Source organism: Blautia sp. OF03-15BH, from assembly GCF_003463065.1.
In the GTDB taxonomy this organism is placed as follows: Bacteria; Bacillota; Clostridia; order Lachnospirales; family Lachnospiraceae; genus Limivivens.
Genome location: NZ_QSCM01000004.1, coordinates 1 through 115,343, shown reverse-complemented (window position 1 = coordinate 115,343; position 115,343 = coordinate 1). Strand labels below are relative to the sequence as shown.

The 115,343-nt window shown below is 46.5% G+C and carries 106 protein-coding genes, 1 tRNA gene, 2 pseudogenes and 2 riboswitches (1 of these 111 running past the window's edge); of the genes and pseudogenes, 88 read left to right on the top strand and 21 right to left on the bottom strand.

All coding sequences use genetic code 11. The annotated features are described in order from the left end of the window. The 8 genes from DXA57_RS06215 to DXA57_RS06185 form a co-directional block, all read left to right on the top strand. Positions 1–274 carry the 3' portion of an FtsW/RodA/SpoVE family cell cycle protein gene (locus tag DXA57_RS06215; RefSeq protein WP_117765688.1) on the top strand. It extends 1,358 nt beyond the left edge of the window, so the window shows 274 of its 1,632 coding nt (coding positions 1,359–1,632); the start codon falls outside the window, past its left edge; its stop codon occupies positions 272–274. Positions 275–295: 21 nt separating this feature from the next. After that, positions 296–1,855 (top strand): peptidoglycan D,D-transpeptidase FtsI family protein, encoded by a 1,560-nt coding sequence (locus tag DXA57_RS06210; RefSeq protein WP_117765686.1) that lies wholly within the window; start codon positions 296–298, stop codon positions 1,853–1,855. Between the two features lie 91 nt (positions 1,856–1,946). Continuing rightward, positions 1,947–2,399 (top strand): NUDIX hydrolase, encoded by a 453-nt coding sequence (locus DXA57_RS06205; protein WP_117765684.1) that lies wholly within the window; start codon positions 1,947–1,949, stop codon positions 2,397–2,399. A gap of 186 nt (positions 2,400–2,585) precedes the next feature. Continuing rightward, positions 2,586–2,915, top strand: a complete 330-nt coding sequence (locus tag DXA57_RS06200) for a hypothetical protein (protein WP_117765682.1) — start codon at positions 2,586–2,588, stop codon at positions 2,913–2,915. A gap of 1 nt (position 2,916) precedes the next feature. Further along, entirely contained in the window at positions 2,917–3,969 is a 1,053-nt protein-coding gene (locus DXA57_RS06195) for a DUF2953 domain-containing protein (RefSeq protein WP_117765680.1), read from the top strand. A 12-nt stretch (positions 3,970–3,981) separates the two neighbouring features. Next, a complete protein-coding gene (locus tag DXA57_RS06190) occupies positions 3,982–4,365 on the top strand; it encodes a GerW family sporulation protein (protein WP_117765678.1) in 384 nt (127 codons plus the stop codon). Between the two features lie 132 nt (positions 4,366–4,497). Then, complete coding sequence (locus DXA57_RS17295) at positions 4,498–4,635, top strand: hypothetical protein (RefSeq protein WP_199612688.1); 138 nt, start codon at positions 4,498–4,500, stop codon at positions 4,633–4,635. Between the two features lie 14 nt (positions 4,636–4,649). Then, positions 4,650–6,590 (top strand): DUF2207 domain-containing protein, encoded by a 1,941-nt coding sequence (locus DXA57_RS06185; RefSeq protein ID WP_117765676.1) that lies wholly within the window; start codon positions 4,650–4,652, stop codon positions 6,588–6,590. A 123-nt stretch (positions 6,591–6,713) separates the two neighbouring features. On the opposite strand, the gene rpmB is transcribed toward DXA57_RS06185, so the two are convergent. Continuing rightward, positions 6,714–6,902 carry a 50S ribosomal protein L28 gene (gene rpmB / locus DXA57_RS06180; protein WP_117765674.1) on the bottom strand — a complete coding sequence of 63 codons (189 nt, stop codon included), beginning with the start codon at positions 6,900–6,902 and terminating at the stop codon, positions 6,714–6,716. A 209-nt stretch (positions 6,903–7,111) separates the two neighbouring features. Between rpmB and DXA57_RS06175 the strand changes: the two genes are divergently transcribed. The 4 genes from DXA57_RS06175 (at position 7,112) to DXA57_RS06160 (ending at position 11,756) form a co-directional block, all read left to right on the top strand. Further along, positions 7,112–7,468, top strand: a complete 357-nt coding sequence (locus DXA57_RS06175; RefSeq protein WP_117765672.1) for an Asp23/Gls24 family envelope stress response protein — start codon at positions 7,112–7,114, stop codon at positions 7,466–7,468. Between the two features lie 20 nt (positions 7,469–7,488). Then, positions 7,489–9,150 carry a DAK2 domain-containing protein gene (locus tag DXA57_RS06170; RefSeq protein WP_117765670.1) on the top strand — a complete coding sequence of 554 codons (1,662 nt, stop codon included), beginning with the start codon at positions 7,489–7,491 and terminating at the stop codon, positions 9,148–9,150. Positions 9,151–9,162: 12 nt separating this feature from the next. Continuing rightward, positions 9,163–11,217 (top strand): ATP-dependent DNA helicase RecG, encoded by a 2,055-nt coding sequence (recG, locus tag DXA57_RS06165; protein ID WP_117765668.1) that lies wholly within the window; start codon positions 9,163–9,165, stop codon positions 11,215–11,217. 125 nt (positions 11,218–11,342) lie between these two features. After that, on the top strand, positions 11,343–11,756 hold the full coding sequence (locus DXA57_RS06160; protein WP_117765666.1) for a DUF6465 family protein: 414 nt from the start codon (positions 11,343–11,345) through the stop codon (positions 11,754–11,756). Positions 11,757–11,825: 69 nt separating this feature from the next. Here the strand turns inward: DXA57_RS06160 and DXA57_RS06155 are convergent, their stop codons facing one another. Further along, positions 11,826–12,074: an alpha/beta-type small acid-soluble spore protein gene (locus DXA57_RS06155; RefSeq protein WP_117765664.1), complete on the bottom strand. Its 249-nt coding sequence runs from the start codon at positions 12,072–12,074 to the stop codon at positions 11,826–11,828. Between the two features lie 301 nt (positions 12,075–12,375). Between DXA57_RS06155 and DXA57_RS06150 the strand changes: the two genes are divergently transcribed. The 7 genes from DXA57_RS06150 to DXA57_RS06120 all read left to right on the top strand — a co-directional run bounded on the left by DXA57_RS06150 (position 12,376) and on the right by DXA57_RS06120 (position 20,212). Further along, positions 12,376–12,768: a methylglyoxal synthase gene (locus DXA57_RS06150; protein ID WP_117765662.1), complete on the top strand. Its 393-nt coding sequence runs from the start codon at positions 12,376–12,378 to the stop codon at positions 12,766–12,768. Beyond that, the gene (locus DXA57_RS06145) at positions 12,765–14,441 is read left to right on the top strand and encodes a Na/Pi cotransporter family protein (protein ID WP_117765659.1); all 1,677 of its coding nucleotides are present in this window, start codon (positions 12,765–12,767) and stop codon (positions 14,439–14,441) included. Before DXA57_RS06150 ends, DXA57_RS06145 begins: the two co-directional genes overlap by 4 nt. A gap of 312 nt (positions 14,442–14,753) precedes the next feature. Beyond that, complete coding sequence (locus tag DXA57_RS06140; protein ID WP_117765657.1) at positions 14,754–16,538, top strand: ABC transporter ATP-binding protein; 1,785 nt, start codon at positions 14,754–14,756, stop codon at positions 16,536–16,538. Then, the gene (locus tag DXA57_RS06135; protein WP_243005724.1) at positions 16,535–18,358 is read left to right on the top strand and encodes an ABC transporter ATP-binding protein; all 1,824 of its coding nucleotides are present in this window, start codon (positions 16,535–16,537) and stop codon (positions 18,356–18,358) included. Before DXA57_RS06140 ends, DXA57_RS06135 begins: the two co-directional genes overlap by 4 nt. Positions 18,359–18,518: 160 nt before the next feature. Then, positions 18,519–19,088 carry a 16S rRNA (guanine(966)-N(2))-methyltransferase RsmD gene (gene rsmD, locus DXA57_RS06130; protein ID WP_117765655.1) on the top strand — a complete coding sequence of 190 codons (570 nt, stop codon included), beginning with the start codon at positions 18,519–18,521 and terminating at the stop codon, positions 19,086–19,088. Continuing rightward, positions 19,085–19,579 (top strand): pantetheine-phosphate adenylyltransferase, encoded by a 495-nt coding sequence (coaD, locus tag DXA57_RS06125; protein ID WP_117765653.1) that lies wholly within the window; start codon positions 19,085–19,087, stop codon positions 19,577–19,579. Before rsmD ends, coaD begins: the two co-directional genes overlap by 4 nt. A 15-nt stretch (positions 19,580–19,594) precedes the next feature. Further along, entirely contained in the window at positions 19,595–20,212 is a 618-nt protein-coding gene (locus DXA57_RS06120; RefSeq protein WP_117765651.1) for an ATPase, read from the top strand. On the opposite strand, the gene DXA57_RS06115 is transcribed toward DXA57_RS06120, so the two are convergent. Next, the gene (locus DXA57_RS06115; protein WP_117765649.1) at positions 20,209–21,132 is read right to left on the bottom strand and encodes a nucleoside recognition domain-containing protein; all 924 of its coding nucleotides are present in this window, start codon (positions 21,130–21,132) and stop codon (positions 20,209–20,211) included. The two genes, DXA57_RS06120 and DXA57_RS06115, sit on opposite strands and share 4 nt — an antisense overlap. Positions 21,133–21,245: 113 nt before the next feature. On the opposite strand from DXA57_RS06115, the gene DXA57_RS06110 reads away from it, so the two are divergent. From DXA57_RS06110 to DXA57_RS06010, 21 genes are all read left to right on the top strand, one after another. After that, positions 21,246–22,070: a M23 family metallopeptidase gene (locus tag DXA57_RS06110; protein ID WP_243005723.1), complete on the top strand. Its 825-nt coding sequence runs from the start codon at positions 21,246–21,248 to the stop codon at positions 22,068–22,070. 108 nt (positions 22,071–22,178) lie between these two features. Continuing rightward, positions 22,179–22,979, top strand: coding sequence for a GTP pyrophosphokinase (locus DXA57_RS06105; protein WP_117765647.1), 801 nt, complete (start codon positions 22,179–22,181; stop codon positions 22,977–22,979). Between the two features lie 23 nt (positions 22,980–23,002). Then, on the top strand, positions 23,003–24,349 hold the full coding sequence (locus DXA57_RS06100; RefSeq protein ID WP_117765645.1) for an RsmB/NOP family class I SAM-dependent RNA methyltransferase: 1,347 nt from the start codon (positions 23,003–23,005) through the stop codon (positions 24,347–24,349). Next, positions 24,346–25,083: a pseudouridine synthase gene (locus tag DXA57_RS06095; RefSeq protein WP_330423211.1), complete on the top strand. Its 738-nt coding sequence runs from the start codon at positions 24,346–24,348 to the stop codon at positions 25,081–25,083. The genes DXA57_RS06100 and DXA57_RS06095 overlap by 4 nt, the downstream gene beginning before the upstream one ends. A gap of 7 nt (positions 25,084–25,090) precedes the next feature. Continuing rightward, positions 25,091–27,043: a YgiQ family radical SAM protein gene (locus DXA57_RS06090; RefSeq protein WP_117765643.1), complete on the top strand. Its 1,953-nt coding sequence runs from the start codon at positions 25,091–25,093 to the stop codon at positions 27,041–27,043. A gap of 6 nt (positions 27,044–27,049) precedes the next feature. Next, a complete protein-coding gene (locus tag DXA57_RS06085; protein WP_117765641.1) occupies positions 27,050–27,619 on the top strand; it encodes a hypothetical protein in 570 nt (189 codons plus the stop codon). A gap of 16 nt (positions 27,620–27,635) precedes the next feature. Then, on the top strand, positions 27,636–28,676 hold the full coding sequence (locus DXA57_RS06080) for an RluA family pseudouridine synthase (protein WP_117765639.1): 1,041 nt from the start codon (positions 27,636–27,638) through the stop codon (positions 28,674–28,676). After that, positions 28,649–29,191: a Holliday junction resolvase RecU gene (locus tag DXA57_RS06075; protein WP_117765637.1), complete on the top strand. Its 543-nt coding sequence runs from the start codon at positions 28,649–28,651 to the stop codon at positions 29,189–29,191. The genes DXA57_RS06080 and DXA57_RS06075 overlap by 28 nt, the downstream gene beginning before the upstream one ends. Positions 29,192–29,281: 90 nt before the next feature. Further along, complete coding sequence (gene hisZ, locus DXA57_RS06070) at positions 29,282–30,481, top strand: ATP phosphoribosyltransferase regulatory subunit (protein WP_330423210.1); 1,200 nt, start codon at positions 29,282–29,284, stop codon at positions 30,479–30,481. A gap of 15 nt (positions 30,482–30,496) precedes the next feature. Beyond that, positions 30,497–31,132 carry an ATP phosphoribosyltransferase gene (gene hisG / locus DXA57_RS06065; RefSeq protein WP_117765635.1) on the top strand — a complete coding sequence of 212 codons (636 nt, stop codon included), beginning with the start codon at positions 30,497–30,499 and terminating at the stop codon, positions 31,130–31,132. Positions 31,133–31,144: 12 nt separating this feature from the next. Then, a complete protein-coding gene (gene hisD, locus DXA57_RS06060) occupies positions 31,145–32,449 on the top strand; it encodes a histidinol dehydrogenase (protein ID WP_117765633.1) in 1,305 nt (434 codons plus the stop codon). A gap of 9 nt (positions 32,450–32,458) precedes the next feature. Beyond that, positions 32,459–33,046 (top strand): imidazoleglycerol-phosphate dehydratase HisB, encoded by a 588-nt coding sequence (gene hisB, locus DXA57_RS06055; protein ID WP_117765631.1) that lies wholly within the window; start codon positions 32,459–32,461, stop codon positions 33,044–33,046. A gap of 2 nt (positions 33,047–33,048) precedes the next feature. Next, complete coding sequence (hisIE, locus tag DXA57_RS06050; protein WP_117765629.1) at positions 33,049–34,335, top strand: bifunctional phosphoribosyl-AMP cyclohydrolase/phosphoribosyl-ATP diphosphatase HisIE; 1,287 nt, start codon at positions 33,049–33,051, stop codon at positions 34,333–34,335. Positions 34,336–34,445: 110 nt separating this feature from the next. Beyond that, positions 34,446–34,775 (top strand): hypothetical protein, encoded by a 330-nt coding sequence (locus DXA57_RS06045; protein ID WP_117765627.1) that lies wholly within the window; start codon positions 34,446–34,448, stop codon positions 34,773–34,775. 11 nt (positions 34,776–34,786) lie between these two features. Then, positions 34,787–36,172, top strand: coding sequence for a phosphodiester glycosidase family protein (locus tag DXA57_RS06040; RefSeq protein WP_117765625.1), 1,386 nt, complete (start codon positions 34,787–34,789; stop codon positions 36,170–36,172). 94 nt (positions 36,173–36,266) lie between these two features. Continuing rightward, a tRNA-Met gene (locus DXA57_RS06035) sits at positions 36,267–36,340 on the top strand. Between the two features lie 190 nt (positions 36,341–36,530). Then, on the top strand, positions 36,531–37,403 hold the full coding sequence (locus DXA57_RS06030; protein ID WP_199612686.1) for a phosphoribosylaminoimidazolesuccinocarboxamide synthase: 873 nt from the start codon (positions 36,531–36,533) through the stop codon (positions 37,401–37,403). A gap of 171 nt (positions 37,404–37,574) precedes the next feature. Then, entirely contained in the window at positions 37,575–39,827 is a 2,253-nt protein-coding gene (gene pflB / locus DXA57_RS06025) for a formate C-acetyltransferase (RefSeq protein ID WP_117765623.1), read from the top strand. 10 nt (positions 39,828–39,837) lie between these two features. Beyond that, positions 39,838–40,575, top strand: coding sequence for a pyruvate formate-lyase-activating protein (gene pflA, locus DXA57_RS06020; protein WP_117765621.1), 738 nt, complete (start codon positions 39,838–39,840; stop codon positions 40,573–40,575). A gap of 193 nt (positions 40,576–40,768) precedes the next feature. Further along, positions 40,769–40,987, top strand: a complete 219-nt coding sequence (locus tag DXA57_RS06015; RefSeq protein WP_117765618.1) for a cation transporter — start codon at positions 40,769–40,771, stop codon at positions 40,985–40,987. Positions 40,988–41,086: 99 nt separating this feature from the next. Continuing rightward, positions 41,087–42,955, top strand: coding sequence for a heavy metal translocating P-type ATPase (locus DXA57_RS06010; RefSeq protein ID WP_117765616.1), 1,869 nt, complete (start codon positions 41,087–41,089; stop codon positions 42,953–42,955). A 79-nt stretch (positions 42,956–43,034) separates the two neighbouring features. Here the strand turns inward: DXA57_RS06010 and DXA57_RS06005 are convergent, their stop codons facing one another. Continuing rightward, entirely contained in the window at positions 43,035–43,949 is a 915-nt protein-coding gene (locus DXA57_RS06005) for a patatin-like phospholipase family protein (RefSeq protein ID WP_117765614.1), read from the bottom strand. A 358-nt stretch (positions 43,950–44,307) separates the two neighbouring features. Beyond that, positions 44,308–44,407, top strand: a riboswitch (purine riboswitch). 190 nt (positions 44,408–44,597) lie between these two features. On the opposite strand from DXA57_RS06005, the gene DXA57_RS06000 reads away from it, so the two are divergent. From DXA57_RS06000 to DXA57_RS05985, 4 genes are all read left to right on the top strand, one after another. Further along, positions 44,598–45,800, top strand: coding sequence for a BMP family ABC transporter substrate-binding protein (locus tag DXA57_RS06000; protein WP_117765612.1), 1,203 nt, complete (start codon positions 44,598–44,600; stop codon positions 45,798–45,800). 77 nt (positions 45,801–45,877) lie between these two features. Then, positions 45,878–47,416: an ABC transporter ATP-binding protein gene (locus tag DXA57_RS05995; protein WP_117765610.1), complete on the top strand. Its 1,539-nt coding sequence runs from the start codon at positions 45,878–45,880 to the stop codon at positions 47,414–47,416. Then, positions 47,406–48,512, top strand: coding sequence for an ABC transporter permease (locus tag DXA57_RS05990; RefSeq protein ID WP_117765608.1), 1,107 nt, complete (start codon positions 47,406–47,408; stop codon positions 48,510–48,512). Before DXA57_RS05995 ends, DXA57_RS05990 begins: the two co-directional genes overlap by 11 nt. Beyond that, positions 48,512–49,510: an ABC transporter permease gene (locus tag DXA57_RS05985; protein WP_117765606.1), complete on the top strand. Its 999-nt coding sequence runs from the start codon at positions 48,512–48,514 to the stop codon at positions 49,508–49,510. The genes DXA57_RS05990 and DXA57_RS05985 overlap by 1 nt, the downstream gene beginning before the upstream one ends. Before the next feature lie 25 nt (positions 49,511–49,535). Here the strand turns inward: DXA57_RS05985 and trpA are convergent, their stop codons facing one another. From trpA to trpE, 7 genes are all read right to left on the bottom strand, one after another. Further along, positions 49,536–50,309, bottom strand: coding sequence for a tryptophan synthase subunit alpha (trpA, locus tag DXA57_RS05980; RefSeq protein ID WP_199612684.1), 774 nt, complete (start codon positions 50,307–50,309; stop codon positions 49,536–49,538). Further along, entirely contained in the window at positions 50,302–51,486 is a 1,185-nt protein-coding gene (trpB, locus tag DXA57_RS05975) for a tryptophan synthase subunit beta (RefSeq protein ID WP_117765604.1), read from the bottom strand. Before trpB ends, trpA begins: the two co-directional genes overlap by 8 nt. 4 nt (positions 51,487–51,490) lie before the next feature. Continuing rightward, positions 51,491–52,099 (bottom strand): phosphoribosylanthranilate isomerase, encoded by a 609-nt coding sequence (locus DXA57_RS05970; RefSeq protein WP_117765602.1) that lies wholly within the window; start codon positions 52,097–52,099, stop codon positions 51,491–51,493. Further along, a complete protein-coding gene (gene trpC, locus DXA57_RS05965; RefSeq protein ID WP_117765600.1) occupies positions 52,096–52,893 on the bottom strand; it encodes an indole-3-glycerol phosphate synthase TrpC in 798 nt (265 codons plus the stop codon). Before trpC ends, DXA57_RS05970 begins: the two co-directional genes overlap by 4 nt. Beyond that, positions 52,890–53,900, bottom strand: coding sequence for an anthranilate phosphoribosyltransferase (gene trpD, locus DXA57_RS05960; RefSeq protein WP_117765598.1), 1,011 nt, complete (start codon positions 53,898–53,900; stop codon positions 52,890–52,892). The genes trpC and trpD overlap by 4 nt, the downstream gene beginning before the upstream one ends. A gap of 175 nt (positions 53,901–54,075) precedes the next feature. After that, positions 54,076–54,672, bottom strand: a complete 597-nt coding sequence (locus DXA57_RS05955; RefSeq protein ID WP_117765596.1) for an anthranilate synthase component II — start codon at positions 54,670–54,672, stop codon at positions 54,076–54,078. Next, positions 54,669–56,156 (bottom strand): anthranilate synthase component I, encoded by a 1,488-nt coding sequence (gene trpE / locus DXA57_RS05950; protein WP_117765967.1) that lies wholly within the window; start codon positions 56,154–56,156, stop codon positions 54,669–54,671. The genes DXA57_RS05955 and trpE overlap by 4 nt, the downstream gene beginning before the upstream one ends. A gap of 633 nt (positions 56,157–56,789) precedes the next feature. Next, positions 56,790–56,886, top strand: a riboswitch (glycine riboswitch). Positions 56,887–57,008: 122 nt separating this feature from the next. On the opposite strand from trpE, the gene DXA57_RS05945 reads away from it, so the two are divergent. From DXA57_RS05945 to nspC, 7 genes are all read left to right on the top strand, one after another. Then, entirely contained in the window at positions 57,009–58,370 is a 1,362-nt protein-coding gene (locus tag DXA57_RS05945; RefSeq protein WP_117765965.1) for an alanine/glycine:cation symporter family protein, read from the top strand. Positions 58,371–60,411: 2,041 nt separating this feature from the next. Then, complete coding sequence (gene speD, locus DXA57_RS05940; RefSeq protein WP_117765595.1) at positions 60,412–61,170, top strand: adenosylmethionine decarboxylase; 759 nt, start codon at positions 60,412–60,414, stop codon at positions 61,168–61,170. Between the two features lie 11 nt (positions 61,171–61,181). Next, positions 61,182–62,636, top strand: a complete 1,455-nt coding sequence (locus tag DXA57_RS05935; RefSeq protein WP_117765593.1) for an aminotransferase class I/II-fold pyridoxal phosphate-dependent enzyme — start codon at positions 61,182–61,184, stop codon at positions 62,634–62,636. Between the two features lie 2 nt (positions 62,637–62,638). Next, positions 62,639–63,490, top strand: a complete 852-nt coding sequence (gene speE, locus DXA57_RS05930; protein WP_117765591.1) for a polyamine aminopropyltransferase — start codon at positions 62,639–62,641, stop codon at positions 63,488–63,490. Next, the gene (speB, locus tag DXA57_RS05925) at positions 63,480–64,334 is read left to right on the top strand and encodes an agmatinase (protein WP_117765589.1); all 855 of its coding nucleotides are present in this window, start codon (positions 63,480–63,482) and stop codon (positions 64,332–64,334) included. The genes speE and speB overlap by 11 nt, the downstream gene beginning before the upstream one ends. Positions 64,335–64,546: 212 nt before the next feature. After that, complete coding sequence (locus DXA57_RS05920) at positions 64,547–65,749, top strand: saccharopine dehydrogenase family protein (protein WP_117765587.1); 1,203 nt, start codon at positions 64,547–64,549, stop codon at positions 65,747–65,749. Beyond that, positions 65,749–66,861 (top strand): carboxynorspermidine decarboxylase, encoded by a 1,113-nt coding sequence (gene nspC / locus DXA57_RS05915; RefSeq protein ID WP_243005722.1) that lies wholly within the window; start codon positions 65,749–65,751, stop codon positions 66,859–66,861. Before DXA57_RS05920 ends, nspC begins: the two co-directional genes overlap by 1 nt. 169 nt (positions 66,862–67,030) lie before the next feature. On the opposite strand, the gene arfA is transcribed toward nspC, so the two are convergent. Beyond that, positions 67,031–68,536, bottom strand: a complete 1,506-nt coding sequence (gene arfA, locus DXA57_RS05910) for an arabinosylfuranosidase ArfA (protein ID WP_117765583.1) — start codon at positions 68,534–68,536, stop codon at positions 67,031–67,033. A gap of 512 nt (positions 68,537–69,048) precedes the next feature. Here arfA and DXA57_RS05905 point away from each other — a divergent pair. From DXA57_RS05905 to DXA57_RS05875, 7 genes and pseudogenes are all read left to right on the top strand, one after another. Beyond that, positions 69,049–69,831, top strand: a complete 783-nt coding sequence (locus tag DXA57_RS05905; protein WP_117765581.1) for a helix-turn-helix transcriptional regulator — start codon at positions 69,049–69,051, stop codon at positions 69,829–69,831. A gap of 125 nt (positions 69,832–69,956) precedes the next feature. Continuing rightward, on the top strand, positions 69,957–71,354 hold the full coding sequence (locus tag DXA57_RS05900) for an ATP-binding protein (RefSeq protein ID WP_117765579.1): 1,398 nt from the start codon (positions 69,957–69,959) through the stop codon (positions 71,352–71,354). Between the two features lie 164 nt (positions 71,355–71,518). Next, on the top strand, positions 71,519–72,028 hold the full coding sequence (locus DXA57_RS05895) for a helix-turn-helix domain-containing protein (protein ID WP_117765577.1): 510 nt from the start codon (positions 71,519–71,521) through the stop codon (positions 72,026–72,028). A 259-nt stretch (positions 72,029–72,287) separates the two neighbouring features. Next, positions 72,288–72,994: pseudogene (locus DXA57_RS17800) on the top strand (ABC transporter ATP-binding protein). Next, positions 72,991–73,893 (top strand): hypothetical protein, encoded by a 903-nt coding sequence (locus DXA57_RS05885; protein ID WP_147345662.1) that lies wholly within the window; start codon positions 72,991–72,993, stop codon positions 73,891–73,893. Before DXA57_RS17800 ends, DXA57_RS05885 begins: the two are co-directional and overlap by 4 nt. A 119-nt stretch (positions 73,894–74,012) precedes the next feature. Further along, entirely contained in the window at positions 74,013–74,594 is a 582-nt protein-coding gene (locus tag DXA57_RS05880; RefSeq protein ID WP_117765573.1) for a hypothetical protein, read from the top strand. Positions 74,595–74,806: 212 nt separating this feature from the next. Next, on the top strand, positions 74,807–75,313 hold the full coding sequence (locus tag DXA57_RS05875) for an ATP-binding cassette domain-containing protein (protein WP_117765571.1): 507 nt from the start codon (positions 74,807–74,809) through the stop codon (positions 75,311–75,313). A 189-nt stretch (positions 75,314–75,502) separates the two neighbouring features. Here the strand turns inward: DXA57_RS05875 and DXA57_RS05870 are convergent, their stop codons facing one another. The 3 genes from DXA57_RS05870 to DXA57_RS05860 form a co-directional block, all read right to left on the bottom strand. Continuing rightward, a complete protein-coding gene (locus tag DXA57_RS05870; RefSeq protein ID WP_117765569.1) occupies positions 75,503–76,192 on the bottom strand; it encodes an IS630 family transposase in 690 nt (229 codons plus the stop codon). Next, positions 76,189–76,653 carry a helix-turn-helix domain-containing protein gene (locus DXA57_RS05865; protein WP_117765567.1) on the bottom strand — a complete coding sequence of 155 codons (465 nt, stop codon included), beginning with the start codon at positions 76,651–76,653 and terminating at the stop codon, positions 76,189–76,191. The genes DXA57_RS05870 and DXA57_RS05865 overlap by 4 nt, the downstream gene beginning before the upstream one ends. 142 nt (positions 76,654–76,795) lie before the next feature. Next, complete coding sequence (locus tag DXA57_RS05860; RefSeq protein ID WP_117765565.1) at positions 76,796–77,032, bottom strand: helix-turn-helix domain-containing protein; 237 nt, start codon at positions 77,030–77,032, stop codon at positions 76,796–76,798. Positions 77,033–77,150: 118 nt separating this feature from the next. On the opposite strand from DXA57_RS05860, the gene DXA57_RS05855 reads away from it, so the two are divergent. The 6 genes and pseudogenes from DXA57_RS05855 (at position 77,151) to istB (ending at position 83,608) form a co-directional block, all read left to right on the top strand. Then, positions 77,151–77,546 carry a hypothetical protein gene (locus DXA57_RS05855; RefSeq protein ID WP_117765563.1) on the top strand — a complete coding sequence of 132 codons (396 nt, stop codon included), beginning with the start codon at positions 77,151–77,153 and terminating at the stop codon, positions 77,544–77,546. A gap of 97 nt (positions 77,547–77,643) precedes the next feature. Then, on the top strand, positions 77,644–79,029 hold the full coding sequence (locus DXA57_RS05850) for a metallophosphoesterase family protein (RefSeq protein WP_158571241.1): 1,386 nt from the start codon (positions 77,644–77,646) through the stop codon (positions 79,027–79,029). Between the two features lie 14 nt (positions 79,030–79,043). Continuing rightward, on the top strand, positions 79,044–79,292 hold the full coding sequence (locus DXA57_RS05845) for a hypothetical protein (protein ID WP_117765559.1): 249 nt from the start codon (positions 79,044–79,046) through the stop codon (positions 79,290–79,292). A gap of 1 nt (position 79,293) precedes the next feature. Beyond that, positions 79,294–81,036 carry a DUF2326 domain-containing protein gene (locus DXA57_RS05840; RefSeq protein ID WP_117765557.1) on the top strand — a complete coding sequence of 581 codons (1,743 nt, stop codon included), beginning with the start codon at positions 79,294–79,296 and terminating at the stop codon, positions 81,034–81,036. 253 nt (positions 81,037–81,289) lie between these two features. Continuing rightward, positions 81,290–82,835: pseudogene (gene istA / locus DXA57_RS05835) on the top strand (IS21 family transposase). Continuing rightward, a complete protein-coding gene (gene istB / locus DXA57_RS05830; protein WP_117765555.1) occupies positions 82,832–83,608 on the top strand; it encodes an IS21-like element helper ATPase IstB in 777 nt (258 codons plus the stop codon). Before istA (DXA57_RS05835) ends, istB begins: the two are co-directional and overlap by 4 nt. A 292-nt stretch (positions 83,609–83,900) precedes the next feature. On the opposite strand, the gene DXA57_RS05825 is transcribed toward istB, so the two are convergent. Together DXA57_RS05825 and DXA57_RS05820 are read right to left on the bottom strand one after the other, a co-directional pair. Next, positions 83,901–84,098, bottom strand: a complete 198-nt coding sequence (locus tag DXA57_RS05825; protein ID WP_117765553.1) for a mobility-associated LCxxNW protein — start codon at positions 84,096–84,098, stop codon at positions 83,901–83,903. Next, a complete protein-coding gene (locus DXA57_RS05820; protein WP_243005730.1) occupies positions 84,091–84,558 on the bottom strand; it encodes an ATP-binding protein in 468 nt (155 codons plus the stop codon). The genes DXA57_RS05825 and DXA57_RS05820 overlap by 8 nt, the downstream gene beginning before the upstream one ends. Before the next feature lie 190 nt (positions 84,559–84,748). Between DXA57_RS05820 and DXA57_RS05810 the strand changes: the two genes are divergently transcribed. Beyond that, positions 84,749–85,459: a DNA alkylation repair protein gene (locus DXA57_RS05810; RefSeq protein WP_442857670.1), complete on the top strand. Its 711-nt coding sequence runs from the start codon at positions 84,749–84,751 to the stop codon at positions 85,457–85,459. Between the two features lie 127 nt (positions 85,460–85,586). On the opposite strand, the gene DXA57_RS05805 is transcribed toward DXA57_RS05810, so the two are convergent. Beyond that, on the bottom strand, positions 85,587–86,192 hold the full coding sequence (locus DXA57_RS05805) for a hypothetical protein (RefSeq protein WP_117765547.1): 606 nt from the start codon (positions 86,190–86,192) through the stop codon (positions 85,587–85,589). Between the two features lie 8 nt (positions 86,193–86,200). Continuing rightward, on the bottom strand, positions 86,201–86,608 hold the full coding sequence (locus DXA57_RS05800; protein WP_117765545.1) for a hypothetical protein: 408 nt from the start codon (positions 86,606–86,608) through the stop codon (positions 86,201–86,203). A 588-nt stretch (positions 86,609–87,196) separates the two neighbouring features. Between DXA57_RS05800 and DXA57_RS05795 the strand changes: the two genes are divergently transcribed. The 8 genes from DXA57_RS05795 (at position 87,197) to DXA57_RS05760 (ending at position 97,449) form a co-directional block, all read left to right on the top strand. Then, complete coding sequence (locus DXA57_RS05795; protein ID WP_117765543.1) at positions 87,197–88,435, top strand: ATP-binding cassette domain-containing protein; 1,239 nt, start codon at positions 87,197–87,199, stop codon at positions 88,433–88,435. Continuing rightward, positions 88,327–88,812: an ATP-binding cassette domain-containing protein gene (locus DXA57_RS05790; RefSeq protein WP_117765541.1), complete on the top strand. Its 486-nt coding sequence runs from the start codon at positions 88,327–88,329 to the stop codon at positions 88,810–88,812. The genes DXA57_RS05795 and DXA57_RS05790 overlap by 109 nt, the downstream gene beginning before the upstream one ends. 186 nt (positions 88,813–88,998) lie before the next feature. Further along, on the top strand, positions 88,999–90,894 hold the full coding sequence (locus DXA57_RS05785) for a DUF5696 domain-containing protein (protein ID WP_117765539.1): 1,896 nt from the start codon (positions 88,999–89,001) through the stop codon (positions 90,892–90,894). 280 nt (positions 90,895–91,174) lie between these two features. Continuing rightward, positions 91,175–92,341 (top strand): ABC transporter permease, encoded by a 1,167-nt coding sequence (locus DXA57_RS05780; RefSeq protein WP_117765537.1) that lies wholly within the window; start codon positions 91,175–91,177, stop codon positions 92,339–92,341. A 62-nt stretch (positions 92,342–92,403) separates the two neighbouring features. Further along, positions 92,404–93,360 (top strand): carbohydrate ABC transporter permease, encoded by a 957-nt coding sequence (locus DXA57_RS05775; protein ID WP_117765535.1) that lies wholly within the window; start codon positions 92,404–92,406, stop codon positions 93,358–93,360. 69 nt (positions 93,361–93,429) lie between these two features. After that, positions 93,430–94,995, top strand: a complete 1,566-nt coding sequence (locus DXA57_RS05770; protein ID WP_117765533.1) for an extracellular solute-binding protein — start codon at positions 93,430–93,432, stop codon at positions 94,993–94,995. A gap of 136 nt (positions 94,996–95,131) precedes the next feature. Further along, complete coding sequence (locus tag DXA57_RS05765) at positions 95,132–97,063, top strand: DUF5107 domain-containing protein (RefSeq protein ID WP_117765531.1); 1,932 nt, start codon at positions 95,132–95,134, stop codon at positions 97,061–97,063. Between the two features lie 140 nt (positions 97,064–97,203). After that, positions 97,204–97,449, top strand: a complete 246-nt coding sequence (locus tag DXA57_RS05760; protein ID WP_117765529.1) for a hypothetical protein — start codon at positions 97,204–97,206, stop codon at positions 97,447–97,449. A 71-nt stretch (positions 97,450–97,520) separates the two neighbouring features. Here DXA57_RS05760 and DXA57_RS05755 read toward each other — a convergent pair whose 3' ends face one another. Then, entirely contained in the window at positions 97,521–97,799 is a 279-nt protein-coding gene (locus tag DXA57_RS05755; protein WP_117765527.1) for a type II toxin-antitoxin system HicB family antitoxin, read from the bottom strand. 131 nt (positions 97,800–97,930) lie between these two features. After that, positions 97,931–99,058 carry an alpha/beta hydrolase family protein gene (locus tag DXA57_RS05750; RefSeq protein WP_117765525.1) on the bottom strand — a complete coding sequence of 376 codons (1,128 nt, stop codon included), beginning with the start codon at positions 99,056–99,058 and terminating at the stop codon, positions 97,931–97,933. A gap of 317 nt (positions 99,059–99,375) precedes the next feature. On the opposite strand from DXA57_RS05750, the gene DXA57_RS05745 reads away from it, so the two are divergent. The 15 genes from DXA57_RS05745 (at position 99,376) to DXA57_RS05670 (ending at position 114,880) form a co-directional block, all read left to right on the top strand. Further along, complete coding sequence (locus DXA57_RS05745) at positions 99,376–99,930, top strand: DUF3793 family protein (RefSeq protein WP_117765523.1); 555 nt, start codon at positions 99,376–99,378, stop codon at positions 99,928–99,930. Between the two features lie 70 nt (positions 99,931–100,000). Beyond that, a complete protein-coding gene (locus DXA57_RS05740; RefSeq protein WP_117765521.1) occupies positions 100,001–100,423 on the top strand; it encodes a flavodoxin in 423 nt (140 codons plus the stop codon). Between the two features lie 385 nt (positions 100,424–100,808). Beyond that, positions 100,809–101,678, top strand: coding sequence for a DegV family protein (locus DXA57_RS05735; RefSeq protein ID WP_117765519.1), 870 nt, complete (start codon positions 100,809–100,811; stop codon positions 101,676–101,678). 17 nt (positions 101,679–101,695) lie between these two features. Next, the gene (locus DXA57_RS05730; protein ID WP_158571240.1) at positions 101,696–102,241 is read left to right on the top strand and encodes a DUF3877 family protein; all 546 of its coding nucleotides are present in this window, start codon (positions 101,696–101,698) and stop codon (positions 102,239–102,241) included. 82 nt (positions 102,242–102,323) lie between these two features. Beyond that, positions 102,324–103,604: a glycoside hydrolase family 125 protein gene (locus DXA57_RS05725; RefSeq protein WP_117765515.1), complete on the top strand. Its 1,281-nt coding sequence runs from the start codon at positions 102,324–102,326 to the stop codon at positions 103,602–103,604. Between the two features lie 15 nt (positions 103,605–103,619). Further along, positions 103,620–104,102, top strand: coding sequence for a deoxycytidylate deaminase (locus DXA57_RS05720; protein WP_117765513.1), 483 nt, complete (start codon positions 103,620–103,622; stop codon positions 104,100–104,102). 82 nt (positions 104,103–104,184) lie between these two features. Beyond that, entirely contained in the window at positions 104,185–105,357 is a 1,173-nt protein-coding gene (locus DXA57_RS05715) for an NAD(P)-dependent malic enzyme (protein ID WP_117765511.1), read from the top strand. A gap of 109 nt (positions 105,358–105,466) precedes the next feature. Beyond that, on the top strand, positions 105,467–106,258 hold the full coding sequence (udp, locus tag DXA57_RS05710) for a uridine phosphorylase (RefSeq protein WP_117765509.1): 792 nt from the start codon (positions 105,467–105,469) through the stop codon (positions 106,256–106,258). Between the two features lie 4 nt (positions 106,259–106,262). Beyond that, positions 106,263–107,444 carry a phosphopentomutase gene (gene deoB / locus DXA57_RS05705; protein WP_117765507.1) on the top strand — a complete coding sequence of 394 codons (1,182 nt, stop codon included), beginning with the start codon at positions 106,263–106,265 and terminating at the stop codon, positions 107,442–107,444. 20 nt (positions 107,445–107,464) lie between these two features. Continuing rightward, the gene (deoC, locus tag DXA57_RS05700) at positions 107,465–108,133 is read left to right on the top strand and encodes a deoxyribose-phosphate aldolase (RefSeq protein ID WP_117765505.1); all 669 of its coding nucleotides are present in this window, start codon (positions 107,465–107,467) and stop codon (positions 108,131–108,133) included. A 51-nt stretch (positions 108,134–108,184) separates the two neighbouring features. Next, entirely contained in the window at positions 108,185–109,417 is a 1,233-nt protein-coding gene (locus DXA57_RS05695) for an aminopeptidase (RefSeq protein WP_117765503.1), read from the top strand. A gap of 454 nt (positions 109,418–109,871) precedes the next feature. Next, positions 109,872–111,551, top strand: a complete 1,680-nt coding sequence (locus DXA57_RS05685; protein WP_117765499.1) for an AAA family ATPase — start codon at positions 109,872–109,874, stop codon at positions 111,549–111,551. A 792-nt stretch (positions 111,552–112,343) separates the two neighbouring features. Beyond that, the gene (gene istA / locus DXA57_RS05680; RefSeq protein ID WP_243005721.1) at positions 112,344–113,657 is read left to right on the top strand and encodes an IS21 family transposase; all 1,314 of its coding nucleotides are present in this window, start codon (positions 112,344–112,346) and stop codon (positions 113,655–113,657) included. After that, positions 113,650–114,435 (top strand): ATP-binding protein, encoded by a 786-nt coding sequence (locus DXA57_RS05675; RefSeq protein WP_117765495.1) that lies wholly within the window; start codon positions 113,650–113,652, stop codon positions 114,433–114,435. The genes istA (DXA57_RS05680) and DXA57_RS05675 overlap by 8 nt, the downstream gene beginning before the upstream one ends. Before the next feature lie 133 nt (positions 114,436–114,568). Further along, the gene (locus DXA57_RS05670) at positions 114,569–114,880 is read left to right on the top strand and encodes a hypothetical protein (RefSeq protein WP_117765493.1); all 312 of its coding nucleotides are present in this window, start codon (positions 114,569–114,571) and stop codon (positions 114,878–114,880) included. The last annotated feature ends 463 nt before the right edge of the window (positions 114,881–115,343 follow it).

Here is a 115,343-nt window from a genome sequence, read left to right as displayed (position 1 = left end):
GGGGCCGGACGATTACGCTCCGTACGGGTATGATGAGAACGGGTATCCCTATCCTTATCCGGAAGACGGGTATGACAATGGTTACCCTTATGAAGGAAATGGCGGCGGTTATCCGGAAAATGACTATCCTTATGAGGAAGATGGCTATGAGAATGGCTACAGACCTTATCAGCAGGTAGGCTATGACGAGGATTTTCCGGATCCGCAATCGTCCGGCCCGGATCTTTATATGCCCGGGAACAGAACGACGAGAGATGGATATGATGAGAGATAAACGGCAGTGAGGAGGGATCCAATGAAAAAGAAAGACATCGATGCAGTTTATGAAGAAAATCCCGCTGAGGATGCCACTGCGGAGGAGAAAGCCTCCGGGAAAAAGAAAAAAAGCAAAAAGAAGAAAATAAAAACGGAACAGGCTTCCGAATCCAGAAAAGAACAGAATAAGGTCTTTGCGAAAGCCAGCTACTTTTTTGTACTGATGTTTTTAAGTCTCTGCGCCTATCTGGTCTACTTTAATATTGCAGACCGGGAGACGATCAACAGCAGCAGCTATAACACCAAACAGGATAATAAGGATACCATGGTCATCCGGGGAAGCATTTATTCTTCGGACGGAGAACTTCTGGCAGTCACCAATGTGGCGGAAGATGGAAGTGAGAGTCGCTCTTACCCTTATGGCCGGCTGTTTTCCCATGTGGTCGGTTATGCCAGCAACGGACGTTCCGGCACAGAGGCTACTTACAATACGGAGCTTACTTCCTGTCATGCCTCTCTTTTTGAGCAGATCAAAAACGAGGCACAGGATGTGAAGATCCAGGGTGACAGTGTGAATTTAAGTCTTGATACGCTGCTGCAGCGTGCGGCCTATGATGCACTTGGAAATTACAGCGGAGCTGTTGTGGTCCTGGAACCGTCTACCGGCCGGGTTCTGGCTATGGTTTCCAAGCCGGATTTCGATCCTGCTTCTATTTCGGAGGACTGGGAAGCTTTAAATTCCGAAAACTCCGGAAGTCCGCTTCTGAACCGGGCGGTGCAGGGACTCTATCCGCCGGGTTCTACCTTTAAGATCCTGACGACACTGGCTTATATGCGCCAGCACCCGGGAGATTACCAGAATTTTACCTTTAACTGTGAAGGTCTGGTCAGCAAGGATGATGTCAATATCACCTGTTATGCCGGTTCCGTCCATGGACTGGAGGATCTGGAGACCGCCTTCAAGAATTCCTGTAATGGTGCTTTTGCCACCATCGGCATGGAACTGGACAACAGCGAATTCAAAAAGATCTGCGAATCCTTTGGCTTTAACAAGGATCTCTCGATCCATATGGCTTCTGCAGCCAGCCGGTTTACACTGGCAGAGGATGCTTCCTATGGAGAAGAGATGACCACTGCCATCGGACAGGGAGATACGCTGGCGACACCGCTTCAGATGGCTATGGTAGCCGCTGCTGTTGCAAATGGAGGAACACTTATGAAGCCGTATTATGTGGACAGCATTTCCACCTATGACGGGGATGAGGTGAAGACCTTCAAGCCTTCCAGCTACGCTTCCGTCATGTCTGCGGCTGAGGCGGAAACGATCGGAAACTATATGGTCACTACGGTAAAGAGCGGTACGGCCAGTGCTCTTTCCGGTGCCTCCTATACGGCTGCCGGAAAAACCGGTTCGGCCGAATACGATACAGCATCCGGCGAGCGCGGTACCCACAGCTGGTTTGTAGGTTACAGCAATGTGGATCACCCGGATCTTGCCATTGCTGTCATCGCTGAGGACGGCGGTTCCGGAAGCGCAGCGGCGGTTCCGATCGCGAAGTATGTTTTTGATACGTATTATCAGAACAAGTATGGCTATTGACAGACAAAAAAGCCGGGGTTGACTGAATGGACGCAAAGAGTTATACTTAAATCAGTTTTATCATGCACAACGCATAACAGGAGGAATTGCAATGATCGAGGCAACGAGCTGTGGCGGTGTGGTCATATTTCGTGGGAAAATCCTGCTTCTCTACAAGAGTTACAAGAACAAGTACGAGGGCTGGGTTTTACCAAAAGGAACTGTAGAGGCTGGTGAAGAGTATAAGGACACAGCAACAAGGGAGGTGCTGGAGGAGACAGGCGTTCACGCGTCGATCATCAAATATGTCGGCAAAAGCCAGTATACATTTAATGTGCCGGAAAATACGGTATCCAAGGATGTACACTGGTACCTCATGATGTCAGACAGCTATTACAGCAAACCACAACGTGAAGAATATTTTGTGGATTCAGGCTATTATAAGTTTCATGAAGCCTATCACCTGCTGAAATTTTCCAATGAGAAACAGATACTGGAGCGTGCGTATAATGAGTATCTGGACCTGAAAAAAAGGAATCTCTGGGGAAGCAGAAAGTACTTTTAAAGAGCAGAAACTGCTGCATGGGTTTAAAAAGCCGGTGCGGCAGTTTTCTTTTTGAAAAAAGTAGTGAAATAAAATGGAAAATCTGTTAAAATAAAAAGCAGACAGTGATCCGGCTGTATAAAAACGGAAATTATGGAAATGATCCAAAGGAGGAGGCAAAGACCTCAGGGTCTGAAAGAAGATTCTATGAAATGGTACGGAAAGCTTTACGTAGGGCCTGAGGCCGCGAAAAAACAGTCAAAGATCATCTGGAAACTGAAATGCGGTGCCGGGATGCTGAATATTTATCTGGTGACCCTGGCTTCCAACGGAAAGGATCTTTTTGATATTCTGCCTTCCCATCTTCTGAAACAGAAGGCTTTGAGACGAAACCTTCCTCTGATCGTCGGAATCGCCGTAGGCTATGAGGAAGCAGTCGATCTGGTCACCGGTATTGTGGAAGAAACGATCTGCGAGACCGGAGGCACGGATGTAAGACAATATCTGAAAGACAAGCTTAAAAAAGAAGGACAATGACATGCTACATATCATTTTGCTTATACTGAAAGCAGTGGGAATCCTTCTGGCGGCAGTCCTGCTCCTTCTTCTTCTGTGTATTCTGCTCCTGTTGTTTGTGCCTCTGCGTTATGAGATTGCGTTCCGGCACACGGAAACAGAGACGGCAGTACAGGGAAAAGTGAGCTGGCTCCTTCATCTGATAAGAGCAAAACTCTTTTATGAAAAGTCAGAGGGAAAGAGATTGCTGGTGAAAATAGGAAGTTTTCAGCTGATCCCGAAAAAAGAAAAGAAAAAAAAGAAACAAAAGCCGGTGGAAAAAGCAAAGCTGGCCCCAAAACCGGTGGAAAAATCAGTACAGAAGCCGGTACAGCCTGTAGAACAGCCGGAAAAAGCCGTAGAAAAACCGGAAAAAGTGCAAAAACAGGAAGAGCAGGTCAGACGGGAAAGTTTGCAGAAGAAGCCTGTGCAGCCTGTTTTGGAGACAGAAACAAAGGAAAAGCCGCAGGAAGAGAGCATTCCGGAAGTGCAGTCCCACCCGGGACCGGAGCAGATCCCGAAGAAGTCCCGCCTCTCTGCCCTGGCAGAAAAGCTTCGCGGCATTCCGAATTTTTTCAGAAAGCTTTGGGCGGTATTTCTGGCTGTCGGCCAGCAGTTGAAGCGTCAGGCGGAGAAACTTCGGAGACTTTTTCATTCCCTGTCGGAACTGAAAGCGAAGCTTTCTCATTATATTGAGATCTGGCAGGAGGAGGAAACGCAGACCCTGATCCGGTCTTTGAAGGGATATCTGTTTTACCTTCTGCATCATATCCGGCCCAGGCGGGGCAGGGGATATTTGAAATATGGTTTTCCGGATCCGGCGCTTACCGGTCAGCTGACAGGTCTTTTTTATGTCCTGCGGCCTCTGGCATTTTCAGAGCTGGCCCTGGAGCCCGTTTTTGAGACAGATGAGATCCTTCTGGAGGGTGATCTGGTGATCCGCGGTCATATCCGGCTGGTTCATCTGGTACGTGTAGGTTTAAAACTTCTTTTTGATAAAAATTTGAAACATTTCAGACAGAGACTGAAAGAATAGGAGGAGATAGGAATGGCAGACGAAAGCAAAAAGAACAATTTTCAGAATACGGTAGATTCTCTTTTTAAAGGAATGGATGGCTTTATGACCACCAAGACCGTGGTGGGAGATGCGATCACGGTAGGTGATACCATCATCCTTCCTCTGGTGGATGTTTCCTTCGGTGTAGCGGCGACGGCTAAGGCAGAAGGAACGAAAAACGGCGGAGGCGGCGGAATCGGCGGAAAAATGACGCCCAGTGCGGTTCTTGTCATCAAAGACGGAACGACGAAGCTGGTAAATGTCAAGAATCAGGACAGTATGACCAAGATCCTTGATATGGTGCCGGATTTTGTCAACAAATTTACCTCCGGTTCTGATGCAGAGACAGCAGAAAAAGAAGGAACAGAGGAATAAAAAAGCGGGACAGCACCTGAAAATAACAAAAATCAGGGGCTGTTCTTCTTTCTGCGGAAAAGTCACCGGTACGGATGAAAGTTCGGAAAAAGACTGCATATACTGTAGGAAAGAGGGAACTGAGGCGAAAATATGAAACGGCTGACCGGCTATACCATGTTCTGGATCGGAATCGGGATCCTGCTTTCACTTTTTCTGCCGGGGACCTTCTGTGCAGTGCTCCTGACTGCATTTCTGTTGATTGCGGGCTACTGTCTTTTCTGCGGATAGACAAAGGAGAAATTATGAAGATAAGAAGAACTGCAGGTCTTTTTCTGTTTTTGCTCTGCTTTCTGCTGCTGGCGGGAAGTGTGTCAAAGGCGGATGAGGGCGGCTACACCATTACCGATTATGATGTGAAGGCCATTCTCCACCCGGATAATACCATCGATGTGACGGAACGGATCGGGGTGCTTTTTACAGAGGAGCGTCATGGGATCTATCGGAACATCCCTCTGGAAATGACCGTAGTCAGAGACTTTTCCAGAAAACAGGACAAAAGCGAGGAGAAGATCTTCCGTTACGGAAATAAGATCCGTGACATTCAGGTAAAAGGCGATGAATTTACGGCAAGCCGTCAGGGTGAGGAAGAGGTGATCCGGATCGGTTCGGATGAACGGATGGTGAGCGGAGAGAAAACCTATGTCCTTACCTATACATATGTGATGCCGGATGACCGGATTCCTTACAGCGATTTTCTGTATTACTCTCTTCTCGGTTCTGAGACAGACGAACCCATCAACCGGTTTACCTTCCGTCTGATGTTTGAAAAACCACTGACGGATGCGTCTCTGGAGGCTTTCCGGATTTACAGCGGAGATCCAGGAGAGAAGAAAAATACCCTGAAGGTTTCTTATGAGATCAATGAATATGGCGTCAGCGGACAGGCAGAAAACATCGGAGCCAACCAGGTGGTGACAGTTTTTACCAATCTGCCGCGGGGGTATTTTAAAAATGCGTTCCGGCTGTCTGCTGCTTTTCCGGAAACCATGTTTGGGCTGACAACCTTTTTTGCACTTCTTTATCTGGTGTTGTCGCTGATCTTCCGGAACAAAGCCAGATTCCGGAGAGTCGCGTATGAACCGCCGGAGGGGATGGACAGTGCAAAGGCAGGAGCGCTCTACCGCGGATCTGTGCGTTTTACGGATCTGCTTTCTCTGATCCCTTACTGGGCGCAGCAGGGCTATGTGGAAATTCATGGACGGAAAAAGAAGACAAAAACGAAAAAAGAGACGGAGGGAGTCCGGCTGGTGAAAAAGAAAGAGCTTCCGGAAACGGCTCCTGCTTATGAAAAAACCATGTTTGAGGCCCTTTTTCGGGATGGGGCAGAGGAGGTTGACACCGGCAGGCTTCCGGCGGGCTTTGAAAAATATCTCAGGAAAGCACTGAAGGAGCTGGAAGAAGCATTTCCTGATGAAAAAGATCTGGGACTCCGTAAATTTCTGGACTGGACATTTATGCTCCTGGTCTGTACAACATTCGGGCTTTTTATCGGCGGCTCCGGTGCAGTGGCACTGGGAGATCATATGATTTTTGGCGTTTTCGGGGCAGCCGGGCTTTTTATGGCCTGGAGAAACAGGCAGAAAGCAAAGGGAGAAGAAGCTTTCTCCGATGGGGAAGCCGGCGGTTTTCTCCGCTGGGTGATCTTTCTGTTCTGGAGCTTCTGCATTCTGATCGATGTCTGGATCTGCACGGGGGTAGACTGTCTGGTATCAGATCCCTATATGTACGCCGCGTTTTTCTTTGCGTTGGCAGCGGCTCTTTTTGGTGGTTCCCTGTTTCATTTTTCCGCTTACCGGAGCGCTCTCTGGAAAGAACTTTCCGCCTTTCGAAACTTTATCCGTAAAGGGGAGAAGGGGACGCTGGAACGGTTTCTTGGCTTTGATCCGGACTATTATTACCGGATCTTTCCGTACGCGGTCGCTCTTGGGCTGGCTTCCTGCTGGGAGAAGAATTTCCGCTCCATTCGGAACAGGCAGCCGTTCTGGTATCAGGTAGACGAAGATGATCCTTTTTCTGCCCGGTATATGGAACGCTGGATCAGTGAAGACTTTTATTCCCGCTGTCAGATCGATAACAAGAGTGCTGCAGCAGAACGGATCGATTCTCTGATGGGCGGATCTGATGATGGCTCCGGCAGTTCCACGGACAGTGCCGGTGGAGGCGGAGGAGTTGGCAGCTGGTAAACAAAGCTTCGGAATGTGACCTGCCAGAACAGTTTTCACAGACTGTTCTGGCAGGGTTTTTCAGCACAAAAAAACCGCTGTTCCATTACAGAACAGCGGCAATCATCATCCATTCAAAAGCGATTAAGCTCTCTCTACTTTACCGGATTTCAGGCAGGAAGTACAAACGTACATTTTCTGAACCCCACCGTTGGCGGTTTTAACGCGAACAGATTTAATGTTGGATTTCCACATTTTATTGGATCTTCTATGAGAATGACTCACTTTGATTCCGAAATGAGCACCCTTATCACAAACAGCACATCTAGCCATGACTGCACCTCCTTATCAAAATTTCGCCTGCCATCCTGACAGCAGACTTGCAACAATTGGTATTTTAACAGAAGTCTGTCCGTTTTGCAAGCATAAAATGAAAAAATGGATAAAAATTTTAAAAAACAAAAAATATTGTTCCCATTTAAACAAAAACAGGGTATAATAAGAAACAAGTATGTTTAAAAGAAGTAAGAGGAGGTACGGATATGAAGGGACGTATGAATACAGAGCTTGGATCTATCCTGATCGATACAGATGTCATCGCCACCTATGCAGGCAGTGTGGCTGTAGAGTGTTTCGGCATCGTCGGCATGGCAACCGTCAACGTAAAGGACGGCCTGGTAAAACTCTTGAAAAAGGACAGTTTAAAGCATGGCATCAATGTCACGCTGGAAGATAATAAAATTTCACTGGATTTTCATGTGATCGTTGCTTATGGCGTAAGCATCTCTGCCGTGGCAGACAACCTGTTCAGCAATGTGAAATATAAGGTGGAAGAATTCACCGGCATGGAGATCAAGGACATCAACGTTTTCGTTGAAGGCGTAAGGCCGATTGACTGATTGTAAGGAGGAACAAGATTTTGGAGATCAAAACGATAAATGCCGCGCTCTGCGCTAAAATGTTTCTGGGCGGTGCCAAGAACCTGGAGGCCAATAAAGAATGGATCAATGAGCTGAATGTATTCCCGGTCCCGGACGGAGATACCGGTACCAACATGACGCTGACGATCACATCTGCCGCAAAAGAGGTGGCTTCTCTGGAGAACCCGGAAATGGAGCCCCTGTGCAAGGCAATTTCCTCCGGATCCTTAAGAGGCGCCCGCGGAAACTCCGGTGTCATCCTGTCCCAGCTTCTCCGTGGTTTTACCAAGGGGATCAAGAAGTACGATGAAATCGATGCACCGATCCTGGCAGAGGCTTTTGAAAAGGCTGTGGAGACTGCATATAAGGCAGTTATGAAGCCGAAGGAAGGAACGATCCTGACAGTTGCCAGAGGCATGGCAGAGAAAGCATCCGAGCTGGCGCAGGAAGGCGTGGAACTGGAAGAGATGCTCGAAGCCATTGTGGCAGAGGGTGATGCCGTTCTTGCCAGAACACCGGAGATGCTTCCTGTCCTGAAGGAAGCGGGGGTTGTGGATTCCGGCGGACAGGGTCTGATGCAGGTGATCAAAGGTGCTCTGGATGTATTCAAAGGAAAAGAGGTTGAATACACCGTTGAAAAGAAGAGCACAGGAGTTTCCGTATCCCAGGCACAGATCGAAGAAAAAGAGATCAAATTCGGTTATTGTACGGAATTTATCATCCTGCTGGAAAAACCCATGAGTGAAGAGACCGAGCATGATTTTAAAGAATTCCTGATGTCGATCGGAGACTCGATCGTGCTGGTGGCAGATGAGGATATTGTCAAGGTCCATGTACATACAAACGACCCTGGCAAAGCGATCTCCCGTGCGCTGACCTATGGAGCACTCTCACGGATGAAGATCGACAACATGCGTGAAGAGCATCATGAAAAGCTGATCAAGGATGCGGAAAAACTGGCTGCCCAGCAGGCAGAGGAAGAGAAAAAGAAAGAGCCGAAGAAGGAATGCGGTTTTATCTCCGTATCGATCGGAGAAGGCATTGGAGAGATCTTCAAGGGGCTGGGTGTAGACTGCCTGATCGAGGGCGGACAGACCATGAACCCCAGTACAGAGGACATGCTCAGTGCCATCGATAAAGTCAATGCGGATCATGTCTTCATTTTCCCGAATAATAAAAACGTGATTCTCGCAGCCAACCAGGCCAAGGCTCTGACCAAGGATAAAAAGATCTTCGTGATCCCGACCAAGACGGTTCCGCAGGGTATCACAGCTGTGATCAATTACAATCCGGAACGGACGCCGGAAGAGAATGAAGCAGCGATGCTGGAAGAGATCCAGCATGTGAAGACCGGTGAGGTCACCTATGCAGTCCGTGACACCCATATCGATGACAAGGAGATCCATGAAGGGGATTATATGGGAATCGGTGATCACTCGATCCTTTCCGTTGGCAAGAAGCTTTCCGATGTGACCAAGGATATGCTTGCAGCCATGGCAGATGATGATACAGAGCTGATCAGTATTTATTATGGCGCAGACATTGATGAGGAGACTGCCAACAAACTGGGAAATGAGATCATGGAGCTTTACTCCGGCTGTGATGTGGAGATCTATTCCGGCGGTCAGCCTATTTACTATTATGTGATTTCTGTTGAATAAGAGGAAAATGAAATGAATGAAATGTCACCCATCGATTCCCTGAAGGGGATTGGAGAAAAGACAAAAGCGGTCTTTGAGCGGGCGGGCATTTCGGATATAGGAGATCTTCTTCATGATTACCCGAGAGGCTATGAAAGCTATGAGCCCGTTACGCCTCTCGGTGAGATCTATGATAAGAATACAGGCACTTTTTATGGAGAGATCGTTTCTCCCTTAAATCTGCGCAGGGTCCGGCGTCTCACCGTGGTGACAGGAGTCATCCGGGACGCTACCGGAACGATACAGGTGACCTGGTATAATATGCCATACCTGAAATCCAGCCTTGTCTCAGGAAGCCGTTATGTATTCAGAGGAAAGATCATACGAAAAAGACAGCAGATGTTCCTGGAGCAGCCTGCTGTTTTTCGTATGGAAGAGTATGAGAAGCTCCGGGGAAGGCTTCAGCCGGTCTACCCTTTAACCGAAGGCCTTACCACAAAAATGCTGCAGAAAGCCATCCGCCAGGCTCTGGACGGCGCCGAACTGGAGAAGGAATACCTTCCGGAGGAGATCCGTCATAAATACAATCTGGCGGAATATAATTATGCAATAGAAGAAATCCATTTTCCAAAAGATGAACACAGCATGCGTCTGGCAAGACACCGGCTGGTCTTTGATGAATTTCTCCTGTTTATTCTGGCAGTACGGAATCTGAAAGACGGACGGGAAAAGGTCAGACCTTCGTTTCTTCTGGAAAAAAAAGAACGGATCCAGGAGGTCATTGAAAAGCTGCCCTTTACCCTGACCGGTGCCCAGCAGAAGGTCTGGAAGGAGCTGGAGGAAAATCTGACTTCACAGGACGTCACGGCCCGGTTGATCCAGGGAGACGTGGGCTCCGGAAAAACGATCCTGGCAGAGCTGGCTCTTTTTCTGGCTGCAGAAAACGGCTGTCAGGGAGCGATCATGGTTCCGACGGAGGTTCTGGCAAGACAGCATTATGAATCGATCCTTTCTCTGGTGGAGAGGATGCACCTTCCTTACCGTACGGAGCTCTTGACCGGCTCCATGACTGCCAAGCAGAAGCGGCTGGCTTATGAACGGATTGAAAATCAGGAAGCGGACATCATCGTCGGAACACATGCACTGATCCAGGAAAAGGTTCATTACAAAAAATTGGCTGTGGTCATCACGGACGAACAGCACCGTTTTGGGGTGCGTCAGAGAGAGGCATTGAGCCAGAAAGGCGTTATGCCGCATACAGTCGTCATGAGTGCGACACCGATCCCGCGGACGCTGGCGGTGATTCTGTACGGAGATCTGGATATTTCCATTGTCAATGAACTGCCCGCCAATCGTCTGCCGATCAAAAACTGTGTAGTGGATACCAGTTACCGGGAGAAGGCGTACAAGTTTATCAGAAAACAGGTGGAAGAAGGACGTCAGGCCTATGTGATCTGTCCCATGGTGGAAGAGAGCGAAGCGATGGAGGCAGAAAATGTCATCGAGTATGCCGCCCGTCTGAAGGAGCGGCTGCCGGCGTTTATTCAGGTGGAATATCTTCACGGCAAGATGAAACCAAAAGAAAAAAACGAGATCATGGAACGTTTCCTGAAAAACGAGATCCAGGTACTGGTTTCTACTACCGTAGTGGAGGTCGGGGTCAATGTCCCCAATGCTACTGTTATGATGATCGAGAATGCCGAACGTTTTGGACTGGCCCAGCTCCATCAGCTCCGTGGCCGGGTAGGGCGGGGCGGCTTCCAGTCCTATTGTATCCTGATGTATGGAAATGACGGAAAGAAAACGAAAGAACGTCTGGGGATCCTGAACCGCTCCAATGACGGTTTTTATATCGCGGAGGAAGATCTGAAGCTTCGTGGACCCGGTGATCTTTTTGGCATCCGGCAGAGCGGGATCCTGGATTTTAAGCTGGGAGATATTTTCCAGGATGCGGCGATCCTGAAAGAAGCCAGTGACACGGCAGCGCTTATCATGGAAAAAAATGACAAATTTTTGTCAAAAGACAGTCCGCTTTTTAAAAAAATGATGAAAACGACCCACCTTGAGGATGGAATGTTGAATTTATAGTTGCCTTTTTTGGAAAATAGGGGTATCATGAACCATGTCAAATGATGGTTCTGGCCTTACAGACAGATGTACAGGATGGCTGATAGAGAAAAGCCAGGACACAAGGATTTGTGAGGAGGAATATTATGAGAGGCTCAAGAAGTGTAAAGACGGCTGCAAAAGAGACGGTTAAGAAAGCTGCAGCAACTGCAAAGAAAGCAGCAGAACCGGTGGTTGAAGTAAAAGAGGCTGTAAAGCCTGTTGTAGAGGAAACGGTGAAAACTGTAGCTGAAGCTGCAGAAAAAGCAGTATCCAAAGCCGAAGAGGTGAAGAGCGAAGTAAAGAAGACCGCTGAGAAGAGAACCAGAAAGACTGCTGTAAAGGAGTCTGTATATCTTCAGTATCTCGGAAAAGAGTTCAACAGCGCCGATATCGTAGAGGCAGCAAAGAAAGCCAGCGGTGAGAAAAAGATCACTTCCATCACGGTTTATCTGAAGCCGGAAGAGAACAAGGCATACTATGTTGTAAACGGCGATGTGACCGGAAGCGTAGAGCTGTAAGATACAAAAAAGCCAGGAGCGGAGAAAATTTCCCCGCTCCTGTTTTTTTGCCTCTTTTTCCGGCAAGACTTACATCTGGGAGCCGCTCATGCCGCTCTGGCTGCCCATGCTGTTCTGTCCGGACATCTGCCGTTCCTGTGCTTCGATCATCTTTTTGACCATATAGCCGCCGACAGAACCATTCTGACGAGAAGTCAGGTTTCCGTTGTATCCGTCGGTTAAGGGAACACCCAGTTCGCCGGCGACTTCCATTTTAAAACGATCCAGGGCACTTTTTGCTTCCGGGACTGCGGTTGTGTTAGATGAACGATTTGCCATGATAAAACGCCTCCTTGTACTTTTTTATGATTCTTTGGATTGTTCTCGTTACTGCCTGTGCAATGTTCATTGCAGTTTTAGTATATGAAAAACAGACAGACTTAAACTGGAAAAATCATCCGCTGTCAGAATTTCCTGCCGTTTGACATATTTCTACAAAAATCGAGAAAATGATTGTTATTTTCATAATATCTATGTTATAATAAAATCAAATGGCCTGGTAAATACAGAACTTCTGCAAGGCACCTAAGGTTATCAGATCTGTATGAGAACGGGTTAAATTCAGTCTGGAGGGAAAAGAATGAATATTGGGTTGATTGCTCATAATTCAAAGAAAAGTCTGATGGAAGACTTCTGCCTTGCCTACAAGAGAATTTTGGAAAAACATGAACTATATGCGACTGGCACCACGGGCAGACGGATCGAAGAAGTGACAAAGCTTCATGTACACAAGTTTCTGCCGGGGAGCATCGGAGGAGAAAAACAGTTTGTGGAGATGATCGCAAGAAATGAGATGGATATGGTAATCTTTTTTTACAATCCGCTTCTGAACAGCCCCAAGGAACCCAGCATTGACGCTATCTGTCGTGCCTGTGATAATTACAATATCCCCATTGCGACGAATATCGCGACGGCGGAATCCCTGATCCTTGGTCTGGCAAATGGCGATCTGGAATGGAGAGAACAAGTATGACGATCAAAGATCTTGAGAATCTGTTTATGTTTGCCGGCGGTCTCGGTATGTTTCTGTTCGGCGTACACAGCATGTCAGGCGGTGTGCAGAAATGTGCCGGAGAGCAGATGCGAAAGCTGCTGGGGATCCTGACAAACAATCGCTTTGTGGGCGTTCTGGTGGGAGCACTGATCACAGCTGTAATCCAGAGCAGCGGAGCTACCACAGTTATGATCATCGGTTTCATCAATGCCGGCATCATGAATCTGAGCCAGGCAGTCGGTCCCATCATGGGTGCCAACATCGGTACCTGTATCACTGCCTGGATCGTATCGTTAGGCCAGCTGGGTGATACCTTTAAGACTCTGTCCCCGTCCCTGTATGCGCCGCTGATCGTGGCCATCGGTTCCTTCCTTCTTATGTTTTCAAAGAAGGAGAAAAAGCAGACGATCGGTGAGATCTGCATCGGACTTGGCCTTCTGTTTATCGGTCTGGATTTCATGGGTGATTCTGCCAGATCCTATACGGCGCTTCCGGCCTTTAAAGAGCTGTTTGCTATTTTTGGCGCGAATCCGCTCCTGGGTATCGCCCTTGGTTTTGTCGTTACAGTGATCATGCAGAGTTCTTCTGCGGCAGTAGGTATCCTTCAGACACTGGCTGCCTCCAGCGGAGCAGTTGGTATCAGCGCAGCAGTCTTCATCAGCTTCGGATCCGATATCGGTTCCTGTTCCACTGCTCTTCTTTCCAGTATCGGCACCAACCGTACGGCAAAGAGAGCAGCGATGATCCATCTGCTGTTCAACGTGATCGGCGTAACGGTCTTTTCTGTGATCTTTACCATTCTGTTCCGGATGTTTCCGGACGTTGCTTCCCATGGGATCAACAGTGCAGGTATCGCTACCTTCCATACAGGCTTTAAGGTGGTACTGACGATCCTGATGTTCCCCTTTGCCAATTATCTGGTAAAGCTTTCCGGATTTTTCATCAAGGACGAGCCGGAAAGAGAAGAGGAAGAAAAGGACGAGGAGACTGTCACCCTGCAGCATCTGGATTCCCGTATCCTTAAAGAGCCGGCTTTCGCTATTGAGAATGCCATCCATGAGGTTGTTCATATGGGAAAGATCACGCAGGAAAATATGGAGCGGGCTTTTGATGCGGCACTTTCCTATGACAAAGAGAAGATCGATAAGGTCTATGAGGTTGAAAATACCATCAATAACATGGAGAAGCTCATCACCGAGTATCTTGTAAAGCTCAGCAATCTTCCTCTTACCGAGGATCAGCATATGGTAGTCAACGATCTGTTCTATTCGGTCAGTGACATCGAACGGGTAGGCGACCACATTGAAAATGTGGCAGAGCTGGTGGATGTAAAAGAAGGCACACCAAAGATCGAATTTTCCGAGCAGGCATTAAAAGACCTGGAGCAGATCATGGATCTTGTGATGAAATCTTTTGTCTTTGCCATGTCTGCCAGAGAGCATTCGGACATCACGGATGCGACCAAGGTGGTAAAATACGAGGATATGGTTGACAACATGGAAGAAGAGCTTCGTGAACAGCACATTGAGCGTCTGTCCAAACAGCTCTGTAAGCCGACCAACGGTGTGGTTTTCCTGGATATCATCAGCAATCTGGAGCGTATTTCCGACCATGCCTATAACCTGGCAGGTTATGTAATGTCAGAAGAGTGATCGAATCGGAAAAATGTCTTGACAGACAAAGTGCTTACCGATATACTAAGTAACAGAATAAAAAGAAAGGAGGCAGTATCATGAGAAATTATTTTACAGAGATTTACAAAAACAGCATCAAGAGTAGTAACAACTTGAATTCAAGGATTTTCCGACTGCCGCTTTCTTTTTCGGCGTTCGTGTGACGACATTGCGTACAGAATAAGCAGTGCAGAGAGCATCCCTGATCATTCGGGGGTGCTCTTTTTATGTATGCACACGCAAAACGCCGCAGTCGGAAAATCGAAGAAAGAGAAAAGGAGGAAGTGTAATATGAAGACTGGGAAAAAGCCGGGGAAATTTCCGGTGATCTTTCAGTTTTTGAAAGGCAGCATTCATTTGTTTGTGCTGAGCCTGATTTTTTCCATGAGTTTTACGTTCTGTAACGCTATGACCCCACAGATCATCCGTTATGCGGTGGATCATATCCTGACGGGAGAAGGCAATGCAGAGGGGAAACGATGGTTATTCCTGGCAGCAGGAGCGGTCCTTGCAGCGGCAGTGCTTTCAGGGATCTTCAACTATTTCAGCAAGATGACACTGGCAAAAGGGTCTGAAAATTTTATGAAGAGCATCCGGGATGCTTTGTTCCATCATATTGAGAAGCTGCCCTTTGCCTGGCATGTCCGCCATCAGACAGGCGAGATCATCCAGCGGTGTACCTCTGATGTGGAGGTGATCCGGAATTTTGTCTGTAACCAGATGCCGGATGTGTTCCGTATTGTGTTTCTGATGGCTCTGTATCTGGGCATCATGTTTTCCATGAATGTGAAGCTTTCCCTGATGTCGGCGGCTTTCATTCCGATCGTGGTAGGTTATTCCGGCTTCTTTTATGCCAGGATCGGAAACCGGTTTATGAAAGCGGATGAAGCAGAAGGAGTCCTTTCCAGTACTGTTCAGGAAAATCTGACGGGCGTCCGCGTGGTACGGGCGTTTGGAAGGGAGAAATATGAGATCGACCGGTTTGATGAGAGAAACGAGCATTTTGCCGGTCTTTGGATCCGTCTGGGAAAGATCATGAGTGCTTACTGGGCTACCGGTGATTTTATCACGGGTCTCCAGATTCTGACTGTCCTGATTGCCGGAACGGTCCTGACGGTCCATCAGCAGCTGACGCTTGGAGAATTTCTGGCGTTTGTTTCCTATAATTCTACTCTTGCCTGGCCCATCCGAAGTCTGGGAAGAATTCTTTCCGATATGAGTAAAGCCGGAGTTTCGGTAGAACGTGTGGCCTATATCCTGGATGCGGAGGAGGAAAAAGAAGAGGGGAAGGCTCTCCGGCCGCCGCTTTCCGGTGATATCTGTTTTGAACATGTGAATTTTTCCTACGAAGAGGGTCATCCGATCCTGGAGGATATGAATTTTACGATCCCTGCAGGAAGTACGTTTGGTATTCTTGGAAGTACGGGAAGCGGAAAATCCACACTGATGCACTTGCTGAACCGGCTGTATGATCTTCCTCCATCCCAGGGGCGGATCACGATCGGAGGCGTGGATATCCGTGATATGGAAAGAGAATATCTGAGAAGCCATATCGGTATGGTGCTTCAGGAACCCTTTCTGTTTTCGAGAAGCATCGGAGAGAACATTTCCATCACAGAGGAAACGCCTCACAGGGAAAGAATCCGCCATGCAGCAGAGATCGCCTGTGTGGATGAGGCGATCGAACATTTTACAGACGGCTATGATACCATTGTGGGTGAACGGGGCGTGACTCTTTCCGGCGGACAGAAACAGCGTGTGGCCATTGCCCGGACCCTGATGATGAAAGCTCCGATTCTGGTTTTTGATGATTCTCTTTCTGCGGTGGATGCAGAGACGGATGCGAAGATCCGTCATGCTTTGAAAGAAGAGATGGAAAAGGCCACGGTGCTTCTGATCTCTCACAGGATCAATTCTCTGAAACAGGCAGATCTCATTCTGGTCATGGACAAGGGAAGGATCTGTGAGCTTGGAACCCATGAAGAGCTGATCTGTCAGGAAGGCATTTACCGTGATATTTATGAGATCCAGATGAACAGTGACATCCGGATCCTGGAAGGAGGGAAGCAGGCGTGAGGCTGGAAGAAAAAGAATATACAAAATCCTTTGATTATGCGATCTGGAAACGGATCTTTCCATTCTTAAAGCCCTATAAAAAAACAGTGGTTATGATCCTTGTCATGAACTTTTTCTGTTCCCTGATCGACATCATACTTCCGTTGTTTCAGAGATTTGCCATCAATCATTTCATTGAGGGAAATACGCTGTCCGGCATAGGGATTTTTGCAGTGGTCTATATTGCGGCTATTGCACTTCAGGGCGCATCGGTGATCGCCTTCACCAGGGGCAGCATGCGGATCGAGATGAGTCTTGGAAAGGATATGAAGCGTGCTCTGTTCGTACATCTGCAGACACTGTCTTTTTCTTATTACAATGTGACACCCGTGGGCTATATGTTATCCAGAGTCATGAATGATACCGGTAAGATCGCAGGCCTGATTGCCTGGAACTTCGTGGATCTTCTCTGGGCACTCACCTATGTACTGGGCGTTTTTGTGGCCATGTTTTTCCTGAACTGGAAGCTTGCCCTGATCATTATGCTGGTTGTCCCGGCGATCGCTCTTCTGACCTATTATTTCCAGAACCGGATCCTGAAATGGAACCGGCAGGTGCGTAAGATCAATTCCAGGATCACAAGCGCCTACAACGAAGGGATCATGGGAGCCAAGACGGCAAAATCACTGGTGGTGGAAGAGAAAACCTATGGGGAATTTCAGGAGATCACAGGAGAAATGCGGACAGCATCCATCCGGGCGGCCCGTCTCAGCGCGGTTTACCTTCCGCTGGTGCTTTTCTGCGGCTCTCTTGCAACGGCCATTGTCCTGGCCAGGGGTGGTATGCAGGTGTTTGAACATGCCATGCTTATTGGAACGCTGTCCGCATTCACGACCTATGCGGTGGGTATTTTCGAGCCGATCCAGCAGATGGCGAGAAATCTGGCAGAATTTATTTCTGCACAGGCCAATATCGAGCGTGTCACCGGTCTTCTGGATGAGGAACCACAGGTGGTGGATTCTCCGGAGGTGACAGAAAAGTACGGAGACAGCTTTTTTCCAAAGAAAGAAAACTGGGAGCCCATCCGGGGCGATATTGAGTTTCGCGATGTCAGCTTTCACTACCCGGACGGAAAAGAAGAGATCCTGAGCCACTTCAATCTGAAGATCCCGGCAGGGACCAATGTTGCGATCGTCGGGGAAACGGGTGCCGGAAAGAGTACCCTTGTGAATCTGGCCTGCCGGTTTTTTGAACCGACCGGCGGACAGATCCTCATTGACGGAAAGGACTACCGGGAACGGAGCCAGCTCTGGCTGCACAGCAGTCTGGGCTACGTGCTTCAGAATCCGCATCTGTTTTCCGGAAGTGTCATGGAAAACATCCGGTACGGACGGCTGGATGCCACAGATGAAGAAGTGATCGCTGCCGCCAGGGCCGTTCATGCGGATCAGGTGGTGGAAAAAATGGAGCTTGGTTATCAAAGTGATGTGGGAGAAGGCGGAGACCGGCTTTCCACAGGAGAAAAACAGCTGATCTCTTTTGCGAGAGCCGTTCTGGCTGATCCGAGGATCTTTGTGCTGGATGAGGCGACCTCTTCCATTGATACTCAGACGGAGCAGCTGATCCAGCAGGCAACAGATAAGATCCTGAAAGGAAGGACTTCATTTCTGATCGCCCATCGTCTTTCCACGATCCGCAATGCGGACCTGATCCTTGTTGTAAAGGACGGAAAGATCATCGAACAGGGCAGACATCTGGAACTTCTGGAGAAAAAAGGTTACTATTATCAGCTGGTGCGCCGGCAGTTCACCGAAGAGGAATCCCAGAAGCTGCTGGTCTGAAAAAACTTATAACTACATAAGTGTTCTTCGTATCCCCCGCCCGGTGTCCTGTACACCGGAAGCGGGGGAATCTGATTCTGCGTTCAAAAAGCTTGACGGTTGACAGAAAAAACATTATAATAAAGCGAGCGAAAAATTAACAAAGGGGATTATAGAACCTATGAGAGTGATCGCCGGAAAAGCGCGGAGCCTTCGCCTGAAGAGCATTGAAGGCATGGATACCCGCCCGACTACAGACCGGATCAAAGAAACTTTGTTTAACATGATAAATGATGACCTTTACGGTGCTTCCTTTCTGGATCTTTTTTCAGGGAGCGGCGGCATCGGTATTGAGGCGTTGAGCCGCGGGGCCAGGAGAGCCGTTTTTGTGGAGAGCAGCCGGAAGGCAGCTGCCTGTATTCAGGATAATCTGAAGTTTACCAGGCTGGCTCCGGAAGGAGAGGTTCTTGTCATGGATGTTTTCCGGGCACTGGATACCCTGGCTTTCCGGGGAGAGAGTTTTTCGTTGATCTTTATGGATCCGCCTTATGACCGTGGACTGGAAAAGGAAGTCCTTTCCAGATTGAAAGCTTCCCCTCTTGTGACGGAGGAAACCTTGTTGATCGTGGAGGCTTCCCTGGAAACTGATTTCTCTTATCTGGAGGAATTTGGCTACGAGGTAGTAAAAAGAAAAGAATACAAAACAAATGTCCATATGTTTTTGCAAAGGACAAAAGGAGCAGATACATGAGACGAGCAGTTTATCCGGGCAGCTTTGACCCGGTCACGTTCGGACACCTGGATATCATCCGCAGATCCGCCGCTCTGGTGGACGAGCTGGTGGTGGGAGTGTTGAACAACTCCAGCAAAACACCGTTGTTTTCAGTGGAAGAACGTGTTAATATACTATTGGAAGCCACAAAGGACATTCCAAACGTACGGGTCGAGTCTTTTTCCGGCCTGTCTGTGGATTTTGCGAGAGCCTGCGAGGCCCGTTTTATCGTTCGGGGACTTCGGGCGATCACTGATTTTGATTATGAGCTTCAGCTGGCACAGACCAACCGGATCATGAATTCGGATATCGATACCCTGTTTCTGGCTACGAGCCTGGAATATGCTTATCTGAGCTCTTCCACAGTGAAAGAAGTAGCTTCTTACGGCGGAGATGTATCGAAGTTTGTACCGCCTTTTGTTGTCGATAAAATCTATAATAAAATATGGTCGAAGAAGAACCAGAAGTAAGGAGAGAGTACCGCCATGAGCAGCAGAATTGAGCAGATCATTGAAGAAATTGAAGAATACGTGGACAGCTGTAAATTTCAGCCCCTGTCCTCTACCAAGATCGTAGTAAACAAAGAAGAACTGGAAGAGCTTCTCCGTGAGCTTCGCATGAAGACTCCGGATGAGATCAAACGGTATCAGAAGATCATCAGCAATAAGGATGCCATCCTTGCGGATGCCCAGTCCAAAGCAGATGCGATCGTTGCCGAGGCCAGAGAGAAGACACAGAACATGGTGACTGAAAGTGAGATCATGCGTGAGGCTACCGAGCAGGCGAATGACCTTCTGGAGCGTACCAATCAGCAGGCACAGGAGATTCTGGACAATGCCACCAACGATGCAAACAACATCCGTATGGGAGCTCTCCAGTATACCGATGACATGCTGGCAAATCTGGAGAAGATCATGAGCCATACCATTGATGGAGCCGGAGCAAAATACAACAACTTCATCAATGCCATCCAGTCCTGTTATGACATTGTGAGCAAGAACCGCAGCGAGCTTTCTCCTCAGGCAGCCCCCACCAATTATGGGGCTCCGGAGACCATGGAGGAAGATCCGGCAGAGTATGACGAGCAGCCGGAGGAAAACTAATTTCGTAAGAGCAGGCAGCCTGTCAGAAAAGTCAGGAAGGCAATTATGATTTTGGAAATGAAATAGTCTCTCATGGAGAGACCGGAACCTTTGAGAACACTGGAGGTCTGGGCCATAGCGCTCAGGCCTCCGAAGGCTGTCAGGGGGAACAGGATCCGACAGGCGGTTTTTAACGGGAAAAGCGATACGATGCCCGGAATACCGGTGGTGATCTCCAGAAGCCCACCTGCCAGAGCCGCTGTCTGTTCCGGAAGGAACGGCAGAAGTACCAGGATCTCTGCCAGTATGGAGAAAAGAACAAGATATCCCCCCAGTTTCAGGAGCGTATTTACGGCGTCATAAATACAGGCATCCAGAAGTTCAAAACTGATTTGAACAGCGGATGCATTTTTTTTGCCTGAAAAGAATGGTATTTTTGGACGAAAAAGCCCCGGTCTTGTAAGAAAACCGTAAAAAACAGGTATTCCATAGACAAGGAAAAGTGCAAACGGAAGAAGCTCCGGTTTTTTCAGGTTCTCCATCACCAGAAAAGTAATGACGAAAGAAGGGCTTACCTGATTGCAGAAGCCCAGAAGATAGGAAGCTTCCTCAGGAGCTATCCGGCCGTTGCGGGTGAGATCCGCCAGTACTTTTGCTCCCATGGGACAGCCGCAGAGAAAACCGGTGAAACAGGCATAGCTTCCAAGTGGTGAAATCCCGAAAAGCCTTCCGAAGACAGGGGCCAAGAGGGCTGCCGGGATCTGTACCAGACCGGAATGGATGAGAAAGCCGGAGAGGATCAGAAAAGGCAGAAGGGTAGGAACCAGAGTGCCGAACCAGAGATCCAGTCCCCGTCTGGAAGCAAAAAGAGCTGCTTCCGGAAAAAGAAGCAGGAAAACGAGGATTCCGAGGAGAAGAAAAGCAAGAAAACATTTTTTCATAAAGAAAGCCTTTTTTGTTTTTTAAAATTTATGTGAGACCGTCTTTAAAAAGAAGGTTCTTTTTTCAGTCGCTTTTGCATAAACTGGTCTGAGGGCATAGAAAGAGAAAAGCTGTGGGGAAAAACGGTAAAACAGCAGTTCTTCTGCTGGTACTTATGTTTTTTTGCGGAATCTTCCGGACGCAGCTCCTGCGTCATGCCAGGATGAGGAATCTTTCAGAGAACCAGAAGGAAAGCAGCGTGTTCCGGGAGATGGAGCTTTCGGAAGAAGCGCTGATTTCCCTGAATGAACTTTTGGAGGAGGGGTATGAGCCGGGACGGCTTCTTTCGGTACTTCTGCCCTGGGAAAATTTTCGCATTCCGCCGGAGTCTGTCTGGAACCGGGGAGTCTATTTGCAGGCGGCCGGGGAATTTCAGACGTTCCGGTCACTGGAATTAAGCAGATTTCAGAAGGCCATGTCTGCCGTCTGGGATGATCTGGAAGAATTTCCGTTGGACTTTGTACCTGTCTATGAAGATTCCTGGCTTTTTGACAGAAGCTTCGGAGGGGAAAGGCAGCATGAAGGCTGTGACCTGATGCCGCCGGGAAACCAGCGGGATTTTTACCCGGTACGGAGTATGACAGACGGGGTTGTGGAAAGGATCGGCTGGCTGCCACTGGGGGGCTGGCGGATCGGCATCCGCGGAAGCCGTGGCGGTTATTTTTACTATGCCCATCTCTCTTCGTATGGTCGTGCGTTTCAGAAAGGCGACCGGGTTTCTGCCGGAGATCTTCTGGGTTATATGGGAGACAGCGGCTACGGACCGGAAGGAACAACAGGAAGATTTGATGTGCATCTGCACATCGGGATTTACATAGAAGGAGAAAACCGGAAAGAGATCAGCGTGAATCCCTACTGGCCTCTCCGGTATCTGGAAGAAAGCATAGATTTCTCATGAAAAATGTGGTATCATTTGAGTATCAAAGCATCATTATCGTATGATAAAAGTGTTCGGCAGTTATAGAAAAATGCCGTTAGAAAATCTCTCAAACATAAGGAGGCTTATATGGAAATACAATTATGGAGAGAGATCCTGAATCCGTATGATCTGGCAGTGAAGGAACTTACAGTAAAATTTGAACATCTGATTCAGGAACATCGTCAGCAGGGGTTGTATTCCCCCATCGAACAGGTACACGGAAGGGTAAAGACCATTTCCAGTATCCTGGACAAAGCACAGAAAAAGAATATTCCTATTAATGAGATAGAAGACAAACTGGAAGATATCGCCGGGATCCGGATCATCTGCCAGTTTGTGGAAGACATCCAGAAGGTCGTGGAGATCATCCGCTCCCGGACGGATATGAAAGTCATAGAAGAAAAAGATTATGTCAGCAATATGAAAAACAGCGGTTACCGCAGCTATCATATGATTGTCGAATATACCGTGGAGACGATGAATGGTCCGAAGCGTATCCATGCGGAGATCCAGATCCGGACTCTGGCCATGAATTTCTGGGCGACCATCGAACATTCTCTCCAGTATAAATATAAGAAAAACATTCCGGATCATATCCGCGAAAAACTGAGCAGTGCGGCAGATGCCATCATTGTTCTGGATCAGGAAATGTCTCAGGTGCGCAGTGAGATCATGGATGCCCAGAATGCTTTTCAGATCCAGGCAAATCTTGTGGCGGACATTTTGAATACGATCCAGAATCTCTATCAGCTGGCAAACAAACGGGAGATCGCCAAGATCCAGGATGAGTTTTACCGGATCTACAAGGCAGAGGATCTGGAGCAGCTGAGACGGTTTCAGAAACAGCTGGATGTCATCGCGGAAGGCTACCGCGCCCAATCCTGCTGACAAAGACAAAGGAGAATAGATCAGTGAACCTTCCGGAAAACTACATAGAATCCATGCGGCAGCTCCTTGGCGAGGAGGAGCTGCAAAATTATCTGGCCTGCTTTGATGCACCCAGAACCTATGGCCTTCGGGTCAATACGGGAAAAATTTCCGTGGAAGAATTTTTAAAAAGGACCTCTTTTCATCTGACACCGGTTCCCTGGGTGGAAAATGGATTTTATTATGATCCGGAGGAGGCCGTGACGAAACATCCGGATTATTATGCCGGACTGTATTATATCCAGGAACCCAGCGCCATGGTCCCGGCATCCCGTCTTCCTGTTGAAGAGGGAGACCGCGTACTGGATCTCTGTGCGGCTCCCGGTGGAAAATCCACAGAACTGGCAGCAAGACTTCATGGGACCGGGCTGCTGGTATCCAACGACATCAGCCGATCCAGAGCCCAGGGACTTCTGAAAAATCTGGAGCTTTTCGGAGCCGGCAATATTCTGGTGACCAGTGAGACGCCGGAAACGCTTGCCGGCAGCTTTGAGGGTTTTTTTGACAAGATCCTGGTAGATGCACCCTGTTCCGGAGAAGGCATGTTCCGGAAGGACAGGGATATGGTAAAGAGCTGGCTGGAACACGGGCCGGAATACTATGCACCCATCCAGCAGGAGATCCTTCGCCAGGCGGTCCGGATGCTCCGGCCGGGCGGCATGCTCCTTTATTCCACCTGTACCTTTTCTCCGCTGGAAAATGAAGACAATCTGAAACGTCTTCTGGAGGCAGAACCGGAGCTTGAGATCGTTCCTCTTTCCACCGGGGACTGGTTCCGGGAAGGACAGCTGCCCGGAACGATCCGGATCTGGCCTCAGGATGTCCGTGGAGAAGGGCATTTCACAGCTCTTCTCCGGAAAAAAGGAACGGCTTGTGAGGAGAGTGGAAAGGACAGACGCCGGACGGTGGTCCTTCCGGAAGGGCTTTCCGATTTTGCTTCCCTTTTCCGGCGGCCGCTCCTGACAAAGGGCACACTGGATCTGCGGAAGGAAAATGTCTATCTTTTACCGGAAGGCTTTCCGGAGGTCAGAGGTTTACGGTTTTTGCGTACGGGATTATATGTGGGTGAACTGAAAAAGAAGCGTTTTGAACCGTCACAGGCTCTTGCCATGTACTTGAAACAGGGAGATTTCAAACAGGAACTGAATCTTCCGGCCGGTGATGAGAGACTGATCCGCTATCTGAAGGGGGAAACTCTGGAGATCGCTGAGGAAGAAGCCTGTTTTTCCGGCTGGACGCTGGTACTCAATGACGGGTATCCGCTGGGCTTCGGAAAACTGAATAAAGGAACACTAAAAAATAAATACTGTAGCGGATGGAGGCTTTTATGAGCCAGATGAGACTGGATAAATGGCTGGCGGACGCGGGTGCAGGAACCCGGAGCCAGGTAAAAGAATATTTGAAAAAAGGGCGGATCAGAGTCAACGGAGAAACGGTGAAAAAGCCGGAAACCAAAATTTCAGAAGAGACCGATGAGGTGAGCTTTGATGGAAAAATCCTGAGCCGGCCAGGTCTTGCCTGGTATATGTTCCACAAACCGGCAGGCTGTATCACAGCTGCGAGAAACGGCCGGACGGAAACAGTGATGGACTTTTTTGCCGAAGCGCCGGAAAAGGATCTGGCTCCGGTCGGACGGCTGGATAAAGATACGGAAGGCTTTCTTCTCATCACCAATGACGGACCTTTAAACCACTTTCTTCTGGCTCCCGGCCGTCATGTGGAAAAGACTTATTATGTCAGGGCTGCAGGAACGTTGTTTCCGGAGGCGGAGAAACGCTTTCTGGAAGGATTGGATATTGGGGATGAGAAGCCGACCCTTCCGGCAGAATTAAAGATCCTGAAACAGGATGGTACGGACACGGAGCTTCTCCTGACTTTGAAGGAAGGCCGTTTTCATCAGGTGAAACGCATGGTTCAGGCAGCAGGGGCAGAGGTGACGTATCTGAAAAGGATCTCCTTTGGAGGCCTTCCTCTGGATGAAGACCTGGAAAAAGGAGAATACCGGTCTCTGACAGAGGAGGAAGTTAAATTTCTGAAAGCACAGGCAGGCATGAAAGAAGGATAAAGACGATATGAGTGGATTTTTACCGGTTAGCAGAAAAGAAATGAAAGAACGGGGCATGGAACAGCTGGATTTTGTCTATGTCATCGGGGATGCCTACGTGGATCATCCTTCCTTTGGGCACGCAATCATCAGCCGTCTTCTGGAAGCCCATGGCTACACGGTGGGGATCATTTCCCAGCCGGACTGGAAAAACGATGAAAGTATAGCTGTTTTCGGAGAACCGCGTCTGGGCTTTCTGGTATCAGCAGGAAATATGGATTCCATGGTGAATCATTACTCGGTTTCCAAAAAAAGAAGGCAGACCGATGCATACACGCCCGGCGGGGTGATGGGAAAACGGCCGGACCGGGCAGTGACGGTCTACAGCAATCTGATCCGCCGGACGTATAAAAAGACGCCTATTATCATTGGCGGAATTGAGGCCAGTCTTCGAAGGCTGGCACATTATGATTACTGGGACAATTCCCTGAAACGCTCGGTGCTTCTGGACTCCGGAGCAGATATCCTTTCTTATGGAATGGGAGAACGGAGCATTCTTGCCATTGCGGAAGCTTTGGATGCCGGGATCGCGGTTTCCGATATCGGCTTTATTCCGGGAACGGTCTATAAGACGCAGCATCTGGAAAATGTCTATGATTATGAAATGCTCCCCTCCTTCGAAAAACTGAAAGAGGACAAGGCCAATTATGCCAGAAGTTTTTACACGCAGTATTGCAATACGGATTCCATCACAGGAAAGCGCTTGGTGGAACCCTACCCGAATAAAATCTATGTGGTCCAGAATCCCCCGTCTGCTCCTTTGAACCAGGAGGAAATGGATGAGGTCTATGCATATCCTTATATGCGGACATACCATCCTTCCTACGAAAAACTCGGGGGTGTGCCGGCTATTTCCGAGATCAAATTTTCTCTTGTAAGCAACCGTGGCTGTTTCGGAGGCTGCAGCTTCTGTGCATTGACCTTTCATCAGGGACGGATCATCCAGACCAGGAGTCATGAATCCATTGTGGAAGAGGCAAAGCTTCTTACGAAAGAACCGGATTTCAAAGGTTATATCCATGATGTAGGTGGACCGACCGCGGATTTCCGTGTACGGGCCTGCACCAAACAGGAGACCCGGGGGGTCTGTACCGGCAGGCAGTGCCTTTTTCCAAAGCCCTGCAAAAATCTCCGGGCGACCCACAAAGACTATCTGGAACTGCTCCATAAGCTCAGGAAGCTTCCAAAGGTGAAAAAAGTCTTCATCCGTTCCGGCATCCGTTTCGACTATGTGCTGGCAGATCCGGATGATACCTTTTTCCGGGAGCTGGTACAGTATCACATCAGCGGGCAGCTGAAGGTGGCGCCGGAGCACGTCAGTGACCAGGTGCTTCATTATATGGGAAAGCCGGAACATGCAGTATTTATGCAATTTACGGAAAAATACAAAAAACTCAATGAAAAATATGGGATGAACCAGTTTCTGGTGCCTTATCTGATGTCTTCTCATCCGGGCTGTACCATGAGAGAGGCAGTGAAGCTGGCAGAGTATTTGAGAGATCTGGGGTATATGCCGGAGCAAGTGCAGGATTTTTATCCGACGCCGTCCACGATTTCCACCTGCATGTATTATACCGGGCTGGATCCACGGACAATGGAGTCTGTTTATGTGCCGACCAATCCTCATGAAAAAGCAATGCAGAGAGCATTGATCCAGTACCGGAATCCGAAAAATTACGATCTGGTAAAGGAGGCTCTGGTCCGGGCACACAGAACGGATTTGATCGGTTATGACCGCCGTTGTCTGATCCGGCCGGAGAAACCGTCGGAGCATCCGGTGAAAAATAATTCCGGCGGGAAACCGTCCGGAAGAAGGAAGCAGGGTGCTGCTGATCTCAGGGGTGTGAAGGGAAAGAACACTTCCGAAAACAGAAGCCGCCGAAGTCCCATCCGGAACATTCAGAAAAAGAAAGGGAAGTAACAGCAGATGAAGAAAGTACAAAAAGGAGAATACGGTTACATTCATTCTCAGAAGATCCGCCGTTCCGTCATCACGTTTGTTCTGCTTCTGATCCCGGTAGTGATCTTTTTCATCGGTCTCGGGATTTATCATAAGAGAGAGAATATGTTTACCTTTGTGGCGATCATGGGCTGCCTTCCGGGCTGCCGTTGTGCCGTTGGCATGATCATGATGCTTCTTCAGAAGGAGACAGATCCGGAAGTTTATGAAAAGACCAGAAAAGCGGCAGGAGAGCTTCCGGTCCTTTACGACTGTGTGTTTACTGCCTATGAGAAGACCACCTCTGTGAATGCCCTGGTTCTGGGGCAGGGCTGTGTCATCGGTTACTCTTCTGATCCGAAGACCAGTCCGGAGTACATTGAAAAGCATCTGACGGAGATCCTTCAGGGAAACAATGTAAAACGGACGGTGAAGCTTTTCCGGGATTACCGGAAATTTGAAACACGGGTAAAGGAAATGGCAGCTTATGAAGCTGCAGGAGATGAAAAAAGAAAGAATGAAAAGGCTGTGGATGTTTTAAAAGCCATAGCACTGTAAACAGGGAGGAAACAGCATGAAACAGTTTACCGTGACTCAGGCGGAGGCCGGTCAGCGGCTGGACAAATTTCTGGGAAAATACCTGAACAAGGCGCCGAAGAGTTTTCTCTACAAAATGATGCGGAAAAAGAACATTACCCTCAACGGGAAGAAGGCAGCCGGCAGTGAGAAGCTGGTATCAGGAGATGAGATCAGGCTTTTCTTTTCCGATGAGACCATTGAGAAATTTTCAGAGCTTCAGCTTCCTGAGGCGCAGGGAAAGCTTTCTGTGATCTATGAGGACGAACATATCCTTCTGGTGAATAAACCGGAAGGAATCCTCTCCCAGAAAGCGGAACCGGAGGATATCTCCATGGTGGAAGAGGCGCAGGCGTATCTTCTGCATACAGGAGCTGTGACAGAGGAATCGCTGCGGACGTTCCGTCCTTCTGTGGTGAACCGGCTGGACCGGAATACCAGTGGTATTCTGGCAGTGGGAAAAGATCTTGCAGGAGCACAGGAGCTGAGCCGTCTTTTCAAGGAACGTTCTTTACATAAATATTATTACTGTCTGGTCAAAGGCAGAGTGGAAGAGAAAGCCAGGATCAAGGGCTATCTCGTGAAAAATGAAGCCACAAACCGCGTCACCGTGGAAAAAGAGCCCATGGGCAGGGAAGCCCTTCCCATTGAAACGGAATACATTCCGCTGGACAGTGACGGAGAGGTAACACTTTTAAAAGTTCTTCTGGTAACAGGCCGGACGCATCAGATCCGTGCGCATCTGTCTTCTGTTGGTCATCCGATCCTGGGAGATCACAAGTACGGAGATCCCGTTTTGAATGCCAGGGTAAAAGAAGAGTATCATCTGACCCATCAGCTGCTTCATGCGGCGATCCTTACATTTCCAAAGCTGGAGGGAACACTTGCCTATCTTTCCGGCCGGACCTTTCATGCTCCGCTGCCGAAGAAATTTGCACGCATCCTGACACAGCGGAAGCTGAGTGTCGAAGGAAATGCAGAGCACGGAACGGCGGGTAAGGAGGAAACGATATGCCGACATGGAATTCCAGAGGCCTGAGAGGTTCGGTCCTGGAGGACCTGATCAACCGGACAAATGAGCAGTACCGGGAAAAAGGGCTGGCGCTGATCCAGAAAGTCCCGACGCCCATCACCCCCATCAGGATCGACAAGGAACACCGCCATATCACTCTGGCCTATTTTGAACAGAAAAGTACGGTAGATTACATTGGGGCAGTCCAGGGGATCCCGGTCTGCTTTGATGCAAAAGAGTGTGCCTCGGATACGTTTGCCCTTCAGAATATCCATGCCCATCAGGTGGCATTTATGGAAGAGTTCGAGCATCAGGGAGGAATCTCATTCCTCCTGATTTTTTATACCGGAAGGAATGAGATCATCTATCTGCCTTACCGGGAAATGCGCAAATTCTGGGATCGCGGAGCGGCAGGAGGCCGGAAAAGCTTTCGCTTTGACGAGATCCGCGTCTGCTATCCGGTGAAACAGCATGGTGGTTTTCTGGTGCCCTATCTGGATGCCATTCAGCAGGATCTGGATGAGCAGGACACAAGGGATTGACTTTTCCGGTGATCGGTCGTATAATAAGCACTGATTTTAACGTGGTAGCAATTTACCATACGAAAGTAAAACGCAAAAGGAGAGCTTCATATGATAGATCGTTTACTTCATACCCCGGATGGTGTGCGTGACACCCTAAATGATGAATGCCAGAAAAAACAGTCTCTGGAGCGGGAGCTTCATAAAGTGCTGGTTTCCTTCGGCTACCGGGATCTGGAGACACCAACCTTTGAATTTTTTGATGTATTCGGCAGAGAAGTGGGAACCACGCCCACGCAGGAGCTGTACAAATTTTTTGACCGGGAAGGAAATACGCTGGTGCTCCGTCCGGATTTCACCCCGTCCATTGCCAGGGCTGCTTCCAAGTATTTCCGGGAAGAGGACAAAGCCGTCCGTCTCTGTTATCAGGGAAATACCTTTATCAACAGCAGCAACTATCAGGGGCATCTGAAAGAAACCACACAGATGGGCGCAGAGCTTCTGGGAGATGAAAGCCCGGAGGCAGATGCAGAGCTGATCGCCATGAGTGTGGAGCTTTTGAAAAAAGCCGGTCTTCAGGAATTTCAGGTGAGTGTGGGTCATGTGGGCTTTTTCAAAAGCCTGATGAAGGAAGCCGGTTTTTCCGAGGAAGATGAGCAGAAGCTCCGTTCCCTTATCACCATGAAGAATTTTTTCGGTGTGGAAGAATTTCTGGAAAGCTTTTCTTTGAAGGAAGAATTGAAAAAAGCACTCATCACTCTGCCGGAAATGTTCGGCAGCAGTGAAATCCTTGAGCGGGCGGAACAGCTCACAGACAATCAGGAGGCGCTGGAGGCAGTACACCGGCTGAAAGAGATCTATGAGCTTCTGAAGATCTATGGTGTGGAGAAATACATCTCCTTTGATTTTGGTATGCTCAATAAATATCAGTATTATACAGGTGTGATTTTCCGCGGTTATACCTACGGAACCGGAGATGCCGTGGTAAAAGGCGGCCGTTACGACCACCTTCTGGCCCGTTTCGGAAAACCGTCTCCTTCGATCGGTTTTGCCGTGATGGTGGATCAGCTTCTTTCTGCTCTCGGAAGACAGAAGATCAGCGTTCCTGTGGAACAGGGACCAACGCTTCTGCTTTATGAGAAAAAAGACCGTACCTCAGCCATGCTGGAAGCCAATCATCTGCGGCAGCAGGGCTGCAGCGTAGTCCTTATGGAACAGAAGGATACCATGGAAGCCTATGAGGCGTACGGAAAGAGAAACGGCTTTTATGCAGTCAGAAAATTCCATGAGTCTGACAGCCTGGCCATGTGAGGAGGAGCGTAAGTCATGAGATATTTGACCATAGCCCTGACCAAAGGGCGTCTTGCCAGAAAGACACTGGAGCTTCTGGAGAAGACAGGGATCACCTGTGAAGAGATGAAAGATCCCGATTCCAGGAAACTGATCTTTACGGATGAAGAGCACAAGCTGAAGTTTTTCCTGGCCAAAGGACCGGATGTACCCACGTATGTGGAGTACGGAGCAGCAGACATCGGGATCGTAGGAGAAGATACGATCCTGGAGGAGCAGAGGAAGATCTATGAGGTGCTGGACCTGGGCTTTGGCAGATGCAGGATGTGTGTCTGCGGTCCGAAAGAGAACGAAGAGCTTTTGAAGCATCAGGAGTTTATTCGTGTTGCGACCAAGTATCCGAACATTGCCAGAGACTTTTTCTATAACAAGAAACATCAGACAGTAGAGATCATCAAACTGAACGGTTCCATTGAGCTGGCTCCCATTGTGGGACTGACGGAAGTGATCGTGGATATTGTAGAGACCGGCTCCACGTTAAGGGAGAATGGTCTTCAGGTGCTGGAGGAGGTCTGCCCCCTTTCTGCCCGTGTTGTCGTCAATCCTGTGAGCATGCGGATGGAAAATGAACGGATCACTCAGCTGTTAAAAGAGATCAAGGCTGTATTGTAGGAGGAGAAACCGATGCGTACCATAAAGCTTACCGAAGAAACCAGAAAAGATCTTCTGGAAAAATTACTGAAAAGAAGTCCGAACTGCTACGGAGAATACGAAGGTCGGGTGACGGAGATCGTCAACACCGTCCGGGCAGAAGGAGATAAAGCGCTGTTTGCCTATACCGAGCGCTTTGACCGGGCCAAGATCACAGCGGAAAACATCCGTGTGACCGAAGAAGAGATCCAAAAAGCTTATGAGGAGGTGGATCCGGAGCTTTTGTCCGTGATCCGCAAAGCACTGGTCAATATCCGTTCTTATCATGAAAAACAGCTGAAGCAGAGCTGGTTTGAAAGCCAGCCCTCCGGTATCATCCTGGGTCAGAAGGTACAGGCTCTTTCCACAGTCGGCGTTTATGTTCCCGGCGGAAAGGCGGTTTATCCTTCTTCGGTTCTCATGAACATCGTTCCGGCCAAGGTAGCCGGTGTGGAAAAAATCATCATGTGTACGCCCTGTTCTTCCGAGGGAGAGGTCTGTGCGTCCACACTGGTGGCAGCCAGAGAGGCCGGCGTGGATGAGATCTATAAAGCCGGCGGAGCCCAGGCCGTTGCGGCAATGGCATTTGGTACGGAATCCGTTCCGAAGGTGGACAAGATCGTAGGACCCGGAAATATTTATGTGGCTCTGGCCAAAAAAGCGGTGTATGGTTTCGTCAGCATCGATTCCATCGCAGGTCCCAGTGAGATCCTGGTTCTGGCAGATGAAACGGCAAATCCCCGTTTTGTAGCTGCGGATCTTCTGTCGCAGGCAGAGCATGATGAACTGGCTTCTGCAATCCTTATTACGACCAGTGAGGAACTGGCTGCAAAGGTTTCCACGGAAGTGGATGGTTTCTTAAAGGAGCTTTCCAGAAGAGAGATCCTGGAAAAATCACTGGAGAATTACGGACACATCCTCATTGCCGACAATATGGATGATGCGATGGATACGGTCAATGCCATTGCTTCCGAGCATTTGGAGATCGTGACGAAAAATCCCTTTGAGCTTATGACCAAGGTAAAAAATGCCGGGGCCATTTTCCTCGGTGAGTATGCCAGCGAGCCGCTGGGAGATTATTTCGCAGGTCCGAACCATGTACTTCCGACCAATGGGACGGCTCGTTTCTTCTCACCTCTTGGCGTGGATGATTTCATCAAACGTTCCAGCATTGTTTATTATTCCAAAGATGCCCTGGAGGCCGTGCACGAGGACATCATCCGCTTTGCGAAGGCAGAACAGCTGACCGCCCATGCCAATTCCATTGCGGTGCGCTTTGAAAAAAAGGATGAAAAATAAGGAGAGGTCATGGAAAGAAAAGCAGTAGTAAACAGAAAAACCAGAGAGACGGATATTTCTCTGGAACTGGATCTGGACGGAAGCGGACAGTATGACATCGATACGGGCATCGGCTTTTTTGACCATATGCTTTCCGGTTTTGCAAGACATGGCTTTTTTGATCTGAAGCTGAAAGTGACCGGAGATCTGTATGTGGACAGCCACCATACCATAGAAGATACGGGGATCGTGCTGGGAAAAGCCATTGCGCAGGCTCTTGGAGAGAAAACAGGGATCAGACGCTACGGTCATTTTCTGCTTCCTATGGACGAGTGCCTTGTGCTCTCCGCTGTGGATCTCAGCGGCAGGCCTTATCTTTCCTGGGATGCGGAGTTTACCGTTCCCCGGCTCGGTGATATGGATACGGAGATGGCGAAAGAATTTTTCTATGCGGTTTCTTATGCCGCAGCCATGAATCTTCATCTGAAGGTCTTGACACCGGGAAACAATCATCATATGATGGAAGCAATGTTTAAGGCCTTTGGAAAGGCCCTGGATATGGCTGTGAGTCCGGAAAGCCGGACGACAGAAGTTCTTTCCACGAAAGGGAGTTTATGATTATGACACAGAAAAAAATAGCAGCATGCATTTTTTTAAAGAATGGCAGAGCCGTAACAGATTTTACCGGAAAAACCCTTCTTACGGAGACTTCACCGGTGATCCTGGCAGAGGAGTACGATCACGCAGGAGCCGATGAACTGGTGATCTTTGATCTGTCCGAGGGAGATGAGGAGCATGAAAATGCTCTGAATATGATCCGTGCCATTCAGCGGCGGGTGGATATCCCCATCATGGGCTGCGGCAATGTAAACCGGGTAGAGGATGTCAAAAAACTGCTTTATGCCGGATGCCAGAAAGCGGTCCTGAATTTCTCCAAGGAGAGCAATATCGCCCTTACAGAGGAAGTCTCCAAGCGCTTTGGCAAGAATAAGATCGGCATTTCCATTGATAAGCCCGAGGAATATATGCAGAACAATGAACTCATCGCAGAGTATACTTCAGAGCTTCTTCTCCTTCCGGGAGCAGCAGGACTGATGAAATCCCCGCTGTCTTCGGAGGTTGTCCTCTGTGATTTTGACAAAGAGGTGGAAGCCCTTCTTCCGGAGCTTTCTGATATACTGATCGATGGCATTATGGGAAGACCGGAGGCGCAGGCGGCAGAACTTTTCCTGAAAGTAAAGCAGGAAGCCAAGAAAATGGGAATCCTGGTAAATACCTTTGAAAGTCCGCTGAAATGGGAGGATATGAAGCTGAACGAGGACGGTCTTCTTCCGGTAGTCGTTCAGGATCATAAAAATCTGGAGATCCTCATGGTAGGCTATATGAACCAGGAAGCCTTCGAAGAAACACTGGCAACCGGCCGCATGACCTATTACAGCAGAAGCAGGAAGGAACTCTGGATCAAAGGAATGACCTCCGGCCATTTCCAGTATGTGAAAAAGCTCATGATCGACTGTGATAACGACACACTGCTGGCACAGGTCGCACAGATCGGAGCTGCCTGCCATACCGGAAACAGAAGCTGCTTCTACCGGACACTGGTAGAAAAGGAGACTCCCCATGTCAATCCTCTGAAGGTACTGGAAGATGTCTATGCAGTCATCGAAGACCGGAAGCTTCATCCGAAGGAAGGCTCTTACACGAATTATCTTTTTGAAAAGGGCATTGACAAGATCCTGAAAAAAGTGGGAGAAGAGTGTACAGAGATCGTCATTGCAGCGAAAAATCCCAATCCGGAAGAGATCAAATATGAGATCGCGGATTTCCTGTATCACTGCATGGTGCTGATGGCTGAAAAAGGAGTCACCTGGGAGGATATCACCGAGGAACTGGCTCACAGAAGGTAAGAAATACAGGTTCACATGGCAGTCGCCGGGAAACTTCGGCGACTGTTTTGCATAAGAACGATTTCCGCTGCATAAGCATAAGCAAGTCCATCGGGAAAGGTCGGGGTTGCATGCAGGAGGAAAATGATCACAAAACAGATCTGGAGGAAGTTCTTGCATCTCTTCGTGAGACTGCCGGAGAAAACAGAGAAAGTCTGAAGAACCGTTATGAGACAGAGCAGTTAAGCAAAAGAGAAGTGAAAGAAGAAAGGGAAGAACCGGTAATGGCGGGCAATGGAAGCTTTTATCTGCGGACGCTTCTTTGCTTGCTGCTTTTTCTGGGCTTGCTCATTTTAAGAAGAGAAAACCGGTCTGTGCTCGGTCTTTCACCGGAAGAACTGAAAGAAACCATAAGTACAGGGATCCTTCTTCAGGAAACGACGGAAGAAACAGAAAAGTGAGGAAAAAGAGAATGAAAAAACAGCTGATGCTGGCCTGTCTGGCCTTCTGCCTGGCATTCTCCAGCCATTCCATGGCGGCAGAGAAGAACGGCTGGAGAAGTGAGGCCGGGGGAAGTGTTTACTACGTAAAAGGAACCAAGGCAAAAGGGTTGAAAAAAATCGGCTCTTATACCTATTATTTTAAAAAAGAGGATGGGACTCTTCTGAAAAACAGATGGCTCCGCTATAAGGGAAAGTATTATTATTTTCAGAACCGGGGCCGGATGGTGACAAGCCGCTGGGTCGGAAAAAACTATTATGTCGGAAAAGACGGAGCCCGTGTCACCAATCGGTGGGTAGGTAAAAAATTCCTCGGTGAAGACGGCCGCTGGATCAAAGGCTTCAAGGGCGGCTGGCAGAAGATCAAGGGAAAATGGTACTATTACACGTCAAAGGGCAAAAAAAAGACGGGCTGGATCACCTATAAGAACCATCGCTATTATCTGGATCAGAATGGTGTCCGTGTCACACAGTTTACCACGATCAACAAAAAACACTATCAGTTTAATAAAAAGGGGATCCTTCAGAAAAGCACCTGGGTGAAACGGAACGGGCTGTATTATCGTGCCGGCGAGAACGGTGCGGTAGATATGAGAGAGGGTTACAACTCCAAGGATCCTTCCACCGCCACCCGGATCATCTATAAGAGCTCCACGATCTATATTGATCTGAAAAAGAGCTGGGAGTACGGCACCCATTACTGGACGGCTCACATCAAAGTGAAAAATACCGATCAGCTTCGCAGCTCCATGGCTTACGGTACTTATGGAGGAGCACTGGAGACTACTTCCGCGGCACTGGTACGGAATAACGGCATCATCGGGATCAACGGAAGCCGTTATGATGCCAGCGGCCGTCCGGCGTTTAATGCCGTCCTGATCCGGAAAGGCCAGATCTATAACCGTGCGCTTGGAACCAGTTATTCCCTTATGGCCATCAAACGGGACGGCACCATGTATACGCCGAAGCAGGGACTTTCTGCAGAACAGCTGGTGGCAGACGGTGTTTATGATACCTTTGATTTCGGCCCGGCTTTTATCATGAACGGCAGAGATCAGAAGATCATTTCACCTTTTGAACAGTATCAGAACAATCCCTACCCCAGAAGCGCGGTCGGCATGATCCGTCCGGGAGAGTATGTTCTTCTGGTGGCAGATGGAAGCGGCAGAGTTTCCACGGGCTCCAGAGGTCTGGATCATTATCAGATGTGTGAGATCTTCCGGCGCTACGGCTGCACCTATGCGTATCAGATGGATGGCGGCGGTTCTGCCACTCTGGCTTACCGGGGAAGAGTGCTGAACAATCCCTCTGACGGAAGCGAACGGCCGGTAGCAGATTTCCTCTATTTCCGGGAGTAAAAGTGTAGAAAAAATTTGAAAAATTCCAAATAAAAAAATTTTGAAAAAACTTCTTGACAAATTCCGCAGCATCAGATATAATTCTCAGTGTTGAGGCGGAATAGCTCAGTTGGCTAGAGCACACGGTTCATACCCGTGGTGTCGAGAGTTCAAATCTCCCTTCCGCTACTGCATCGAAGACCTGTGAGAGGATCGTTTCTCACAGGTCTTTTTCTTTTCTTTCCTGTATTTTTTGCAGAGACCAAGGAAAGAGATGAGAGAAACTTCTTGACAAGACTACACGGTGGTGGTACGGTAAAGCAGTTGAGAGCAAAAAACTTTTGGATTCAACATATCATAACAGATGAGGTGTAAAAGCATGCAGGAAATGAAACCGATCAAAGAAGGTAAGGTACGTGAGATTTATGACAATGGAGACAGCCTGATCATGGTTGCTACCGACCGTATCAGCTGCTTCGATGTGATTCTGAACAATGTGGTGACCAAGAAGGGAACCGTGCTTACTCAGATGTCAAAATTCTGGTTCAATATGACCGAAGACATTCTTCCGAACCATATGATTTCCACAGATGTCAAGGACATGCCGGAATTCTTCCAGCAGGAGAAATTTGATGGCAACAGCATGATGTGCCGGAAACTGGAAATGCTTCCTCTGGAATGTATCGTTCGCGGCTACATTACAGGAAGCGGCTGGGCCAGCTACAAGGAGAACGGAACCGTCTGCGGGATCCGTCTGCCGGAAGGTCTGAAAGAATCCGACAAACTGCCGGAGCCGATCTACACCCCCTCCACGAAAGCGGAGATCGGAGATCACGATGAGAACATTTCCTATGAGCAGAGCATTGATCATCTGGAAAAGTACTATCCGGGCAAAGGAAAAGAGTATGCTGAGAAGCTGAAGGATTATACCATTGCTCTTTATAAAAAATGCGCCGAGTACGCACTGAGCAAAGGTATCATCATTGCCGATACCAAATTTGAGTTTGGTCTGGATGAGAATGGAAATATCACCATCGGTGATGAAATGCTGACTCCGGACAGCTCCCGCTTCTGGCCGGCAGACGGTTATGAGCCGGGTCACGGTCAGCCTTCCTTTGACAAGCAGTTTGCCCGCGACTGGCTGAAAGCCAATCCGGACAACAACTGGACACTGCCCCAGGAGATCGTGGACAAGACCATTGAGAAATATCTTCAGGGCTATGAGATGCTTACCGGAGAGAAGCTCGCATAAAAAGAACGGATGAGAACCCCGCTGCATTCTGAAAAATCAGGTGCAGTGGGGTTTTTTCATTCTTTTCTGAATCTTATGTTCTTTTTTTAATAATTTGTTGCAGAAAAATCCTCCATTTGTTATAGTAAGCGCGTACTCAACAACAAATGCAAAAACGAAAGGATGGCTGTTATGACAAAATTTGAACAGTGGAGTGGTTTTTCTGGAAGACTGTGGAAAGAGGGCGTGAATGTTCGCGACTTTATCCAGAATAACTACACCCCATATGATGGGGATGAGTCCTTCCTGGAAGGACCAACGGACTCAACAAATCGTCTGTGGGGAAAATTGCAGGAATTGCAGAAGGAGGAGAGAGCCAAAGGCGGAGTGCTTGATATGGAGACAGAAGTTGTCAGCGGTATCACAGCATATGGCCCGGCATACATTGACGAGAGCATGAAAGAGCTGGAGCAGGTTGTAGGTCTTCAGACCGACAAGCCTCTGAAACGTGCCTTCATGCCCTACGGCGGAATCAAAATGGCGGAGAAATCCTGTGAAATGTATGGCTACAAACCAAGCCCGAAGCTTCACGAGATCTTCACCAAATATCACAAAACTCACAATCAGGCTGTATTTGATATCTATACACCGGAAATGATGAAGGCCCGTCACAATAAAATTCTGACAGGTCTTCCGGATACCTACGGACGCGGAAGAATCGTAGGCGATTACAGAAGAGTTGCACTTTACGGAATCGATTACCTGATCAAAGCAAAGCAGAGAGATTTCCATGATACCAACCGTCAGGGCATGCGTCGTGGAGACTTCCAGCTTCGTGAGGAGATCGCAGAGCAGGTAAGAGCTCTCAAAGAAATGAAAGAAATGGCTGCTGCGTACGGCTTTGATATTTCCGAGCCGGCAAAAAATGCCAGAGAGGCAGCTCAGTGGCTGTACTTTGGTTACTTGGCAGCGATCAAGACTCAGAACGGCGCAGCTATGAGCGTTGGCCGTATCTCCACCTTCCTGGACATCTATATCGACAGAGATCTGAAGAACGGAACTCTGACAGAGAAAGAGGCACAGGAGCTTATCGACCATCTGGTAATGAAATTCCGTATGGTAAAATTTGCAAGACCGGAATCTTACAACCAGCTGTTCTCCGGCGACCCGGTATGGGCAACCCTGGAGGTGGCAGGTCTTGGTATGGACGGACGTTCCATGGTAACCAAGAGTGATTACCGTTTCCTGCATACACTGGTAAATATGGGACCGGCTCCGGAGCCGAACCTGACGGTTCTCTATTCTTCTCATCTGCCGGAGAACTTCAAGAGATTTGCTTCTTATATCTCTGTGAAGACCAGCTCCATCCAGTACGAGAATGACGATGTCATGCGTCCGGTATGGGGCGATGACTACTCCATCTGCTGCTGCGTATCTGCAACACAGACCGGTAAAGAGATCCAGTTCTTCGGTGCCCGTGCAAACCTGGCAAAATGCCTTCTCTACGCGATCAACGGCGGTGTGGATGAGAAGACCGGCGAGCAGGTAGGACCGAAATATCAGCCCATCACTTCCGAATATCTGGACTATGATGAGGTGATTGAGAAATACGATGCTATGATGGACTGGCTGGCTCATCTTTATGTAGGAACCCTGAACATGATCCACTATATGCATGACAAATATTACTATGAGGCAGCAGAGATGGCTCTCATCGATACCGATGTACGCCGTACCTTTGCTACCGGTATTGCAGGTTTCTCTCATGTGGTTGACTCCTTAAGCGCTATTAAGTACGCAAAGGTAAGAACCATCCGTAATGAGAACGGCAAAGTTGTAGATTATGAGACCATCGGTGATTTCCCGAAATACGGAAACGACGATGACCGTGCAGATGAGATCGCAGTGAAGATCCTTTCCGTTTTCATGGATAAGCTGAAATACTGCCACACCTACCGTGATTCCGAGCCGACGACCTCTATTCTGACCATTACCTCTAACGTGGTATACGGAAAAGCAACCGGTTCCCTTCCGGATGGAAGAAAAGCCGGCGAGCCGCTTTCTCCGGGAGCAAACCCCTCTTACGGAGCAGAGAAAAACGGTCTTCTGGCTTCCCTGAACTCCGTTGCAAAACTGCCGTATGAGCTGGCTCTGGATGGTATCTCCAATACACAGACCATCAACCCGGGTGCACTGGGCCATGATGACGAGGAGCGTGTGACCAACCTGACCCATGTTCTGGACGGTTACTTCAATCAGGGTGCTCACCATCTGAATGTAAACGTATTCGGTACCGAGAAGCTGATCGATGCAATGGAGCATCCGGAGAAACCGGAGTATGCAAACTTCACCATCCGTGTATCCGGTTACGCTGTAAAATTCATCGACCTGACCAGAGAGCAGCAGATGGATGTTATCGCAAGAACCTGCCACGACAGAATGTAAGGTGAAAATCATGGAAAACCAGAAAGGGTATGTTCATTCTCTGGAAAGCTTTGGCTCTGTGGACGGTCCGGGAGTCCGTTATGTGATCTTCTTAAGCGGCTGTCCCATGCGATGCCAGTTTTGCCACAATCCGGATACCTGGGAGCTGAAAAAGGGAGACCTTTACCGTGCGGACGAGCTTCTTGAAAAGGCACTCCGCTACCGCAATTACTGGGGAGACAAAGGAGGAATCACGGTCAGCGGCGGAGAACCGTTGATGCAGATCGATTTTCTCACAGAGCTTTTCAGAAAGGCAAAGGAAAAAGGCATCCATACGACTCTTGATACCAGCGGCGCTCCCTTTACGGAGGAAGGAAGCTGGTTTGAGAAGTGGCAGGAACTCATGAAGTACACCGATCTTGTAATGCTGGATATCAAGCATATTGACGAAGAGCAGCACAGGATCCTGACAGGAAGAACCAACAAAAACATTCTCCGGATGGCAGAAGTGCTCTCTGAGATGGGCAAGCCGGTCTGGATCCGCCATGTACTGGTGCCGGAGAGAAATGACACTGATGCATATCTCCATCGGCTGGCTGACTTTATCCATACATTAAAGAATGTGGAGCGGGTAGAGGTTCTTCCTTATCATACTCTTGGGGTTTTCAAATGGGAGACTCTGGGCATCCCCTACGCTCTGGAAGGCATCAAGCCTCCCACAAAAGAGCGGGTGGAAAATGCCGAGCGTATCCTTGGTATCAGAGAATAGAATCAGAATAAATAAGAATGAGCCCCGGTGCGGCAGGATTTGAACTGCTGCGCCGGGGTTTTTCTGTAAAAAAGAAAAACCTGTTATATTTCTTTATTTTCCTGTTGACAAATCTACAGGAAGGGCATATCATGAATATATGAATAGTTGTTCATATGAAAAAAGAAGAAGTAAATAAAAGGAGGCATATCTCATGAAGAAAAAATTCAAATTACAGGATCTGGACTGTGCAAACTGCGCAGCAAAAATGGAAGAGGCGATCAAGAAACTTGACGGTGTCAACGATGCAAGCGTGAATTTCATGATGCAGAAGATGACCATCGATGCCGAGGACAGCAGATTCGATGAGATCATGAAAGAGGTTGTCACTGTCTGCGCCAAGGTGGAGCCTGACTGCAAGATTCTGATGTGATTCCTGTGACCCGGGCATTTGACCCGGGTCTTTCTTTCCGGATCGAAAGGGGATAACCGGAAAGCTGCATCATTATAATATGGAAGGAAGATTGAAACAATGACCGACAAACAGAAGAAAACATTATCGCGTATTCTTGTAACCTTTGTGATCTTCGCCGTCCTGTTTATTCTGGAACATACCGGAAGGCTGGAGAATGTCAATATGTGGATCCTTTTTATTATCTATCTGATCCCGTATCTGATCATCGGCTATGACATTATTCTGAAGGCAGCAAAGAATCTCTCCCATGGCCAGGTGTTTGATGAGAATTTTCTGATGATGGTAGCCACGATCGGTGCTTTCGGCGTACGGGAGTTTTCCGAAGCCGTAGCTGTGATGCTGTTCTATCAGGTGGGTGAACTCTTCCAGAGTTATGCCGTCGGAAAATCCCGTCAGTCCATTGCCGCCATGATGGACATCTGTCCGGAATATGCCAATATCGAATCGGAAGGAAAACTGGTCCAGGTCGATCCGGATGATGTAGAAGTAGGAACCATCATCGTGATCAAACCCGGTGAGCGGATCCCTCTGGACGGCGTGGTGGTGGAAGGAGAGTCCCTCATTGATACCGCGGCTCTTACCGGAGAATCGGTACCGAGAAAGGCAGCTGTGGGAGATGAGATCATCAGCGGCTGTGTCAATGGAAGTGGTACACTGAAGGTACGGACGACAAAGGAATTTGATGATTCCACGGTAGCCAAGATCCTGGAACTGGTGGAAAATGCAAGCTCTAAGAAAGCAAAAGTCGAGAACTTTATCACCAAATTTGCGAAATACTATACACCGGTCGTTACCATCGGTGCTGTGATCCTGGCAGTTCTTCCTCCGTTGATCCTTGGCGGAGGCTGGGGAGAGTGGATCCAGCGAGCCTGCATTTTCCTGGTAATTTCCTGCCCCTGTGCCCTTGTGATCTCCGTTCCGATGGGCTTCTTCGGAGGAATCGGAGCCGCATCCAAAGTCGGCGTTCTGGTAAAGGGCAGCAACTATCTGGAAGCTGTGGCTGAGATGACAACCATCGTTTTTGATAAGACTGGTACCCTGACTAGAGGAGAGTTCCGTGTGACGGAGATCCATCCGGAAAAAGGCACGGAAGCGGAGCTTCTGGAACTGGCTGCTCTGGGAGAGGGCTATTCCAACCACCCGATTGCAAATTCTATCCGGGAAGCTTATGGAAAAGAGCTGGATATGAACCGCGTGTCTGATGCGGAAGAAGTGGCCGGTCATGGCGTTTCTGTAGCTGTGGACGGAAAGAGAGTTCTTCTCGGTAACGGGAAACTCATGAAGCAGCAGAGTATTTCCTATACCTCCTGCAAGAGCCGCGGCACTGTAATCTATGTGGCTGTGGACGGCAGTTTTGCCGGCTCGATCGTGATCTCCGACCGGATCAAAGAGGGAGCAAAAGAAGCGATCGCCAGCATGAAGAAGCTTGGTGTAAAGCATTGCGTGATGCTTACCGGTGACCGGAAAGAGGCTGCGGAGCAGGTGGCAGAGGAGATCGGCATTGACGAAGTGCATGCAGAGCTTCTTCCAGGTGATAAAGTAGCAAAGGTGGAAGAACTCCTGAAAAAAGAAAGTGACAAAGAGCGCTTGGCTTTTGTCGGTGACGGTATCAACGATGCTCCGGTCCTTGGCCGTGCCGATATCGGTATCGCCATGGGAAGCATGGGTTCCGATGCAGCCATCGAGGCGGCAGATGTGGTTCTGATGGATGACGATATCACCAAGATTGCCTCCATCGTGAAGATTTCCAGAAAGACGCTCCGCATTGTCCGCCAGAATATCATCTTTGCACTGGCAGTCAAAGCTCTGGTACTGATCCTGGGAGCTTTTGGCATGGCAAATATGTGGGAAGCCGTTTTTGCAGACGTCGGAGTTTCTGTCATTGCAATTTTGAACTCCATGCGTGCACTGAAGATCGATAATTGAATAATTCTAAAGAGAAAAACGCCATCCGGCCGGGAAAAATCTCGTACCGGATGGCGTTTTTTTCTGTGAAAAGGGGTTTTTACTGAAGCCCAAGATATTCCCGAATTGCCGGAAGCTGTTTCTTTGCATCTTCGTATCCGAGGAAATACAGATTGCCAAGCTTCTCCATATCGCCTTCCAGCCGGCTGATATCCACAGGCCTGGAAGGAGCTATGACGTAAATCTTTTTCTCGGCGGCCAGCTCGATCATCTCACTGCACTGACGGTTATAACTGGCGTTGCTGTCATCCAGAACCCGGGCAAAGTTCGGATAGTCATGGTAAAGGCGGTCGGTAAGGGAATGGTCACTTCTTTCTTTTTTGCGGTAATCCATAGGACGGGTGCGGATGACCAGAACCTTTTGATATCCCTGGTCCAGAGGCCAGCGGAATGGCACTTTGTCGCTGCAGCCGCCATCCAGATAGGGAATGCCATTGATCATGACCATTTTTGAGACGTAGGGCATAGAGGCAGAGGCGCGGACAGCCTGAAAGATGGTTTTCCTGTCACTTTTTTCAAAATAACGGGGCCGGCCTGTGATACAGTCTGTTGCCACCACGACAAAACGGCTGTCCGGCCGGAAGAAACGTTCTTCATTCAGGGGGTCTTCTTTATTGACATTTTTTAGTATGAAATCAAAGCCAATGACACCGAGGTTTTTGCGGATAGCCTTAAGCCCCACATAGCGGCTGTCGTGGCGATAGGTCAGATTCAGACGGCCGGAACGGCCAATTTGTCCAGAAACGTAATTCATGCCATTGAGGGCTCCGGCGGAAACTCCTACCGTGCAGGAAAGATTGATCCCTGCTTCCATGAGAGCATCCAGAACTCCGCTGGTGTAAAGCCCGCGGAAAGCGCCGCCTTCCAGAACGATGCAGCCTTCGGTCAGCTGATCCGATGCCAGACCTTTCGGAAGACGAGACAGGCCGGAAAATACCTTTTTGTTTTTACTCATAGCAGTCACTCCTCATTTGTGCGTGTGTTGTTTTGTCAGACAGCCGGAGAACGCTTCTCCGGACAGTCCATATCATAACGCAGAAAAATTTCAAACTCAAGTATGTATTTTTTCAGACACGCTCTAGGATGTCCGCCCGCGTCAAATGTGCGGTACACCATGGAAGACTTTCCGGTTAAGAAAAAGATCAAAAAATAATCGACTGTCTTCACATGATAAGGTCTTCTTGAAAAAACCAAAAGTCATTTTTTGTCGAATTAACTAAGAAATGCCAGAAATTTTACCTGTTTTTAACATATGTGCCGAAAACAATTTTTGGCTATCATTTCGTTTGACAAATGGTAGTCAGATTGTTAAAATTCAGATAGTAATGTTATCCGATATAGGTCTGTGAAGAAGGTTCAGACGTTTCTACCGCACGCCGTTCAGTTGCGACTATTGGGTTCGATAGAAAGAACGCAGATGTCAAGGATTTGTACATCTGCATTTTTTTATTCCCATGTGCAGAAGAGGCGGGCCGTCTTGTCCGCAGGGGAGTATCAGGCAGCACCTGAAAATCTTTCAGCTGCCGTGATCCGGCATATTTCGGATATCATTCGTTTGCACTTACACAACAATACTATTGAGTGAAAGTAAAGGAGAAGAGCAATGAAAAAGAGTGTTAAGTGGGTTGCAGCAACCGCAGCAGTAATGCTTACTCTCAGCGCAACTGCAGGAATGACCAGCAGTGCGGATGAAGGAACAACTGTAAAGGCAGGTTTTATTTTCCTGCATGATGAGAACTCTACCTATGACTTGAACTTCATCAACGCCGCAAAGGAAGCCTGTGAGGAAATGGGAATCGAGTATGTGTTCAAGACCGGTATTCCGGAGGGTCAGGAAGCATATGATGCTGCCTGCGAGCTGGCAGATGCCGGCTGCAACTTCGTATTTGCAGATAGCTTCGGCCATGAGGATTATATCATTGAGGCCGCAAGAGAGTTTCCGGATGTACAGTTCTGTCACGCAACCGGAACCAAAGCACATACGGAAGGACTTGACAACTTCCACAATGCTTTCGCTTCTATTTATGAAGGACGTTATCTGGCTGGTATCACCGCCGGTATGAAACTCAACGAGATGATCGCAAACGGTGAGATCACCGAGGATCAGGCAAAGATGGGTTATGTCGGTGCTTATACCTACGCTGAGGTAATTTCCGGATATACTTCTTTCTTCCTGGGCGCTCGTTCTGTATGTCCCAGCGTTACCATGGAGGTTACCTTTACCGGTTCCTGGTACGATGAAACCGCTGAGAAAGAGGGAGCAAACAAACTGATCGATGACGGTTGTGTGCTGATCAGCCAGCATGCCGATTCCATGGGTGCTCCGACTGCCTGCGAGACTGCCGGTGTTCCCAACGTTTCCTACAACGGAAGCACCGAAAGTGCCTGCCCGAATACTTTCCTTGTTTCTTCCAGAATCAACTGGGCACCGTATTTCGAGTATGCAATGGGTTGCGTAGAGAGCGGCGATGCCATTGACGCAGACTGGACAGGAGATCTCAAGACCGGTTCTGTTGAGCTGACAAGCCTTGGAAAAGCGGTTGCAGAGGGAACCCAGGAAGCGATCGATGAGGCAGCTGCAAAACTGGAAGACGGTTCTCTGCATGTGTTTGACATTTCTACATTTACGGTAGATGGAAAGACACTGGATTCCTACATGGCAGACGTGGATACAGATGCTGATTATGAAGGAGACCATGAGGCAGTTTCTGACGGATATTTCCATGAGTCCGCAGAGGGCTACCGTTCAGCTCCTTATTTCGATGTTCAGATCGATGGTATTACCCTTCTGGATACACAGTTCTGATTCTGCAAAGACGGAACGGGGTGGTGCAGCGCTTTCGCAGCACCGCCCCTTTGTGCGTTATAATAGATAAGGAGGATATGAGCTTGAAGGGAAAAACAGCTGCGGTGACGATGAAAAATATCACCAAGAGATTTGGGTCTGTACTTGCCAGCGACAAAGTAAATCTTGAGATTTACAAAGGAGAGATCCTGGCTCTGCTGGGAGAGAACGGCAGCGGAAAAACGACCCTGATGAATATGCTTTCCGGAATTTATTTTCCGGATGAGGGACAGATTTTTATCAATGGAAAAGAAACGGTGATCCGCTCTCCGAAGGATGCATATGCCTGCGGGATCGGTATGGTGCATCAGCATTTTAAACTGATCGATGTACTGACAGCGGCAGAGAATATCGTTTTGGGTATGAAGGGTCGTCTGAATCTGAAAGAGGCTTCCGCAAAGATAAAAGAGATCTGTGACAAATACGGATTTGAAGTGGATCCGGATCAGAAGATCTACAATATGTCTGTTTCTCAGAAACAGACTGTGGAAATCATCAAGGTCCTTTACCGCGGAGCAGACATCCTGATCCTGGATGAGCCTACGGCAGTACTGACGCCACAGGAGACAGAGAAGCTTTTCAAAGTACTCCGGAACATGAGAGATGACGGAAAAGCGATCATCATCATCACCCATAAGATGCATGAGGTGGAAAGCCTTTCCGACCGTGTGGCCGTGCTGCGCCACGGCTGCTTTGAAGGTGATATTGCAACGAAGGACACCAATGCGGAGGATATGACTAACCGGATGGTGGGCCACAAGGTCACACTGAACATTGAACGTCCGGAACCGGTGAATCCGCAGCCGAGACTGGAAGTCAAAGGACTGACCGTAAAAACAGAAGACGGAATCGTAAAACTGAAGGATGTCTCCTTCACAGCCAGAAGCGGTGAGATCCTTGGTATCGCCGGTATTTCCGGCTGCGGACAGAAAGAGCTTCTGGAAGCCATTGCCGGTCTTCAGTCTACAGAGTCAGGAAGTATTACTTATATAGAAGAAAATGGAACCAGAGAAGAACTCATCGGCAGAGATCCCAGAGAGATCATGGATATGGGCGTGTCCCTTTCCTTTGTCCCGGAGGACCGTCTTGGTATGGGTCTGGTAGGAGATATGGACCTTACCGACAATATGATGCTCCGTTCTTTCCAGAAAGGTCATTCCGTATTTACGGACCGTAAGGCTCCGAAAGAGCTTGCACAGGCGGTAGTGGATGAGCTGGAGGTTGTAACGCCCGGTCTTTCCACTCCGGTCAGACGTCTTTCCGGCGGAAACGTGCAGAAGGTCCTGGTCGGACGTGAGATCGCTTCCAGTCCGACCGTGCTGATGACTGCCTATGCAGTCCGTGGACTGGATATCAACTCTTCTCATACGATCTACAATCTCATCAATGAGCAGAAGAAAAAAGGAACCGCCGTCATTTTCGTCGGCGAAGACCTGGATGTGCTTCTGGAGCTTTCCGACCGGATCCTGGTGCTCTGCGGAGGAGAGGTCAGCGGTATCGTAGATGGAAGGACAACGGATAAAAATACCGTGGGCATGATGATGACCCGCATAGGAGGTGCAGAAAATGAACAGTAAAGTCAAGGAACCTCTGTTTCATATTGTAAAAAGAGATGCCCTTCCCTGGCAGCGCGGCTTAAGGATCCGCCTTCTGGCAATTCTCGCAGCTCTTGTGGTCTGCGGCATCCTGACAACGGTTCTTACCGGCATCAACCCGGTACAGGTGTATGTGACCATTTTTATGGGAGCCTTCGGAACGGCCAGAAAGAGCTGGATCACGTTCCAGAATGTGGCGATTCTGCTTCTGATCTCACTGGCTCTGACGCCGGCTTTCCGGATGCGTTTCTGGAATATCGGCGGTGAAGGACAGGTGCTGATCGGTGGTCTTGCGGCTGCCGCCTGCATGATCTGTCTGGCCGGAAAGCTTCCCAATGCCCTGATCATCCTTCTGATGTTTGTCACCAGCCTGGCAGCTGGAGCTGTCTGGGGACTGATCCCTGCTTTCTTCAAGGCGAAATGGAATACCAATGAGACGCTTTCCACACTGATGATGAACTACATTGCGACTCAGCTGGTTGCCTTTTTTACCATTGTCTGGGAAATGCCCAAAGGCTCCGGTAAAATCGGTATCATCAACCAGAAGACGAATATCGGCTGGCTGCCGAACCTGTTCGGCTCCAAATATCTGCTGACGATTCTTATCGCAGTGGTTATGATGATCCTTCTTTATATCTATTTTGTATACAGCAAACATGGTTATGAGATCGCTGTCGTGGGAGAAAGTGAGAACACCGCCCGTTATGTGGGAATTAAAGTAGAAAAAGTCATCATGCGTACCATGGTGCTTTCCGGCGCGGTCTGTGGTATGGTAGGACTTCTTCTGGTAGGCGGAATCAACCATACAGTTACGACCACCATTGCAAACGGTCAGGGATTTACGGCTGTTATGGTTTCCTGGATGGCAAAATTTAATCCCTTTACCATGGCGTTTACCAGTTTTCTCATTGTATTTTTGAACAGAGGAGCCAGTGAGATTTCCACAACCTTCGGACTGAATCAGTCCTTTGCGGATATTCTGACAGGTATCATCCTGTTCTTTATCATCGGCTGTGAATTCTTCATTTCCTATAAGATCCACTTCCGGAAAAAATCAGAGAAAGGAGCTGAGAACTGATGATCAATCTTGTGGCATTTATTCCGAGAGCCGTTGTGCAGGGAATTCCGCTTCTGTTCGGAAGTACCGGTGAGATCATGACGGAGAAATCCGGTAACTTAAACCTTGGAATCCCCGGTGTCATGTACGTTGGAGCCATCAGCGGCGTTATGGGATCCTTCTTTTATGAGCAGTCCTTAAGCGATGCGTCTAAGATCAATGGTTTTCTGGCGATCCTGATCCCCCTGGTCTGCTGCCTTCTGGCTTCCCTTTGCATGGGGCTTCTCTATTGCTTCCTTACGGTTACCCTGCGGGCAAACCAGAACGTGACCGGTCTGGCCATGACGACCTTTGGTGTGGGATTCGGAAACTTCTTTGGAGGTTCTCTCATCAAGCTTTCCGGCAGTGATGTGCCCTCCATTGCGCTTTCAGCGACCAGCAGCTATTTCAGCAAGTCCCTTCCTTTTGCAGGAAAGCTTGGCTGGTTTGGAAAGATTTTCTTTTCTTATGGTTTTCTGGCCTATGCTGCCATTATCATTGCTCTGATCTGTGCATATGTGCTGAAGCATACCCGCGTGGGACTTCATTTAAGAGCCGTGGGAGAGAATCCCGGAACGGCAGATGCAGCTGGTATCAGTGTGACAAGGTATAAATATGTGGCTACCTGTGTGGGCTGTATGATCGCAGGTCTGGGCGGCCTTTATTATGTCATGGACTATGCCTGCGGTGTCTGGTCCAACGATGCCTTCGGTGACAGAGGCTGGCTGGCCATCGCGCTGGTTATTTTTACCATCTGGCGTCCGGTGGTTTCCATTTTTTCCTCCATCTTCTTTGGTGGTTTGTACATTCTCTACCTGTACATCCCGACAGGAATGGATCATATGGAATTTCAAGAGTTGTATAAAATGATTCCTTATGTGGTAACGCTGGTGGTTCTGGTACTCACCAGTATGAGAAACAAGCGGGAAAATCAGCCGCCCAGCTCTCTGGGACAGTCGTATTTCCGTGAGGAACGATAAAGATAAAAAGAGGAAAGCCCTCCGCTTATGAGCGGAGAGCTTTTTTCATAGATGCGACATATTCTTTGACATAGGGGACACAGTCTGTTCCGTATGTTGCGCAGAGCTTGACAATGGCGCTTCCGACGATGGCACCATCGGAAAGGTCTGCCATTTTTTTTGCCTGCTCCGGAGTGGAGATTCCGAAGCCTACGGCACAGGGGATCTCTTTGGCAGCTTTTACAAGCGTTACCATGGCTCCGATATCGGTAGTGATGCTGCTTCTGACTCCGGTCACACCAAGAGAGGAGACACAGTATACGAAACCGGAGGCGTCTTTTGCAATCCTGGAGATGCGGTCCTCGGAGGTGGGGGCAATGAGAGAAATGAGATCCAGACCATAGGCTTTTGCCACGGAATCAAATTCCTCCTTTTCTTCATAAGGAACATCCGGAAGGATCAGCCCATCCATACCGATTTCGCTGGCGGTCTTCATAAACCGTTCCGTACCATAGGAGAAAACCACATTGGCGTATGTCATGAAAACCAGAGGAATGTTGGATCTCTGTCGGATTTTCCGGACCATATCGAAGATCTTATCCGTGGTGACGCCGCCGGAGAGCGCCCGGATATTGGCTTCCTGGATGACAGGACCCTCAGCTGTAGGGTCTGAAAAAGGAATGCCCAGCTCGATCAGATCCGCCCCTGCTTCCTCCATGGCGTAAACGAGCTGTTCTGTGATCTCCAGTGACGGGTCTCCGCAGGTGATAAATGGAATAAAGGCTTTGCCGCCCTCAAATGCTTTTTTGATGTTACTCATGAAGATCCTCCCCTCTGTAACGTGCGATGGCTGCACAGTCTTTGTCTCCGCGGCCGGAGATGTTGATGACAATGATCTGGTCTTTTCTCATTGAAGGCGCCAGCTCCCGGGCATATGCCACGGCATGGGCACTCTCAATAGCAGGAATGATGCCTTCCAGCCTGGAAAGATACTCAAAAGCATCTACCGCCTGGTCATCGGTGATGGCATAGTATTCTGCTCTGCCGATGTCATGAAGGTGTGCGTGCTCCGGTCCGATGCCGGGGTAGTCAAGGCCGGCGGAAATAGAATAAACAGGAGCGATCTGTCCATACTCGTCCTGACAGAAATAGGATTTCATGCCATGGAAAATGCCGAGAGAGCCGGTGCCGATCGTGGCTGCCGTCTCTTTGGTATCGATGCCTCTTCCGGCAGCCTCGAGACCGATCAGACGGACCTCCGGATGGGGGATGAAGTGATAGAAAGCACCGATCGCATTGGAACCGCCGCCGACACAGGCCAGAACGGCATCCGGAAGCTTTCCTTCTTTTTCCAGGATCTGTTCTTTGATCTCCCTGGAAATGACAGACTGGAAATCACGGACGATCGTGGGGAAGGGATGGGGTCCCATGCAGGAACCCAGGACATAATGCGTGTCGGCGATCCGGCTGGTCCATTCTCTCATGGTTTCGGAAACGGCATCCTTCAGTGTGCCGGTTCCGGAGGAGACGGCGTGGACCTTGGCGCCCAGAAGGCGCATCCGATAAACGTTCAGTGCCTGCCTTTTGGTGTCCTCTTCCCCCATAAAGACCTCACATTCCATATCCATCAGGGCAGCAGCCGTGGCGGTGGCAACACCGTGCTGACCGGCTCCTGTCTCAGCGATGACACGGGTCTTTCCCATCCTTTTGGCAAGAAGGACCTGTCCCAGTACGTTGTTGATCTTGTGGGCTCCGGTGTGATTCAGGTCCTCACGCTTGAGGTAAATTTTGGCTCCGCCCAGATCCTCGGTCATACGCTTTGCATAATAAAGACGGGAGGGTCTTCCGGCGTACTCGTTTAAGAGCGTCGTGAGTTCCCGGTTAAAATCCGGGTCATCTTTGTAGTGGTTGTAGGCTTCTTCCAGTTCAATGACTGCATTCATGAGGGTTTCCGGGATGTACTGCCCGCCATGAATGCCGAAACGTCCATTGCTCATATGTTTATCTCCTGACTGCAGCGACTGCTGCGATTATTTTTTCTTTGTCTTTATATCCATCCGTTTCCACACCGCTGCTCAGATCGAGGGCATAGGGCTGAAAACGGCTGATGGCTTCTGTTATGTTATCCGGTCTTAAGCCTCCTGCCAGAAAAAAAGGTCTGTCAAAAGAGGTAAAAAGTGACCAGTCAAAGGCTGCTCCTGTACCACCGGATCCGTTGTCCAGAAGGACGAAGTCTGCGGGGCTTTTCTTGGCTTTTTCCAGATCCGTAGCAGAATGGATGGAGAATGCCCGGATCACAGGAAGAGAAACCTGTTTTTTCAGTTCCGTAAGGTAGCTTTGGGATTCCTGCCCATGGAGCTGTACGGCTTTCAGCGTGCCGTCCTTCACCAGAGAAAGAATGGTTTCCATGGGAGCGTTTACGAAGACGCCCACGGGAAGAATTTCCGGGGAAAGGGAAGCGGTAAGCTCCCGGACTTTTTCGGGGGAAACGTTCCGCCTGCTCTTTGGCACGTCGATGATGAAACCAGCAAAATCCGGGCTGGCCTCATTGACGAAAAGGATGTCTTCCGGTCTTCGAAGGCCACAGATCTTGATCTTTGTCCTTGTCATGAAACGCGGTACACTCCTTTCAGGCTGTCCAGCATGGCTTTTTTATCCGCTGCACGCATGAGCGTTTCCCCGATGAGAACCGCATCCGTTCCGTTTCTTTCCAGCTTTTCGATATCTTCACGGGTCTTGATCCCGCTTTCTGACACGAAAAGACAGTCCTTCGGAGCCAGTGAACGAAGTTTCAGGCTGTTGTCTACGTCCACCTGGAAATTTTTGAGATTCCGGTTGTTGACGCCGATGATCCGGGCTCCTGCCTTGACGGCCCGGGAAATCTCTTCTTCTGAATGTGCTTCCACCAGGGCAGAAAGCTTCAGCTCGTCAGCCAGCTGGCGGTAGGCAAGAAGCTTTTCATCATCCAGAATGGAACAGATGAGAAGTACGGCGGAGGCACCATAGGCTGCGGCCTGGTAGATCATATACTCATCTATGGTGAAATCCTTTCGTAAGACGGGAATGGAAACACTGGCTGAGATCTCCTGCAGGTAGGCGTCTCTTCCGAGAAAATAGAAGGGCTCCGTAAGGCAGGAGATGGCATCGGCCCCGGCGGCTTCATAGCTTCTGGCGATATCCAGATAAGGAAAGTCCTCGGCGATGATCCCTTTGGAGGGAGAAGCCTTTTTTACCTCGCAGATAAAAGAAACACCAGGCTTTTTCAACGCCTTTTCAAAGAGAAAATCCGGAGCTCCGAAGCGTCTTTTTTCAGCAGCGGAACGGACGGTGGAAAGAGGGATCGCTTCCTTTTCCTTCCGGATCCGTTCGATGGTTTTCGCAGCGATCTCCTCCAGGATATTCATCGGTTGCTCTCCTTTACAAATTCTTCCAGCTTCTTCAGGGCAGCGCCCTCATCGATGAGCTGTTCCGCCTGACGGACACCGTCTTCCATGGTTTCGGTCTTGCCTGTGATATAAAAGGCAGCTCCGGCATTGAGGCAGACAGCCTGGCGTTTTGGCCCTTTTTCCGCACCGGTTAGAATGGAACGGGTAATGGCTGCATTTTCTTCCGGTGTGCCGCCGGTGAGGTCATCCTTCGTGCAGCGCTTGTAGCCAAACTGTTCCGGAGTGATCTCATAAGACTGGAAGCAGCCGTCCCGGATCTCGCAGACAGAGGTGGGAGCACTCATGGAGATCTCATCCAGCCTGTCCTGGCCGAAGACGACCATGCCGCGTTTGACACCGAGCTTTGCCATTACCTGAGCCAGAGGCTCCACCAGTTCCTCATCATAGACGCCCATAAGCTCCATGTTGGCACCGGCCGGGTTGGAGAGAGGGCCAAGGATATTGAAGATCGTACGGATGCCGAGTTCCTTTCTGACCGGACCTACATATTTCATGGCAAAATGGTATTTCTGGGCGAAAAGGAAGCAGATATTGATATCGGTAAGAAGCTGTTTGCTCTGTTCCGGGGTAATGTCGATCTTGACACCCAGAGCTTCCAGAACGTCAGCGGCTCCTGATCTGGAGGAAGCCGCCCGGTTGCCGTGTTTGGCAACGGGAACGCCGCCGGAGGCAATGACAAGGGCGGAGGTGGTGGAGATATTGAAAGAATTGGAACCATCGCCGCCCGTACCTACGATCTCCAGCACGTCCATATTGTGGAGAAGCTTTTCTCCGTGGGCTCTCATGGCGGCTGCGGAAGCAGTGATCTCGTCGATGGTCTCACCCTTCATGGAAAGAGCCGTGAGATAAGCGGCTTTCTGTACGTCGCTGGCTGTATTTTCCATGATCTCATTCATGACCTGTTCTGCCTCTTCATAGGTCAGATCCTGTCTTTTGGAAAGTTTGATGATTGCTTCTTTGATCATATTGATCCATCCTTTCTAAGGTATCAGATCCAGAAAACCTCTGATAGCCTTTGTACATTTATGTAAAAGCTGTTGGGGTCAAAAGGTCTTTTTCTCCCAACGGATGTCTTGGTGTCTGCGAATTGCTCTCCTGCGAAGCAGCTCCCGCAATTTTTGTCCTGGGCGGTTATGTATTCTATTTACGCTGAGGCTGTGTAAATGCATCTGCCGCCTCAAGGAAGTTTTTCAGAATGAGCTTCCCGTCCGGTGTCATGACCGATTCCGGATGGAACTGGACGCCGTAAACAGGATAAAGGCTGTGTTCCACGGCCATGACCTCTCCGTCATCGGTGATGGCAGTGACTTTCAGCTCCGGCGGAAGCGTATCAGCGCTGGCCGAAAGAGAGTGGTATCGGGCTGCCTGAAACCGTTCTGGAAGTCCTTTGAAAAGGAGGCTGTCCGGGGATTTTCTGACCTGGGAGCTCTTTCCGTGCATGAGCTCTTTTGCATAGCCTACGGTGCCGCCGAAGACTTCACAGATGGCCTGATGACCCAGGCAGACACCGAAGATCGGGATCTCGCCTTTCAGCTCCCGGATGGCTTCCTCACAGATGCCCGCATCTTTCGGTCTTCCGGGACCGGGAGAGAGGATCAGCGCCTTTGGCTTCAGGGTACGGATCTCATTGATGGTGATCTTGTCGTTCCGTACCACCCGGATCTTAGGATCGATGCTTCCGATGAGCTGGTAAAGGTTATAGGAAAAACTGTCGTAATTATCAATCAGTAAGATCATCGAAGGCCTCCTTCTGCTGTCTGAAGTGCAGCTACCACAGCCCGGGCTTTGTTGGAACACTCGGTAAATTCATTCTCAGGAATGCTGTCGGCCACGATGCCGGCGCCGGACTGGACGACCACGCGGCCATTTTTCTTATAGGCGAGACGGATGGCGATACAGGTATCGAGGTTTCCGCCGAAATCCAGATATCCGATGGCTCCGCCGTAAATGCCTCGTTTCTGCCCCTCCAGTTCCCGGATGATCTCGCAGGCACGGATTTTCGGCGCACCGGAGAGGGTCCCGGCAGGAAGAATGGCGTCCACGGCGTCCACGGCGTCCTTGTCCGGGCGGATCGTGCCGCGGACGGTTGAACCGATGTGCATGACGTGAGAGTACCGGAGAACGGACATATAATCCTCCACCACCACGGAGCCGATCCGGCTGATCCTGCCAAGGTCGTTTCTTCCGAGATCCACCAGCATGTTGTGCTCGGCCAGCTCTTTTTCATCCTTCAAAAGCTCGGTTTCAAGGTCCTGGTCTTCCTCCTCACTTTTTCCTCTGGGACGGGTACCCGCCAGGGGGAAGGTGTGAAGCGTACCGTCGTTCAGGTTTGCCAGCGTCTCCGGGGAAGCACCTGCCACCTCGATATCGTCACTGGAAAAATAGAACATATAGGGGGATGGATTGGTGGTCCGGAGCACCCGGTAGGTATCGAAGAGGCTTCCCTCTGCCGGAGCACTCATCGGATCGGAGAGTACCACCTGGAAAATATCGCCTTCGTGGATGTAATGCTTTGCCTTTTCCACCATCTGGCAGTAGGTTTCTTTGGAATAGCGGAAGGCCAGGGGGCTTTTCATTTTCAAAGGCCGGATCACAGCCTTCGCGCCGCTCTTTAAAAGAACTTCCATCTCATCCAGTTCTTTTTCTGCCTTTTTATAGGAATCCTCCAGTTCAGCGGTGCTGACGCCTGTGATGAGACAGAGCTTCTGGCGGTAATGGTCAAAGGCGATGACTTTGTCAAAAAGCATCAGATCTACATCCCGGAAATCCGAATTTCCCTCCTCCGGAAAACGGAGTGTCGGCTCGGCGTATTTGAGATAATCATAGGAGAAATATCCCACCAGACCGCCGGTAAAGGGCGGGAGCCCCTTGATTTTGGGACTTTTATATTCGGAGAGGATCTTTCGGATCGTGTCGCCGGGATGATCGGTCGTGAAGGTCTCAGCCGTCTGTTCCTCTTCCTCGGCGCCTCTTCGGATCGTCATCTGTCCGTTCATGCAGGTCAGCTCCATCGTAGGAGCATAGCCCAGGAAAGAGTAGCGGCCCCATTTCTGGTCGTTCTCCGCACTTTCCAGGAGATAGCAATGGCGGCTGGCCGCCTTGAGCGTCCGCATGACCTCAATGGGAGTAAAGGCATCGCTGTAGATCTCCCTGCAGACGGGGATCCGCCGGCAGTCCGTTGTCTCTGTTATTTTTTTCATTTCTTCCAGTGTGGGAAACATGACTTTTTCCTCCTTTTTCTGTCTGAAAATTTGTGCTGTATCGGAGGCTGTCGGGATCTGAGTATAAAAAAACGCCCCTGACAGAAAATCCGATTCTGTCAAGGACGGGTGTTTGTTTTCTCCACTCGCGGTGCCACCTTGATTTATGATCGCCTTCGACCATACCCTTTGTGAGATACCAGCATATCTCTGGTAACTGACGTATACCTTCACGTCATGGAATACTTGGCATCTGCCGTTCCCCATGCCCTCGGCGGTCCATTTAACAGTCTGCATCTCGATCCGGCTCTCACCTCCCCGGACTCTCTGGGCGCGCATAACAGTTTTTATCTCCGCTTCAACGGTTTAAAGTGCTAATCAACTGATTTGATTTGTCCAAATTCTATACCTGTAAATCGGATTTGTCAAGCATGTTTTCAAAAAAACAGAGATTGTATTTTCTGTATTTTTCTATTGACTGGAAGATAAGAACGTGGTATGATTCAGAAAGTGTTGCTGGTGTGGACGAATGTTTTCTCTGCACGGGCACAAAATAAGAATACAGACGAAGAAGCTTTTAGGAAATGTGCACAGCTGCACAGCCGAAGGAGTAACACTCTCAGGCGTTCTTTCAGGAGAACAGAGACTAAAAGCGGAGTGGTCTCTGGAGAATCTCAGAAAATGAGTGCCGAAGGTGCAATGCACAGTTTGCTGTGCAGAATCTCTCAGGCAAAAGGACAGAGTCAGAAGAAGTACGAAAGACAGGTTCGTGCGGCTTCTATTTTTTCAGGACCATGCTCCCCCGACGGGAGGATGGTTTTTTTCATGGGAAGAGCGGGGAACGTCTGGCAGAAAAGGAGACATAAAATCATGATGGATGCAGTCAACAATGTCATTGTCCAGATCAGTGATGTGGTCTGGAACTACCTGTTACTTTTTTTACTGGTGGGTACGGGGATCTTTTTTACGATCCGTACACGCTTCGTTCAGGTCCGGCGTTTTAAGAAGGCCTGGCTTCGTGTTTTCGGCGGTTTCTCTCTGAAAGGAAAGAAAGCAGGAAAAAATGGCATGAGCTCTTTCCAGGCTCTGGCGACGGCGATCGCAGCCCAGGTGGGAACCGGAAATATCGCAGGCTGTGCGACCGCACTGGTATCCGGAGGTCCCGGAGCGATCTTCTGGATGTGGATCGCAGCATTCTTCGGAATGGCGACGATCTATGGAGAAGCTGTTCTCGCCCAGAAATCCAAAAAAAGAGATGAGAATGGCGAAGTAGTGGGTGGACCTGTCTATTATATCACACATGTGTTTAAAGGCGGCTTTGGCCGTTTTCTGGCTGTTTTCTTTGCAGTGGCAGTCATTCTTGCTCTTGGCTTCATGGGAAATATGGTGCAGTCCAACTCGATCAGCGATGCCTTCTATACGGCTTTTGCAATCCCCAGATGGGCGATGGGATTGGTAGTGGCTTTGCTGGCAGCCTTCATTTTCCTTGGCGGTATTTCCCGTATCGCTTCCTTTACAGAAAAAGTGGTTCCGGTCATGGCAGCTCTCTATCTTTGCGGAGCACTGATCGTACTGATCATGAATATCGGCAATCTTCCTTCCGCAGTTGCCTCCATTTTTGTGGGAGCGTTCTGTCCCAGGGCACTGGCAGGTTCCGCAGCCGGCATGACGGTCCGTATGGCTATGCGTTATGGTGTGGCACGCGGTCTCTTTTCCAATGAGGCAGGAATGGGTTCCACTCCGCATGCCCATGCCATTGCTGATGTAAAAGACCCCGAGGAACAGGGTGAAGTGGCAATGATCGGTGTTTTCATCGATACCTTTGTGGTACTTACCATGACCGCTCTTGTGATTCTTTCTTCCGGTGTCCTGGATGAGATGATCCTTTCCAACACCACCGGTACACCTGTGGCTCAGGCAGCTTTTGCGACTGGCCTTCACAGCTTCGGTCCGAAATTTGTGGCTGTCTGCCTCCTGTTTTTCGCCTTCTCCACGATCATCGGCTGGTACTTCTTCGCACGCCAGAACGTAAAATACCTCTGGGGTTCCAAGGCTGTGATTCCTTTCTCACTGATTGTGGTAGTCTTTGTTTTCCTGGGATCTCTCCTGAAGGTGGATCTGGTATGGAATCTTTCCGACCTCTTCAATGGCCTGATGGTCATCCCGAACCTCATCGCCCTGCTGGCATTGAGTGGCGTGGTGGCAAAAGCAGCTACAGAGTTTGGTAAAAAATAAGAGTAACTGTTCAGGATGGTAAAGCGGACATTCGCAATCCGCTTCGCTACTTGCTCATGAACGCAGTCGCTTCGCGATCTGTCAGTGGGAGCTTTCAACTCCCACTGACATAAGCATCCCCCCTCACCCGCCGCTTAGTACTCCGCGCACTTGAAGCGGGGGAATGCTTATCTGCGTTCAAAACAACAGGCCACAGTTCTGCGCGCTGCGTCGGTCAGTGCAAAACGATTCCCACTGGGGCTCAGCACCGTTCCGTCCATTCCGAAATGAAAAATTCATCCTGTTGCAAACAAGTTTGCATAGTTTGATTTTTCATTTCGCTGATGTTCTGAACTGTTACAAATAAGATATGAAAACGCCCCGGGTCCAGTGATGGATCCGGGGCAAAATTTTGTCTGCCGATTCTTTCATTTCTTGTGGTCATGTGGCAGCAAAATTGACCGAAATCAGCCTTTTATCTATTTTAGGTCAATTTATATTCCCCTGAGCGTTGACTGCAATTGCATTTTCCGCATTTTAAGTCATCTATGACTTCCAAAAACTATGACCGCAATCGCTGTTTTCTAATTTTAGGTCATATATCCCCTTCGAAAACTATGACTGAAATCGCTGTTTTCTGATTTTAAGTCATATATTCTCCCCGAAAACTATGACCGCAATCGCTGTTTTCTGATTTTAAGTCAAACATCCCCTCCAAAAACTATGACTGAAATCGCTGTTTTCTGATTTTAGGTCATACATTCTCCCCGAAAACTATGACTGAAATCGCTGTTTTCCGATTTTAAGTCAAACATCCCCTTCGAAAACTATGACTGAAATCGCTGTTTTCCGATTTTGAGTCAACGATGCTTCTTTAAAGCATTGCCCATACTCATTCTTTCTTTAAAATTAGTACAGTGAAAATTAAGTTTCTGCTACATTGGCGATGGATGATTTTTTATATGCAAGGCGGAGAAATGATGTGTAGTGGTGGCTACGTCAATTGACGACAACGCAACAGATGAAAAATCAGACAAGTCAGAAATAACCAGACCATTGACTTGTCTGCAAATCCGATTGCACAAGTTGAACGCAGATAAGCATTCCCCCGCTTCAAGTGCGTGGAGCACTAAGCGGCGAGTGAGGGGGAATGCTTCTGTCAGTGGGAGTTGAAAGCTCCCACTGACAGATCGCGAAGCGGCTGCGTTCATGAGCAAGTAGCGAAGCGGATTGCGAATGTCCGCTTTACAAAGCCTCAGCGCATTTGTTGCGCCTGTGTTTTCTCAACTGCACACTCGAATCCGCAGGACAAATCAACTCAACTCCATTATACCAAAGGAAACAGGCTTATGCTTTTTTATTGGCTGAAATATTGAATTTTCAACGTTCCAGTCCTGGCTGCGATTTTTATTTTTGCAGCCAGGTTCAACACACCGTATCGGTGTGGGAAGTTTTAGTTGAAAAATAAAAACATCTTGACAGAATCTATTCACTGTTGTATAGTTTAAACGTATGCGATATGAGTTTCTGACAGAGTATCCATGTAAATATTTTCTCTGACCACCCATTTGGGTTAAGGCCATACGGACAGCCGGGTCAACTGCCGAAGGGCGATCTTATCGCCATTATTGATTTTTGATAATGGAAAGCACAGCTTTCTGTTGTTGGGTGAAAAACTCAATTTTATGAGTTGCTTTATTTTCGTGCGTCGGATGCGCATCAACTTGTAAATCAGTCAATAAGAGTAGTAAAAGTAAGTATTTGCTATATAGACTCTGACGAAGAACTCATTTTTTATTGGGGATTTTTTGCGCGCGTGGAAAATCCGGGAGAAAACAAATAAAGTGAGTGTATTTACAGGCAGTATGTCATCAACGACATGCTGCCTATATTTTTGTAATGATTCAGCTCTACACCTCGATTCCGGTGCGATTCATCCCGTTGCGGCTTTTCGCCAAATCGATTTCCAGTCAGAAGTGTTCGCTCATGCAGGATTGACACTTTTGGATGAAACTCTGCCGGGCTCTGGATCATTACATATTTTTACAAACTGGAGGAAACCATGGGGGAGAAACTGAAACTGTACGGGTTTAATAACCTGACCAAAGCCCTGAGCTTTAACATTTATGATGTCTGTTATGCCAAGACGGCAAGAGAACAGAAAGACTATATTGCTTATATAGATGAACAGTACAATGCGGAACGTCTAACCAATATTCTTACAACTCTGACGGACATGATCGGGGCAACGGTCCTGAATATCGCGCGTCAGGATTATGAGCCTCAGGGGGCTTCCGTTACGCTTCTGATCGCAGAAGATTCCATGCTTCCGAGAAGTCAGACGCAGCTGGCCCATCTGGATAAAAGCCATGTGACGGTGCATACCTATCCGGAATATCATCCGGAAACCTGCATTGCCACGTTCCGGGTGGATATCGATGTGGCAACCTGCGGAGAGATCACGCCGCTTTCCACACTGGATTATCTGATCGGTTCCTTTGACTCGGATATCATTACGATGGATTACCGGGTCAGAGGCTTTACAAGAGATGTCAATGGAAAAAAACTGTTTCTGGATCATCCGGTCACATCCATACAGGATTATATCAATCCGGAAATTTTAAGGCGTTATGATGCGGTGGATATCAATGTCTATGCGGCGAGCCTTTTTCATACCCGTATGATGATCAAGGAACCGGATCTTCAGAATTATCTGTTTAAGACGGATATTTATGAGCTGCCGCCACTGACCAGGCTGGAGATCATGAACAGCTTGCGCCGGGAAATGATCGAGATCTTCAACGGCAGAAACATTTATTAGGAGGCAAAAACGTGAAAGAGTTATCTCAGGAAAGAGCTCCGATCTACGAAGCACTGGAGCGTTTCAATAAAATGCGGGTCGTTCCCTTTGACGTGCCCGGTCATAAAAGAGGGAGAGGAAATCCGGAGCTGACCCGCCTCCTCGGTGAAAGCTGTATCCGGCTGGATGTCAATTCCATGAAGCCACTGGACAATCTCTGTCATCCGGTTTCCGTGATCCGGGAGGCAGAAGAACTGGCAGCAGAGGCGTTTCATGCGGCTCACGCCTTTCTGATGGTGGGAGGGACAACCTCTGCCGTACAGAGTATGATCCTTTCTGCGACGAGAAGGGGAGAGAAGATCATTCTTCCCAGAAACGTACACCGGAGTGTTATGGGAGCCATGGTACTGAACGGAGCCATTCCCGTCTATGTCAATCCGGAGGGAAACGAACGGCTTGGAATCCCCCTTGGCATGAGTGTGGAAGCGGTAAAAAAAGCCATTCAGGAAAATCCGGATGCCAAGGCTGTTTTTGTCAACAACCCGACCTATTATGGCATCTGCTCTGATCTGAAGGCCATCGTGGAGCTGGCTCATGCAAACCACATGCTCTGCCTGGTGGATGAAGCGCATGGAACTCATTTTTATTTCAGCGATAAGCTTCCGCTGTCTGCGATGGATGCAGGGGCTGATATGGCCGCTGTTTCCATGCATAAATCCGGCGGAAGTCTGACACAGAGTTCCCTGCTGCTTACCGGACCGGCCATGCAGGAAGGCCATGTCCGCCAGATCATCAACCTGACCCAGACCACCAGCGGCTCTTATCTCTTGCTTTCCAGCCTGGATATTTCCAGAAGAAACCTGGCACTCAGAGGAAAAGAAGCCTTTGAACAGGTGATCTCCATGGCGGAATATGCCAGAAAAGAGATCAATCAGATCGGCGGTTATTATGCTTATTCCCGGGAACTGATCAACGGGGACAGCATTTATGATTTTGATGTGACCAAGCTTTCCGTAAATACGCTGGATGTGGGACTGGCAGGCATCGAGGTCTATGATCTTCTGCGTGATGAATATGACATTCAGATCGAGTTTGGAGATCTCGGAAATATTCTTGCCTATCTGTCCATCGGAGACCGTCCCAGGGAGATCGAGCGTCTGGTCAGTGCCCTTTCGGAGATCCGGCGGCGCTTCGGAGGAGAAAAGGGTGGCCTCATGAAGCAGGAATACATCGACCCGAGAGTGGTTGTCTCACCGCAGGATGCGTTCTATGCGGAAAAGGAATCTCTTCCGCTGATGGAGACAGCCGGCCGGATCTGCAGTGAGTTTGTCATGTGCTATCCGCCCGGAATCCCGATCCTGGCTCCCGGAGAGGAGATCACGGAGGACATTTTAAACTATATCGTTTATGCCAAGGAAAAAGGCTGCTCCATGACAGGACCGGAGGATGCGGCGATTGAACGGCTGAATGTGCTGAAAGGAGTTTAAGTATGGAATTATGGTTTACGGAGTCACATACCCCGAATGTGAAATTTTCCATCCGGGTGGACAGACAGCTTTATTCTTCTCAGAGTGAATTTCAGAGGATCGATGTCTTTGAATCACCGGAATTTGGCCGGATCCTTGTTCTTGACGGGTATCTCATGATGACGGAAAAGGATGAGTTCATTTATCATGAAATGATCACCCATGTTCCCATGGCGGTGCATCCTAATGTAAAAACGGTACTGGTCATCGGGGCCGGAGACGGCGGTGTGATCCGGGAGCTGACCCGTTATCCGGAGATCGAGCACATTGACATGGTAGAGATCGATGAAGAGGTGGTGGAGGTCTCCAGAAAATATCTTCCGAAGACCGCCTGTGCCTTTGATGATCCCCGTCTGCATATTTTCTATGAGGATGGTCTGAAATTCATCCGTTCTGCCCATGACAAATATGATCTCATCATTGTGGATTCTACAGATCCCTTCGGACCGGGGGAAGGACTGTTTACCAGGGAATTCTACGGAAACTGCTACAAAGCCCTTCATGATGACGGAATCCTGATCAACCAGCATGAAAGTCCTTTCTATGAGGAGGATGCCATGGCCTGCCAGCGGGCGCACAAACGCATCGTGGAATCTTTCCCGTTAAGCAGGGTCTATCAGGTACATATCCCGACCTATCCGTCCGGTCACTGGCTTTTTGGCTTTTCATCCAAGAAATATCATCCTCTGAAAGATCTTGACGAGGCCCGCTGGAATGCCAGAGGACTGAAATGCCGTTACTATACAACTACGCTTCACCGGGGCTCCTTCTATGTCCCGGCTTATGTGGAGGAATTGCTGGAAGATGTTGAGTAGAAATATCGAGACTTTTTTAGAATGTGATAAGACCTATGAAGAGGCGGATACGGTCCTTTTCGGAGCCCCCTTTGATTCCACCACTTCTTTTCGCCCGGGAACCCGCTTTGGAAGCGGAGCCATCCGTCATGAATCCTTTGGACTGGAAAGCTACAGTCCTTATCAGGACAGGGATCTTCGGGATGCCCGGATCATGGACAGCGGAGATCTGGAGCTTCCTTTTGGAAACACGGAGGAAGTACTCCGGGAGATCGAAGAGCGGGCAGCAGAGATTCTGGAAGCCGGAAAAAGACCCTTCCTTCTGGGAGGAGAGCACCTGGTCACGCTGGGAGCTTTTCGTGCAGCCCTGAAAAAATATCCGGACCTTTGCATGATCCATTTTGATGCCCATACGGATCTTCGGGAAGATTATCTGGGTGTTCCGCTTTCTCACGCCTGTGTCATCCGAAGATGCTGGGAGCTGGCCGGTGATGGCCGGATCCATCAGTTTGGGATCCGCTCCGGGGAACGGGAAGAGTTTCTCTTCGGAAAGGAGCATACCGATCTTCATGCCTTTACCTTTGAAGGTCTTGCAGAGGTTGTGGACTCGCTGAAGGACCGGCCGGTCTATTTTACGGTGGATCTGGACGTTATGGATCCTTCCGTTTTCCCGGGAACGGGAACTCCGGAACCAGGCGGAGTGAGCTTTGAAGAACTGCGAAGGGCAGTCACACTGGTCTGCCAGAAGACCAATGTTGTTGCACTGGATGCCAACGAACTGTCTCCGCATTATGATGCCAGCGGGGCGTCTACGGCTGTGGCAGCCAAGATCGTCCGCGAAATGCTTCTGGCACTGATGCAGTAAATTTTTGTAAATCCGGGTCTGGTGTTTTCCGGTTCAAAGTGCTCACTCATGAGGCGGTGAGGGGCACTTTGAGCTGGAAAACCGCATGGCTCTGAAATAATTATAAAATATCAGTAACTGTTCAGGACGTTCAAAACAACAGGCCACAGGTCTAAGCGCTGCTTCGGTCTGAACTATTACAGATATCAATGAAAAACAGGAGGAATTGTTTTATGGGAAAAGTACTGATCATCGGCTGTGGCGGGGTTGCCTCTGTTGCCATTCACAAATGCTGTCAGAACAGCGAGGTATTCAGCGAGGTGTGCATCGCCAGCCGCACAAAATCCAAATGTGACGCACTGAAAGAAAAACTGGAAGGAACCACCAAAACAAAGATCACCACAGCGCAGGTGAATGCAGATAACGTAGACGAGCTCATTGCGCTGATCGAAAAGGAAAAGCCGCAGGTGGTTTTAAACCTGGCCCTTCCGTATCAGGATCTGACCATCATGGATGCCTGCTTGGCTACGAAGACCCATTATGTGGATACCGCCAATTATGAACCGGAGGATACGGCAAAATTTGAGTACAGCTGGCAGTGGGCTTACCGGGAGCGCTTTGAAAAAGCAGGGATCACGGCTCTTCTGGGAAGCGGCTTTGACCCAGGTGTGACCAGTGTATTTTCTGCCTATGCCCTGAAGCATCAGTTTGATGAGATCAATTATATCGATATCCTGGATTGCAACGGCGGCGATCATGGATATCCCTTTGCCACCAATTTCAATCCGGAGATCAATATCCGTGAGGTTTCTGCCAAGGGCTCTTACTGGGAAGACGGCCACTGGGTAGAAACAGAGCCCATGGAGATCAAACGGGTTTACAATTTCGACCAGGTAGGAGAGAAGGATATGTATCTTCTCCATCATGAGGAGATCGAAAGCCTGGCTCTGAACATGCCGGGAATCAAGAGGATCCGTTTCTTCATGACCTTCGGACAGAGCTACCTGACCCATCTCCAGTGCCTGGAAAATGTGGGTATGACCTCCATCGAACCGATCATGTATGAAGGAAAAGAGATCGTTCCCCTTCAGTTCCTGAAAGCAGTCCTTCCGGATCCGGCTTCTCTCGGACCGCGTACAAAAGGAAAAACGAACATCGGCTGCATTTTCCAGGGAAAGAAAGACGGAAAAGACAAAACCTATTATCTCTACAATGTATGTGATCATCAGGAATGTTATAAAGAGGTCGGCTCTCAGGCAGTTTCTTACACGACCGGTGTTCCTGCCATGATCGGTGCCATGATGCTGATGACCGGAACCTGGAATAAGCCCGGTGTCCACAACATTGAAGAATTTGATCCGGATCCCTTCATGGATGCCCTGAACAAATGGGGACTTCCCTGGACAGAGGATTTCCAGCCGGTGCTGGTAGACTGATGCGTACACCGTATTTTGTCGTTGATGAAAAAAGCCTGCTCCGGAATCTGGAGCTGCTGAAAAAAGTAGAAGAGGAGGGTCCCTGCCGGATCCTTCTCGCGCAGAAGGCGTTTTCTATGTTTTCTGTCTATCCGCTGATCCGGAAGTATCTGTCTGGTTCAACAGCCAGCGGACTCTATGAGGCAAGACTGGGAAAAGAAGAATTTGGCGGAGAGACTCATGTATTTTCTCCTGCTTACCGAGAGGATGAATTTGAGGAACTGTTGACCTATGCCGATCATCTGGTATTTAATTCCCCTTCCCAGCTTCGGAAATATGCTCAACGGGCGAGAGCGCTTGGAAAAGAAATCGGTCTTCGGATCAATCCGGAATGTTCCACCCAGGAGGGGCATGCCATTTATGACCCCTGCGCCCCGGGCTCCCGTCTGGGAACCACAAGGGAGCAGTTTGATGAATCCCTGCTGCCGCTTCTTGACGGTTTGCATTTTCATACGCTCTGCGAACAGAATTCGGATGACCTTGAGACCACGGCAGATGAATTTGAAAAGAAATTCGGAAAATATCTGTCTCAGATGAAATGGGTGAATTTCGGCGGCGGTCATCACATCACCAGAGAAGACTATGATGTGGAACGGCTGCTTCGGATCGTCCGCCATTTTCACGAAACGTATGGCGTCACGGTCTATCTGGAGCCGGGAGAGGCCGTGGTCTTAAATGCCGGTTTTCTGGTCACTTCTGTTCTGGAGACGCTGCATAACGGAATGGATATCGCTATTCTGGATACTTCTGCAGCCTGTCATATGCCGGATGTTCTGGAGATGCCTTACCGTCCTCCGTTAAGGGACAGCGGGCTTCCCGGAGAAAAAGCAGTGACTTATCGTCTTGGCGGTCCTACCTGCCTGGCAGGCGATGTGATCGGAGATTACTCCTTTGATGCACCGCTGAAGGAGGGAGATTGTCTGGTTTTTGAAGATATGGCGCTTTACACGATGGTAAAGACCAATACTTTTAACGGAATGCCGCTGCCGTCGATCGCTCTTCGCCATGAAAACGGCAGGATCGAAGAGATCAGGCGGTTTGGCTATGAAGATTTCAAGAGCCGCCTCTCCTGACAGGTTTTTGTTTGATTTTTGATTGCTGAGTTGTCAGAAGTTTTTAGCGGAATCAAGTAAGTCCCAATCCACTGCGTCTATTGCGTAGAGCAATACGTAGTGGGTCGGGACTTTTGTTTTAGCAGTTGCTTTTAGGAAAGTGAAAAAGCATCGGATGGAGATTTCTTACTCAGGAGCGTTTGCTCATGCGGATCATATTCCAGCTGTGGCGGGCGAGGAAGCCGGAAAGCTGACCATCCTTTAAAGAAACAGAAGTGCCTGGAACAGGAACAACTGCATCCGGCTGAGCTTCTGTATTGACTGCCTTCAGGTCATCATTGGAAAGAACCAGATGTTCGGTGATCGTGTAACCACTGAACTGGCGAAGGTCGCAATGAATCTCCATATCCTCTTCCAGATCTTTGTTTACGGCAAAGAGTGTCAGCTCTTCTTTCTCTTCGTTCCAGACCAGAACGGCATCCAGATAAGGGGCATCGCCGTAGGTCTTGCTGTCATAGACAGGACCTTTTACCAGCGTGTTCAGTACGGTTCCGCGGCCGTAGGCACTGGTAAGAGCGAAGGGATAAAAGATCGTCTGTCTCCAGGCGCCGGTATCCGAGGTCATAATAGGAGCGATCACATTGACCAGCTGTGCCAGGCAGGCGATCTTGACACGGTCGGCGTGCTTCAGGAGAGTAATGAGAAGGCTGCCGACCAGAAGAGCATCCTCAAAATTGTAGATATCCTCCAGCTGATGCGGTGCCTTGCCCCATTTTTCCAGCTTTTCATCTGCTTCATGAGAATGATACCAGACATTCCATTCATCAAAGGAAAGATTGATTTTTTTCTTTCCGCGTTTCTTTGCTTTGACACTGTCCAGAATGGAGACAACGGAAGAGATAAACTCATCCATTCCCACACTTCCTGCCAGAAAATCCGGTGTGTCGTTGGCAGCGTTGGAGTAGTACTGGTGAAGGGACATATAGTCTACTTGGTCATAACAGGTGCTGAGCACCTCATCCTCCCAGGTTCCGAAGGTGGGCATGGTGAGTCCGGAGCTTCCGCAGACGACCGTTTCGATGGAAGGATCCAGCATCTTCATGATCCGGCCGGTTTCCTCAGCAGTACGGCCGTATTCGTAAGCGGTTTTGTGCCCCATCTGCCAGGGGCCGTCCATCTCATTTCCCAGGCACCAGAGCTTGATATTATGCGGTTTTTCATAGCCGTGCTTTCTTCTCAGGTCACTGTAATAGGTGCCGCCCGGAAAATTGCAGTATTCCAGAAGATTTCTGGCTTCTTCCGGACCGCGGGTGCCTAAGTTTACAGCCATCATGACATTGGTATCTGCTTTCTTTGCCCAGGAAGCGAACTCATTGAGACCGAAAGCGTTCGTTTCAATGACCTGCCAGGCCAGCTCGGCACGGGCTGGGCGCTCTTCTTTTGGCCCTACGCTGTCTTCCCAGCGGAACCCGGATACAAAATTGCCGCCTGGATAGCGGACGACAGGAACCTTCAGCTCCCGCACGAGATCGATGACGTCTTTTCGGAACCCTTCTTCATCAGCAAAAGGACTTTCCGGCTGGTAAATGCCCTCATAGACAGCTCGTCCCAGCTGTTCGATAAAAGAACCGTAGATCCTGGGGTCTACTTCATCGATGATATAATGTTTGTCTGCAATGATTTCTGCTTTTTTCATGTGCAATTTCCTCCTGTTCGTATGAAATGTTCAGAGTCAGGCAGATTTCCATGAAAAGTGTAAGTCATGCTAATCTATTTGGCGGATACGCCGCACCGACGAAATGCGAAGCACTTGGGAAGTTGACTCTGAACAGGTACAGCAATTTACTATAAGTGTAGTGCGAAAATGAGATCTTGCCCACTGTTTTTCTTCCGGAAAATTTGACTTTTCTTCCGGTCCTGTGCTAGTACAGTGAATATTAAGTAACCGCCATATTGACTTGTCTGATTTTTCATCTGCTGCGTTGTCGTCAATCGACGTAGCCACCGCTACGCCTCATTCCTCCGCCTTGCATATGAAGAAATCATCCTGCTTCAATATAGCAGATACTTAATTTTTCACTGTACTAGGATGATGAGAAAGAAGTTTACCTGTTTCCAGCAATTCTCAAAAGGCTGCCTTCATTTCTGGTTATAAGCCATGTAGCAAAGATGGATTGTAAATATCCGATTAACGGAAAGGAATATGCGATGTTTCAGATCAATTACTGTGAATTTAACCGCTCAAATGCGGATCAGGACCGGATCTACCGGCCTGGTGGGAGCGGAGACTATCTGCTTTTACTTTTTAAGACACCGATGAAGTGCCATCTGAAGGGAAAATTGGAGATTTCCAGAGAAAATGCCTGCCTTCTCTATGCGCCGGGAGAAGCACAGGATTATCAGGCTGTGCAGAAATTCCGGAACAGCTATGTTCATTTTTCTACAGATCTTTTCCTGGAAAAGCAATATCAGCTTCCGACTTCCCGGCTTCTTTATCCGGAGAAATTTCAGGAACTGGATGAATTCTTACGCCTGCTTCAGAAAGAGTATCTTTCGAGGCAGCCCTATTATGAAGACCGCTGCCGGATTCTGACGGAAGAACTATTTCTCTTTTTGTCCAGGAACCTGATTTCCGAAACAAAGGATACGGACAGAGAAACTTCTGAATTAAAAGAAGAATTTCAGAGACTCCGGCTTAGAATGCTCTCCAGCTGTGAGGAAGACTGGAGTGTGGAACGGCTCTGCTGGGAGAGCAGTCTCTCCAAGAGCCAGTTTTTTGCCTGGTATAAGAAATTTTTTGACAGCAGCCCGAAGGCAGAACTTCTGGACGCCCGGATGGAGAAAGCCAGAACCCTTCTGACCAACGAAGCCCTACAGGTTCAGCAGGCGGCCAGACAGTGCGGCTTCACCAATATGCAGCATTTTTCCCGCTACTTCAAAGCCCGGTATCACTGCTCGCCGCGGGAGTATCGGGAGCAGTTGCGGAAATAAATTTAAGCATATTTTTTTGATGGAAATTTGCTTGACTTTGCGAACTAATTGAATTATTCTACTCGTAAGAAAGTAACTTACGAGTTAGTGAATTATGAGTATATTGAAAACTAGGAGGCGAGAAAATGAGTCAGTTCTATTGCCGTGAAAATGAGCTCAGAAAGCTGAATAAGCGATATGAAGGTGATAAGTTTGAATGCGTTGTCATCTACGGAAGAAGGCGGGTCGGTAAAACAGCCTTGATCAATGAGTTCTGTAAAGGAAAACCAACCATTTTTTTCTCGGCACTCAACACAACGGGAAAAGAAAATCTGGAGGCACTTTCAAAAGCAATCATGACTTTTGAACGGCCGGATGTGGAATTTGCACCGGAGTTCCGGTCATATGACGCGGCATTAGACGAGCTGACAGCACTTTCCAGGGAAAAGAGAATCGTCTTTGTTATTGATGAGTACCCTTATCTGGCAAAGGCGAAACCAGCGATCTCTGCCATGCTGCAGCATGTCATCGACCATAAGTGGACGGAATCCAAGATGTACCTGATTCTTTGTGGATCTTCGATGAGCTTTATGGAGAATCAGGTGCTTGGAAAAGAAAGTCCGCTGTATGGAAGAAGAACAGCTCAGTTTAAGATTGCACCGTTGGATTATAAGGAAACAGCAGTGTTTCATCCGAATCTGTCTGATGAGGACAATTCGCTGATCTATGGCATCACAGGCGGTGTTCCGCATTATATCAACAAACTGGATGTAAGAGACAGCGTAGATGAAGCATTGCTCGACAATCTGTTTGACCGTTCCAGCTATCTGTATGAGGAGCCAGCCAATCTTCTCAAGCAGGAACTGCGTGAGCCGGCTATTTATAATGCCATCATCAAGGCAATCGCTGAAGGTGCCTCCCGTCTGAATGATATTACGACGAAGGTCGGAGAGGACAATTCAGTGGTATCCAAATACCTGAAAACGTTAATTGATCTTGGTATTGCGAAAAAGGAAACACCGATAACAGAGAAACCAGGCAAGAAAACAGTGTATTTGCTGGCAGATAATTTTTTCCGGTTCTGGTACCGATTTGTTCCGGGCAATATGAGCGCAATTGATTCTGGAAGAATTGTAAAGACCTATCCACACGCTGTAAAGCAGTACCTTTCCGACTATATGGGATTGATATTTGAAAAGATGTGTCAGGATTATCTGGTGTATTATGCAGACCAGCTTCCTATTGAATTGAGTGAAATTGGTCAGTGGTGGGGAACGGATCCCAGGAAGAAAAAGCAGATACAGATTGATATTGTTGGAACTCCTGTAGAAGGAAAAGAATATATGATCGGTTCCTGCAAATACAGGAATGAAAAAATCGGTGTGGATGAACTTGAATTGCTCAGAGATTATGCATCGGTATTTGGAAAAGGAAATAATTACCACTATTATATTTTTTCGAAAGGTGGATTTACGGACGGACTACTCCAGGCACAGGGGCGGGGAGAGGTTCGGTTGATTACTTTGGAGGATCTTTACAAGTAAACAAATAACTGGAAACTGCCAGATGCTTAGACGCAGAGCAGAATCTGATATAAGATCGGATTCGCTCTGCGTTGTCTTGTTTCAGTACCTTTTATAAAACTTCTTGATATTATCATAAATGAGAATATAATAGAAATAGAGAATAATAAAGGAAGGATGGGGATATGGAACTAGCAGAAATTGTGATGAATCCGGTGCGGCAGAGAATCTTTCAGTATATTCTTATTCACGAAACGGGTACCGTTAAGGAAATCCGCAAGGCATTGCCGGATGTTCCCAGCGCAAGCCTCTATCGTCACATGAAGATTCTGACTGAGAATTCCATTCTCATGGTGGTGGGCGAAAATCGCATTCGTGGAACGGTAGAGAGTATTTACAGTTTGAATAAAAGCGCATTGGAAGTTGATGATGCGGATGGTATGGCTGTCCAGACTGCACTTCTTGGCATTTGTGCCTCCTTCGCAAAATATTTCTCCAGTGGAACTCCTGATCCGAAAAAGGATATGTTGCTCATGACCACCTGTACGCTGACGCTGAACGATGAGGAGTTCATGAATTTTCTCTCTGAAATCAATCAGGTTGCTGTAAAATATATGAATATTCCTGTAAAAGAGGGCTGTAAACAAAGGCAGATCACATTGATCTCGGCCCCGACAGATAGGCAGGTGAATTGAATGAATAAGGAAGAAACATAGTTGAAAAAGCCAGACGCTAAGACGCAGAGCTGAACCGAAGAAAAGAACGGATTCACTCTGCGTTTTTTGTTTCCTGATTTACGAGGTGCTGATGCCGGATGGTATTCAGAGAGAGGTAGTTGACAAGACTGGGGCAGATCTGAAAGCTTTTGAGCACGTGAAGTATTGCCTTACGGTCAGAAAAAATCAGATCCACGAAGGTAACGATGAAAAAAACAGATATAAGGAGGAGAAGACAATGCTGAGAATTGAACACTTATCAAAAACATACGGTGGGAAAAAAGCAGTGGACGACCTGAACCTGCACATTGCGCCCGGTGAAATTTATGGCTTCATTGGCCATAACGGAGCAGGCAAGACCACAACGCTGAAATCAATAGCCGGAATCCTGCAATTTGACGTCGGGGAAATCTATATTGACGGCAAGTCCATTCGGACTGCACCCCTGGAGTGTAAGTACACCTTTGCCTACATCCCGGATAACCCGGACTTGTATGATTATATGAAGGCATCAAATATCTGAACTTCATCGCAGATATTTTTGGTGTCAGTGCCGCTGAACGGAAGCTGCGTATCCGTAAATATGCCGATCTATTTGAACTGACGGGCGATTTGGCCGAGCCCATCGCCGCCTATTCCCATGGCATGAAGCAGAAATTGGCGATTATTTCTGCATGGCTGCACCAGCCGAAGCTGATTCTGATGGATGAGCCTTTCGTAGGCCTTGACCCCAAAGCCTCCCATTTACTTAAAGGGATGATGCGGGAAGTTTGTGACGAGGGTGGCGCAATTTTCTTCTCTACTCATGTTCTGGAGGTGGCTGAAAAGCTCTGCGACAAGGTGGCCATTATCAAGGGTGGAAAGCTGATCCGCTCCGGTACGATGGAGGAGGTCAAGGGAGATGATTCTCTGGAGGATGTATTTCTGGAACTGGAGGGAGAATGATGCTGAAACTTCTGCTGAAAAAACAATTATTTGAGATTTTTAGCTCCTATTTCTACGATGCCAAAAAGAATAAAGCGCGCTCTAAGATTTCCATAGTGATGTATTTTGCTTTGTTTGCACTGCTGATTGTTGGTCTGCTGGGTGGAATCTTTACCTTCCTTGCTGTAAAGCTCTGCACACCTTTGGCATCAGCGAACTTGAGCTGGCTTTATTTTGCGCTCATGGGACTCATTGCCGTGCTGCTGGGTGCTTTTGGCAGCGTGTTTAACACTTATGCGGGGCTGTATTTACCCAAGGATAATGATTTGCTGCTGTCCATGCCGATTCCGGTGTCAAGTCTGGTGGCCGCCCGGTTGTTCAGCGTCTACCTGATGGGGTTATTGTATTCTGATGTTGTGATTCTTCCGGCAGTCATTGTCTACTGGGTGACAACGAGCGTAACACCATCTTCGCTTTTTGGTGGGTTGGTCCTGATGTTTTTGATTTCTGTCTTTGTACTGACGCTTTCCTGCATCCTTGGCTGGGTCGTGGCAAAAATCAGCCAGAAGCTCAGACACAAGAGCGTGATTGCCGTACTGGCCTCGCTTGCTTTTATCGCCCTGTACTACTTTGTGTATTTCAAAGCGCAGAGCATTCTTCAGGAGTTACTGGCCAATGTAGCAGTGTACGGGGCGCAGATCAAGAGCAGTGCCTACCCGCTATACCTGTTCGGCAGCGTCGGTGTGGGAGACGGAAAAGCAATGCTGATTGTCGCTGCTGCCCAGGCAGTTCTGTTTGGCCTGATGTGGATGCTGCTTTCCCGCAGCTTTTTGAATATTGCAACCTCCACCGGAAAAACAGAGCGAAGGAAATACCGGGAGACCGTCATCCGGCAGCAAAGTGTTGACGCGGCACTCTGAGCCGGGAACTTGCACATTTCACTGCCAGCCCCAGCTATATGCTCAATTGTGGCCTTGGCACCTTTTTGATGCCTTGCTGTGCAGTTATCGTGCTGTGGAAGGGCAGAAGCCTCTTTGCCATGTTGGACACTATGTTTGTGGACACTCCGGGCAGCGTGCCGCTGCTTCTGTGTGTGATGCTCTGTAGCCTTGCGTCTATGAATTCTATGGCAGCGCCATCCATCTCTCTGGAAGGAAAAAGCCTATGGCTCATGCAGTCGCTTCTGGTAAATCCATGGAAGATTTTTCAGGCGAAAATCCGGATGCAGCTCCTATTGACAGCCTTGCCGCTGCTGCTTTGCGTTGTGTGTACAGCGATTGTCTATCCGCTGCCTCTAATGCAGTTTCTGGTTATATTCTTCTTTGCGGCCTCTTACACACTGCTGGCTGCATTGTCCGGTCTGATTCTTGGAGTGAAAATGCCAACGCTGACATGGACAAACGAACTGATGCCCATCAAGCAGAGCGCACCGGTCATACTTACCTCATTCGGCGGCATGGGCTACACGGTTCTACTGTTTGCAGGCTTTCTGCTCCTGCCCGGATGGACGCTTGGGTTTACTGGATATATGGCCTGCTTTATCGTGGCAAATGTGATTTTATGCATATGCGCTTACCTGTGGCTTCGAAGAACAGGAATCGCACGATTCAAAACCCTGTAATGCCAAATGAAAAAGCCCGGAACACAGACACAGTGTTCTGGTTGATCAAAAGCTGAACCTATATTTTTGAATGCAGTCAGGCAACCAAATGTAACATAAATCGCAGGAAAATGTTATGTTTGATTGGTAGAGTGCTGGGCAACTGAAAGCTATAATGTTCATAGAAATCCTACAAAACATATTTTTGCAACTGATATGAAGGAGTGATAACTATGGGTATTGCAGAAATCAGAAATCTCACAAAAGAGTATCCGGCCTTTCGGCTTCAGAATGTGTCTTTTACGCTGGAAAGAGGAAGAATTACGGGCTTTATCGGAAGAAATGGTGCCGGAAAAACAACGACGATCAAATCTATACTGAACCTGGTGCATCCAAGCGGAGGCGAGATCATTTTTTCCGGGATGCCGCTTGTCGGACACGAAGCCGAAATTAAACAGCACATCGGTTATTCCACCGGAAGCGTCAGCTGGTATCCAAGGAAGAAACTTTGCGACATCGCAGCAGTAACAAAAAGTTTTTATCAAAACCGGGAAGAGGCTGCTTATCGGCGCTATATGCAGCTCTTTGGTCTTGATGAGAATAAGACGCCCCACGAGCTATCTGAAGGCATGAAGGTGAAATTCAATCTGCTGTTGGCACTTTCCCACAAAGCGGAGATCCTGATTTTAGATGTAAACTGGTGTAACAAGATAGCTTGTATATGGAGTGTATACAGTTGATATGGGATAGAATATAGGTACTGTATGTACAGATAATGAAAAAATATGTGTATGCAGTAGGGGAATATTGAATGATTAATATGAGTAGTAAAAATAATATGGATGGAAAGAAAAAGAACTGGTTTATATCCGATAAGAATATAGACTAGTATCTTGTATCATTCATATTTAGCATAGCTGTCACTTCGATTAAGAAGTGACAGCTGAAAGTTTCGGATACAGAGAGATCAGCTTTTCGCGTGCATCTCCAGTTTGAAAGTGCCACTGTATCTTAGCTGTATTACAATTACGCTCCCGTTCCCATGCAGATAACTCACACTTGAGTTTTTCAATACTTGCTATTCTGCGTGAAAGGCATTGGCGCGTCATTACATTCAGCTCAATTTCTGCCATATCAAGCCAGCTTCCATGTTTTGGCGTATAGTGAATCTCAAGTCGTTTTATGATCCTTCGTGCTTCCGCTGGTGGAAATGCTTTATAAAGAGAAGCTGCTTTATGTGTGTTAAGATTATCCATTACCAGAATGATCTTCTTCGCATCCGGAAACATGACATCTGACAGATATTTGATTTCTGTTGCCCAGTCAACTGCTGTGCGGTGTTCATGAACGCTCACATGATGTTTTCCACCAAGGGGTTCAACAAACGCAAAAATGCTGCAAGTACTATTTCTCTTGTATTCAGAATCTATTTTCTGATCATCACCTGGGCGGGCTGGCAATGGTTCTCTTACGTCACCTAAAAGCTGATATGGCTTTTCGTCCATACAGACAACCGGATACATCGGATCATATGGAAGTTCATAAATATCAAGAACCTCTTCCATACAGGCTACAAAATCAGCATCATCTTTCGAAGGAATACACCGGTAGTCATTCATGTGAGGTCGAAGCCTATTTTTTTTAAAGCCCTGCCGATTGTATCTTTACTGACTGGGACATCAAGCACAATCTTTGCCTGTTCTTCCAGTAAACGAAGTGTCCATCGGGAATGACCCTCAGGTGCAGGACTGCATGCTATTTCGATGATACGTGCTTCGGCACGTCCGTCCAATTTTCTATGAGCATTATCAGAATTAACATTACGGTTTAAGGTAACGATACCCTGAATGCCTTTTTCGGAATAAAGCTTTACAGTATTCATAATAGTAGCCATACATACACAGTTTGTTTTGGCAGACTGTTCATGGGTAAGGACTTTGCCATGTGCATCATCCAAATCAAGAATAATCTGGCATCTGTTCCGAACTGTTTTTGATGTTTGTTTTTTGTGCATGATTGATTTCAGCTTTTTGACTTCGTCATCTGTCAATGAAATATTATATTTTCTTGGTCTTGCCATCTAAGATCACCGCCATTTCTTTTTAGTATACCATGAAACGGTTTGACTGACCAGAAAATTCAGCTATTTATGAATGATACAGTACACTAGTTCTTTTTTTTAGAGATTATTATATACACACAGGGAGTAGGTGAATGTTGAATCACAGCAGACCATCAAAGAATGCATTGATATCTGTATGAAAGATTTTTGCCAGAGCGATTAACTCAGACACTTTGATGTTCATGCGGTTTGTTTCCAGTTTGGCATAAGTGCTTTTGGATATGACAATACCCATGAGATTCAATTTTGCAATGACCTGGTCTTGCGTTAGATTATTTTTGTATCTGAGAGATTGAATATTTTTACCGATATCCATATCTGGTCTGATTTTCTGCATAATACGTTCTCCTTAAAAAATAAAAGTTTCGTTATTTGGAAACATATATATTGATTCTAATGAGTTAAAATTTTATAATGTTTCGTAATAAAGAATTATTTCTGAAAGGGGACAATCTATGAGCGAAAGTGAGAAAGAAAAAAAGATTTTCTTGAGTTACTGTGGCAGCAGGGATCAGGAATTATTGACGGGCAGAAAAAAGATGACATTGGGGGATATGGAGAGGTTTTCATTTCTAACAGAATTCTTTGGATTGGAAAGTTATGGATTAAATCTATGGAAAGAGTTTGGCGATGATGTGGAAGAACCATTGGATGCATTGATCAAGTTATTAGATGAATGGGAATATGAAAACGATACATGGATCGATGATGATGGAAGATTAGAAAGATGGCTGGTTGAATTTCAAAAGCATGCGCCAACGAAAGAGAAAAGAGAGAAGCTCCGGAAAATGATTGGTTTAAAATATAAAAAGAGAGGATTACCATATCCAACAGAGGCAGACTTCGAGTAAGGGATCGGCTTATCTTTTGTGAAGAATTTGTCTAAAAATGTATTCAAAAAGCGAAAAGAATATTATAATAAAAATAGAACACTTTTGGGAGGATACAATGGACAAATTGAGATGGATACATTTATCGGATATACATTTTTCAGGGGATGAAGATTATGAAGTAACAAGAATGAGAGATAGTATCGCTGATAAATTGAAGGAATTAATAGATGGTAAAATAATAAATTTTGTTGTGGTGTCAGGAGATTTGGTTTATCGTAACGGAAGCTATGATGCTAAATTAAAGAAATTTATAGAATCTGTGGAACATATATGCAATATATCTAGTGACAATTTATTTATTGTGCCCGGAAACCATGATCTAAAAAGGAATCAGACAAGAACAGTTTTACTGGAGGGAATAAGAAAGGAAAATTTTAAATTTGAGAGAGATACAGTAGAACAATTAGAAAAAGATTTCAAAAAATATAAAAGCTTTTTTAAAAAGGTAAAGTTACAAGACGAGGATTACTTATATAAAGTAGAAAAGCGAGAGGGATATAATGTCTTTTTGATGAATACAGCCTTTACAGCAGGTACAGATCAAGACGAAGGAAAGTTAGTTCTTGAAAAAAACTTGTTTTATGATGCAATAAAACAATTAAAAGATCAAGAATGTAGCATTAATATTGCTGTAGGACATCATCCTATTGCCTGTTTCTTGAAAGAAAATCAAGAGAAGATTTGGAATAATTTCAATGATTATAATATTGATTTTTATCTATGTGGTCATCAGCATAAAGGGGCTTATAGTTATGATTTAAATGCAGGAAGGGTAATTCCTACATATCAGTGTGGAAGTGGAAGAGTTGACGACTATGCAACGGTAACATTTCTGATGGGTGAATTGGATATGAATACAAAGAAAGGAAAAATAACACCTTATAAATGGTTAGTAAATGAAGAATGTTGGACAATAGGAGGAATAGACGGACGCAAAGCTGTTTCAGGAGAATTGGAAATTACACTGGAACGATTCCAAAAAAGTACAGTTTCTTCATTTGAGGATGAAGAAGTGAATGAAGATGAATTTAGACGGTTCATGATGGAATTTCACGAGAAATCGAAGTATTTTGTTAATGAGGAAACCAATATAGATCCTAAAGATGTATTTGAAAAATTTTCAAATATGAAATGCAACAAAAGTGTAGAGAAACATTACCATTCTTTATGCCGATATTTTCCTATAATTGATGAAATTATGGAAAGTACATTATTGACACCCATAGAACGTGAAAGCATTCCCAACATTATTATTTCAGAATATAATAAAGCGTTAGGAAAAGCAGATAATGGAAATGAAATAATAGAATTGATTGTAGAGAATATTTTTCAATTGTATAAAAATGAATTTGACTATTCTAATAGCATATTAAAGACATATTTTAAAATTTTAGTATATTGGTCAATCTATGAATGCGATATTTTTAATGAAAAAATTTGAGGATGAGGAAAACAATGGATTATTTTAAAGTAAACAAGTATTCGTCTGTTGAAGAAAATATTTTGTATATTTCAAGTAATATTATTGAACTATTAAAAGGTAGCGAAAAAGAGTTTGGAAAATTGGTTGAATTATATGAAAAAAGGTTTTGCCCAGAAATAAGTGTAAATATTGAAACGTGTATATATTTATCAATGCTCTTCCTTTATGGAATAGGAAAAGTTGAAATGAACGATAAAAAGATAAAACTGGTGGTAAAATAATATGATTTTGAAAGAACTATATGTAATATCGCTAAAAGAAAAACAGGTGATAAAAAAATATGTTTTTAATGAATATGGATTGAATGTGATTTTAGGAGTTGCTAAAAAAGATTCTAATGGTGTAGGAAAATCGGCAATGATCGATGCAATCCGGATGATACTTGGAGAAAAAATGCCAAGTGATTTTAAGCATAAAGAAGAACTTGCCAAAAGGGATATTTTAATTGTCTTAAAAATTGAAAATAAAGATAAGATTCAATATTTAGCTCGACAGATTATTGATGATTCTAATGGGTATGTAGCAGAGCAAGTTGTAATGGATATAAAAGGTTGGAATATTTACGAATTAGATCGTTACCGAGAGTATGTGCAGAATATTGTTTTTGAAAATCTAAATGGAGAAGATATTCCTTCTCTTCAAGCAATCCGGGAATACATAATCAGGGATGAAAAACAAGGGTTTGGAGATATAACATTAGCTAGAAGAAATGCTATTCAGAATAGTAAATGTTTGAACTTTTTATCCTTACTTCCACTGAATTATGAAAGCGACATAAATAAGCTGAAGAATGAACAAGATGCATTAAATAATGAAATAAAAATTATCAAAACAATTGCAAAAGATATCAGTAAGCTAAAGGAAGAAAAAATAAAATTAGAATCAGAAATTCTAAAAATGGAGAAAATGCTGAATACTGTAGATGTGAGCGAGAAGATTGATTACGATGAAGAAAAATATATTTTTGCGAAGAAAAGATTAAAAGCTGTTGAATCACAAATTTTTAAAAAAGAATATAGCAAAAGGCAGTTTGAGCAAAGTATAGAGGGCCTTGAGCAACGCCATAAGAAAATGTGTGAATTGGTAAATTTGCAGTCATATTTTAAACAAATGCTTCAGTATTTTCCAGAAGATTTAGAAAAGAATTATAAAGATATGGAATATTTCTTTTCATATATGCTTGAAAATAGAGGAGACTATTTTAAAAGCAGGATAGAGACGCTGGAAGAAGAGTTAAGTAAATTGCAGATTACTAAAAAAGAATTGCAAAATATAATTTCGGAAAGTACCCAAATTTTCCAAAATACACAATTAGTAGATGATATTCACAATATAAATCAGCAATTAAATGTAGAATATCAGAAATTGGCTGATGTAAAAATGAAAATTGATAAGTACAATGAAATTAACAACTTAACAAAAGAACTAAATAAAAAAGGAAAAGAAATTATTGAGAAAACACTTGAATATGAACATGAATATAACCAGTATGCTACTAATATAAGTAATATTGAAAATCACTTTATTGCATTGACGGAAGCAGCATATGGAGAAAAAGGAGATCTGACATATTATTATGAAAATAATGTGAAAAAGAGTGCAGCAACAGGGCGTATCAAAATTACTTGTCAAATTTCTGATGAGAATTCACATGGTCGTTTATATATGAAAATTAATATGTTTGATTTAGCACTTTTTCTTAATAGGATTGATTTGGATTCAGGGTGCAAAATTCTGATACATGATGGTTCATATTGCAAACCAAATCCAGATGCAAAGGCTAAAATTATAGATTATGTTGATGAATACTTAAAAGAAAAAGAGAGAGGACAATATTTTATTACACTAAATAAATCCGAAATAAATGATGAAGAGTTGAAAAGCATAAAAGAAAAAGGAATGGTTGTTGCGGAATTTGATCGTGAGCATGAAGATACAAATAGATTTTTTGGATTTAAATATTAGGATTTGAATAGAAGTCGGTACTTGGACAGTTGGTCTGTGTACCGGCTTTTATGGTAGCACACAAGTGTGTATTCTGTTCAAGCTCCTGTTTTCTAGATGATTATTCCGGGGCTCTCTGAGCCACCTGTCCGGACTTTGAGAGCCATATATTCCGGTAATTCAGAGCCACCTTATTGGGCTCTATTACATATATTTCCTTTATACTGTAAAGACACACCCTTGGTGTGAATACAGATAAAGGAGGTCGTAAGTTATGACCAAGTATCGTGAAATCCTACGCTTGAAAAGCTTAGGATTCAGTGAGAGGAACATCGCACAGAGTTGCGGTGTATCCAGAAACACAGTCGCCAAGGTTTTGAAAAAAGCAGCGGAAATCAATCTTTCATGGCTGCTGGATTTTGACATGACCGACAGTGCACTAGAGGAGCTGATGTTTCCTAAAGATAAGTCGGCAACGAATAAACGTATGCCAAACTTTGACTACATCCGCAAAGAACTTCTGCGAAATGGTGTAAACAAAAAAGCTTCTCTGGGTAGAATACTGTGAGGAGTGCCGCATGAGCAGCGAAGAGCCTCTCATGTATTCTCAGTTCTGCTACTACATCCAGAAGGATGAAGAAAAACGCAGGGCTACCATGCATATCCCCAGAAAACCAGGTGAACAGATTGAAGTTGACTGGTCCGGTGACCCTGCCCACATCATCGATCCGGACACCGGAGAAATAACAGATGCATGGATATTTGTAGGTGTATTAACTTACAGTCAGTATGCTTTTGTAAAAGCATATATGAATGAGAAAACCGACAACTGGATCAAAGCTCATGTCCAGATGTTTGATTTCTTTGGCGGTGTCACACCTATGCTCGTTTCTGATAACTGTACAACCGCAGTGAATCATAAAAAGAGTGACTGGTACAACACTGCCTTAAACACAACTTATCATGAGATGGCAGAACATTACAATCTCGCCATCCTTCCGGCCAGAGTCCGGAAACCCAAGGATAAACCGAATGTAGAGGGAGCCGTAGGAAAGATATCCACATGGATAACAGCAGCCCTTCGCAATGAGCAGTTTTTCTCTCTTGCAGAATTAAATGCTTCAATCCGTGAAAAACTGGATGCCTACAACGCCCGTAAATTTCAGAAAAAGGAATGTAGCAGACTCAGTTTATTTCTTGGGGAAGGAATGCCATTAATGGCTCCGTTGCCTGCTACACCTTTTGAACTGGCTGAGTGGAAACAAGCCACCGTCCAGTTTAACTATCACATCGCAGTAGACAGAATGTTCTACTCCGTGCCTTATCAGTATATCAAAAATAAGGTTGATGTGCGTATAACAGATACAACGGTTGAAATATTTTATAATCCCAATCGTATTGCCTCTCACAGACGACTCTATGGACGAAGCGGTCAGTATTCTACAGTGACAGAACATATGCCGCAGGAACACCAGAAATATCTGGAATGGAACGGTGACCGGTTCCGTAAGTGGGCTGATTCGATTGGAATTAACACAAGTAAGGTTGTCGATGCAATACTTACCTCCGGCAGGATTGAACAGCAATCCTACAGAAGCTGCATGGGATTACTGAAACTGGCAGAAAAATATTCGCCAGAAAAACTGGAACAGGTCTGCGCTAAGGCGCTCTCTTATTCCGGTAAACCCAGCTATAAAAGTATCAAAAATCTATTGGCTGCAACAAAGGATGCACCTGATACCGAATCAGAATCATCTCAAGCAGTAAAACCACATGGCATAACCAGAGGAGCCAGATACTATGGAGGTAAAAAATCATGACAAATCAAAGTACAATCGATAAACTTATTGAAATGCGTCTGACTGCTATGGCAGATGCACTCCGCATCCAGATGGATGATCCTGCAATGAAGGAAGTTCCATTCGAAGATCGGTTCGGCATGCTTGTTGATGTCGAATACAGCAACCGCAAAAACAATCGTCTGAAAAGGCTGATCCGCCAGGCTGAATTTGAACAGCCAGATGCCAGCATCGCAGCGATTGATTACCATTCTGGACGAAAGCTGAACAAAGCACTGATCAACCGTCTGGCAACCTGTGAATACATTACAGAATACCGGAACATCTTTATTACTGGAGCAACCGGAAGTGGTAAAACTTATATGGCCTGTGCCTTTGGCATGGAAGCATGCAAGCACTATTACTCAGTACGGTATGTACGGCTTCCTGATCTATTATTGGACTTACAGGCTGCCAGGGACAATGGAACTTTCTTGACTGTCCTAAAGAAATACACCAAGCCAATAGTACTGATCATTGATGAGTGGCTGCTTCTTAAACTGACAGAAGCTGAAGCCAGGAATCTTTTTGAACTGATACATAAAAGACGTAAAAAATCTTCAACGATCTTTTGTTCTCAGTTCCGTGAAAGTGAATGGTACCAGCAAATCTGTGATGGTGAAAGTACTCTTGCCGATGCCATCATGGATCGTATATCGTATGATTCCTATAAGATCGATATTGAAAGTGTTGAACCATCTAAAGACCTCTCTATGAGAGAAGTATATGGACTGGATCCAGCAATGGCAAAGTAACTTAATAAACAAAATGGGGTGGCTCCGTTAGTCCGGACAGGTGGCTCTCGCCACACCGGACTGGCGGCTCTGCCGCACCGTAATATTCATCTAGATATAAAGGATAGGTGCAAATTCTGCTTGAACGGTACGCCTATTCTGAAACCGGCGGTACATTCATTCTGATTTAGCGGTACGCGTTTTCTGCTCAAAGTGAGTATTCCAATGCAATAGTGCATGCTTTCCAAAGATTCAGAGCACCCTTTTCCGGAAAAATAGTGCATATCTTTCCGGAGCAGAGTGCAGCATTTAATTAGTATTCATCAGGAATAGCTATTCCGTGTTCTGTGAGAAGTACTTGTAAACGGTCAATATATTCTATTAAGTGCTGGATTTCTCTCCAATTATCATGACACAGTTCATCGGCTTCCTCTAATTCGTGGCGGGTTATTTCATAATCCGTAAACTTGATGCATTTATGGTCTTTGCTGAAGGCGCAATAGTCAGTCATGGACAGCTCCTTTCCGGGAAGCGTTAATGTCATGGCGTTCCCTCATGGATACACGGCCATCAATCATCACCTCGTAGGAATTATGAATGATTTGGTCGATGATTGCTTCGCAAATAGTAGCATCACATTCATTTCCAATGCGGTTGTACCAGCCTTTTGGTTCAAACTGTGTACAGAAAATCACAGAACCTTTTACACTACGGGCTTCAATGATCTCGAGAAGTTCCCGTGTCTGTTCTGTAGATACTGGACTTAACAGGAATTCATCCAGAATCAAAAGATCAATCTTTTGATATGCTTTAATTACCTTTTTCAGCGTGCCGTCCCCATGTGCAACAGCCAGCTCATTCAATAGATCCGGCAGACGTACATAACGTACTTTGATAAAGTTCCTGCAGGCTGCGATCCCGAGTGCACAGGCGATGTATGTTTTGCCATTCCCGGAGGCTCCTTTTAAAATGATATGGTGGTCATCGGATATATACCGGCAGGTGGAGAATATCCAACAGAGGCAGACTTCGATTAAGGGGTCTACTTTTCTTTCGCTATTTTTGAAGGAGGTGATGCAGGTGGAGGTAAGTATCCATGAACTTTTAGCGGCGGCAAGGGAGGCGGTGAAATCGGATTATATCAAAGGCGAATGAATATTTATCGAAAATGGAGAACTACAGAAATCTCGCACAGCTATTTTAGAAAAACTGTTTGCTTTGCAGGATAAATCCTATCAGGCATTTCAAAGTAAGCTGATGCCCACGATATCTCCGGAAACGATTATTGGTGTGCGGACACCGCTTTTGCGTAAGCTGGCAAAGGAACTTTCCGGCACACCACAGGCAGAGGAATTTCTGCACAGCCTGCCCCACAAATACTATGAGGAGAACAATCTTCACGCGTTTCTCATCGAAAAAAATCGTGATTATGACGCAGCACTGGCGGAAACAGAACGGTTTTTGCCCTACATCGACAACTGGGCAACCTGCGACTGTTTCTGCCCAAAAGTTTTTGCAAAGCATAAAGAAGAACTGCTGACATCCATCTGCCGGTGGCTGGAATCTGATCAACTCTACATCGTGCGCTATGCTATAGGGATGCTCATGCGGTATTATCTGGACGAAGCATTCCGACCGGAATATCTTGCATGGGTGGCTGGTGTACACAGGGAAGAATATTATTTGAATATGATGCGGGCATGGTACTTTGCAACAGCCCTTGCCAAGCAGCCGGATGATACGCTGCCATGGCTCGCAGAGCGGCGGCTGGATGTCTGGACGCATAACAAAACCATTCAGAAAGCTGTAGAAAGCTACCGTATCCCGCCGGAAAGGAAACAGCAGCTCCGTCAGCTGCGCATCCGTTCCTGAATTTAAAGCCATGCATTATGGCAGGAATGGTATCCGAACGAAGGTAAGCAGTATTTGGAAAATGGCTGCTTTATGCCGGAAATATAATAAAGGGACTGTCACGAATGACAATCCCTTATTTTTGAACTTATTCATATTTGATATCGGCATACAATGCGCATGGCGTATAACCAACGATTACAGATATTTGATCTACTTTTTCCTCAATATCGTTGTAAACCATAAATTGGAAGGTATACTCCATCTGTTCCTTTTCATTGATATGAATCCATTGAGAATTTGTCATCCTATGATTAGGAGGAAAATATACTTCCTGTTTTTGCATATCACCAAATTCTTCTGCAAATTTTTGCTTCCATTCGGAAGCTATTTCATTCAGGCTCTCACCTTTTATTCGCAATTCTACCTGATACAAACCCATAGCATTGCAATCGAAGTATATGGAACAATCCTGCCCAAGAAAATTATAATCAGTTTCGGCAGTAAAAGTTCGAAGCTGCTTTTCGTCTGCATCTTCGCTTGTATTTGGTATTTCCTGGATTGGAACACTTACAACATCCTGCAATTTATCAGCCGGTGTCTCCCATGAAGCATCCTGAAAACAGAAGCTCTCATTCTCATACAAATCTGATAAAGAAAGCTCCTGTGATGCCGCTTTTTCATAACTTCCAGGTAATATGGAAAAAATAAAAAGAGCACTGAGAAAAACAAAACATTTCTTAACTGTACGCATATATTATATCACCTCTTCTTATATCCGCATCTGTTACAATAATTTGTTGTACTGTATATGTGAGGATATGTCTCATAAGGTCCATAAATTGTAAAACCTGTTTTGCCGCAATACACACATCTTGCGGGTTGTTTTCTTCTCGTTCTATAACAATAAGCGGATGTTGTTGCTGCTCCTGGATAGGTTATAATTTCTCCCGGTCCTATCGGCTCCAGAGCTTGATGCGAACAAGTAGCTTTTGCTTCTACAAAATTTACAGGTACTGTTATAAAACTTCCATCTGCATTTTTCCTAAAAAGTCGTTCTTCTTTTGGAATATCTGTTTTTATAGAATTATCTTTTGCAGCATAAGCAGTAAGGCCAAATAAACAAATAAATATCATTAAAATGCCTATACATTTTTTACGCAGTTTCATAGTTATCCTCCTTTTGCTGATAAATATATTAAAATCAGAAAATAATGTCTGTTTTTAATTGAAAAGATAATATAAATTTTGATATATTTTAGATTTCTGTTAGTCGATAGTTACTAATTCAATTCCGTATTCTAATAACCATTGGAATCATCTCCTTTTTATTTAAGTTTCCAATTGAGCGCCTATATATATTTAAAAATATACTTCAATATTTATTCTGCGTTTTCGTGGCTTTTTTGAAATTTTTAACTGATTTAAACTTGAATATAATGACAATATTTATATATATATTATCATATTAAACATAAAAGTCAATAATTGTTTAATAAAATATTTCATATTTAAAATAGAGTTTATGATTTCGGTAGGCTTGCTTTAAAATTAGCAGTAAAAGCAGTCAACTGTGTATTACTAAATTTTAGAATTCCCAGAAGACTTGCTTTTGAGGGATAACGAATGTTTTGAAATATAAAGTGTGCGACTCTTTCATGGGGGTGTATTCCTAAAACGTACTTTTTCCCTTATGGTGTAGTTGATTTCTTACAAGTCCCTGTGTCCATTCTTTATATTTTTTATTGGCGTAATGCATTGCTGGCTTTTACTGGTGAAATAAGTTTCCAAACGTTAATTGAATGGCTGATTGGAATGACTTTACTGGAAATTGTAATATCGGTTGTATCAAATTACATAAAACAGGAAGTATTATTGCCACAAAAAGAACATTTAAATTTTAAAATCAAAGAAAAGATCTATAACCTTGGAATCACGGCTCCTGTAATGATGTATAACTATTCCGATTTCTTAGAGGATTATATTTACGTACAGGATACTGTGGTAGAGAATATTTTTTTGGTGCTCGAAAATATCTCAAGTTTCATCCAGGCAGCGTTTATGTTGGTCTTTTCCATGTTTATACTGGGATATATTCATTATACGTTGATTTTATTAGCGATCGCATTATCTTGTTTTAGTCTTTGGTTTAACCTGAAAAAAAGCCAGCAGGAAGTAAAACGGGAAATGGAACAAAAAAAGTCCAACCGAATGATTGATTATATCAGGCGAGTCTTTAATTCAAAAGAGTATGAAATGGATCTTCGCATCTACAATTATTGTGCGGTGCTGTTAAAGCAACTGAAAAACGCTTATTGTAAGAAAAGTGATTTGGATAAAAAATATGGACGGGGAATTGCTTTCTGGTCCGTAATGGATGATGGTTTTTCCTTTTTCTTTGAATTTGTAGTCATTCTTTTGGTGTATTTCCGATCTGTTGTTTTGAATATCAATGTTGGAGATTTTTCGCTTGTGATTAACTCTGCCTGGAATTTGAAAAATACAATTCAGCAAGTATTGAATGTCCTTCCATGTCTCGCAAAAAATGGGGTAGTATTGGAAAAGTTTACATCAATGAAAAATCAGATGGAAAAAGAGTCTGATGATGTGAAACAAAAGAAAGAAATGGTGCCCTTCGAAAAAATATTATTTAAAGATGTAAGTTTTAGCTACCCGCACACAGATAAAATTATTTTGAATAAGGTTAATTTTGAAATTCGCCGAGGTGAAAAAATTGCGATAGTTGGCCGAAATGGAGCAGAAAAATCCACATTTCTTAAACTACTATTAGGATTGTATTCACCAGTGGAAGGAAACATTTTCCTGAATGGCGATATCAATATTAAAAATTTGGAAGAAAAAAATACAGAGATTCCTTTGGTATTTGTATGCAGGAGAGTAAACTGTTTCCTGTTACAGTCAGAGAATTTATTCATCCGTTTGATGCAGAAATTTCCGAGGGGGAATATGAACGGGCATTGGAATCTACAGGGATAAATAATTTGAATCTTGATTCGATACTGACAACGGAATACGAGGATAATGGATTGACGTTATCCGAAGGAAATAAGCAAAAACTGGTGATTACACGTTCCTTCCTATGCGGCAACGATATCATTGTCGCAGATGAACCATCTTCTGCTTTGGATCCGATTGCGGAAGCCAGTATTTTTGATCATATAGGAAGCTTGGCGAAAGACAGAACGATCATTTTTATAACACACAGACTTTCTACAATCAAATCAGCAGACCGCATTGTCCTGATTGATAAGGGAGGCATTACTGAGGAAGGGACACATTCGGAACTGATGCAGTTAGATGGACTTTATGCATCCATGTATCGGACACAAGCATCAAACTACACCAATTTCTGACTTGTGCGAACTTTCAGAAAACGACGGAAGAATCCATCTCATGCATATATAATAGAAGCGTTTATTTTTAACTGTCTTTTAGTGCAACAAAAAAGCGCAAATTGACAAGGCGTATTATATTGACGAAAACTGTTTTGAAAGGTATAGTTAATTTAACCGAAAATTTACAAAGGGGGATATTTAGAAATGGTTTCTATTACCTGTAAAGGCATCACAGTAAAGCTTGACGATGAAACCCTGTGCTATGAATTTTCCAAGGATTCAACGGTATGGCGCTGGAGAAAGGAGTATCGTCCCAGGATCGAATGTGAGGACGGCACGGTATATTTCTCAGACGCGAAAAACATCTGGCACAAACAGATCCGCAGTGGAGTGGGAGAGGGCATCTTAAGTCATTATGAGAATTTTACTCTGGCAGACGGAAAGACAGCTTCCTACGCATTTGAGACACTTGTATGGATCGAAGCCACCACCGGCCATGTTTACTGTGAGTGGATGCCGTTAAAGGAAGAGGGACTGAAGATCAAAGCTGTCCGCTGGCCCGGAGAGATGGCATTTGATGAGCCGAAGAAAACCTGGTATACACTGATCAATGAAGGACAGGGACTTCTGATCCCGAATACCTGGCCGAATGAGCTTGGTTCCATCGCTTTTGACGGAACCTTCGGAACTGAAGGAAGCTACATGCCCTGGTATGCACAGGTAAAAGACCGGAGCGGTTATCTTCTGATCGCCGTGACTCCCTGGAATGCAGGCTGGAAAGCAGAGCATCCGGCAGGCGGTCCTTACACGCACATTGGAGTACATATGGAGCCCAGCCTCGGAAAAATGGATTACCGCAGAGTATTCCGTTATACCTTCCTTGAAAATTGTGACCATAACGATATCTGTAAGGAGTACCGTCATTACGCAAAGGAAAAAGGTCTTCTGAAGACACTGGCGGAAAAGGCTGCCAAGAACCCGTCCATCCATGAACTCATCGGCTGTTCTGTTTTCCATACCGGAATCAAAAAGAGCGTTCAGCCGGAGTCACGCTTCTATGACAAAAATCACCCGGAGAACAACGAATCTCTGAACACCTTTGCAGAGCGCGAAAAAGAAGCAAGAACCCTTCATGAGCTTGGTGTGAAAAAGCTTTATATGCATCTGGATGGCTGGGGACAGCCCGGTTACGATAACCAGCACCCGGATTACACACCGGCATGTAAAGAAGCAGGCGGCTGGGAAGGCATGAAATCTCTGGTAGATGCCATGCATGAGATGGGTTACCTCTTTGGTATCCATGACCAGTACCGTGATTACTATTTTGCAGCCAAAACCTTTGATAAGGAATATGCTATCCAGCTTGCAGACGGCAGCATACCGCAGCACCATATGTGGGCCGGCGGAGAGCAGACCTACCTCTGCGCAACCCAGGCACCGTACTATGTAAAGAGAAACTTCACAGTTCTGAAAGAGCATGGCATTGATATGGATTGCGCTTATCTGGACGTATTTACCTGTAACGAGGGAGATGAATGTGACAATCCGCATCACCGCATGACCAGAAAAGAATGTTATGCATATAGAAATGAGTGCTTTGAGTATCTCCTGACAAACAACATTCTTCCGAGCTCCGAAGAAGCAAACGACTGGAGTATGCCGAGCCTGGTATTCTGCCATTACGCTCCGTACAACTTCATGCTCAAAGCTCCCGGACAGCCGAAATATGGTATTCCGGTACCTCTTTTCAACCTGGTATTCCATGATTGTCTGATCATTCCCTGGCTGATGGATAAGGTCAGCGAGAAGGAAGATTACATGCTCTATGCACTGCTCAACGGCGGTATCCCGTATCTTCTCAGAGATGGTGCTTATCCGGGAATGGATGGCGCTTTCGCAGAAAACCAGCGTGAGAAGCTGATGGAGGATATCAAACGTTCGGAAACGGTAGCAGAACTCCATGAAAAGATCGCTATGCAGGAAATGACCCGTCACGAGATCCTTGACGAGGACGGTCTGATCCAGAAAAGCTCATTTGCAGATGGCACTACGGTAACAGTCGATTTCACAAAAAATACCTACGAGATTATTGCTGACTGACGCACGGCTGTGTGTGGCACAAAAACAGATAAGAAAAAGAACAATTGTGCAAAAAAAACATACAATCGTGACACTGAGACAAAATGTGGTGTATTTATACAGAATAGTGGTTGCAACTACCTAAATTTTGTGCTAAAATACCTACAATGCAAAGGAGCAGAGGGATGTGTACGAGCAGAACCCCATGCTCCTTTTTCCATAACTGACAAAAGTGCAGAAGAATGGAAAAAGAACGTTTCATACAAGGAAGCGTTCAAAATAAAAACAAGGAGATGATGTAATGCAGGAACGTGTAATCACAAAAGAGGCAAAAGCCTATCAGAAATCAGCCTGGGCGATCCGTGTGATTTTTCTGTTAGCAGGTCTGATGATCGCTGGCGGCGGAATCTGGTACGTTGCGGTCACCGGTATCATTGGAAGAAAAAAATGGGATTTTGTAGAATATGGTATGCCGCCGGCAATCCTGGCAGCTGTTGGAGGTGTGATTCTTATTGCCGCCATCATCGCATATTTCAAAATGCCCTGTTTCAGTTATAAGGCAGCACCACTTATGAGAGATCTGAAGAGAACAAAAGGTAAATACCTGATGATCCTTCCCGGTCTGATCTTTGTGTTTGTTTTCAGCTACATGCCGATGTATGGTATTATTCTTGCTTTTAAGACCTATAAGGTAAAAAGCGGAATCATGTTTTCTGCATGGTGCGGTATGGAAAACTTCACCCGTTTCTTCAGCCGTGATATTGCATGGAGCGTCATCGGAAACACACTGTTCATTGGTGTGACACAGCTGCTCATCACTTTCCCGATCCCGATCATTCTGGCACTTCTTCTGAATGAACTCCATAATAAGAAGTTTAAGAAGACCGTCCAGTCCGTGATCTATCTTCCGCATTTCGTCAGCTGGATCATCATGTACTCCCTGATGTTCTCTCTGTTCTCCATCACCGGAGGTGCGGTAAACAAGCTTTTGATCTCCATGGGCCTGAATCCCATCAACCTGATGTCCAATCCGGACAGCTTCTACGGAATGCTTTACGGAACCAGTATCTGGAAAGAGGCCGGCTGGGGAACCATTATTTACATAGCAGCCATTACCGGTGTTGATGCGGAGCTTTATGAGGCAGCAAGAATGGATGGTGCCAACCGTCTGCAGCAGTGTTTCTATATCACACTGCCCTGTATCGCCTTCTCCATCACCACCATGCTGATCCTGAATGTCGGTTCTGTCATGGGAGCAAACTTCGACCAGATCATGAACCTGCGTACCGATGCAACAGCAACCACCGTTGCACAGGTTATCGATACCTACGTTTACGACATGGGTGTATCGAAGGGACAGTATGACCTGTCCACAGCCATTGGTCTTTTCCAGCAGGCTGTAAACTGTATTCTGGTGTTCGGCAGCAACTTTGTTGTTAAGAAAATGTCCGGTGAGGGCTTCTTCTAAAAACAGGTGAAAAATTCTGCTGTCACCGAAGAAAGCAGATATGACTATCAGGAGGTATATACATGGCTGGAAAGCATAAAAAGAATTATAAAATCAGCGCCGAAAAACCCATCGGCGGAACTGCGATCAAGCAGTCCTTAGGTTCCCGAATCTTTGATATTTTTAACATCTGCCTGTTCATTTTTCTGGCGCTCATCATTTTGTTCCCCTTCTGGAACATCATTGCGATCTCCCTGACAGGCAATGCGGAGTACATGGCGAGCTCCTTCATCCTTTTCCCGAAGAAGCCGACTCTGGAGGCCTATAAATACATTTTCTCCACGGCCCTGTTCATCCGTGCGTTTGGTGTGACGTTTCTGATCACCATTACCGGAACAGCACTTTCTGTTCTGGTCACCTCGATGCTGGCATATGGACTGAAGAAAAATACCCTTCATGGATACAAATTTTTCATGATCTATCTGCTGATCACGATGTTCTTCTCTGGCGGTCTGATCCCGACCTACTACAACATCACCAAGACCCTGCATCTGAGCAATAACATCCTGGCTCTGATCCTGCCGGGAGCAGTAAACGTATTCAACTTTGTTATCATGCGTTCCTTCTTTATGCAGCTTCCGGATTCTCTGGAGGAGGCAGCAAGGATCGACGGCGCAAACGAGTACACGATCCTGTTCCGTATCATATATCCGCTTTCCATTCCGATGCTGGCAACCATCGCCATGTTCGTGGCTGTCGGTCTGTGGAACAGCTGGTTTGCTGCACAGTTGTACATGCGTGATGAGAACTGGTATCCGCTGCAGCTGATCATCCGTAACTATATTGTACGAAATGCAAAACCGGCAGATATGCAGCTGATGGAAGGTCTTCGTGATGCAGCCGGAAATAAACTGTATCTGAATGAGACTGGTATCAAGATGGCCTGTGCTGTTGTTTCTACCATTCCCATGCTTCTGATCTACCCGTTCATCCAGAAGTACTTCGAGAGCGGCGTTACCATCGGCGCTGTAAAAGGCTGATGTGTGTTCTCTGTTGATTGTAAAGCTACGGCTTTTCAATAAAAAATTCATATCATAAGGAGGTTTTTTATGAAAAGAAGAAAGTTAGTTTTAGCAGCCATGATCGCGGCCATGGCAGTACCGTCCCTCAGCGCACTGGCTTATGATGGTGATATCCTTACCATTACAGCCGACAGTGATGGCGATCCCTTTACCTGGGATACCTCCTCTGACAAGCTTGCAGCTATGATCGAGGACAAATTCGGAATCAACTTCCAGCAGAGCGAGACTAACTACTACAACAACGACTTCACCGTAACACAGCTGGCTGCTGTAGACGGAACTCTGCCGGATGTATTCTGTGCAGACATTCTGTACTACACCCAGGAAATCACTCAGTTTATTCCTGAGGAACTGGTAGCAGAGATCCCGGAAGAGCTTCTGGAGAAATATCCGCTGACCAAACAGCTCCTTGAGAATGATAAGGTAGCACAGACAGTTAAGAGCATGTACGATGGCTACTACTTCCTGCCGAAACCGGACTCTGCCGACCCGACCATTTATAAAGCAGAGAGAAAAGGTATCTTTATCCGTAAAGACTGGCTGGAGACTGTCGGCATGGAAATGCCTACTACCTGGGAAGATCTTTACAATGTAGCTCACGCTTTTACCTATGATGATCCGGACGGAAACGGTGTAAAAGATACCTACGGCCTGACCGGTGACGGCATGGGAACCCTGCGTTACTTCTTCTCCAGCACCGGCGTAAGCAACCGTTACTGGGGCAAAGATGAAGAGGGTAACTGGTCCTTCGGCGCTCTGGATGACAAAAACATCGAGCCGCTGGAGTGGCTGAGAAAAATGTACGAAGACGGCTCCATCGATCCGGACTTTGGTGCATCTACCTGGGAGACCGGTCTTCAGAAATTCTCTTCCAATACCTTTGGTATGTGTGTAAGAAATGCAGATGCAGACTGGATCAATGGCGTAGCTACCAAGTATTATGGTGCTGCTAACCCGGACTGCAATCCGTTTGAGCGTATCGATGTGATCCCGGCTCTGGCTGAGGCTGATGGCGAGACCCCGCGTATGGATGGTTATGTATCCTGTATGGTAGCTACCATGTTCTCCAGCGAGATCGACGAGGAGAAAATGGATCGTTTCCTGGCATACTATGAGTACCTTCTCTCTGATGAAGGTAAAATGCTCCGTCTTGGTCTGGAAGGCGAAGACTGGCAGAAGAACGATGACGGTTCCATTTCTCTGATCCGTGATGAGAACGGAAACGCACCGGTTCTTACTACCAAATATCCGTGTATCCCGGTTACCCACTGGCCCAGCTGGGGATTCGAACTTCAGGCAGACCCGAACGTAGAGACCTTTGATAAGTACAATGATGAGACCAAAGCACTCAACAAACAGGCCTGCGATATCCGTAATGAGGATCCGGTATATCCGGAGGTTGGTCCTCTGCTGATCGATGACACCACTGTAACCGACGCTCAGGCATTCAACATCAGCTCTGAGTACTGGACCATCATCACCGGAACTGAGCCGGTAGCTGATATGTTCGCTGATATGAAGGAAAGAGCTCTTTCCAGCGGATACGCTGATGCAACGGAAGTTGTACAGGAGAAAGCAGAGGAGCTTGGCTGATAGTAGTTCGCTGAAAAGTTTTCTGTAAGTAACATGTAAGCTTCAAAAGCCCTGCAGGAAAGCCTGCAGGGCTTTTTTTCTACACAAAACACTTTCTGTAAGTGGCAAATATTATAATTGGGAGGCATCTGTACTTATGAAACCGGAACTTCGTTTTGAGACAAAGAAAATGATGAGCTCTGATCTGGGGCCGCAGGCCTGCGTTCCTGATCTGATCGGAGAGCATATCCTGCAGAATGACACGAAATTTGATCTGGATGAGCATGACGAAATTTATGAGGGATTTGGACGCAGGAGAAGCGCTTACCCTTACCGGCAGTACAACAGCTATACGAGAGAACTGAAAGAGAAGGATATTAAGATCGCAGTCCTGGAAAATGACTACCTGAAAGCAGTTTTCCTGCCGGAGTACGGCGGCCGTCTCTGGGAACTCTGGGACAAGACCACAGGAAAAAATCTCCTTTACACCAATGACGTTCTGCGTTTCAGCAATCTGGCTGTCCGCAATGCCTGGTACAGTGGAGGTGTAGAGTGGAACATTGGTATCATCGGTCACCATGCCTTTACAACGCAGGCCATGTATACAGCAGAAACGGAGACAGAAGACGGTATGCCAGTGCTTCGCTTTTATGAATATGAACGGATCCGCGAAGTGCCCTATCAGATTGATTTCTGGCTGGAGGAAGACAGCCGTTTCCTGAACTGCCGTATGCGCATCGTCAATGAGAGCAGTGAAGTGATCCCCATGTACTGGTGGAGCAATATGGCTGTTCCGGAGTATGAAAACGGAAGAGTGGTTGTTCCAGCAGAACAGGCTTTTACCGGTAAAAATGGCAGGATCGTGAAAGTGGACATTCCCATGGTGGATGGCGTGGAGGTCACCGATTATAAAAAGATCCCGAATTCTGTCGATTACTTCTTTGCCATTCCGGAGGAGAAACCGAAGTTTATTGCAAACCTGGACCAGGACGGTTACGGCCTTCTTCAGATCTCTACGAAACGTCTGCAGGGAAGAAAACTCTTTTCCTGGGGAAAACGGCAGGGATCGGATCACTGGCAGGAATTCCTGACAGATAAAGCAGGAAGATATGTAGAGATCCAGGCAGGTCTTGGAAAGACACAGTACGGCTGCATTCCAATGGCTCCTCATACTTCCTGGGAATGGATGGAGCAGTACGGAGCCGTACAGGCTGCACCGGGTCATCTGGATAAAACACACAAAGAGAGAGCAGAAGAACTTACTTCTTATGTCCTTAAGGCCGGTATTCCTGCAAACCTGGAGGAAAAACTGAAAGCGACTGCTTCTATGGCAAAGAAAGAAGCCAAAGTAGTTATCACAGGAAGCGGTTATGGTGCCATGAAGGATCACAGCCGTCTGGAAGGCCATCTGAAATATGAACTCACCGATTCTCTGAAAAAATGGCAGACATTCTTTGAAACAGGGATCCTTCACGAGCCGGCTCCCGAAGATATTCCGGATGAATTTCTTATCAATGAAAAAAATCTGGACTTCCTTCTTGCCACCCTGGATCAGGAAAACAAGGATAACTGGTATGCCCATTATCAGGCAGGTATCGGTTTCTTCTCAAGAGAAGATTATGTAAGTGCTGAAAAAGAACTGAAGAGATCTTGGTATTTAAAGAAGAGTGCCTGGGCAGCGCATGCACTGGCTGCCGCTGCCGTTCTTTCCGGCCATGACACGGAGACCATCCAGTGGATCCACGAAGGACTGAAACTGGAACATAAAAACCTTTCCTATCTGAAGGATGCCCTGAAGCTTCTTTTCTACTGTAAAGACTGGGATGGGATCATCCGCTGGTATGAGTGCCTTGACGGGGAAAACCAGAAGGCCGGAAAGCTGAAATACTATTATATTTCTGCTCTTTATCATATCGGAAAAACCAAAGAAGCCTTTGCTCTTCTGGAAGAGAATGGCGGTCTTGAGATCCCGGATATCCGTGAAGGAGAGGATTCCATCGCCCAGCTCTATCTGGATATTCAGAAAACTCTTACCGGAGAGGATGTTTCTCTTCCCTTTAAGTATGATTTCCGGGCAACGAACGGATAAGTCAGAATTGTTTCTCTTGTTGACAATACTTCCTCCTGGCATTACAATAGTAATCGTTCAGAGTTAAGAAAAGCTTTCCATGCAAAAGTGTAAATCATGCCTGCATGCTTTTCATTTACTACTCCAGAGGAGGTGTCTTTATGGCAAAGTACAGCTTTATGCTGGGTGAATATACAGAAGACGACCAGGTATACCATTTCGGCTGCCGGGGAAAATGTTATTATATCACTTTAAAGGATAAAGAGGGTGTAGAACAGAGCGTCTATGAATCCAGTAATATGTATGAAGCCTACGATAAATGGAAAAACCTGAAGGGTTCCAGACAATCCAAGGCAAATGCGCGTCCTGCCAAAGCACAGAACCGCAAAGAAAACAAAAAAGACTGAAAAAACGGAGGATCACGCGAGATCAGATCGCGGATCCTCCGTTTTTTTAAGCCAGGCAGAAGTGTGCTTGCTTATTCTTCCCAGCCTTCCATAAACTTGATGGTCACCTGGATGTTTCTTACGATGTCTCCTTCTTTGAGTGTGAGATCGGATACCTCAGATACCGGCGGAAGATTTACCTCCTCCTCGGAAAGCTCAAGATTGATCCAGTCCAGAGCTGCTTCATTGGCATTTTCCACGGCCTCATCCAGGGTATCGCCTTTTGCCTCACAGCAGGCCAGATCCGGGAAAAACCCCTCATAGCCGCCGTTCTCATTTTTATGAAAAACTGCAGGATATACAAATTTCATACGATTTCTTTTCCTCCTAATATGCGTTTATCCGGCTTTTGATATCTGCACATCTGAAAATCCGTCTGCAGACATCGCCACATATAAGTATATAATAATCCCTCTGAAATTTCCACCCGGTTTTTCGTTTTTTAACTGTTCAGGGCCTTTTCCATCCAGGGGATACAGATCTCTGTCTTGTAGTAATGATGCTCCGGCACCACGTTGGCATAGCGGAAATATTCCTCGTTTGTAATACCCTCTGGAATACGCACATGATCGAACTTCCGGTTGGAGGGATCCTGAAACTCCGGATAATGCACATAGCGGTAATTTTCCGGTGCTCCGGCCAGTGCATAGGCTTTTCCGATGCGTTCCAGATCATCCTGTACGCCGCCCTCGGACAGGAGCATGGGACCGGGAGCAAAGGCTGCGATGAGATCCGGGAAAGAAAACCATTTATGCATGGAGGGTACGATATGGATGTGTCCGCCAAACATGAAATCCTCCGGTGGGAAACAGGAGATGATCCGCTGTTCGTTATCACTCATGAAATCATTATGGGAAACGGCTTTGACTCTGGGCTCCAGAAGAGCCAGGAACATGGACGTTTCAGTCCCCAGCGAATGAGCAGCCAGACCCATACGGTCCTCATCCACGTATTCCTGCTTTGCCAGCCACTGGAACATGGCCCAGCGGCAGAAAACAGAGAGACCAACGTAGTTCCGTCCCTTGAAGATCATCTTCAGGGCAAACTGCTGCCGGTCATAGAGACCTTCCTGTTCGCAGGTTCCCATATTGTCGCAGGCCAGAGCAACCATTCCTTTTCTGACATAATGAAGAGCCATAGCATTGGAAAACGGGTAGCTGATCCCTGAGACCGGTTCGCCGTAGCAGAGATTCATGGATTCTTCTCCGCAAAGCATCTCCTTTGGAACATCCCAGCCCGGAAAACAGAGAACGCCCGGGGCTTTCTTTTCTGCGCTTACGCTGTCCGGCACCAGCAGAAGGAAAGGCACCCAGAGCTCCGGTTCCGGGCTGATCTCGTATTTTTCCACCCGGTAGCCGTCTCTCTGCCTGGAATAAAGAAAATGCACCTTTGCTTCTTCGTAAGCATCCTCCGGAAACTGCATCAGTTCATATGCCTTTTCCCGTACCTGTTCTTTCCAACTCTCAAAGTCTTCCCTTGTACGGATCTTTTCTGGATCAAAGCGGAGCTTTCCCGGCTGATCCTTATAAAGATGCTGGACAAAAAGGTCTGTCCGATATCTGTCATTCATTGTAAATCCCCCTGTTTTTCTATCAGATTCTCAGCGGAAAAACCAGCAGGATCTTTCTGGTAAGCTGCTTTTCCACACTGGATTTATCATAGCATATACGGTTGTTTTCTGTCAATTTGCGGCTATGCATTCGCAGTGCGCAGAACTGTCCTGTTGTTTTTACCGTCCTGAACAGCTGCAAGCTTTACGCTGAGAAAACTTATCAGTAATGTTCTTGACAAAAGGTGCGGAATCATGTATCATGACGACAGTTAGTTAAAGCTAATTTAAATTAGACTAATCTAACTCAAAGAAAGGAGAAACAGGAGGATTTTCTCATGGCGTTTGAAAAATATCTGGTTGATTACTGTTCGCCTACGTTGGCTTCTGTAAAAACAGCCAATCTCTTCAACTGGTTTTATGAATCCCACACGGAACTTTGGGAGCAGCTTTCCTACTGGAATCTTCTGATGAATCCAAAAGGCGTCTATCTTTATGTCTTAAGAGAGCATCCGAAGAAAGCTCTGATCTATGTCTGCAGAAAAAAGCGCCTGGAGGAAAATCTGAAGCGTCCGGAGGTAACTGCTTTTCTTGCCGCTTACGGATACCGGGATTTGAATGTGGAGACCGCCATCGAAAGACTGAAAAGCCGTTTTACCACGGGAGAAGCTTTTCCTCATGAGATCGGAGTCTTTCTGGATTATCCTTTAGGCGATGTCATCGGTTTTATTGAAAACGGAGGTCGGAATTATAAATGTTCCGGCTGCTGGAAAGTATATTGTGATGAATGTGAATCACGAAAGCTGTTTGCAATGTATCAGAAATGCCGTGACATTTACAGGCGGCTTTATGAAGAAGGCAGGAGTGTTTTTCAGCTCACCGTAGCTGTTTAACATATGAAATCAATCGTAGCTGTGACAACTGGGAACAGTTACACTATCAAAAAGAAAGAGGTATAAGAGCATGAGCAAAGTAGCAGTAGTTTACTGGAGTGGAACAGGCAATACCGAAATGATGGCAAATGAGGTTGCAGCAGGTGCCAAAGCAGCAGGCGCAGAGGTTTCTGTCTTTACACCGGATACCTTCACAGCAGATAAAATGGATGAATTTGATGCACTGGCCTTCGGCTGCCCGGCCATGGGAGCGGAAGAACTGGAGGATACGGAGTTTGAGCCGATGTTCAATGACTGCCGTGCAAAGCTTTCCGGCAAAAAGATCGCTCTTTTTGGTTCTTACGGCTGGGGAGACGGTGAATGGATGCAGACCTGGGAAGGCTCCTGCAAAGACGACGGAGCAGAGCTGGCATGCGAAAGTGTGATCTGCACGGAAGAACCGGATGATGAGGCAAAGGCTGCCTGCCAGGCACTGGGCAAAGCACTCGCATAAATAACAGCGATTTTTCTGGAAGAGGACTGCTTCGGCAGTTCTCTTTTTACATCGGTAACGGAATGGCAACGGCGCCGTTTTTCAGCGGGATTTTGATTGACACTGACCTGGGATTCTTTTAGAATAAAAAGTAAAGATCCAATGTTATGATACCAGTGTCAAAAGGTCAAAAAGCTGTTCGTGCTTGCACGATAAAGCTTTTGAACTTGTGACACGCCAAATATGAGAAAGTAGCGATTTACGCAGTAAATCAGCGGATTTCGAATATTTGGAGGATTGCGGGAGCAGCGTAGCTGCGTAGCAATCCGGGTATCAAATGAGTGTCAAAAGACCTTTTGACACTCATATCATGTTATAGCAAAAACAATCTCAGGAGGAATCTACTATGAGTTATCAGCTTTATACAGATGCAACCGCCGATTTTTGCCCGGAAATGGCAGCTCCTTATGCACAGATCCGCGTGATCCCCATGGAACTGACTGTGGGTGAAGAGGCACATACCTATGGCCCCGGTGGAGATCTCACCGTAAAGGCTTTCTATGAGGAACTCCGGAACGGGAAATATGCAAGCACGTCTCAGATCAATCCCGCAATTTATGAAGAAGCATTCCGGAAAACGCTGGAGGAGGGGAAGGATATCCTTTATCTTTGTTTTTCCTCCGGCCTTTCCAGCACGTATCAGTCTGCGCAGATCGCAGTAAGGGATCTGGAAGAGGAATTTCCGGAGAGAAAGATCATCTGCATTGACACGCTTTGCGGCTCTGTAGGCGAAGGCTTTCTGGTAAGAGAAGCGGCAAGGCTTCAGAGTGAAGGCTATTCCATGGAAGACCTGGCAGACTGGGTTATGGCACACCGCCTGGACATCTGCCACTGGTTTACTGTGGATATGTTCGATCATCTGCGTCACGGAGGAAGAGTTTCCGCAGCAGCGGCAGCAATCGGAACCGTACTCCAGATCAAACCGATGCTTCATGTTTCCAATGATGGAAAACTGGAGGTGGTAGAAAAACCGCGCGGTCAGAAAAAAGCAATGGCTTTGCAACTGGATTATATGAAAAAAGGCTGGAACCCGGCGATCAGTCCGCTGGTCCTCATCGGTCACGGTGACTGTCCGGAGAAGGCAGAGCTTCTGAAGGCTATGGTACAGAAAGAATTTCCGACGGCAGAGATCTACACCACTCCCATCGGTCCCATCATCGGTTCCCATACAGGTCCCGGCATGCTGGCACTGATCTACTGGGGAACCAATCGGTAAAAGGAGTTATGAACGACATGAATGGTGAACCTTTAAAGAAACATATCATGGATACCGTAAAAGAATGGCAGATGAAGATCGGCTATCGGCCGGAGTCCATGAAGCTTTATTACCCGGCTGTTTCTCTGGCAGAGCTTCTGGATCTTCCGGAAGATGCAGGGAAAGAACAGCTTCAGAGAGCACTTTTGGGATTTGCAGAAAAAGAAGAAGCTTTTCTTGGAAAACTTTCCTTCGCAGAAAGAGAGGATCGCTGGGAGCTGACGGTCCCGCCGGAGGGCTGCACCTGGATCCATGAGAATGTTCCGGATTCGCCCTTGCTGACAGATTTTATCAGGACGATCACCACACCGGGAAAAACGCTGGAGGATGTCCGTACCTGCTTTGCACATTATGCGTTGCCGGGACATCCGCTGCAGGAAGCCGACCATGTCCATGACGGAATGGGACGTGTATTTTTCTATGAAGGCGGTCAGCCGGATGAATATGTTTATTGTGTGGAAGAAGATGACTTCGGCTTGACGTATCATCGTTTTACGATGGAAGATTATAAAAAAATTATATGATTTCCGATAGAATAAAAACGGCAAACATGGTAAGATAAAGGTACCCGCGCAATTTCTATGACTTTAGGAGGAAGACAATACCATGAGTGAAAGAACTCACGAGATGAACGTATTTTTGCAGGAGATCAAGGAAAAATTAAAGGACGAACCGAAGCTGTATACTCTTTTTGAAACCTGCTTTACCAACACGCTGGAGCGGACCATCCGCCGTTATGAGGATGGCACCAGCTTTGTCATTACCGGAGACATCCCGGCTATGTGGCTTCGGGATTCAGCGGCCCAGGTGCGCCCCTATCTTTATCTTGCCGCCCGTGATGAGGAACTGGCAGATATCATTGAGGGACTGGTAAAGAGGCAGTTTGCCTGCATTCTTATCGACCCCTATGCCAATGCTTTTAACGAGAAGCCGGACGGCTCCTGTTGGGAGAAGGATTTTGAAGATCAGGATCCAGGTGTCTGGGAGAGAAAATATGAGATCGATTCTCTGTGCTATCCGATCCAGCTGGCTTATTTTCTGTGGAAGCTTACCGGCCGCACCGCTCATTTTGATGAGACGTTCCGCAAGGGAGTGGATGCGATCCTGAAGGTTTTCCGTACCGAGCAGTATCATGAAGAGAAATCTTCCTATACCTTTACCCGCCATTCTCTTTACAGCGAAACGTTAAGCCGCGGAGGAAAGGGTGCCCTTGTAAACGATGGCTGCGGTCTGATCTGGTCCGGTTTCCGTCCGAGTGATGATGCCTGTGATCTTGGCTATCTGATCCCGTCCAACATGTTTGCCTCTGTGGTGCTTTCTTATCTTGCGGAAATTGCGGAAAAAGTGCTTCACGAAGAGGAGCTGGCAAAAGAGGCTGCTGCTTTTTCCAGAGAGATCCATGATGCGATCGAAACCCATGCGGTGGCATCCCTTCAGGGCTTCGGCCGTGTGTATGCCTATGAGACCGATGGTTTCGGTCAGTGCCGTTTCATGGATGATGCCAATGTTCCCAGCCTTCTGGCGCAGACCTATCTGGGATATGAGGGTGATCCGGAGGTGACGGCCAATACCCGCCGTTTCCTCTTAAGCGAAGCCAATCCGTATTACTATGAGGGAAGTGCAGCCTCCGGAATCGGAAGCCCCCATACGCCCACCTCTTATATCTGGCATATCGCTTTGGCAGTGCAGGGAATGACAGAGACCGATAAGGAAGAAAAATACCGTATTTTAAAGCTTATGGCAGATACGGATGCCGGTAAAGGCATGATGCATGAAGGCTTTGATAAAAACGACCCTTCTCATTACACCAGAGAATGGTTTTCCTGGGCAAATGCCATGTATTCAGAGATGGTACTGAATTATCTGGGTTATGAGCTTGCTGTATAAAAGGAGGGATTTTTGATGGTACAGCCGGATGGAAAAAGCCGTATCTCGAAGATCGATACTTATTTAAATGTAGCAGAAGCATTTGCCTACCGGAGTACCTGCCTGAAAAGAAAATACGGAGCTGTCATTGTAAAAGATGATGTGGTAGTTTCCACAGGCTACAATGGTTCTCCCAGAGGTTATACAAACTGCTGCGATACGGGCTCCTGTCCGCGGATCGAACGGAATCTTCATCAGGGGCAGGGGTATGAGCTCTGCCGTGCCATCCATGCGGAACAGAACGCCCTTTTAAATTGCTCCAGAGAGCAGACGCTGGGAGCTGACCTTTATCTGGCAGGGGTAAATCCGGAGGACAATTCCATCCATCGGGCAAAGCCCTGTCCCTTATGTGCCCGCCTGATCATCCAGGCCGGGATCCGGGATGTGATCCTTCGTACCGGACCGGAAGCAGGGGATTATGAGGTTGTTCCGGCAAAAAAACTGATTTGGCATTTTTAACAATACATGAGACTTTTTGGGTTGAAAAAAAGTATAAAATATCATAGAATAAAGTTATGAACAAAAGGAGGATCCAAAGAAAATGGATAAAAAAGAATTTGCTCTGAAGCAACATGAAGAGTGGCAGGGGAAACTGGAGATTTCCTGCCGTGCAAAAGTAAAAACTCCCGAAGATCTGGCCGTTGCCTACACACCAGGCGTTGCAGAACCCTGCCTGAAGATTTCCGAAGACACTGACCTTTCTTATAAATACACTCGTCGTGGAAATATGGTAGCCGTTGTAACGGATGGAACTGCTGTTCTTGGTCTCGGAGATATCGGACCGGAAGCAGGTATGCCGGTTATGGAAGGAAAATGCGTTCTTTTCAAAGAGTTCGGCGGTGTAGATGCGATTCCTTTATGTGTACGCAGCAAAAACGTAGATGATATCGTAAATACCGTAGCACTTCTGGCAGGAAGCTTCGGCGGAGTCAATCTGGAGGATATTTCCGCTCCACGCTGCTTTGAGATCGAGCGTAAGCTGAAAGAGCGTTGTGACATCCCCATCTTCCATGATGACCAGCACGGAACCGCAGTCGTAACTGCTGCTGCTATGCTGAATGCATTAAAGCTTACCGGCAGAAAGCTTTCTGATGTGAAGGTTGTTACCAGCGGAGCAGGTGCAGCAGGTATTGCGATTATCAAACTTCTGGTAAAACTGGGTCTGAAGACCGTTATCATGTGTGACCGCCACGGTGCTATCTACGAGGGTCGTGACAATCTGAATCCGGAGAAAGAAGAGATGGCTAAGATCTCCAACCGTGGCATGGAGAAAGGCAGCCTGGCAGATGTGATCAAGGGTGCTGACGTATTTATTGGTGTATCTGCTCCCGGCACTGTTACAGAGGAGATGGTAAAAACCATGGCTCCGAACCCGATTCTCTTCCCGATGGCAAACCCCGTTCCGGAGATCATGCCGGAGCTGGCAAAAGCAGCAGGAGCAGCTGTTGTAGGTACCGGACGCAGTGACTTCCCGAACCAGATCAACAACGTTCTGGCTTTCCCGGGTATCTTCCGTGGAGCTCTGGATGTACGTGCATCCGATATCAATGACGAGATGAAGGTGGCTGCTGCATATGCCATCGCAGATCTGATTCCGGAGAACGAACTGAATGCAGATTACATCATTCCGAATCCCTTTGATGAGAGAGTGGCAAAAGCAGTAGCAAAAGCAGTTGCTGAAGCAGCAAGAAAGACCGGAGTTGCAAGAATCTGAGCTTTTTGGTAATGCCAAGTGAACGAACCGGCAGTTTTGTGAAAACAGACTGCCGGTTTTTACTTCTGAGAACCCATCCACTGGATATGCAAAAAAGGGGGGAATATTTATGCAAAACTATTCTGGACAGGCAGATCTGCAGTATCATTTACAGATCAGACCGGGAGATGTGGGCCGTTATGTGATCTTACCGGGGGATCCCAAGAGATGTGAGAAGATCGCAAAGCATTTTGAGGATGCAAAGCTCATAGCAGACAGCAGAGAATTTGTGACCTATACCGGATATCTGGACGAAGAGAAAGTCAGCGTGACTTCTACCGGTATCGGTGGCCCGTCAGCGTCGATCGCCATGGAAGAACTGGTACTCTGTGGAGCGGATACCTTTATCCGTGTGGGAACCTGCGGCGGGATTGAGCTGGATGTCAAAGGCGGAGATATCGTGGTGGCTACCGGAGCAGTCCGCATGGAAGGGACCAGCAGAGAATATGCACCCATTGAATATCCGGCTGTGGCAGACCTTGAGGTGACCAATGCTCTGGTATCGGCGTGTAAGGAGCTTGGGTATCCGTATCATACGGGTGTCGTACAGTGCAAAGATGCTTTCTATGGACAGCATGAACCACAGAGAATGCCGGTGAGCTACGAGCTGCAGAATAAATGGGAGGCCTGGAAACGTATGGGCTGCAAGGCTTCAGAGATGGAATCCGCAGCACTTTTTATCGTGGCACAGCACTTACGGGTCCGCTGCGGTTCCGATTTTCTGGTCATGGGAAATCAGGAAAGAAATGCACTTGGTATGGAAAATCCTATCGTGCATGATACGGAAGCAGCTATTACCGTAGGCGTGGAGGCTGTACGGAAACTGATCAAAGCAGACCGTGAAAGACAGGAGCAGTGTTGATAAAATGAAAAAATATAATCGTATTTTTACAATCGTTCTGGATTCCCTTGGTGTTGGCGCCATGCCGGATGCGGCAGAATACGGTGATGTAGGCTGTGATACGCTTGGCCACATCGCAGCCCGGACAGAGAATTTCAAAATCCCGAATCTTCGGAGACTGGGAATGGCAAATCTTCATGAGCTTCCGGGAGTGGATCCGGTGGAGGCACCGCTTGCCCGCTATACAAAGCTTAAGGAAGCCAGCAACGGCAAGGACACCATGACCGGTCACTGGGAAATGATGGGACTTCAGATCACCACACCCTTTAAAACCTTCACAGAGCATGGCTTTCCGCCGGAGCTCATCGAAGAATTGGAAAAACGTACCGGTCATAAGGTGATCGGAAATAAGAGCGCCAGCGGAACGGAGATCCTGGATGAATTGGCAGAGGAAGAGATCGCCACCGGCCATATGATCGTTTATACTTCTGCAGATTCTGTGCTTCAGATCTGCGGAAACGAAGAGACCTTCGGTCTGGATGAGCTTTACCGTTGCTGTGAGATCGCAAGAGAACTGACCATGAAGGATGAGTGGAAGGTCGGTCGTGTCATTGCAAGACCTTATACAGGAAAGAAAAAGGGTGAGTTCAAGCGTACCAGCAACCGCCATGACTATGCTTTGAAGCCTTTTGGAAGAACGGCACTGAATGTACTGAAGGATGCCGGTCTGGATGTGATCTCTGTCGGAAAGATCTATGATATTTTTGACGGAGAAGGACTGACAGAATCCAATAAATCCAAAAGCTCCGTACATGGCATGGAGCAGACCATTGAGATCGCAAAGAGAGAGTTCCATGGACTTTGCTTTGTAAATCTGGTGGATTTTGATGCCCTCTGGGGACACAGAAGAAATGTGGCAGGCTATGCGGCAGAGCTGGAGCGCTTTGATGTGAAGCTTGGAGAACTTCTGAAGGAACTGAAAGAAGACGATCTTCTGATCCTTACCGCAGATCATGGAAACGATCCCACCCACACAGGAACCGACCATACAAGAGAAAAAGTGCCTTTCCTGGCTTATTCTCCTTCCATGGAAGCGGGCGGCGCACTGGAAGAAGCCGATACCTTTGCTGTGATCGGAGCAACCATCACCGATAATTTCGACCTTGCAATGCCGGAAGGAACCATCGGAACGCCGTTATCATTATAAATGAAAAGAGGAAGAAAAGAATGAATACAAGTGATGTTTTAAAAATCGTAGACCATACGCTGCTGGCACAGACCGCAACCTGGGCTGAGATCAGAGAAATCCTGGATGATGCCATGAAATTTCAGACCGCATCTGCCTGTATTCCTGCCGCCTATGTAAAACAGGCCGCAGAGTATGTGGAAGGAAAGCTTCCGATCTGTACCGTTATCGGCTTCCCGAATGGCTACAGCACAACGGCAACAAAGGTTTTTGAGACCAGAGATGCCATTGCAAACGGAGCCAGTGAGATCGATATGGTCATCAATATCGGTTTCCTGAAGGATGGAAGATACGATGAGGTAGAAGAAGAGATCCGCCGGATCCATGAGGCCTGCGAGGGGAAAATCCTGAAGGTGATCATTGAGACCTGCCTTCTGACAGAGGAAGAAAAGATCAAAATGTGCGAGATCGTGACCAGAGCCGGAGCAGAATTCATCAAGACCTCTACCGGGTTTTCCAAAGCCGGAGCAACCTTTGAGGATGTGAAGCTGATGAAAGAGCATGTCGGAAAAGGCGTCCGGGTGAAAGCGGCCGGTGGAATCTCTTCCTTTGCTGATGCAGAAGAATTCATGCGTCTCGGTGCAGACCGCCTCGGCACCAGCCGTCTGGTAAAGATCATGAAACAGACCGATCAGGGAAGCGGATATTGATTGGAAGCTGCTTATAGTAAAATTATCATAAAATAACTGGAGAAGAATATTATGAACGAAAACAAATTAAAAGAATATGCAAAGCTGATCGTAAAAATCGGTGCAAATGTACAGGAGGGACAGGTAGTCCGTCTGCAGGTTGGTGTAGACCAGGTTCCTCTTGCAAAGCTGGTGACAGAGGAATGTTATAAAGCCGGTGCAAAACGGGTAGAGCTCTTCTGGTCCTGCGGCGAAATCAACAAACTGGATTATCAGTATGCTTCCGCTGAGGTTCTCGGTGAGGTTACCCTCTGGGAAGAAGAGCGTATGAAGCAGATGACGGAGCAGCTTCCGGTCCGTATTTTTATTGATTCTTCCGATCCGGATGAGCTGGCAGGTATTTCACCGGATCTTATTTCCACGGTCAACCAGATGCGTCAGAAGGTACTGAAAAAATACCGCGATCAGATCGATGGAAAACATCAGTGGCTCATCGTTGCAGCAGCTTCTCCCAAGTGGGCAAAAAAAATCTTCCCTAACGAGACAGAGGAAGTGGCTGTAGAGAAGCTGTGGGATGCTATTTTTGACTGTGTTTATTTAAAAGACGGCGAGGATGCGGAGAAGATCTGGCAGGCTCATAATGACCGCATGACTCAGAAAGCAGACTGGCTGACAGCACAGAACTTCAAATCTCTCCATTATACCAGCAGCAACGGAACCGATTTTACGGTAGAACTGATCCCGGGAGCAAAATGGGGCAGCGCAGGAGATGTCAACCATGTGAACCATGCATTCTTTGTTCCCAACATGCCGACAGAGGAAGTGTTCACCAGCCCGATGAAAGGCAAATGCGAAGGCCGTCTGGTTTCCACCAAGCCGTTGAGCCGTTCCGGTCAGGTGATCAATCATTTCACCGTTGATTTTAAAGACGGAAGAGTTGTTGATTGTCACGCAGAAGAAGGAGAAGAGATCCTGAAGAAAATGTTCGCCCTGGATGAAGGAGCCTCCATGCTCGGTGAAGTAGCACTGGTTCCCAAAGAGTCTCCCATCAATCAGTCCGGTCTGATGTTCTACAATACACTTTTCGATGAGAATGCCTGCTGCCATGTTGCAGCCGGTCAGGGCTTCTCAGAAGTGATCGAAGGCTTTATGGATATGACAGAAGAAGAACTTCACGCCCGCGGAATCAATAATTCCATCTTACATATGGATTTCATGATCGGTTCCGATGACCTTCATATCGTAGGAATCCGTGAAGATGGCAGCGAGACCGATATTTTCGTCAATGGAACCTGGGCAGAATGACTTCTGCCAGCAGAAATGGATGAAGCCGTTTTCTGATTAAATTACAACAGCAGGCAGCAAAGTAAGGAAAAACTTGTTACTTTGCTGCCTGTTTTTATACTATGATATGAGTGTCAAAAGGTCTTTTGACACTCATTTGATACCCGGATTGCTACGCAGCTACGCTGCTCCCGCAATCCTCCAAATATTCGAAATCCGCTGATTTACTGCGTAAATCGCTACTTTCTCATATTTGGCGTGTCCCAAGCTCAAAAGCCTTATCGTGCAAGCACGAACAGCTTTTTGACCTTTTGACACTGGTATCATACTATAAATAATAAAAAAATTTGTGATAATAGGAATCAATACCATGAAAGGATGGATGTGTTCACTGCTCCAGGCTGAGCTTGACCGGTTATACGCTAGTTGGTATAATCAGATACATAAGATCGATGCATTTCAGGAGGTGACGTAGATGAAGAAATTGCCTGTTGGTATTGAAAGTTTCAAGCAGATACAAGAGGATAATTACTATTATGTTGATAAGACATTATTGATAAAAGATATTGTTAATGAAGGTGCAGCAGTAACTCTATTTACCAGACCTCGCAGATTCGGGAAAACTCTGAATATGGATACTTTAAAGTCATTTTTTGAGATTGGTGCCAATCCTGAATTATTCAAAGGCTTAGCCATTTCAAAAGAAGAGAAGATTTGCAAAGAGCATCTCGGAAAGTATCCTGTGATTTTTATGACTTTCAAAGGAGTTAATCACGAGACCTTTAGCGGTGCAAGAAGTCTATTGGTATCAATAATAAAAAGAGAAGCAGCTAAGTATCGTTATATTCTTAAAGACGACGTATTGGACGATTACGATAAGTCAGAGTTTAGAAAGCTTTTAAATGATGAGATGAGTGATGCCACATTATACGGAAGCCTGAAAATGTTATCTGAGCTGCTGTGCATCTACTATAAGCAGAAAGTCATAGTTTTGCTGGATGAGTATGATGTTCCATTAGATAAAGCATATAATAATGGCTATTATGATAAAATGTTGGTAACAATGCGAGAATTGTTCAATAATTTATTAAAGACAAATTACGATAACGTGAAGTTCGCAATACTTACTGGATGTTTAAGGATTTCAAAAGAAAGTATCTTTACAGGATTGAATAATTTTAATATCAGATCCATTTCTGATTCAGCTTATGATGAGTATTTCGGTCTTACAGATTCAGAAGTTATACAAATACTACAAGAGTATAGGTTAACTTCATACTTAACAGAAGCAAAAGAGTGGTATGATGGATATTTATTTGGAAAGAAATATGTATATTGCCCTTGGAGTATTATCAAATATGTCAATGACAAAATCTCTGATAAAGATGCCAACCCAGGCAACTATTGGGCCAATAGCAGCGGAAATGACATTATTATTAAGTTTTTAAATAGAACCGACTTTAGTGAGGTTCCCATTAAGTTTGAAAAATTAGTGAATGGTGGCTCTATTACTCAAAAGATTCATAATGATTTGACATACAACGAGGTAATGGATTCTGAGGAAAATCTTTGGAGTCTGTTATACACGTCGGGATATTTAACGAAGATTGATGAAGATGTTGCCGATGGAAGAATGGTTTTGCGTATTCCCAACAAAGAGGTAATGGAAACCTTTAGGGTAAATATCGACATTTGGATGAGAGACAAAATAAATAGTGCTGATAAGGCTGCATTTTTTGAGGCATTATGGAATAAAAACTGTAAGTATCTGACAGTGTCTTTAAGTAAAATGTTATTTAATGCTATAAGTTATAATGACTATAATGAGAATTTTTACCATGCAATACTTGTCGGTATGTTGTTAGCTTATGGATACGCTGTGGAATCTAACAAGGAGAATGGTTTAGGCAGATCCGATATCGTTGTAAAGGATATTGATAATCTGAGGGCTATAGTAATTGAAACAAAAATATCGAAAACAGCAAAAGGACTAGATAAAAAATGTGATGAGGCTTTACAGCAGATTAAAGACAAAATGTATTCGGAAACAATAAAGCTTGAAAGTTATTATGATGTGATCGAATACGGTATTGCTTTCTTCCAAAAGTCCTGCATGGTGAAGGTGGCTGATGACAATAATTACATTTTAGCCTGACTCCATCTTACATATGGATTTCATGATCGGTTCCGATGACCTTCATATCGTTTTCTGATTAGATTACAACAGCAGGCAGCAAAGTAAGGAAAAACCTGTTACTTTGCTACCTGCTTTTTATATTATTGATAATAAAAAAAGTTTGGATTAATATGAACCAATACCATGAGATATGATATTGTGATAAAAAACATATGAAAAAATGAATAAAAGATTTTTGAAGCAAAAATTAATCTTTATCGGGAATTTTAAAACCGAAATAAAATAATTTTCATTTTATAATAAATTAAAATGGAGAACAGTGTTGCTGAAAGAGTCAGAGATACAAATGAAGAAAGTTTCGGTTTCCATCTTTTGCAAACTAAAAAAAGCTATTTGCAATAAAATAAATAAAACAAGAAGAATCATCCTATTTGTAGGATAAACATGTGAAAAATAATATCAATATCAGTTATAATCATGAAGCATAACATTGACACTATATGAAATCACATGAAAAAAACAAATAAAAAATATTGAAACGGAAAATCAATCTTTATCAGGAATTTAAAAACCAAAAAACAACAATTTGTGCCTGATAATGAAGTAAAACAGTAGAAAATTAGAAACATTCTAATTTTCATGAAGATTATCTGCTGTTAGAGTCCGCTTGAAACAGCTAGCCTAAGACCAGCAGAAACAACCAATCTGAGTCCAACAGAAAAAGCCACTCCGAGTCCAATTAGAAAAGCCATTACCATATTAATTCATGCTCTATAATGGTGTTAGCCAATGCACCATGAAAGGAGAAACATGAACGAAAATAATAGTAATGACTTGCAGACTATCATAACACAAGTCATAGAAGAAATGAAGTCTGAGCAGGGGGATAAGTTTGATCCAAACAAAATCAACCTTGCTGAAATGGGACGCCGTACCGGTCTGACAAGAGCTCAACTCCGTAGAATAAAAGCAAACGGATTCCTTGTTGTTCCACACGCCCTTACTGGGAGAAAAGCAGCTTCTACAATTATCTCTGGATATACGGGAGTCATAGATGATCTGCTGAAAAAGAATGTATCTAATTCCGAAGTTATCCTGGAACGAATCCAGGAACAGGGATATACAGGAAGCCTGACTACTGTAAAAAGATACATCGGTGAGCATAAAGATCTTATTCCACCTAAAAGGCAGGCAGTTGCACCGCAGGAAAATCGCGGACGCAGATATACCAGCGATGCTGGTGAGAGCTATCAAATGGATTGGGGATTTGTTAATGTCGATACAGACAATAACACTTCTTATAAAGTAGCCTGTTTTGCAATGATTTGTCATCATTGTGGCGAACGTTACATAGAATTCTTTCCAAATGCCAAACAGGAAAATCTGTTTATTGGTATGATTCATGCGTTTAAACGTATGGGTGTTCCAGATCATGTGCTTACAGATAACATGAAAAGTGTTGTTCTTTATCGTGATTCAGAAGGGCATCCAGTATGGAATCATGATTATGAGGCTTTTATGAATACAATCGGCTTTGAGACGAAGCTGTGCAGACCACGGCATCCGTTTACCAAAGGAGCTGTGGAACGCCTGGTACGTTTTGTAAAAGAAAATTTCCTCGCAGGGCGTGTTTTCGGAACCATCACAGATCTTAACTATGAAGCATGGAAATGGTGCGACAACCAGAATCACCGATATCATAAAGCGGTTGATTGTATTCCGCATAAACGGCATTCTGTCAGCTGTATGAAAAATGCTTCATTACTGAATGATACTTTTGATGTCAAAAAATATTTATGCCCCATCCGCTGTATTTCATTTGATGGTTTTGTTACTTACGAAGGGCGGCGTTTTGGAATACCTTATAGTTATGGCAAACATCTCTGCCGTGTTCAGAGAGAGAACTTTACTCTGTATATCTATGACCTGGAACTGCGCAAGGTCCTGATTACACATGATGTTACATGGAGCAGGAAAGACAGCTTCTGCAGGGACCAGTTCGTGGATGAACAGCCGGAAGAAGAGCCATCTGTTCCGGTAAAAATCAGTATTTCGCAGAAAACGGAAACTCCAAAAAAATCAGCTTTTGCAAAGTTTGCATTTGGAGGTGACAGAAATGAATGAAACGCTGATTGAACAGATTCAGGCAGACGCTTCTGCACTGGATATCAAGATAACAACCAAGGAAATAGCACTATATCTTTCCGAAAATAAAGTTCCTCCGGAACATTTGGAAGCGTTGAAAGAGTTTATGATTTATCTCAGACAGAATCAACGCGATAAGGCAATCAGTGCACTGTTACAGCACAGTCGTATTCCTCAGAAAGAGCCAAGTACCTTTGAAAACTTTGATTTTAACAGAGTGACTGGCGAACATGCTGCCCAGATAAAATCGCTTCCAAATCTGACAGCACTTTATTCAAGGCAGAATATCGCTTTTATAGGCCCACCAGGGGTCGGAAAAACTCATTTATCAATGGCTTATGGAAATGCCTGTTGTCATAAAGGTCTGAAAGCTTATTTTATAAAAGCGACAGAACTAAATGAAAAGTTCACAAAAGCACGAAGAACAGGAACTGAAAGCAGTGCTGTCTCTGGTTTGGTTAGACCTTCTTGCCTGATTATAGATGAAATAGGCAGAAGTATCTTCGATATGGAAAATACCCGTCTCTTCTTTGACATGATTGATCGTAGATGCAGTAAAGAAGGACCAAACTGTATGATTTTTACCAGTAATCTGACTCCAGACAAATGGCGTGACTTTTTCCGGGAAGAAGATTCGTTACTTTGTGCTTTGGACAGAACTTTTGATGCTGCTACCGTTTATCTTATGAAGGGAGAAAGCTATCGAGGACGAAACTTGAAATCCTATTCAATAGAAATCAGTGATCCGGCTGAATAACTGTTGATGATTAATTAGCCAAGGTGCATTGGCTATTTCTGTTGAGCTCAAATTGGCTGTTTCTATCGGACTCTGAGTGGTCGATTCTCCCGGACTCTAACAATATAAAATAAAAAAAGGAATGGTGGTTGAAATGGATATTATTTGGTTGTTGATTGTTGGTATATTTATTGCTGTGTTAGCATCTCTTGTATTGAAAGATATTAGCGACGGTTTAGCAGGTTTAGCAGCATTTATAGCTGTTATAATGCTGATAGCAATTATTAGTATCAGTGGCAGCGAGAAAGAGAAAGCCATCATGAAGAAAGATATAGAGGACAAAGGTATAGAAAACGTAGTAATAGATTTGTATGCTTACGACATTAACGTGAAAAAAATTGCAGATAAAGTTGGATTAACATCTAAAGAAGTATACAAGATTCTAAAAGATAATGACATACTGTAATAGTTAAGCCTCCCTTTAACCGGGGAGGCTTTTTGTTTCTTGACAGTTTAGCCAGCAGCAATAGGTGATCAAGAATGTGAAAATTTACTCATGCTAGAATTACTCAATTCGGCAGATGATAAGGAATTAATAATAGAATTTTTACAATATCAAAAAGTCTGGTTGAAATTAAATTAAAATTCATATATAGACGGTATAGTCCCGCTATTAGTAACATTTTTATTAGGAGATTTTTTAGATAAACTTGAAGAGATTAGTAAATACGTAGTAATAATTATTGTGATCGCAAGTGCTGTAGTCACTGTTTACAATGTGCGAAAATTATTGTTTATGTGAAATATTACCAAATAATGGAAAATTTCCATTTATAAAAAATTAAAAAAAGGATGGCGATGAAATGTCAGTGCAAATTCCGGCTCATCTGACCACGCATTCCGCTAAGAACTGATCGGTCTTTCCGGAT

Bases quoted from the DNA above. Each gene is read 5' to 3' on its own strand.
- DXA57_RS06210 (WP_117765686.1), top strand. From the start codon at position 296: ATGAAAAAGAAAGACATCGATGCAGTTTATGAAGAAAATCCCGCTGAG.
- DXA57_RS06205 (WP_117765684.1), top strand. From the start codon at position 1,947: ATGATCGAGGCAACGAGCTGTGGCGGTGTGGTCATATTTCGTGGGAAA.
- DXA57_RS06200 (WP_117765682.1), top strand. From the start codon at position 2,586: ATGAAATGGTACGGAAAGCTTTACGTAGGGCCTGAGGCCGCGAAAAAA.
- DXA57_RS06195 (WP_117765680.1), top strand. From the start codon at position 2,917: ATGCTACATATCATTTTGCTTATACTGAAAGCAGTGGGAATCCTTCTG.
- DXA57_RS06190 (WP_117765678.1), top strand. From the start codon at position 3,982: ATGGCAGACGAAAGCAAAAAGAACAATTTTCAGAATACGGTAGATTCT.
- DXA57_RS17295 (WP_199612688.1), top strand. From the start codon at position 4,498: ATGAAACGGCTGACCGGCTATACCATGTTCTGGATCGGAATCGGGATC.
- DXA57_RS06185 (WP_117765676.1), top strand. From the start codon at position 4,650: ATGAAGATAAGAAGAACTGCAGGTCTTTTTCTGTTTTTGCTCTGCTTT.
- rpmB (WP_117765674.1), bottom strand. From the start codon at position 6,902: ATGGCTAGATGTGCTGTTTGTGATAAGGGTGCTCATTTCGGAATCAAA.
- DXA57_RS06175 (WP_117765672.1), top strand. From the start codon at position 7,112: ATGAAGGGACGTATGAATACAGAGCTTGGATCTATCCTGATCGATACA.
- recG (WP_117765668.1), top strand. From the start codon at position 9,163: ATGAATGAAATGTCACCCATCGATTCCCTGAAGGGGATTGGAGAAAAG.
- DXA57_RS06160 (WP_117765666.1), top strand. From the start codon at position 11,343: ATGAGAGGCTCAAGAAGTGTAAAGACGGCTGCAAAAGAGACGGTTAAG.
- DXA57_RS06155 (WP_117765664.1), bottom strand. From the start codon at position 12,074: ATGGCAAATCGTTCATCTAACACAACCGCAGTCCCGGAAGCAAAAAGT.
- DXA57_RS06150 (WP_117765662.1), top strand. From the start codon at position 12,376: ATGAATATTGGGTTGATTGCTCATAATTCAAAGAAAAGTCTGATGGAA.
- DXA57_RS06145 (WP_117765659.1), top strand. From the start codon at position 12,765: ATGACGATCAAAGATCTTGAGAATCTGTTTATGTTTGCCGGCGGTCTC.
- DXA57_RS06140 (WP_117765657.1), top strand. From the start codon at position 14,754: ATGAAGACTGGGAAAAAGCCGGGGAAATTTCCGGTGATCTTTCAGTTT.
- rsmD (WP_117765655.1), top strand. From the start codon at position 18,519: ATGAGAGTGATCGCCGGAAAAGCGCGGAGCCTTCGCCTGAAGAGCATT.
- coaD (WP_117765653.1), top strand. From the start codon at position 19,085: ATGAGACGAGCAGTTTATCCGGGCAGCTTTGACCCGGTCACGTTCGGA.
- DXA57_RS06120 (WP_117765651.1), top strand. From the start codon at position 19,595: ATGAGCAGCAGAATTGAGCAGATCATTGAAGAAATTGAAGAATACGTG.
- DXA57_RS06115 (WP_117765649.1), bottom strand. From the start codon at position 21,132: ATGAAAAAATGTTTTCTTGCTTTTCTTCTCCTCGGAATCCTCGTTTTC.
- DXA57_RS06105 (WP_117765647.1), top strand. From the start codon at position 22,179: ATGGAAATACAATTATGGAGAGAGATCCTGAATCCGTATGATCTGGCA.
- DXA57_RS06095 (WP_330423211.1), top strand. From the start codon at position 24,346: ATGAGCCAGATGAGACTGGATAAATGGCTGGCGGACGCGGGTGCAGGA.
- DXA57_RS06090 (WP_117765643.1), top strand. From the start codon at position 25,091: ATGAGTGGATTTTTACCGGTTAGCAGAAAAGAAATGAAAGAACGGGGC.
- DXA57_RS06085 (WP_117765641.1), top strand. From the start codon at position 27,050: ATGAAGAAAGTACAAAAAGGAGAATACGGTTACATTCATTCTCAGAAG.
- DXA57_RS06080 (WP_117765639.1), top strand. From the start codon at position 27,636: ATGAAACAGTTTACCGTGACTCAGGCGGAGGCCGGTCAGCGGCTGGAC.
- DXA57_RS06075 (WP_117765637.1), top strand. From the start codon at position 28,649: ATGCCGACATGGAATTCCAGAGGCCTGAGAGGTTCGGTCCTGGAGGAC.
- hisZ (WP_330423210.1), top strand. From the start codon at position 29,282: ATGATAGATCGTTTACTTCATACCCCGGATGGTGTGCGTGACACCCTA.
- hisG (WP_117765635.1), top strand. From the start codon at position 30,497: ATGAGATATTTGACCATAGCCCTGACCAAAGGGCGTCTTGCCAGAAAG.
- hisD (WP_117765633.1), top strand. From the start codon at position 31,145: ATGCGTACCATAAAGCTTACCGAAGAAACCAGAAAAGATCTTCTGGAA.
- hisB (WP_117765631.1), top strand. From the start codon at position 32,459: ATGGAAAGAAAAGCAGTAGTAAACAGAAAAACCAGAGAGACGGATATT.
- hisIE (WP_117765629.1), top strand. From the start codon at position 33,049: ATGACACAGAAAAAAATAGCAGCATGCATTTTTTTAAAGAATGGCAGA.
- DXA57_RS06045 (WP_117765627.1), top strand. From the start codon at position 34,446: ATGCAGGAGGAAAATGATCACAAAACAGATCTGGAGGAAGTTCTTGCA.
- DXA57_RS06040 (WP_117765625.1), top strand. From the start codon at position 34,787: ATGAAAAAACAGCTGATGCTGGCCTGTCTGGCCTTCTGCCTGGCATTC.
- DXA57_RS06030 (WP_199612686.1), top strand. From the start codon at position 36,531: ATGCAGGAAATGAAACCGATCAAAGAAGGTAAGGTACGTGAGATTTAT.
- pflB (WP_117765623.1), top strand. From the start codon at position 37,575: ATGACAAAATTTGAACAGTGGAGTGGTTTTTCTGGAAGACTGTGGAAA.
- pflA (WP_117765621.1), top strand. From the start codon at position 39,838: ATGGAAAACCAGAAAGGGTATGTTCATTCTCTGGAAAGCTTTGGCTCT.
- DXA57_RS06015 (WP_117765618.1), top strand. From the start codon at position 40,769: ATGAAGAAAAAATTCAAATTACAGGATCTGGACTGTGCAAACTGCGCA.
- DXA57_RS06010 (WP_117765616.1), top strand. From the start codon at position 41,087: ATGACCGACAAACAGAAGAAAACATTATCGCGTATTCTTGTAACCTTT.
- DXA57_RS06005 (WP_117765614.1), bottom strand. From the start codon at position 43,949: ATGAGTAAAAACAAAAAGGTATTTTCCGGCCTGTCTCGTCTTCCGAAA.
- DXA57_RS06000 (WP_117765612.1), top strand. From the start codon at position 44,598: ATGAAAAAGAGTGTTAAGTGGGTTGCAGCAACCGCAGCAGTAATGCTT.
- DXA57_RS05995 (WP_117765610.1), top strand. From the start codon at position 45,878: ATGAGCTTGAAGGGAAAAACAGCTGCGGTGACGATGAAAAATATCACC.
- DXA57_RS05990 (WP_117765608.1), top strand. From the start codon at position 47,406: ATGAACAGTAAAGTCAAGGAACCTCTGTTTCATATTGTAAAAAGAGAT.
- DXA57_RS05985 (WP_117765606.1), top strand. From the start codon at position 48,512: ATGATCAATCTTGTGGCATTTATTCCGAGAGCCGTTGTGCAGGGAATT.
- trpA (WP_199612684.1), bottom strand. From the start codon at position 50,309: ATGAGTAACATCAAAAAAGCATTTGAGGGCGGCAAAGCCTTTATTCCA.
- trpB (WP_117765604.1), bottom strand. From the start codon at position 51,486: ATGAGCAATGGACGTTTCGGCATTCATGGCGGGCAGTACATCCCGGAA.
- DXA57_RS05970 (WP_117765602.1), bottom strand. From the start codon at position 52,099: ATGACAAGGACAAAGATCAAGATCTGTGGCCTTCGAAGACCGGAAGAC.
- trpC (WP_117765600.1), bottom strand. From the start codon at position 52,893: ATGAATATCCTGGAGGAGATCGCTGCGAAAACCATCGAACGGATCCGG.
- trpD (WP_117765598.1), bottom strand. From the start codon at position 53,900: ATGATCAAAGAAGCAATCATCAAACTTTCCAAAAGACAGGATCTGACC.
- DXA57_RS05955 (WP_117765596.1), bottom strand. From the start codon at position 54,672: ATGATCTTACTGATTGATAATTACGACAGTTTTTCCTATAACCTTTAC.
- trpE (WP_117765967.1), bottom strand. From the start codon at position 56,156: ATGTTTCCCACACTGGAAGAAATGAAAAAAATAACAGAGACAACGGAC.
- DXA57_RS05945 (WP_117765965.1), top strand. From the start codon at position 57,009: ATGGATGCAGTCAACAATGTCATTGTCCAGATCAGTGATGTGGTCTGG.
- speD (WP_117765595.1), top strand. From the start codon at position 60,412: ATGGGGGAGAAACTGAAACTGTACGGGTTTAATAACCTGACCAAAGCC.
- speE (WP_117765591.1), top strand. From the start codon at position 62,639: ATGGAATTATGGTTTACGGAGTCACATACCCCGAATGTGAAATTTTCC.
- speB (WP_117765589.1), top strand. From the start codon at position 63,480: ATGTTGAGTAGAAATATCGAGACTTTTTTAGAATGTGATAAGACCTAT.
- DXA57_RS05920 (WP_117765587.1), top strand. From the start codon at position 64,547: ATGGGAAAAGTACTGATCATCGGCTGTGGCGGGGTTGCCTCTGTTGCC.
- nspC (WP_243005722.1), top strand. From the start codon at position 65,749: ATGCGTACACCGTATTTTGTCGTTGATGAAAAAAGCCTGCTCCGGAAT.
- arfA (WP_117765583.1), bottom strand. From the start codon at position 68,536: ATGAAAAAAGCAGAAATCATTGCAGACAAACATTATATCATCGATGAA.
- DXA57_RS05905 (WP_117765581.1), top strand. From the start codon at position 69,049: ATGTTTCAGATCAATTACTGTGAATTTAACCGCTCAAATGCGGATCAG.
- DXA57_RS05900 (WP_117765579.1), top strand. From the start codon at position 69,957: ATGAGTCAGTTCTATTGCCGTGAAAATGAGCTCAGAAAGCTGAATAAG.
- DXA57_RS05895 (WP_117765577.1), top strand. From the start codon at position 71,519: ATGGAACTAGCAGAAATTGTGATGAATCCGGTGCGGCAGAGAATCTTT.
- DXA57_RS05885 (WP_147345662.1), top strand. From the start codon at position 72,991: ATGATGCTGAAACTTCTGCTGAAAAAACAATTATTTGAGATTTTTAGC.
- DXA57_RS05880 (WP_117765573.1), top strand. From the start codon at position 74,013: ATGTTGGACACTATGTTTGTGGACACTCCGGGCAGCGTGCCGCTGCTT.
- DXA57_RS05875 (WP_117765571.1), top strand. From the start codon at position 74,807: ATGGGTATTGCAGAAATCAGAAATCTCACAAAAGAGTATCCGGCCTTT.
- DXA57_RS05870 (WP_117765569.1), bottom strand. From the start codon at position 76,192: ATGAATGACTACCGGTGTATTCCTTCGAAAGATGATGCTGATTTTGTA.
- DXA57_RS05865 (WP_117765567.1), bottom strand. From the start codon at position 76,653: ATGGCAAGACCAAGAAAATATAATATTTCATTGACAGATGACGAAGTC.
- DXA57_RS05860 (WP_117765565.1), bottom strand. From the start codon at position 77,032: ATGCAGAAAATCAGACCAGATATGGATATCGGTAAAAATATTCAATCT.
- DXA57_RS05855 (WP_117765563.1), top strand. From the start codon at position 77,151: ATGAGCGAAAGTGAGAAAGAAAAAAAGATTTTCTTGAGTTACTGTGGC.
- DXA57_RS05850 (WP_158571241.1), top strand. From the start codon at position 77,644: ATGGACAAATTGAGATGGATACATTTATCGGATATACATTTTTCAGGG.
- DXA57_RS05845 (WP_117765559.1), top strand. From the start codon at position 79,044: ATGGATTATTTTAAAGTAAACAAGTATTCGTCTGTTGAAGAAAATATT.
- DXA57_RS05840 (WP_117765557.1), top strand. From the start codon at position 79,294: ATGATTTTGAAAGAACTATATGTAATATCGCTAAAAGAAAAACAGGTG.
- istB (WP_117765555.1), top strand. From the start codon at position 82,832: ATGACAAATCAAAGTACAATCGATAAACTTATTGAAATGCGTCTGACT.
- DXA57_RS05825 (WP_117765553.1), bottom strand. From the start codon at position 84,098: ATGACTGACTATTGCGCCTTCAGCAAAGACCATAAATGCATCAAGTTT.
- DXA57_RS05805 (WP_117765547.1), bottom strand. From the start codon at position 86,192: ATGCGTACAGTTAAGAAATGTTTTGTTTTTCTCAGTGCTCTTTTTATT.
- DXA57_RS05800 (WP_117765545.1), bottom strand. From the start codon at position 86,608: ATGAAACTGCGTAAAAAATGTATAGGCATTTTAATGATATTTATTTGT.
- DXA57_RS05790 (WP_117765541.1), top strand. From the start codon at position 88,327: ATGCAGGAGAGTAAACTGTTTCCTGTTACAGTCAGAGAATTTATTCAT.
- DXA57_RS05785 (WP_117765539.1), top strand. From the start codon at position 88,999: ATGGTTTCTATTACCTGTAAAGGCATCACAGTAAAGCTTGACGATGAA.
- DXA57_RS05780 (WP_117765537.1), top strand. From the start codon at position 91,175: ATGCAGGAACGTGTAATCACAAAAGAGGCAAAAGCCTATCAGAAATCA.
- DXA57_RS05775 (WP_117765535.1), top strand. From the start codon at position 92,404: ATGGCTGGAAAGCATAAAAAGAATTATAAAATCAGCGCCGAAAAACCC.
- DXA57_RS05770 (WP_117765533.1), top strand. From the start codon at position 93,430: ATGAAAAGAAGAAAGTTAGTTTTAGCAGCCATGATCGCGGCCATGGCA.
- DXA57_RS05765 (WP_117765531.1), top strand. From the start codon at position 95,132: ATGAAACCGGAACTTCGTTTTGAGACAAAGAAAATGATGAGCTCTGAT.
- DXA57_RS05760 (WP_117765529.1), top strand. From the start codon at position 97,204: ATGGCAAAGTACAGCTTTATGCTGGGTGAATATACAGAAGACGACCAG.
- DXA57_RS05755 (WP_117765527.1), bottom strand. From the start codon at position 97,799: ATGAAATTTGTATATCCTGCAGTTTTTCATAAAAATGAGAACGGCGGC.
- DXA57_RS05750 (WP_117765525.1), bottom strand. From the start codon at position 99,058: ATGAATGACAGATATCGGACAGACCTTTTTGTCCAGCATCTTTATAAG.
- DXA57_RS05745 (WP_117765523.1), top strand. From the start codon at position 99,376: ATGGCGTTTGAAAAATATCTGGTTGATTACTGTTCGCCTACGTTGGCT.
- DXA57_RS05740 (WP_117765521.1), top strand. From the start codon at position 100,001: ATGAGCAAAGTAGCAGTAGTTTACTGGAGTGGAACAGGCAATACCGAA.
- DXA57_RS05735 (WP_117765519.1), top strand. From the start codon at position 100,809: ATGAGTTATCAGCTTTATACAGATGCAACCGCCGATTTTTGCCCGGAA.
- DXA57_RS05730 (WP_158571240.1), top strand. From the start codon at position 101,696: ATGAATGGTGAACCTTTAAAGAAACATATCATGGATACCGTAAAAGAA.
- DXA57_RS05725 (WP_117765515.1), top strand. From the start codon at position 102,324: ATGAGTGAAAGAACTCACGAGATGAACGTATTTTTGCAGGAGATCAAG.
- DXA57_RS05720 (WP_117765513.1), top strand. From the start codon at position 103,620: ATGGTACAGCCGGATGGAAAAAGCCGTATCTCGAAGATCGATACTTAT.
- DXA57_RS05715 (WP_117765511.1), top strand. From the start codon at position 104,185: ATGGATAAAAAAGAATTTGCTCTGAAGCAACATGAAGAGTGGCAGGGG.
- udp (WP_117765509.1), top strand. From the start codon at position 105,467: ATGCAAAACTATTCTGGACAGGCAGATCTGCAGTATCATTTACAGATC.
- deoB (WP_117765507.1), top strand. From the start codon at position 106,263: ATGAAAAAATATAATCGTATTTTTACAATCGTTCTGGATTCCCTTGGT.
- deoC (WP_117765505.1), top strand. From the start codon at position 107,465: ATGAATACAAGTGATGTTTTAAAAATCGTAGACCATACGCTGCTGGCA.
- DXA57_RS05695 (WP_117765503.1), top strand. From the start codon at position 108,185: ATGAACGAAAACAAATTAAAAGAATATGCAAAGCTGATCGTAAAAATC.
- DXA57_RS05685 (WP_117765499.1), top strand. From the start codon at position 109,872: ATGAAGAAATTGCCTGTTGGTATTGAAAGTTTCAAGCAGATACAAGAG.
- istA (WP_243005721.1), top strand. From the start codon at position 112,344: ATGAACGAAAATAATAGTAATGACTTGCAGACTATCATAACACAAGTC.
- DXA57_RS05675 (WP_117765495.1), top strand. From the start codon at position 113,650: ATGAATGAAACGCTGATTGAACAGATTCAGGCAGACGCTTCTGCACTG.
- DXA57_RS05670 (WP_117765493.1), top strand. From the start codon at position 114,569: ATGGATATTATTTGGTTGTTGATTGTTGGTATATTTATTGCTGTGTTA.